This window comes from Salinivibrio sp. EAGSL, assembly GCF_013366455.1.
GTDB lineage: Bacteria > Pseudomonadota > Gammaproteobacteria > Enterobacterales > Vibrionaceae > Salinivibrio > Salinivibrio costicola.
Map to the genome: position 1 here is coordinate 1 of NZ_JABWMG010000016.1, position 87,573 is coordinate 87,573.

The window sequence follows — 87,573 nt, forward strand, 5'->3', positions numbered from 1 at the left end:
CCGCAGGATGGCCTGCCCGTTGTCCGCAACCCCGGCCCTCCGCCACTACTTAGAAGCCCTAGCTGAAAAGCTGGGGTTTTTTGCGTTTAAGCCCCTGGATAGTGATATTGGGGCTTTTTGGGTTATCGCATCGTATCGAGTAGGGCATTGAGTAAAGGTTCTTTGGCGCGGGAAGTTTTACAACAAAGGCCTAGTTCGAGAGGTTGTACGATTTCTTGGCGCAAGCGCTCAACCTTGTCCTTTACTGGACTGTTATCAATCACCACATCCGGTGCAACACCAATACCACAGCCTAATGCCACCATACTGACTATCGCCTCGTGACCCGCTATTTGTGCGTAGACGTTTGGTTCGATGCTTTTGCTGGCTAGCCACTGATCCGCGAGATCACGGGCTGTCCCTGCTTCGGGCAAGATCAAAGGTGTGTGTTGCCAGTCAATGGTTTGCAGATCAATGCCACTGCTGGCCATTGCCGGCGCGATAACCGACAAGCTCACGGTATCAATGGGTTGAAAGACTAAACTTGACGACAAATACTTTGGTTTAGCGGCAATGGCAATGTCTGCACTATTGTCTTGCACCTTTTCTTCTGCCTGAGCGGGATCGCCGGTCAGCAGTTGTAGCTCGATATTTGGGTATTGCTGACGAAATCGCGCGAGGAGCTCAGGTAAATGGCTATAGCTGGCGGTGACCGAGCAAAAGAGCGTGAGTTTACCGCCGAGCAAAGAGGCATGTTCATTAATATTGGCTTTGGTGGTATGCCATAGTTGTAAGATTTCTCGCGCCACGGGTAATAACGTTTTTCCTGCGGGTGTTAAGGTAACGGCTTTGTTCGTCCGAATAAACAACGGTTGACCGATGTCCCCCTCAAGCCGTTGAATAATCCGACTTAAGGCCGATGGGCTAGCATGCATGGCTTTTGCCGCACGGGTATAGCTTTTGGTATCACAGAGGTGAAGAAAACCCGTAAGTTGTTTGGTGTTCATGGTGTGTTCTTGCTTTATTTGCAATGTCATGTTGTGAATATATCACTTTAGGCAATGTGACGGTTAAGGTAGTATCAAAATTAAGCGGTGAAAACACACCCAATCATGGATTCGAATCAATGGAGCACCCTATGGCGAACTACTTTAATACCCTGAATTTGCGTCAACAATTGGAACAATTAGGCGTTTGTCGATTTATGTCGCGCGATGAATTTGCCAACGAGGCCGAATTCCTCAAAGGTAAAAAAGTGGTGATTGTTGGCTGTGGGGCGCAAGGGCTTAACCAGGGTCTAAACATGCGTGACTCTGGTCTCGATGTGGCTTATGCACTGCGTCAGGCGGCGATTGATGAGAAGCGTCCTTCTTACCAAAACGCGGTCGATCATGGGTTTAAAGTGGGGAGCTACCAAGATGTGATCCCACAAGCGGATTTGGTGATCAATCTGACCCCAGATAAGCAACACTCCAACGTCGTAGAGACCGTCATGCCGTTGATGAAAGATGGCGCTGCGCTCGGTTACTCTCATGGCTTTAATATCGTCGAAGTGGGTCAGCGCATTCGTGAAGATATTACCGTCGTTATGGTGGCGCCTAAGTGTCCAGGTACCGAAGTGCGTGAAGAGTATAAACGCGGCTTTGGTGTGCCGACGCTGATCGCGGTCCACCCAGAAAATGATCCTAACGGCGAAGGCTTTGAGGTTGCGAAAGCATGGGCAGCCGCAACCGGCGGTCATCGTGCCGGGGTGCTAGCGTCTTCGTTTGTGGCGGAAGTAAAATCAGACCTGATGGGCGAACAAACCATCCTGTGTGGCATGCTGCAGGCCGGATCGGTTGTTTGCTATGAGAAAATGATTGCAGAAGGTGTTGAGCCGGGTTATGCGGGGAAACTTATTCAATATGGCTGGGAAACCATTACTGAAGCGCTGAAATTCGGTGGCATCACGCATATGATGGATCGCTTGTCCAACCCCGCGAAAGTAAAAGCCTTTGAGCTGTCGGAGTCGCTTAAAGAGCTTATGCGTCCCCTTTACAACAAACACATGGATGACATTATCTCTGGCCATTTCTCCGCGACCATGATGGCCGATTGGGATAATGGCGATAAAGATCTTTTCACTTGGCGTGAGGAAACGGCACAGACCGCGTTTGAAAACTATCCCGAGTCGGATGTAAGCATCAGTGAGCAAGAATTCTTTGATAACGGTATTTTGATGGTTGCCATGGTGCGTGCTGGGGTCGAGCTTGCCTTTGAGGTCATGGTGTCATCCGGCATTGTGGAAGAGTCGGCGTATTACGAGTCATTGCATGAGTTGCCGTTGATTGCTAACACCATTGCACGTAAGCGTCTTTACGAAATGAACGTGGTTATTTCCGATACGGCAGAGTACGGTAACTACTTGTTCGCTAATGTCGCGACGCCATTGTTGCGCGAGCATTTTATGCCAACGGTGGGCGCGGATGTGATTGGCAAAGGATTGTCAGAAACATCTAATCAGGTTGATAACGCCACCTTGATTGAAGTGAATGACCGTATTCGTCATCACCCGATCGAATATATCGGCGAAGAGTTACGCGGCTATATGACTGATATGAAGCAGATTGCACTTGATAATTAATCGCGCTTGATAACTAATTACGCTTAATAGCTAACTGCGCTCGATAACTGACTGCCGTCAGTTGAAATGATACGCAGAGATAAGCCTGGCCTGAGGGTCAGGCTTTTTGCGTTGATGCGATCGGTTATTGCTGGTTATCTTGCGATTGGCCGATCTTTGTTTCCATTTCTTCAAGCTTTGCTTCGAGCTCGGTGAGCTTTTGACGCGTGCGCAGTAGTACCTGAGTTTGTACATCAAACTCCTCGCGGCTTACCACGTCAAGCTTAGTCAGCTGGCCTTGAATGGCTTGGCGAACACGGCTTTCCATATCCGTGCCTAACTCTTTGACAGGCTGAGGCATGGCATCGTGAATTTGCTTGGCCATTTGCTCAAGTTTTTTCGGGTCAAACATGGAATACTCCTTCATTAACTGTCTTTATTCTATGTAAATACGTACAGCTTGTCGAAAGGATGACAAAAGAAAAGGGCCCGTAGGCCCTTAATAGGATGCATTAATGTGATGCACGATAGTCTTCATCGAGCTTATCAAGCTCATCGTCTTCGACAAACACCGGCAGCGGCTTGTGCTTGCTGGCCAGATAGGTATAAATCACTGGAAGAACGAATAGCGTGAATAATGTCCCGATGGCAAGACCCGCCACGATGACTATCCCAATGCTAAAGCGTTGTTCGGCACCGGCGCCGCTGGCAAACATAAGCGGGATAAGGCCTGCAATCATTGCAGCTGTTGTCATCAAGATCGGACGCAGACGAATTTTGCAGCCTCTTTTACCGCATCCATGCGACTGGCTTGGTGATATAGCTGCTGCTCTTTGGCGACTTCACAGATCAGAATACCGTGCTTGGTAATTAGACCTATCAAGGTTATCAGCCCCACCTGCGAGTAGATATTCATTGATGACAGCCCCCACGCCAAAGCAATCAAAGCGCCACAAATTGCCAGAGGCACTGAGACCAAGATCACCAGAGGGTCGAGTAGCGATTCGAACTGAATCGCAAGCACCAAGTAAATAATCGCCAGCGCAAACAAGAAAGTTGCATACAGTGCACTGCCTTCAGTGACGTATTGACGCGATTCACCAAGATAATCGTGCTGATACCCTTTTGGCAGTTCTGCCGCTTTGCTTTCAAACCACTCTACGGCGGTACCCATGGTCACGCTAGGGGCAGCAACGGCACTGATCGTCGCGGCATTCAATTGATTAAAATGAGGTAACGAGCGCGGCTCGCCTGTCACTTCAATATCAATCAAAGAGCCGAGAGGTATCGAATCACCGTTGGCAGCGCTCACGTAGTAGCTTTCGATCGACTCAGGGTTAAGGCGATATTTACGCTCAACTTGCGGGATCACTTCATACGATCGGCCGTCAAAGTCAATACGATTAATGTAGCCATCGGCCATCATGGTCCCGATCGTCGTACCGATATCACGCATGGTGACGCCATACGATCCCGCTTTATCCTTATCAATATGGATATTCATGGTGGCTGAGTCGAAGTTAAGGTTAAGCTCCGAGTAAACGAAATTTGGGCTTGATTGCACTTCGCCCATGATTTCAGCGGTTACTTGATACAGGCTTTCGAAGTTATTGGGCGATGTCACCACAAATTGAATAGGCAAACCTGAGGAAGCGCCTGGCAATTCCGGCATTTCGAAGGTGGTGACCTTCATACCTGGAATATCCTTCACTTCATTCGCCATGCGTTTGACTACCTCAGACTGGCTCGCTTCCCGCTCGCTCCAAGGTACTAATGAGGCGATACCAAAGGCTTGATTCGACTTAGGTACCCCGGAGAAGACTTGTGAGAAAGCCACTTCGGGTTGCTGGTCCAGTTTTTGGTTCACTTCCGCCATGCTATTTTGGATGTAATCCAAGTTAGCGGTGGAGGGCGCAGTACCCATCATGACCACCACGCCTTTATCCTCTGACGGAGCAAGCTCACTAGGAATAAAGCTAAACAGCACCGGCAGGGAAGCGAATACAATCACCGCAAACGTCACGATCACCGGACGGCGCTCCATCACCTTGCTGAGCATACGCGCATACTTATCTGTCATCCCATCAAGGAAGCGATGTACCGCTAACTCAAAACGACTCGGTTGCGCATTGGCTTTTAACAAGGTCGCACACATCACCGGCGAGAGTGTTAGTGCCACAATACCGGACACAAACACCGCCCCAGCAAGCGTTAATGCAAACTCCTTAAACAGGGAGCCGGTGATCCCGCCCATCATGGCGATAGGGGCATAAACGGCTGCCAGTGTTAGCGTCATAGAAATAACGGGCACTGCTATCTCACGGGTACCAATGATGGCGGCACGGAACGGCGACTCACCTAACTTAATATGACGGTCGATATTCTCGAGCACCACGATGGCGTCATCGACCACCAAGCCGATGGCCAAAACCATGGCTAGTAGCGTCATCAAGTTCAGTGAGAAGCCAATCATTTCCATCACTAGCGCTACACCAATCAGCGACAGCGGGATGGTAATAATGGGGATGATTACCGCGCGAAACGAGCCCAAGAACAGAGTAATAACCACCAACACAATTAACGCGGCTTCGATGATGGTTTTGATTACCTCATTGATTGACTCATTGATCGCATTCGACGAGTCATACAACACGTTCATTTCAATGTTGCTGGGCATGTTACGTTCCACTTCGGGCAACATGTCCATCACGTCGGCAGCAATATTGATCGGGTTGGCTGAGGGAGTAGCGTTAATGGCTGCGACAACTGCCTCAGAACCATTGGCAAGCGCTCGGACTCGGTCGTGACTTTTTTCCAGCGAGACGTTAGCAATATCGCCTAACCGCACGACACGACTATCTTGCGTATCAACCACCAGTTTGGCTAATTCTTCCGGCGTTGAAACTTGCGTATCCGCACTGCCGTTGTAGACCATAAAGGTACCGGTAGCTTGACCGGTTGCCGACTGGTAGTTATTGGCATCGAGTACTGACATGACATCAGTGGCACTTAGCTTAAAGGCCGCCATCTTTTCAGGATCAAGCCATACACGTAAGCCGTACTTCACCCCGCCATATAGGTCGATTTTTGACACCCCACCTACGGTAAAAAACTGGGGTTTAACCACGCGCTCAAGATAATCGGTGATCTGGCTCGAGTCGAGTTCTGGCGAGGTAAAACCGATATACATGACGGCGGTCGTAGAGCCGGTCGACATGGATACGGACGGATCTTCTGATTCTGCCGGGAGCTGTGCCCTTACCGAATTGACTTTGGCCAGTATATCTGCCAAGGCAGCATTCGGATCGGTATTTAGCTTCATGTTGACCGTGATTGTCGATGATCCCAGCACCGATTCTGAGGTCATAAAGTCAATATTGTCAGCTTGGGCGACAGCTTGCTCGAGCGGGGTGGTAATAAAACCCTGAATCAAGTCAGCACTGGCACCATAATAGCTGGTTGTGATGGTGACCACGGTATTGGTCATCTCCGGATATTCCCTAACTTGCATCTTAAATAAAGATTGCAAGCCGAGCAGCGCAATCAGAATACTGATTGACGCAGCTAGCACTGGGCGCCGGATAAAAATATCAGTAAAGCGCATCACATCCTCGTCTTACAATTGAGGTAATTGTTCTGGTGGAGTGAGAGCGTCGTTGTCGACGATTTTCACTTTAGAGCCATTGCTTAAGCGCACCTGGCCGGACGTAACAACCTGATCACCAGGCTTTAGACCGTCGATAATGCGTGCTTGATGGCCACGACGCTCGCCGACTTTAAGGACTTGTTGATAAGCGCGCTTTTCTCCATCTTCTTCACGGATCACATACACACTTTCACCGTATAGATTGAAGTTAATCGCGGTTTGATCAATCACGATTTGATTCTCAACCGTCGGCAACACGATATCGGCGCGGGCGAACATCCCTGAGCGTAACTGGCCATCATTGTTGGGAATATTGGCTTCCACTTTAATCAGGCCGCTCTGGCTGTTGACCGCAGGCTCGATAGCACTGATAGAGCCGATGAATTCTTTTTCAGGATAAGCATCGACTGTAATGCGTAATGCCTGGCTTAGACGGAGCTTCGAGATATCGGTTTGCGGCACGGTAAAGCGCAGTTTCATTACCGAGGTATCTTCTAGTCGAGCAATATCGGTACCTGGCTGCAGGTACTCACCCATAAATACATTACGCAGGCCAATCACACCATCAAAGGGAGCTTGAAGGTTACGACGTGCAATGGTGGCTTCAAGCGCATTAATGTCAGCTTGTAAAGAACGGTAATTCGCTTCAGCTTCATCCAATGCTTCTTTAGAAATCGACCCTTTAGTAAACAGTCCTTGATAACGTTTGAACTTGGCTTCTGCGGCGGGTAATCGTGCTTGCGTACTTGCCAAGTTGGCTTTTTCAACGCTAGAGTCGAGTTCAACCAGATTTTGCCCACGTTTAACGGTTTGGCCTGATTCAAAGTTGATCACATCTACCACACCGGCAATTTGCGTGGTTAAGGTGATCCCTTGATTGGGCTCAACAAACCCGATGGCGTCCATGGTGGGTGTCCAGGGTTCAGCGTTAACGGTCACTGCCGTCACTGGGTGCGTCGGCTCTGGCATGTTTGCCATATACTCTGCAACCTTTTGCTGCTTAAACAGGTTAAAGCCAATCACACTGCCAAACAGCAGCAGTGCAAGGATAACCATAAAGAAAAACCATTTTTTCATCGAAGTAAGCTCCGAGCGTCGTTAGTGAAGAGAAATTGCATCCCAGCAAGCTTGGATCGCATCTGCGATAGCATAACTGTCTAGAGTTATAACACCCCGAACCTGTTTGCGAGCTAAACAAAAAACGGGTTCAAGCCCCAAGGTGATGAGCACCTCATCGTCCAGTGGCTTAAAGCGCTTTTGCCGCTTACCTTCCTGAAAGACTTGATAAAGATCAGAGAAGGCCTCTCGCTCTTGCTGGGTTTGTGACTGATCATCGCGTGGCAGGGCATCAAACTGGTCACGAGATAATAATAGGTGATCGCGTTGTAGCATCATGGTCCACGTGTTGCGCCATAACCGCTCAAATTGATCTTTTAGGGTTGGTTCATCCTTTACCCCCTGTTGAATATGGGTCGCACATTGCATCATAAGGTGCATAGACAGTTGACGAAGCAAGTCTTCTTTATCGTTAAAATAGCGATAAATGGTGCCGGCGGCCACTTGCGCTTGGGTGGCGACCTGATGCATTGAGACCTTGTCGAGCCCACGCGTGGCAATCAGTTGCTCTGTCGCGGCGAATATTTGCGCACGTTTGTCCATTGATGATGAACTTACTAGTGAATGAACGTTCATTCATTTTAGAGTGAATTTTGTGCGTATGACAAGCATAAATTGTAGCAAGCTTGTTGAGCCTTGCTTGGGTGAGATAGACATCAGTAAGATTCCTTCTACAATGCCCTCTCAGCCATTAACGAGGTGCCGCCATCATGAAGCTTAATCCTGCGCAATCGGATGCAGTCCGCCATATTTCTGGTCCCTGTCTGGTGTTAGCTGGCGCAGGTTCGGGAAAAACACGCGTGATTACGCATAAGATCGCCTATTTGGTTCAACAATGTGGCTATAAAGCGCGTCATATTGCCGCGGTGACTTTCACGAACAAAGCGGCACGAGAGATGAAAGAGCGCGTGGCACAAAGCTTGGGTAAGCAAGAATCGCGCGGCTTGATGGTGTCAACCTTTCATACCTTGGGCCTGAATATTATCCGTCGAGAATACAAAACCTTGGGGTTAAAAGCGGGCTTTTCGTTGTTTGATGATCAAGACCAATTAGCGCTACTCAAAGCTCTGACCGAAGAAGAGCTAGATAATGATAAAGACTTGCTGCGTCAATTGGTGCACACCATCTCCAACTGGAAAAATGCCATGTTGGGACCCGATGAAGCGCTGGCGCAAGCACAAGGTGAGCGGGACCAGTTATTTGCCGCCTGCTATGCGCGCTATCAAAAACAAATGCGGGCCTATAACGCGCTCGATTTTGATGATCTTATCTTGATGCCGGTGGCGCTACTTAGCCAAAACCAAACCGTGCGTGAGCGTTGGCAAGCACGTATTCGCTATTTATTGGTCGACGAGTATCAAGATACCAACACCAGCCAGTATCAATTGGTGAAGCTGCTGGTGGGTGAGCGATCACGCTTTACCGTGGTCGGGGATGATGACCAATCGATTTACTCCTGGCGAGGCGCTCAGCCGAAAAACCTGGTGTACTTACAACAAGACTTTCCGCGTCTGCATGTGGTGAAGTTGGAGCAAAATTACCGCTCAACCAGTCGAATACTGCGTGCAGCCAATATCTTGATAGCCAATAACCCCCATGTATTCGAAAAAACGCTATTTTCTGCCTTGCCCGATGGCGACATGCTCAAAGTGCTGACTGCCAATAACGAAGAGCATGAAGCGGAACGTGTGGTTGGGGAACTGATAGGCCACCGTTTTTTAGGGCGTACGCAATACAAAGATTACGCGGTCTTATACCGTGGCAATCACCAATCGCGTTTGATTGAAAAAGCCCTGATACAAAATCGTATCCCGTATAAAATATCAGGCGGCACGTCCTTCTTCTCGCGCGCCGAAATTAAAGACATCATGGCCTATTTGCGCTTGTTGACCAACCCAGATGACGACAATGCGTTTTTGCGCGTAGTGAATACGCCGCGACGCGAAATTGGCACGGTGACATTAGAAAAACTCGGCAGTTATGCCAATCAGCGCGGCAAGAGCTTGTTTGCGGCGAGCTTTGAGTTAGGCCTGACCCAGCATTTATCTGGGCGAGGGCTGGCTGCCCTGCAAGCGTTTACGCGGTGGATTGTGGAACTGTCTGATCAGGCTGAGCGGGGCGATACCGTGTCCGCGATACGATCACTGTTGCGAGATACACAGTATGAAGATTGGCTGTATGAGAGTTCATCCAGTCCCAAAGTGGCAGAGATGCGGATGAAAAACGTCTCACAGCTTCACAGTTGGATTGTCGCTGATCTTCAGGGGGATAATCCGGATCAGGTTGAACGAAGCCTGCGAGAAGTGGTTCAGCGCCTGACGCTGCGTGACATGATGGAGCGAGGCGAAGATGATGACGAGGCTGACCAAGTACAGCTGATGACGTTGCACGCATCGAAAGGTCTAGAATTTCCATACGTGTATTTGATCGGTATGGAAGAAGGCTTGTTGCCTCATCAATCGAGTATTGATGAAGATAATATCGACGAAGAGCGGCGTTTAGCTTACGTCGGATTGACCCGTGCGCAAAAGGCGCTGACCTTTGTCGTTTGCAAAGAAAGGCGTCAGTTTGGCGAGCTTATCAAGCCACAACAAAGCCGTTTTCTCGACGAATTGCCGTTTGATGATCTTGAGTGGGAGTCGCAGAAAAAACCTGTGTCTCAAGAAGAGAGAATGGAAAAAGGGCAAGCGGCGATCGCTAACTTAAAAGCCATGCTCGATAAAAACAAGTCATCCTAAACACAGTCTTGCTCAGTAAGTAACGCCGCGAAGGCGGCGTTATTGTCAAACGATTGATGAGCGGTGCTATTAGAGTGCGTCGAGCATGTGCTCGATAGCCGCGACGATTTCATCATCCGAACAGTCCATACAGGTGCCTTTGGCAGGCATCGCATTAAAACCGTTGATCGCATGTTTGGCTAGGGTTTCCATGCCTTTATCAACACGTGGGCCCCAAGCGGCGGCATCACCGGTTTTGGGGGCGCCAGCTGCACCAGTGCTGTGACAGGCTGTGCAGTAAGTATTATAGACCTGGTCACCGCTACGTGGGCCAGTTGGCTCTGCTGCCGCCGTTTGCGTGGGGGCTTCTCCATCAATATACACGTCACCCACAGGTGCAATGCGCTCGGCGATTGCGGCTTTTTCTTGTTCAGACACTTCTAATGCTTGCGCAGCAGAAGCAAATAGTAGGGCTGCTACCGAGGCAACCATAATACGACCTAGACTTTTTCCCTTTGCGCTCACAATGACACTCCCACATTACTGGTGGCTTAACGCCTTTTTTATGTTATTTGCCGCCAACCTTAAGGGGTGAATCAATCAAGAGTGATTCGGTTGCGGCCTGTCAGTCTCGTCTCAACGGATTTGCCAACCTCGCTAGGTTAACCCCGTGTAAAGATTAGGTGATTATAGCGCTTTAGATTGTTACGTTAAACCGTTATAGTAGAGACCTTACTGACGATTTCTACGCGATTTGTTGAAAAAGAGACCAGTCAGTAAAAAAATTAAAAAAAATGCTAGACGGCTGGTGGTGATATCCGTAATATTCGACACCGCCAACGGGGCAAGCGCCCGTAGCTCAGTTGGATAGAGTGTTGGCCTCCGAAGCCAAAGGTCACAGGTTCAAATCCTGTCGGGCGCGCCATTCCGGGATAGGAATATGGCAGAAAATCAGTGGTGGCTGTAGCTCAGTTGGTAGAGCCCTGGATTGTGATTCCAGTTGTCGCGGGTTCAAGTCCCGTCAGCCACCCCATTATTTTCGCACTAAGCTATATGTCGGTGAATAGCGCAGTTTGGTAGCGCATCTGGTTTGGGACCAGAGGGTCGGGGGTTCGAATCCCTCTTCACCGACCACTATTACAAACCCTAGCCTAACGGCTGGGGTTTTTTCGTTTTCTTCCTTCTCCTCTTTCTTCTCTGTTTCTCTTCTCTGTTTCCTTTTGTCTATTCGCTGACATAGAAAATAAAATACGGAAATTAGAGCGCTATCAAGGTTTAGCGAGATAAAAAGTCATCAATTGGTCATAAATTCACAACTGATCGATATAACTGCTATACCTGTCTTTGATAAGGATAAAAAACTACTTAATAAGTAACTTATAACTTATGAAGTGTGTCCATCATTTATAAATCAGTCATTATCACTACGGATGTTATGTGGCTGTTAATTCAGATGGCTTTATTCTATGCGTGATTTGCTTTAAAACAGAGGGAGTGGGAATAGCTTATATCTTTATGATATGAAGTGTGTTTTGTGTCTTGCCGCCGGGCAAGTGCTGGTAGTTAGATGAATGAATATCCGAGATGATTAGGCCTTTATGGTGTTTTCTTCTGTGATGTTGATTTTTTGTGAAATATTTGCCAGATTGGAATCGCATCTCTCCAAGGCGAGGCAGCCCCTTGTTTTGGTTAGCACGTTGATCGTCACCTTTTGACGATATCAAGGATGAAAAATGTCACTGCTAGAAGTTAATAACCTCCGAATAGAGTACCCGTCTCGCCATGGTGTCCACGCGGCCGTGACCTCGCTGTCATTAACGATTGAGCGTGGTGAGATTGTCGGCGTGGTCGGTGAGTCCGGCGCAGGTAAATCAACCGTTGGAAATGCGGTGATTGATTTACTTAGCCCTCCAGGACGCATTGCCAGTGGTGATGTGTACCTCGATGGTCAAAAAATATCGGGCCTGACACCCAATCAAATGCGCAAAGTGCGTGGCGATAAGATTGGCTTTATTTTTCAAGATCCCATGACCTCGCTGAACCCGTTATTTACTGTCGAGCAACAGCTGACAGAAACGATAATAACCAACCTTAATCTGACGTCCCAGCAAGCCTATCAGCGTGCGATAAGCCTGATGGAGCAAGTCGGGATCCCAGAGCCTGAGTTGCGTATTAAGCAGTATCCGCATCAATTTTCTGGTGGGATGCGTCAGCGCGTGGTGATTGCGGTCGCATTGGCCGGTGAGCCAGATTTAATTATCGCTGATGAGCCAACGACAGCATTGGATGTTTCGATTCAAGATCAAATTCTCAATTTGATTCGCGATTTATGCCAGCAGAAAAATGTGGGTTGTATGTTAGTGACCCACGATATGGGCGTAGTGGCGAATGTGACTGATCGTGTCGCGGTCATGTATCGAGGTGACTTAGTTGAACTCGGCACCACACAGCAAGTGTTGGGCGATCCGCAACATCCTTATACCCAAAGTTTAATCTCCGCCGTGCCACGTTCCGATATCAAACTGGATCGTTTTCCTTTGGTGAATTACATCGAAGAAGCAGGCGAAACCCTTGAGCTGGATGTGAAGAACCACTGGCTAGGACAAAGCCAAGACCAACGCGCTTATTCTGGCCCCTTGTTACAAGTAAAGGACGTCTCGTTGCGATTTGTGACCAAGGATTCGTTTTTTGCCAGCCGTCGCGAATATGTCCAAGCCTCGGACCACGTCAGCTTTGATATTGTTGAAGGGGAAACTTTTGGTCTGGTCGGCGAGTCAGGATCCGGGAAGTCAACCATCGCTCGGGCGATTACCGGGCTGTATCCGCCCAATACCGGCCAGATTATTTTTGAAGATATCGATTTGACCGCGATAAAAAGTGAGCGGGCCCGTCGTCCAATCCGTCGTCAAATGCAGATGGTGTTTCAAAACCCCTATTCATCCATGAATCCGCGGATGAAGATTTATGACATTATCGCGGAGCCGATTCGCTTTCACCGCTTGGCAGAAAGTGAGTCGCAAATCCGTCAAATTGTCGGAGACTTGCTCGATCACGTGGGATTAGGCCGTGGTGCTGGGATCAAATATCCGCATGAGTTTTCTGGTGGCCAGCGTCAGCGTATCTCGATTGCCCGCGCACTGGCGACGCGACCACGGTTGCTGATTTGTGACGAGCCAACCTCCGCGTTAGATGTCTCTGTTCAGGCTCAGATCTTAAATCTGCTTAAAGATCTGCAAGACGAGCTCAATCTGACCATGTTATTTATCAGCCATGATTTACCGGTGATTCGTCAAATGTGCGATCGCATTGGGGTGATGCGTAAAGGTCAGCTACTTGAAGTCGCTCCAACCGAGCAACTGTTTACTGACCCACAACATGAATATAGCCGTCATCTTATCTCATTAATGCCTGAGTTTAAGGGAATGAGCACAGAAGGTTTGCAACCGGCATAGCGTGCTATGTCGACGCGGCCAAGGGCCGCACCGTATCTATGATGCAAACACAGCAGGGGGTATATCCCCTACGCATAAAGGAGCTATGCAATGAAAACAATGAAGAGCAAGATAGCCGTGGCACTCATGGCCGCTGGCCTAAGTTTTAGTGCTGCCGCTGCCGACATTACAGTGGCTTATGACGCGGATCCCGTTTCTTTGGATCCGCATGAGCAACTGTCTGGTGGTACCTTACAGCTATCACACATGGTCTTCGACCCCTTGGTCCGCTTTACCCAAGAGATGGACTTCGAGCCTCGTCTTGCCACCTCGTGGGAGCGTATCGACAATCAAACCGTGCGTTTCAACCTTCGCGAAGGGGTCACTTTCCACTCCGGTAACCCATTTAGTGCTGATGACGTTGTTTGGACGTTTGATCGTTTGAAATCTTCGCCGGATTTTAAAGGGATTTTCACCCCAATCGTTGACATCAAAAAAGTCGATGAGCACACCGTTGATGTGGTCACCGACGGCACCTACCCACTGGTAGAAAACGTGATGACCTACGTGTTCCCCATGGACAGCAAATTCTATAGTGGTGAGACCGAAGACGGACGCGACAAATCTGAGCTGAAGAAAAATGGTTCAACGTATGCATCAACACACTTGTCAGGCACAGGGCCGTACGTGGTCGACGAACGTGAACAAGGCGTAGTGGTTGAATTTGACCGTAATGAGAATTACTGGGACAAAGACAGCGTAGGCAATGTCGACAACATCACGCTGCGTCCGATCAAAGAAGATGCCACCCGTGTCGCGGCACTGCTATCGGGTGACGTCGATATGATCGCCCCTGTATCGCCCAACGATTATCGTCGCATCGATCGCTCTGATAATTTGCAGCTGGTGACCATGCCAGGTACACGCGTGATTACCTTCCAAATGAACCAAAGTGTGGTGGATGAATTTAAAGACCCGCGTGTCCGTCAAGCGGTGGCGTATGCGGTCAATAACGAAGGCATCGCGCAAAAAATTATGAAAGGCGCCGCGACACCGGCAAGCCAGCAAAGCCCAGTCGGTTATGCGGGTTACAATGCCGATCTCGCGCCTCGTTATGACTTGGCGAAAGCGAAAAAGTTGATGGAAGAAGCCGGTTATCCTGATGGTTTTTCTGTCACCATGATTGCCCCCAATAACCGCTATGTGAATGATGAAAAAATCGCTCAAGCGGTATCCGCGATGATGGCGAAAATCGGCATCAAAGTGGATTTACAGACCATGCCAAAAGCGCAGTACTGGCCTGAGTTTGATAAGTGTGAAGCCGGTATGCAAATGATCGGCTGGCACCCAGATACGGAAGATTCGGCTAACTTTACCGAGTTCCTCACCATGACCCGCAACGCTGACACGGGTAAAGGGCAGTATAACTGTGGCCATTACTCGAACAGTGAAGTGGACAAACTGGTACTCGATGCGAATTCAGAAACGGATCTGGAAAAACGTAACGCGATGCTGCAAAAGGTCGAGAAGATCTTGTATGACGATGCGGCTTTCCTTCCTCTGCACTGGCAAGATCCGTCTTGGGCAGCCAAAAATAACGTTAACATCAAACCGATCGTTAACGGTATGAACTTCCCTTACTTCGGCGATTTAGTGGTCGAGTAATGGATTGACACAGGGCCCCAATCCTGGGGCCTTGATTATCCAATCGCTTAGAGGCACACATGGTAACGTTTTTAGTCAAACGTCTGGTACAGGCACTGATTGTGATGTTTGTCATCAGTCTGGTGGCGTTTGCTATCCAAGACAACCTTGGCGACCCCTTGCGGGAGCTGGTGGGACAATCAGTATCAGAAGCAGAGCGCGATGCGCTGCGCGATGAAATGGGACTTAATGATCCCTTTATAACCAAATATACTCGCTTTGTCGGTCAGGCCCTACAAGGTGATTTAGGCAATTCTTACTTCTTTAAACGACCGGTTGTCGATGTCATTTTAGATAAACTGGGCGCCACTTTAGAGCTGGTGGTCGGTGCGGCGTTGATCATCGTGGTGGTGTCGATTCCACTTGGTGTGTACGCCGCTATCCATCCCAAAAGTATACTTACCAAGATTATCATGGGCTTTAGTATCGTAGGGATTTCGATTCCCGTGTTCCTGACGGCAATCATGCTGATGTACGTCTTTTCCATTGAGCTTGGCTGGTTACCTTCCTATGGGCGAGGGGAAACGGCCAATTGGCTAGGTTGGGAGTCTGGCTTTTTCACCTTAGACGGCCTTGCGCACTTAGTATTACCCGCCGTGTCATTAGCCTCTATCATGTTGCCGCTATTTATTCGCTTGGTGCGTTCTGAAATGCTGGAAGCGTTGGGCACTGAATATGTCAAATTTGCGCGTGCGAAAGGGCTCCCCGAAAATAAGGTTTATTATCAGCATGCATTGAAAAACACCATGTTACCTGTGGTGACTGTAGGCGGAGTGCAAATCGGCACCATGATTGCCTATACCATTTTGACAGAAACCGTGTTTCAGTGGCCAGGAATGGGCTTTCTCTTTCTTGAAGCGATCAACCGTGTCGATACACCTTTGATTACTGCCTATGTCATTTTCGTCGGATTGATCTTTGTCGTCACCAATACATTTGTCGACTTACTGTATGGCCTGATTAATCCCACGGTTAACATTACCGGTAAGGAGGCGTAAGCGATGACACAAGCACATACCACCCCAAGTCGCTGGCAACGCTTTTTGGCCTCAGATTTCCTCTATCACTTTAAGCGTGACAAGGTGGCGATGGCCAGTTTTGCCATTTTTATGGTTTTTCTCCTACTGGCTGTGTTTGCGCCTTTGGTGGCACCAACCAATCCTTATGATTTGATGTCGATTGATATCATGGACTCAGAGTTACCGCCTGCTTGGATGGAATGGAGCGATCCTCGCTTCTTATTAGGGACGGATAACCAGGGCCGAGATATCTTATCCACTATGATTTATGGCCTGCGTATCTCTCTGACCATTGGCCTATGTGCGGTGGGGTTACAGCTCATCTTAGGGACAATCATAGGACTGAGTGCGGGGTACTTTGGCGGACGGATAGATAGCTTCTTTATGCGGATTGCAGATATTCAGCTGTCTTTCTCTACCATGATGGTGGCGATCATTGTGTCTGCGATTTTTAAAGCCAGCTTTGGTAGCGAGTTTTATAGTCAATATGCGATCTTGATGCTGGTGGTGATTATTGGGATTGCCGAATGGCCGCAATATGCGCGTACTATTCGTGCCTCTGTACTGGCGGAGAAGAAAAAAGAATATGTTGAAGCGGCGCGTGTAATGGGGTTTCGATCACCGCGTATTATGTTCCGGCACATTCTTCCCAACTGTCTGTCTCCGATCTTGGTGATTTCAACGGTTCAAGTGGCTAACGCGATTATGTCAGAAGCGGCATTATCGTTTTTAGGCTTGGGTATGCCTGTCGATCAGCCGTCTTTGGGCTCATTAATTAGTATTGGCTTTAATTACATTTTCTCTGGTTCGTGGTGGATAACGGTCTTTCCTGGTATTGCCTTAGTGCTGCTGGTGTTGGTTATCAACTTGCTGGGTGATTGGCTCAGGGATGTGTTTAACCCCAAAATTTATAAAGGATGAGAAAAATGGCTGCGTACGCAGCCATTTTTGTTCGTACCTAACAGCTTGAGAATCGTCAGCTTGAGTCATTGTACGACTTTGCTTAAGCTGATGAACATTAAGTGACGAAGGGAGTAAATCATGGGGCGGTGGCGAGGTCTGGTTGTCACGCTAATGGCAACGTGGGGAATGATATCCTCAGTGAATGCAGCGCAAACACCTTGTGCGATTATCGACAATCAGCAAGGTTGGCCGATCATTGGTGAAAAATGCGATATTGGCAATGGGCTGTGGGGTGATCAGTCTCCTGACCCGCAAAGTTCAGCATTTTGGGTCCAGTGCGGAGCCACAAACGGGGTGCCATCACGTCAGTTTTATCAAACATTGCGCCAAGGTTTGCCGGATTTACCCTTTCAAGTGCAAGTCCGCGAAGGGCGTGGTCGTTGTTTAATTGGTCCCTATCAGGCTCTCGATGTCGCCAATGTGGTGCTTAAACGTGTGCGCATGTTTGGTCCGACACGCCAAGCGGTTTGCGCCAAACCCGTCAACCCCTGTCTCAGCCTGCAGTCATACGCTTGCCGCCACTGGCGGAGACAAAAGCGTCTACTCTGCCAAAGACAAGCGGAAAAGCAGCCCAATCCGAAGCCGCCTTCAATTTGAGCCACTTTGGTTTACCTGAGCCTGAGCAAGGTGACAAACAGTATACGGAAAAAGGGATGAGCTGGGTGCGGCTACCTTATGCGAAGGCGGAACCGCGTTGTCAGCAAGAAGGAATGGTACTTGCGTCCAGGCAGGACTTAACCCAGGTCGCCCAAGCCACCGATCAATTACCGATGCGTTTACCTTACTGGGTACAAGGCGCCCAGGGTGTTGATGCCAATACCGGCACGGTGGTCACGCGTAATCAAGTGGCAGCGCTCAATGTATTGTGTAAAAAAGGATAGCGAGTCGGCAAACTGGGGTTAGCTTTGATAGTAAGGTTAACCACAGAAGCGATGCGTGATGGCATCGCATCGACAAAAACGCCCCATTTTATGATGGGGCGTTTTTGTTACTGTCAGGCGTATTATGCTGCGGGCGGACGCTCGGGCAGTGCCATTTTTAAGGCGGTACGCGAGATATCGCTGGCCGCTTGTCCTTGGTTGAGTTTATCTAACACATCGGCAAGGTAGGCATAATCACTGACATCAGTACGGTATTCGAGTGCTTGCTCAAAGTGGCTGCGCGCATCTTGCCATTTGCCTGCTTGCATCAGCAGCTGGCCCAGCGCGCTGTGAACAACCGGATTATGGCTATCGCGGGTTAGCAACTCTTCTAGCATGACCACGGCCGGATAACTGTCGGGCAAGTTGAGCGTAGGGATCAGTGCAATCAAGCGATCATCGGGCCGCTTTTTCAAGGTTTCACGCAATAAGATGTAGGCTTCAGAATCGGCATTTCGCGCCGACAAATGATGCACTAATCCAGCGAGCAGTGCGGGTTGGTTACGTTTGGCCTTCGGCAGTTGGTTCCAATGCGCAAGCAGCCCTTCTGCCCCTTTCTGACTGGCAACATGCGACATAACGCCAAGCTCGGCACGCTCATACAATACGTCAAGTTGTTCACTATTGAGCAGCTGTGCTTTTTTTAGCGTTGGAAGAAGGTTGAGCAACGCCGACCAATCTTCTAATTGGATATAGGTCTCTTTCAACAGGGACAGCATCACAGGGTTGCGTGGGTGTTGGCGTTTTATTGCCCGCAGTGAGGCCAATGCTTGCTCATACTGCCCGCTTTGGCTGTGTAACTGGGCGCGAGTGAGGGCGAGCGCTAAACTGTTGGCATTGATATCGGCGGCGTGTTGTAGGTACTGATCCCGCGCATGTAAATCTTGGCGTTGTTGTGCCGCTTCTGCGGCGGCGAGCAAGTTGTGCATGGGAGCATCACTGTGTGAGCGCGCTTTAGCGAGGAGCTTTTCCGCCTTTTTCCACTCGCCCTCGCGTAATTTCATTAAGCCAGTCTGGGTCTGCTGGCGAGCTTTACGCTGTTTCCGGCCGGATAACCAACCACTGGCAGTACTGCTCATCGAAAAGAGTTTTCTTAGCACCCACTCTAGGGCCCAGAGCACTGCAATGAGCGCGGCGATGAGCACTAAGAGGGTTGTAACGCTCATTTCAATGGTTTGCTGGGCCGCTGAAATGAGCACGTAGCCTTGGTGACCAGCCAGTTGTGGGCCAACCACCAAGCCTGCCGCCAAAACGAGGACAAGTAACAGCAGTCGTATCATGATTGGCCTCCTGTTAGCGGTGCAATATCTCGGCGCAATCGGGTATCAATCTCATCACTGACGAGCGTTTGGCTGCTGAGCTTTTGCGGAAGGTCGACCCCAATACGCTGTTCGTTCAGGGCGTTGAGTTGCTCAACAAAACGGCGGGTGGCGTTAGCATCCTGATTATAAAAGCGCAGCGCCCAGTCTTGGGCCATGCCAAGTGCTTCATGATAGAGGGTGTCATTCCCTTGATAGACAGCCCGCATTGCTTGATCGAGCTTGTTTTTTAGGTTCTCTTGCAAATAATAGCTTTGTGTCGGCGAGAGCAGTGGCACCACATTACCGTCGCGTTTGCGGTAGGTAATGAAATCATCAACAAATCCTTTCAATGAGGTGGTCAGGTTTGCTTGCCAATCGTTGACCGACTCGCTCACCACCGGAGCTTGCGTTTCCTCTGCCTCAGGGATCACCGCGCTGGCAAGGGGTAAGTCCTCGACTTGTCGTTGCATGCTCGTTAAGCGCAACACTATGCCATCTTTATCCACCCGCTTGACCGCTTTTAAAGCCGTTATATCGTCAGCTAACGCTTGGCGAATCGGTACCAACGACGGGTCGTTGAGCTGGGCAATGCGATGATCTGCTGCTTCCATCAGCGCTGTGGCGCTTTGCGCATCGTGCTCAAGCCACACTTTGCGCCCTGCCATACGAATTAAATAATCCGCTTCCGCAAGTAACCAATCGTTAGGTCGGCGGCCTTTCACATCGGCCATTGCCTTTTGCAGACTCTTCAGGCTGCTATCTTGTTGATTAAGTCGTGTTGTAGTGGCGTCCTCAAGTTGCTCTCTTGCTTTTTCAGCGGCTTTTTGTTGCTGGCTAAGGGATTGTTCAAGGTTAGCAATTTGAGATTGTTGCGCCGATACTGTGTTTTGTAAAACAGTCGCTTGCTGGTGCCCATGATAGAACACCCATCCACTCGAGCCGAGTGCTATCGCGATGGCAATCGCGCCAAGAACAATACCGCCACGTCCTCCTGATGATGCGCTTTTTTTTGCTGTTTTCCCTGATGAGGAGGCATCCGTGGCGTGTGTCTTGGGTGACGAGGGCGTCGTAGCCTTGTTTGATTTGGTGTCGGTGTTTTTGTTGTCAGTCATCCGAAAGTCCCGTTTTACTTAACCTGAGCAGCGTGTGAAATAGGGCTGAATTGGCCACGCTGTCAACGGTCGTAATCGTGTCAAAATCGAGCCCTGTGGCTTGATCTTGAATCCTTTTACTGGGCACCAGTATACGGCATTGGCGCAGCCAGTGCTGTCCGCTTAATGTGATAAGTTGATCAAAGTAGGCTAATTGTTGGCCACTGGTGATCACCACGGTGTCGATAGTGTCTTTAGGCCAGCTTACTACTTGCGATACTAAAGGCTCAATGGCCCATTGTCGCCGATAGGTCTCGCAATAGTGAACTTGCGCGCCTTGATCGCTGAGTGTTTTTGCCATCATATCGCGGCCACTGTCACCGCGAAGAATCACCACCTGCGCCCCCTTTACCGCCATAAATGGAGCCAGTGCTAGCATGCCCTCACTGTCTTCGCGGACCGGGTATTGGACAGTCTGACCGCAGACGGCTTGCCACTCATGAGCAGTGCGTTGCCCAACGGCAACATAATGACAATCACTGGGCCAGGCCATCTCCTGGCGTTGCAATGCCTGATGCGCAAAGGCCACGGCGCGTGGGCTCACTGCGACCAAGATGCTGTCAGCGGGCAGTGAGCCGAGCAAGGTGGCGAAGGTTGGTAAGTCTCGCCCCGGCGCAAAACTGAGTAGCGGGCAGGCGATCGCCGCCAGCCCTTGTCGGGTAAGCTGATCGACTAACTCACTGCAGTCTGGCTCGGGGCGAACGATAACCGTGGTCATGCGTCGTCTTGATAAAGTTTATCCAGAATTTGGCGCGCACCTTGAGCGAGGAGCTGCTCGGCTAAATCTGTCCCTAGTGCTTCCCCTTTCTCTAATGGACCGGTGATTTCGGCACGTAAGATGGTCGAGCCATCCGGTTCGCCCACTAATGCGCGCAACCAAATTTTGTCGCCTTGAATTTCCGAATAGCTGCCAATAGGCACTTGGCACCCGCCTTCAAGACGATTATTCATCGCGCGCTCACAAAGTACACGTTGTGTGGTGCTGGCATCAGAAAGGGGGGCCAATAAGGTCCGAATACGTTCATCATCCAGTCGACACTCGATACCCACGGCACCTTGCCCAACCGCCGGCAAGATGACTTCTGGTGGAATTTCATTACGTATGCGTTCATGTAAACCTAACCGTTTTAACCCAGCGGCGGCGAGAACGATCGCATCATACTGACCATCATCCAATTTCCCTAAGCGGGTGCCGACATTGCCGCGTAAGGTATTAATGATCAGATCCGGACGACGTTCACGTAGTTGTGATTCGCGGCGCAGGCTAGACGTGCCGACGACAGCCCCTTCGGGTAAATCATCAATGCTGTTGTAATGGTTAGAGACGAAAGCATCGCGTGGGTCACCGCGCTCACAGATGGTGACCAATCCCAGTCCTTCTGGAAACTCAACCGGGACATCTTTCATCGAGTGCACGGCAATATCTGCGCGGCCGTCAAGCATTGCTTGTTCAAGCTCTTTAATAAACAAGCCTTTACCACCGATTTTAGCGAGGGGCGTGTCCAGAATCACGTCACCTTTAGTGACCATAGGCACGAGCTCGACGGTCAAGCCAGGATGGGAAGCTTCGAGTGCTTCTTTAACAAATTCCGCTTGCCAGAGCGCCAAAGGACTTTTGCGTGTGGCAATACGCACGGGTGTTGAGTACATGGTGTTGCTTCCTTCTTGATTCATAACCACCATCGTATCATTGCCATTGGGTGGCTCGTAATAGTCGTCAATCGCTTTCGAGATTTATGATGGGCTTATCGTCATATAGGTGAAAAAATGTGATCGATAGCGTATTATTTACGCAAATAGTGAGATCGTTGGGCGGAAAAAAGTGAAAGTTACGACTAAGGTAGTAGAGCGTAAAAGTTGATATTGGTCTCATAAAGCGCCTATAGTGCGTCACGGATCTCACCACACAGGCATCGGGGTTATTGACTTTACCCGAGTTGTCGAGAGTGTTACATTGATCACGTTTTGTTATCTGCAATTGGGCGGATACGGTGAAGACAGTAACGTCGACCTGTTGACCGGGATGTCAACGAATCTGGATGATTGCCTTGCAAACATACGTACAACAGCAAACTGAGCGCATAGAGGCGTTTAACCGCGTGAGAATGGATCGCGCGCGGTCAGCAATGAGTCGTCAAGCTCAAGCCATTTTTGATGTGCTGCCAGTGCTTTTACATCTCAACCACCCCGCATTGCCCGGGTTTTGTGGCGACAGTGTGCCTTTTGGTATCGCTGATTATCAGCTTGACGAGACACAACGAGAGTTTGTCTCTGACTGTCTGATCCACTCAAAGACGCGCTTCTCCTCTTTAACTGCATGCGTTGATGAACGTCGTCGTCATCCGATTAAAGGCATGTATACCATGGGCAGTACCGGCTCGATGGGACAAAGCCTCACCAGTGATCTGGATATCTGGGTATGCATTGATGCTGCCGTCACCACCGCCCAGCGTGATAAACTCGATGCCAAGTGCATGGCGATTTCCGAATGGGCGCTAAACCAAGGGGTTGAAGCCAACTTCTTTTTAGTGTGTGAAGGGCGGTTCCGCCATCACCTCAGCCAAACCATGACCAGTGATAACTGTGGTACCAGTCAGCACTTTTTGTTGCTTGATGAATTTTATCGTTCGTCAATGCGTGTTGCGGGGCAAAAGCTGCTTTGGTACATGGTGCCGCCAGAAATGGAAGACTGTTACGACGACTATGTCGATACCTTGGTGGCAGACCATGGTCTTGACCGACGTGATTGGGTCGATTTTGGCGGCCTGCCGACCATCCCGGCGGAAGAATACTTCGGCTCGAGCTTGTGGCAGCTTTATAAAAGTATCGATTCACCGTATAAATCGGTACTTAAAGCGATATTACTCGAAGCGTACTCGTGGCAGTACCCTGGCACCCAACTACTAAGTGTTGATGGTAAGCGCCGCTTTTATGCCGGCTGGGTTGATGTATACCAGTCCGATGCGTATTACCTGATGTTGGAAAAAGTGACGCGCTACCTCGAGTCAATTGGCGACGCCCGCCGCTTAGACCTTGTCCGTCGCTGTTTTTATCTCAAAACCCATGAAAAATTAACGCAGTCACCGTCGACCGGCTCAGTGGCATGGCGGCGTGACGTGCTGCGTCTATTGGCTCATGAGTGGGGCTGGGACGAGCAGGCGTTGACGTATCTGGATAACCGCCGTCACTGGAAGGTTGAGGAAGTGCAGTACGCACACAACGAGCTGCTTGATGCGTTAATGCAAAGCTATCGTAATTTGATTCGCTTTGCGCGCCGCAATGACATCACCTCGGCGATCAGCCCGCAAGATATCAGTACGTTAGCGCGTAAGCTTTATGCCGCGTTTGAAGAGCTACCGGGTAAAGTGACCTTGCTGAATCCGCAGATTTCACCGGATCTGCACGAGCCAAACCTGACCTTGATTCAAGTGCCCGAAGGGCGAACGAATCGACCGGGATGGTATTTATATAAACATTCCCTGAATCCGGTCGACATCATCGGTCGTGCGCCACTGGAGCATAACAGCTATCTGTCTAAGCTGATCGCTTGGGCGTTTTTTAATGGTTTACTGACCGAGTCGACGCATTTACACACCGTAGTACGTGATGCAGATGTTGATATTGATACCCTGTATCAATTGGTCAGTGACATTCGCAACACCTTCTCTCTGCGGCCGCCACGCCCAACCTTGGACGCGTTATCAAGCCCCTGTGAAATTCGTCAGCTCGCCTTGTTTATTAACTTAGAGCAAGACCGACGTCGGCGTATAAAAAACCATCGATGCGGTTTGATTTTAAAAATAGCGATATCTTTAGCTATGGCCCCGAGCAAACCTGCCTGGTGGGCAGTGTTGATTTGGTCTATCGCAACTCGTGGAATGAGGTCCGGACACTCAACTATCGCGGTGATGATGCGATTCTTGAAGCGCTGAAAACCATGTTAGGAAAAATGCACCAAGATGCGGTGCCACCTGAATCGGTCGATGTGTTCTGCTATTCGAGTAAAATGCGCGGCCTGATCCGCAACTTGGTCTACCAACTGGTGGCGGAATGCATTGAACTTAGGCTAAAACCGGTTGAAAAGGAAAAACGGCGTCGATTCAAAGCGTTGCGTATTGGATCGCAAACGCACGGCTTGTTCTTTGAACGTCGTGGCGTGTCCGTGCAACGTTTAGAAAATTCGGTCGATTTTTATCGCTGCATTTCCACGAATAAAGTGAATGGCACGCCGGTGATGGTGGTGGATAATCCGCAAGATGTGCACCCACCCGCGGTCGTCGATGCCTACGCCAGTGAAGGCTTGGTGCAGTTTTTCTTTGAAGACTGCGCCAATGGCTACAATCTTTATATTCTTGATGAGAGCAATCGCGTTGAAGTGTACCGCCAGTGCAGTGGTGATAAAACAGAGATGGTACAGGGCGTGAACCGTTTTTATACCTCCTCTCACGACCGTTATAGCTACAGTGCTAATTTTATTAACTTTAACTTGCCGCAGTTTTATCAGATTGTTACCGATGATCGCGGTGAGCCACAGGCGTTACCTTTTAAGTGCGATACACAATGGCAGCCGCCTCGCCAACCACCTCACGATGGCTTTAGTGGACAAGTGGCGTCATTTAAATAACCCAGAGAGCGGCTTTTTAGTGCGCTCTCTGGGCATTGTTAGCGCCTGCTTCAGATCACCAAGATACCGGCTCTCCAGCATGCCTGCTGCACTCTTGTTGGACTAAATCCATTAAGATTAAGCCGGTCTTGCTGCACGTCCACTCGCCCTCTTTTAACGCGAAATGAAAACCGCCACCTTTTGACGCGACCCAAATTTCTTGCATCGGCTCTTGACGGTTAATGATGATCTGGCTGCCATCGTCAAATTCGAGTGTCATCACATTGCCGACACTCTCATAATCGATGTCGGCGCCTGAGTCATCGATACCTTCTTCGATGGCCTGCATTTGCAAATCGACTAGCTGATGATATTCCGTTGTATTCATCCCGTTATATCCTATTGCTTTTCATGGTTGTGATGCGATTATAGAGGGCATTGACTCGATAATCACTGGCATTCACTATGCGAAAACTCGTCATTTTATTGATACTCACAGGCATCATGACACTGACCGGCTGTGGCCAACAAGGGCCCCTGCATTATCCGGACGAACAACCGACGCAAAATTAATAACCCACGACAACAGGGACGAACACCTTGGATTACTTTAATTATCAGGACGACGGCCAGCTATGGGCCGAATCATTGCCATTGGCTCAGCTTGCCAACGATTACGGCACGCCATTATATGTGTACTCGCGCGCGACCTTGGAGCGTCATTGGCATGCTTTTGATTGTGCCGTGGGCGATCATCCACATCTTGTATGCTATGCCGTGAAAGCGAACTCAAATATTGGCGTATTAGATATTCTGGCACGGCAAGGATCGGGTTTTGATATTGTGTCGCAAGGTGAATTGGAACGCGTCTTGGTTGCAGGCGGCGATCCGGCGAAGGTCGTATTTTCAGGAGTGGGTAAAACGGCGGTTGAAATGCGGCGAGCGCTGGAAGTGGGGATAAAATGTTTCAATGTCGAATCACACTCTGAGCTTGACCGCCTAAACCAAGTGGCGGGCGAGCTGGGTGTCGAGGCGCCAATCTCTCTGCGCATTAATCCGGATGTTGATGCCAATACGCACCCTTATATTTCCACGGGCCTCAAAGAAAATAAATTTGGCATTGCTTTCGGGGAAGCGCTAAATAGTTTTCGCTATGCTGCCAGTTTGCCCCACCTGAAGGTGGAAGGTATTGATTGCCATATCGGTTCGCAGCTAACGGATCTGACCCCCTTTATTGAGTCCACAGACCGTCTGTTGGCCTTAATTGATACTTTGGCGCAAGAAGGCATTCAGATTCGCCACCTTGATGTTGGTGGCGGCCTCGGGGTCACCTACAGTGATGAAAAACCACCGCAGCCTTCGGAATATGCCAAAGCGCTGCTGGCGCGTTTGGATAAGCATCGCCATCTTGAGCTGATTTTTGAGCCAGGCCGTGCCATTGCTGCTAATGCCGGCGTCTTGCTCACCAAGGTGGAATTTCTTAAACACAGCGAACATAAGAATTTTGCCATTATTGATGCCGGTATGAACGACTTAATTCGTCCTTCCTTGTATCAAGCTTACCAAGAAATTATTCCGGTGGTGCCGCGTCAAGGAGAGCCCAAAACCTACGATTTAGTGGGTCCGGTGTGCGAAACCGGAGATTATTTAGGTAAGAATCGCTCGCTAGTATTAGCCCCAGATGATTTGTTGGCGGTGCGTTCAGCGGGTGCGTATGGCTTTGTGATGGCCTCTAACTATAATTCGCGCTGTCGTCCTGCCGAAATCGTTGTCGACGGTGAACACGCATACTTAGTGCGTGAGCGTGAAAGCTTGGCGTCACTGTGGCAACTTGAAAAGCGCCTACCAGAATAAGGATTGGCATGCAGATACAGTTTGCAAAAATGCACGGACTGGGCAACGACTTTATGGTGGTTGACTGTGTTACACAAAATGCGTTTTTCTCCCCGGATCTTATCCGGCGTTTAGCCGATCGTCATCGGGGTATCGGCTTTGATCAACTACTGGTGGTGGAGCCGCCTTATGATCCGGAAACCGACTTTCACTATCGGATTTTTAATCCTGATGCGTCTGAAGTTGCCCAATGTGGCAATGGCGCGCGTTGTTTTGCCCGTTTTGTGCGCATGAAAGGGCTCACTAATAAATATCAAGTTAATGTCAGCACCCAAGCGGGAAAAATGCGGCTACATATTGAGAACGACAACCAGGTGCGGGTGAATATGGGCGAGCCTATTTTCACGCCGGGCAAGATCCCGTTTCGGGCTAATTCACAAGAAAAGACCTATTTGATGCGCGTAGCGGAACAGACTTTATTTGTCGGGGCCGTGAGCATGGGAAACCCACATGTCGTCACAGTGGTCGATGATATTGATACGGCGGATGTCGAGACGCTGGGGCCGCTACTTGAAAATCATGAGCGCTTTCCCGAGCGTGTGAATGCCGGCTTTATGCAGATACTTTCTCGTAATGCGATTAAGCTTCGGGTGTATGAGCGCGGCGCCGGAGAGACTCAGGCTTGCGGCAGTGGCGCTTGTGCCGCGGTAGCGGTAGGGATTGATCAAGGGTTGTTGGATGAGCAAGTCACCGTCACGCTACCGGGCGGCGATTTACGGATTCTCTGGCGTGGTCCAGGCCAGCCTTTATCGATGACCGGGCCTGCAACACATGTATATGATGGACAATTGCAATTATGAATCACGGGATAGACGCTACCACATTGGAAACCATGCCGTTGAGCGAGGATGCGGTAGCCGATTATTTAACTGATAATCCTGACTTTTTTTGCGTCAGCGTGATTTGCTGGCGCGGTTAACCATCCCGCACGCTGAACAAGGGGCAGTCTCCTTGGTCGAAATTCAGCTCAAGCGCTTGCGTGAGCGCGTCGCAGAGTTAGAAGAAGACATTACCCAGCTGATGAGTCTCGGTGCCAAAAACGATCGCTTATTTCGTGCGTTTGCTGAGACGCATCAAGCACTACTTCGCACGAATCAGCCGCACGACGTGCAAAAAATATTACAGACGCTCAGTGCGCAATTACAGCTCAACGTCAGTGTCTGTGTTTATCACGATATTGCGGGGATGACGGCCATTCCTCGTCAAGCGGTGGATCAACTGAAAAACCATCACTTTGCCGGACGCCGTTGCTATTTGGGCCGTTTGCGCCGAGTCGATGCCGAAGTGGTGATGGCACAGCCACCGGAACTGGGGTCATTTGCCTTGGTGCCAATTAAAGGTGAGGGCAAAGAGTGGGGACTACTGAGCTTTGCCAGTGCAGATGGCGGGCACTTCCAGCCGGATATGGATACGCTGTTTCTTGAGCAGCTGGCTTCGCATTTAGCCATTTTATGCAGCCAGTGGGCGCAAAAAGGTGAGAGCCAGTGACCGACGAGACACCTCGCGAACCTGCCAGCGCACCGCGCTCACTGACGGTGCTTTTGGACCGTTTTTATCAATATCAGCTGAGCGAGCGTGGTCTCAGTGCGCATACCCAGCGTAATTATCAGCGCCAGTTAGATAAAATTGTCGACTTTCTGACCGCGCGCGGCATCGCTCACTGGACCGATGTTGATGCTGACTGGGTGCGACAAATTTCGAGCCAAGCCAAACGTGATGGGCTGAAACCGGGCAGTATTGCTTTACGTTTGTCCGCGCTGCGTAGCTTTTTCGACTATCTGGTGCAAGCCGAACAGCTTGCCGCCAATCCTGCCAAAGGGGTCTCAGCGCCGAAACAAGGCCGTCATCTCCCGAAAAATTTGGATGTGGATGAAATGCATCAGCTGCTCGAAGTGGACGAAGACGATCCTTTGTCGGTGCGTGATCGGGCGATGATGGAACTGATGTATGGCGCGGGGCTACGTTTGGCCGAGCTGGTGGATCTCAACGTCCGTGATGTCTCAGTACGCAAAGGGGATTTACGTGTCATCGGTAAAGGAGAAAAAGAGCGCATTGTGCCTTTTTCCGGCATGGCAAAAACCTGGGTGATGAACTGGCTCAAAGTCCGTAATCAGCTCCTCAAAGGCCCAGAAGACGCGCTGTTTATTTCTAAGCTCGGCCAGCGTATCTCGCATCGGAGCGTGCAAAAACGCATGGCAGAGTGGGGACAAAAGCAGGCGGTCAATAGTCATATTAATCCCCATAAATTGCGCCACAGTTTTGCCACCCATATGTTGGAATCTTCGGGGGATCTGCGTGCAGTGCAAGAGCTACTCGGCCATGCCGATTTGAGCACCACACAAATTTATACCCACTTAGATTTTCAACACTTGGCGAAAGTGTACGATGCCGCGCATCCCAGAGCGCGCAAATCAGGTCCAGATAAAAAACCGAACTCGGAGTCGTGATATGAAATTTTATCGTCGCTTACAGGCGTTTGATGCGATGAGTTTTGACTTGGATGACACCTTGTACGATAACTGGCCGGTGATCGCACGCGCCGAGGCGGCGTTAACTGACTATTTGCGCGAGCATTGTCCGCCAATTGCGGCGCTTGATAACGCGACGATGGCGGGGTTTCGTCGCCAAGCGCGTGACCAGAACCCAGCACAACGCTTTGATGTGACCGCGATGCGGGTTGCCCAGCTGACGCTTGCCGGTGAGCATGTTGGCTTCACGGCCGAGCAAGCGCGCGTCCAAGCCCAAGCGGCTACGACCTTCTTCTGCGGTTATCGCAGTGATTTTACTCCGCCGGCACAAAGTTTGGCTTACTTAAAAGCCTGGTCCGAGACGCTGCCATTGGTGGCGATCACCAATGGCAACGTCGACACCGATGCGATTGGAATGACGCCGTTTTTCCAGCATATTTTCCGTGCCGGTGAACACGGCGCGGCCAAGCCAAGCCCTGAGATGTTTGCTCAAGCCGCGCAGGCCTTGGGCCTCGCCCCAGCGCGCATTCTACATGTCGGCGATCATTTAAGCTCGGATGTTGCCGGCGCGCGTCAAGCGGGCATGCAAGCATGCTGGATTCGCCCAGAGCGGCAATCACCCATGATGCACAAAGGGCGCACCTTGCCGGATGTGGCGATCGATGATTTATCTGAACTCGATAGCTTAATTCAGCAGTGGCACCGTTAGGCCGCGATACTGTTATGCGATATTACTCATAGCTCCGATATTACTCATAGTACTGATATTTCCACCATTCACTCGGTTGAAGCGCTGATCGTTATCGGGCGCGCAATTTAGCGCTGAGCTGGTATAATCGCCAACCAGTGTATAAATACCCAGTAAAATGGCAGGTGGCGATGGACGTATCAACTCTTCTTGACGGACTCAACGACAAACAGCGTGAAGCCGTGGCCGCGCCGCTCGGCAACCATTTGGTGCTGGCAGGTGCTGGCAGTGGTAAAACCCGAGTGCTGGTTCATCGTATGGCTTGGCTAATGCGGGTGGAAGAGGCGTCGCCGTTCTCGGTGATGGCGGTGACCTTCACCAACAAAGCAGCAGCCGAAATGCGTGGCCGTATTGAGCAATTGATGCAAGGCACCGCCTCGGGCATGTGGTGTGGCACCTTCCACGGCATTTGCCATCGTATTCTCCGTGCCCACTATTTGGATGCCAACCTGCCACAAGACTTCCAAATTCTTGACTCAGACGATCAGCAGCGCTTGCTACGCCGGTTAATTAAAGCGCAAAACTTGGATGAAAAACACTGGCCCGCCAAGCAAGCGAGTTGGTACATCAATGGCAAAAAAGATGAAGGCTTGCGTCCCAAGCACATTGATACCCGCCATGATCCGGTTGAAAGCACTTGGCTACGGATTTATCAGGCGTATCAAGAAGCCTGTGATCGCGCCGGTTTGGTGGATTTTGCCGAGATCTTGCTGCGAACCTTAGAGTTATTGCGCGATAAAGCGGTGATCCGTGATCATTACCAAGCACGTTTCCAGCACATTTTGGTGGATGAGTTCCAAGATACCAACAACATCCAATATGCGTGGCTACGCATGATGGCCGGTCAACAGGCTAGAGTGATGATTGTCGGCGATGACGACCAATCCATTTACGGCTGGCGTGGCGCGAAAGTCGAAAATATTCAGCGTTTTCTGGACGATTTCACCACCCCGCAGACTATCCGTTTGGAGCAAAACTACCGCTCGACCAGTACGATTTTGCAAGCGGCGAACACCCTGATTGAAAACAACGCCGACCGGATGGGCAAAAGCCTGTGGACCGAGGGCAAAGAGGGCGAGCCTATTTCGGTGTATGCCGGGTTTAATGAGCTAGATGAAGCGCGCTTTGTCGTCGGGAAAATTAAAACCTGGCAAGACGAAGGGGGCGTACTGAGTGACAGCGCCATTTTATACCGCAACAACGCCCAATCCCGGGTGCTGGAAGAAGCCTTAATTCAAGCCGGTTTGCCTTATCGTATTTACGGCGGCATGCGCTTTTTTGAGCGTCAGGAAATCAAAGATGCATTGGCGTATTTACGTTTGATGGCGAATCGCAATGACGATGCGGCGTTCGAGCGGGTGGTAAACACGCCCACTCGGGGAATTGGTGATCGCACTCTTGAGACGCTTCGTGGTGCGGCGCGCGATCGTGGCCAAACCTTATGGCACACGGCCGAGCAAATCTTGGCCGAAAAAGCGCTGGCAGGGCGTGCGGCCAATGCATTGGGCCGGTTTATCGAGCTGGTCAATGCGCTAGAAGATGACACCCGTGACATGGCACTGTATCAACAAACCGATGCCGTGATCCGTCACTCCGGCTTGCGCGCCATGTACGAGCAAGAAAAAGGCGAAAAAGCGCAAGCACGCGTCGATAACTTGGAAGAGTTGGTGACGGCCACGCGCCAATTTACGCCACCCGAAGAGGCGGAAGCGGAAGGGATGACACCGCTGTCGGCATTCTTGGCCCACGCCGCCCTTGAGGCCGGTGAAGGTCAAGCGGACGAGTTTGATGACGCGGTCCAATTGATGACCTTGCACAGTGCCAAAGGTCTCGAGTTCCCCTTAGTCTTTATGGTCGGGGTGGAAGAGGGCATGTTCCCCAGCCAGATGTCAGCCGAAGAAGCGGGTCGCCTAGAAGAAGAGCGTCGCCTTTGCTATGTCGGTATGACGCGAGCGATGGAAAAACTCTATCTGACCTACGCAGAAATGCGCCGTGTGTACGGCAAAGACATGTTCCATAAGATCTCGCGCTTTATTCGTGAGCTGCCCGAGGCCTGCTTGGAAGAAGTGCGGATGCGTGCCAATGTCTCACGCCCTGCTGCAAGCGGTGGTCGTTTTTCCAAAACGCAGACTCAGGAGAACTTTAACCAAACCGGGTTTAGTTTGGGTCAGCGGGTGCAACACCCTAAATTTGGTGAAGGCACCATCATCAACTTTGAAGGCAGTGGCGGACAAAGCCGCGTGCAAGTCGCCTTTAATGGGGAAGGGATTAAGTGGTTGGTAACTCAGTACGCCAAACTGGAAGCGCTTTAATCCCCGCTGCTTAACGCCAAAAACGTAACATACGCCAGCCTCGGCTGGGCGTATTGGTATTTACTCCATTGCCTGCATTTTTTCAGCTGCGGCGTTAGCCGAACACGCCGGCTTGCCAAACGACCGCGCCACCTAACAGCAAAAACAACAACGCACACAGGCCATCGATAACCGGGGCGATTTTGGTGAGCACTTGCTGTACGCGACTGCCTGATAGCAGCCAGGCAAGCGAAGAAAACCAGCCTAATGAGAGTAAGAACACCACCGCCACGGCCATGGCTTTGCCACTGGCAGACATGCTGGCCGGCACCAAGGTACTCATCAATGAAATAAAAAACACCAAGGCTTTCGGGTTAAATAGGTTGGTCAGCACCCCTTTCCAAAAGGCCTGTTTTTGGCCGCGTACCGCAGGCGCATCATTGGCGGTTTGCACTGGCGCTGTGGTGGCGGCGAGCAAACCTTTAATGGCGCTAAGGCCTAAATACATCAGCACACTGCCCCCCGCCACTTGCACCCACATAAACAGTTGTGGGTGCTGATGCACCAACAGACTGATGCCGGTAATGCTCAATATTGTGTGTGCCAAAATACTGAGCGATAACCCTAGCGCAATCGCCAAGCCAGTGGCACGGCCATAACGGGTCGCATTTTGGAGCACCAAGGCAAAATCGGGCCCGGGGCTGAGTAGCGCAATCATATGTACCCCCGCTAGCGTGGCGAGAATAGTCAGCTCGTTCATTCTGGTTTTCCTGTTGATAACGCGGCACGTTTAATGTTGGTGACTTGATGTCGTTTGTTCTGATAGGCATCAACGCTAAATATCGCCAAGGCGGCCCAAATAAAGCCGAACGTCGTGGCCTTGTCGGGGGTGAAAGGTTCGTCATACAAGCCGACGGCGAGTAAAAACATTAAGCTTGGGCCGATGTATTGGAAAAAGCCCAATACCGTCAAAGGTAGGCGGGTCGCGGCGCCGGTAAAACACAACAAAGGTATCGTGGTGATCAAGCCGGCAGCGGCCAGTAGCATATTTAGGCTAATGGGATTATCGAGCAGGTTAGCGCTAGGTGTATCGGCAAACTGCCACAGATAAATCAGCGCAACGGGCAAGAGTGTGCAGGTTTCCACAAACAACCCTGGTACCGCAGGGAGATTGATTTTTTTGCGCAGTAAGCCGTAAATCGCAAAGCTGGTGGCCAGCGCCAGGGCTATCCAAGGCAGTGAGCCAAAGGTAATCAATTGTACCAATACCCCCACCAACGCCAGCGCGGCGGCAAGCCACTGTAGACGGCGAAAACGCTCACCAAGAAAGATCATCCCCAGTGCCACGTTCACCAGTGGATTAATGTAGTAGCCAAGGCTGGCATCCAGCATGCGGTTATTAACAATCGCCCAGATAAAAATCAGCCAATTACAGCCAATAAAGCAAGAGGTGAGCATCAACATCAACAGCTTTTTCGGCTCGCGGATAATCGGTTTAAGCTGATAAAAACGACGGATAAAAAACAGCAGCAATGCCAAAAAGACAAACGACCAAATAATCCGATGCGACAAGATTTCTGGCGCCGGAATATGGTTGACCGTTTTAAAGTATATAGGGGCAATTCCCCACATAATGTAAGCTGCAAGGGCTAATAGCACGCCTTGGCGGGCGCGTTTCGGATCTGGAATCACGGTGTTTTCTCGTTATGGGTATCGATAAGGAATGAACGCGTATTCATGCATGTTGACTAGATGTAACAAGTTGTAAGCACCGGCGCAAGCACCTTTCTTAGTGCTCAGGGTTTCATCAGTCAGAGGGTGTCGGTAGAATGAGCGCCAGTTTGAGTAACGAGCTTGATTATGTCCGCCACCCCCGCTCATGTCGATACACCAACGGCGACCGACGCCGCTACCATTGACCCTGCCACGAGTCCTGCCCACCAGGTACTCAAAGCGGTGTTTGGTTATCATCAATTTCGCGAGGGTCAGCAAGCGGTGATTGACGCAGCGATTGCTGGCCGTGATGCCTTGGTGATTATGCCAACCGGAGGCGGGAAATCACTGTGCTATCAGATCCCTGCGTTGGTACGTACTGGTTTGACCGTGGTGATTTCGCCTTTGATCTCGTTGATGAAAGATCAGGTCGATCAGCTCAATGCCAATGGCGTCACGGCGGCTTGCTTAAACTCGGCGATGACCCCCGAGGCGCAAGCGGAGACTTTGCGCACGTTAAATCAGGGAGAGGTGAAGCTACTCTATGTGTCGCCTGAGCGTGCCCTGGGCCGTGATTTTCTTCATCGCTTAAGTGATTGGCAACTTGGATTAGTGGCGGTGGATGAAGCGCACTGTATTTCCCAGTGGGGGCATGACTTTCGCCGCGAATACGCCTCTTTGGGCCAGCTGAAACAGCATTTCCCCGATGTGCCGGTGATGGCGCTGACGGCGACCGCGGATGCCACCACGCGCGAGGACATTCTATCTCGCCTTACCCTGAACGATCCGCTAGTGCATCTGGGTAGCTTTGATCGCCCGAATATTCGTTACACGCTACTAGAAAAGCATAAACCCTTAGCGCAATTGGTACATTTTTTAACTGGCCTACGCGGTCAGTCGGGCATTGTGTATTGCAATAGTCGCAAGCGGGTTGAGCAGGTCGCGCAAAAACTGTGCGACAACAATATGCTCGCCGCTGCTTACCATGCAGGGATGACCACAGAGGCGCGCGGGTCGGTGCAAGAGGCGTTCCAACGTGATGATGTCAATATTGTGGTGGCAACCGTGGCATTTGGCATGGGGATTAACAAGCCCAATGTTCGCTTTGTGGTGCATTACGATGTGCCGCGCAATATTGAGTCTTACTATCAAGAAACCGGCCGTGCCGGACGAGACGGACTACCGGCTGAAGCGGTGTTGTTGTACGACCCCTCCGACATGGGATGGCTTCATCGCTGTTTGGAAGAAAAGCCCGAGGGGCCACAAAAGCAGGTCGAAAGCCATAAATTGACTGCGATGGGCGCGTTTGCCGAAGCGCAAACCTGTCGCCGTTTAGTGCTCCTGAACTACTTTGGCGAAAACCGCCAAACCCCGTGTGGCAACTGTGATATTTGTCTCGACCCACCTACTCACTTCGATGGCACTGAGCAAGCGCAAAAAGCGCTGTCATGCGTGTACCGTGTCAACCAAAGCTTCGGGGTCGGGTATGTGGTGGAAGTATTGCGCGGTATGCAAAATCAGCGCATTAAAGATCATGGTCACGATAAGCTATCGACCTATGGCATCGGGCGAGAGTGGAGTCATGAATACTGGGTAAGCATTATTCGCCAATTGATCCACCGCGGTTATCTGGTGCAAAACATTGCTCGCAGCTCGGTGTTGCAGTTGACTGAACAAGCGCGGCCACTATTGCGTAGCGAAATGGCGCTTGAATTGGCGGTACCACGTATCGGCCTCAGCCCACGCACCAAAGCCAATAAGCTGAGTCAGCGCCATTACGACAAAAAGCTATTTGCCAAGTTGCGTAAGTTACGTAAAGCGATTGCCGATGAGGAAGATATTCCACCGTATGTGGTGTTTAACGATGCCAGCTTGATGGAAATGGCCGAGATGCTGCCTTCCTCACACGCTGAGCTGTTGGCGGTCAGTGGCGTCGGCCAGCGCAAACTGGAAAAATTCGGCGATGCGTTTTTAGATTTAATTGACGATCACCTGGGCATCAGTGAGTACGGTTATGGTACCGAGTAATTGGTCTTTGATTGAATCAGACTGTGCTTGGCATTTTCTCAGCCACAGCTGGATGCGGATAATGCCGAGGTTATCTGTCAGCCATTGCTTGACGTGTTACAAGCTCAAGTACTGGAAAGCCAGCAAGACGCCGACATGATGACCTGGCTAATTGACTTTGAAGGCACGCGTCTGATGCTCAAAGCGGCCCATTACACCCAGAGCGTATGGTTGGAGCCATTGGAGAGTGATGGTGATGAAGTGATAGCCTTCTTGCGGCGCTGGTGGATACGTCATCCGCCTCTTTAAATTACACTGGCACCGCCGATTGATTGCTGTATAATTCGCCACCTCGCGCTGCCTGTTGATAGGTAGCTAAGTATTTTGGGTTCCCTCGCCCCCAATAACAAAAAGGTGCACTATGAGCCACTTTTCTCTCGCTCAGCAGCGTAAAGCGCTGAGTTACCTCGTGATATTCCATCTTATCATTATTGCCTCCAGTAATTACTTGGTGCAGATCCCTTTTACCGTTTGGGGCTTCCACACCACCTGGGGAGCGTTTACCTTTCCGTTTATTTTCTTGGCTACCGATCTGACTGTCAGAATTTATGGCCCTGGGTTAGCGCGTCGCATCATTTTATTCGTGATGATGCCAGCTTTGCTGATTTCCTATGTGTTATCCGTCTTGTTTTATCAGGGCAGTTACCAAGGATTCGCGGAACTGAGCACGTTTAATCTCACGGTGGCTCGGATTGCGATTGCCAGCTTTATGGCCTATCTATTGGGTCAGATTTTAGATATTCATGTGTTCAATCGCTTACGCCAGCAGCGCCAATGGTGGGTGGCACCGAGTTGTTCTACCTTGTTTGGTAACGCCTCAGACACACTCGCCTTTTTCGCGATTGCGTTTTACCAAAGCCAAGATGCCTTTATGGCGGAGCACTGGGTTGAAATTGCCCTGGTCGACTACGCCTTTAAGCTGATTATTAGTTTGGGGCTGTTTATTCCTATGTACGGGGTGTTGCTCAATGTGATTATTCGACGAATCACTCAGGTGACGCCGTCGGGGGCGGTGCAGCAGACGTCTTAATCGATAAAATAACAAAGAGTCGCATCGCGGCTCTTTTTTACGTCAATACGAGGAGGTGAGATGGAAATTCGTGCTGGGCACTTAGAGGAGGCGGTAACGGTGCTTAACAGCGTGCCCGAGTTGGATTCAGGTGTATCCTTGGAGCAATGCCACGCGCGATTAGCCGGACGCACGGCATTGATACTCGTCGCGTATCAAAACGGTGAGCCTGTGGGGGCGAAAATAGGCTATGCCACCAGTGAGACGCAGTTTTATAGCTGGCTGGGCGGGGTGACCAAAGCGGCGCGAGGTCAAGGGGTAGCGAAAGCGCTGCTACAGGCTCAAGAAGCGTGGGTAGCGGCTTCTGGCTATCAAACACTTGCGGTCAAATCACGCAACCGCTTTACCGCGATGATGTGCATGCTGGTGCGTCATGGCTATCAGATGGTGGCGTTGGAGCAAAAAGGTCAGCCTGCCGATTATCGCCTCTATTTTGAGAAGCAGATCAATAAATGTACAGCGAATAAAAAATAAACGTATTTTCTTCTTGATTAACGATAATGAGAATGGTTATTATTAACTTGCACTCAGGGACATGACACGACGTTCCTGAAGGCACGACATTGCTCACATTGCTTCCAGTGTATTAGCGGGGCGCTTATCAAACAGTGATTAAGTTAGTCCGTTTTTTGCTAGGCGACATCTTTCGGGATGTCGCTTTTTTCTTTTTGGGCGCTGGCTTTTCGAACCAGGAGTGTTGGCGTGATGGCGGTGGGTGCAATAACAGTTTGATGACAGCGAATGAGTCTGAGCACAAGATCAATAAATGAAAAAGATTATCAACTAAGTGTTGAAAATGGTAATGAGAATGGTTATTGTTAACTTGTCTTCAGGGCAAAGCCCACAAGCTAGGCGTTGAAGGCACGACATTGCTCACATTGCTTCCAGTGTATTGGGGCCAGCAAACTGTTACTAGACAGCTTTGTTTTTGCGCTCACTTGTTACAGCGACGCCCACCTCGGCGTCGCTTTTTTCTTTGTGTCTTTCTTTTTCCCGTTATTATTTGCTTAGGCGAGCTCAACCAGTTTTTTCACCATCCGATTGATACCACTAGCTGCGTCCGAAACAGACGTTGCTAGCATATAGGCCGGTGTGGATAGCAGATGATGGCGCTGATCCAGCACATAATCCGATACTGGGCAGTCAATATGTTCACCCCCCATACGATTAAAGGCGGCAGCGATATCAGGTTCATTGCCAATGGTGCCTTTTAGACCTTTTGGATAGATCTGCGGGATCATGATTGGTGCGATACACATATAACCGGCGGGCTTTTCTGCACGCATAAAAGCTTGGCAAACCGCAAACATATCTTGGTGTACCTGCACCGGATCGCCATTGTAAGCAAAGTCTGACAAGTTCTTGGCTGCACCAAAGCCACCGGGGACCAGTAAGGCGTCGAAGTCATCGACGTTTAAATCGGTAAGCGGAAGAATCTCACCACGAACAATACGGCTGGCTTCGGTGAGCACATTGCGCGTTTCGTTCATCGGCTCACCAGTACGATGATCGATCACATGGTGCTGATCGATATCTGGTGCGAAACACTGCCATTGCGCATTGTTTTGTTCTAGTGCTAGCAGCGACAATACGGTCTCTTGGATCTCTGCGCCGTCAAACACGCCGCAGCCAGATAAGATCACAGCCACCTTTTTCATCACGCTCTCCTTGTATCGAGATTAAAAATATCGCAATCAGTGTGGGCAATGCACAACGATCAACGACGCTAATATAGGCTACGTTTATCAGTGTCGCATTGGTACTGGGTTAGGCGAAAGCTTAGCGAACTTCGGCAATGAAATTGGTGATTATCTCCGCAGTTTATGATGACTTTCTCTGCAACCTTGAGACCCATAGCGATTTCTTTTTCCACATCACAAGATCCTTACTCGATCAAGATCAGGATCCTTTGTTTTTATTTATCTGTTTGATTATTAACGGTTAAAAATTTATTTTTCTTCTCTATTTAGACAAGCCAAAAACCCTATAAAATATTTACCAACAAAGTTATCCACAGATAGACGACGCGATGGGAAAAACCATGGTTAACAGGGGTCACGACTCGTGGCATGCTTAACGACTAACGTGTTTAACTGGCAATCAAGATACTGATATGGCAACTCTTCCCGATAACCCCCTCATCCTGGTGGATGGATCCTCTTATCTTTACCGGGCTTACCATGCGTCACCCAGCCTCACCAATAGTGAAGGTGAGCCGACGGGTGCGGTCTATGGTGTGGTGAATATGCTGCGTAGTTTATTGCGCCAATACCCGCATTCTCATGTCGCGGTGATTTTTGATGCCAAAGGGAAGACGTTCCGCGATGACATGTACGAACAGTACAAAGCGAATCGTCCACCGATGCCAGATGACTTACGTGGGCAAATAGCCCCCCTGCATAAGATCATTAAAGCAATGGGGTTGCCTTTACTTGCGGTAGAGGGGGTCGAAGCCGATGACGTTATCGGCACACTGGCCACTCAGGCCTCACAAGCCGGAATGCCGGTACTGATCAGCACCGGCGACAAAGATATGGCTCAATTAGTGGACGAGCATGTCACCTTAATCAACACCATGACTAATGTGGTGATGGACCCGGATGCAGTGCGTGATAAGTATGGCTTTGGTCCTGAGCATATTATTGATTATCTCGCGCTGATGGGGGATAAAGTCGATAACATTCCTGGTGTGCCGGGGGTGGGCGATAAAACTGCGACGGCGTTGATTGCCAACCTCGGCGGCTTGGATGATATCTACGCCAATCTGGATAAAATTGCTGAGCTGAGCTTCCGCGGCGCCAAGAGCATGGCAAAAAAGCTAACGGACAATAAAGAGGGCGCCTATCTTTCCTATCAGTTGGCTACTATCAAATTAGATGTGGCGCTTGATTTCACCCCGCAACAACTGATTAAGCAAGCACCTGATAATGATACCTTGGTAGCCATGTACCGCGATTTACAGTTCCGTCGTTGGCTAAAAGAGCTCGACGAGGGAGATGCGCCAGAGGAATCAACCTCTGATGAGCCTTTATCGCAGGCAGTCAGTATCGATCGTGATCATTATCAAACCGTACTCACGCGCGAGTCACTGGAAACATGGTTAGAGAAAATTCGTCAAGCTGACGTGGTGGCGGTGGATACGGAAACCGATAGCCTTAACTATATGGAAGCCAATCTGGTTGGTATTTCATTTGCGGTGGCGCCAGGCGAAGCGGCTTATGTACCGGTGGCCCATGATTACCTCGAAGCGCCTGAGCAGCTATCGCTAGAAGAGGTGATCACTGTATTGCGTCCTTGGCTGGAAGATCCTTCAGCGGCGAAAGTCGGCCAAAATCTAAAGTATGATGCCAGTGTGTTTGCGCGTCACGGAATCACCTTAAAAGGGATAGCCTACGACACCATGCTGGAGTCGTACGTGTACAACAGTGTCGCGGGACGCCATGACATGGACAGCCTCGCTGAGCGCTACTTGCAGCACACCTGCATTAGTTTCGAAGAGATTGCGGGTAAGGGCAAAAAGCAGCTCACTTTCAATCAGATCCCGTTGGAACAGGCGGCACCTTATGCCGCGGAAGATGCTGACATTACGCTACGGTTACATCAGTATTTGATTGGACGAGTCACCAGTGACGAAAAGTTAAAAACCATTTTTGAGTTTTATGAAATGCCATTAGTCAGTGTGCTATCGCGCATGGAACGTCATGGTGTGTTAATTGACAAAGACAAGTTGGCGACGCAATCAGAAGCGCTGCATACCCGTTTGATTGAGCTTGAGCGTGAAGCGTTTGAGATTGCCGGCGAAGAGTTTAACTTAAGCTCGCCGAAGCAACTACAAGCGATTTTATTTGAGAAAATGGGTCTGCCTGTGGTCAAGAAAACCCCGTCAGGTAGCCCGTCGACCAATGAAGAAGTGCTGCAAGAGCTCTCGCTCGATTACCCGTTGCCTGCGCGTATCTTGGAGTATCGTGGCCTTGCGAAACTCAAATCAACCTACACGGATAAACTGCCACGCATGATCAATGCACAAACGGGTCGCGTGCATACCTCGTATCATCAAGCGGTCACAGCCACTGGGCGTTTATCGTCAACCGATCCAAACTTACAGAATATCCCGATTCGGAACGAGCAGGGCCGCCGTATTCGTGAAGCCTTCACCGCGGAACCGGATCATACGATTTTAGCGGTGGATTACTCGCAGATCGAATTACGGATTATGGCGCACCTATCCGGTGATAAAGCCTTGTTAGAAGCGTTCCGTGAGGGCAAAGATATTCACGCGGCCACGGCGGCCGAAGTGATGGGGGTGAGTCTTGATGAGGTAACCAGTGAGCAGCGTCGCCGCGCCAAAGCGATCAACTTTGGTTTGATTTATGGTATGAGTGCCTTTGGCCTCTCACGCCAGCTTGGTATTGGTCGCCATGAAGCGCAAACCTACATGGACACCTACTTCGATCGTTATCCAGGCGTGAAAGCATATATGGATAGCACCCGTGAGCAAGCCGCAGAAAAAGGTTATGTGGAGACTATCTTTGGCCGTCGTTTGTACTTACCTGAAATAAAATCACGCAATGGCATGCGTCGCAAAGGAGCCGAACGTGCGGCTATCAACGCGCCGATGCAAGGTACCGCCGCCGATATTATTAAGCGTGCAATGATATTGGTTGATCAGTGGATTCAGGCCAACGCCGCGGATGACGCGCGTCTGGTGATGCAAGTTCACGATGAGCTGGTGTTGGAAGTAAAAACGTCATCTATGTCCAAAGTTGAAAGCCAAGTACGAAAATTGATGGAGTCGGCGGCTGTACTTGATGTGCCCTTAATTGCTGAGGCAGGATTTGGCGATAACTGGGGAGAAGCCCACTAAGTTTACGGTTTTTATCTATATATCGACCTTTTAGTATAAAGAGCCGAATGCGAATTCGGCTTTTTTTGTTTAGTATCCAACTGATCTATGGTGGTTTTCGTTCTTTTTTGTGTATTTTTATGAAAAAAAATTACGTAATATACTTTTCAAGGCTGGGTGATTGATATACAGTTATCAGCGTAGGGTACAGAGGTAAGATGTTCTATCTTTCAGACCTTTTGTTTCACGTTATTGGATTTGGCTGATTCAGCAGCCCCAGTCAGGATACTGACTGGGGCTTTTTTTATTGGTTGATATGCCGCGACGCGAGCAGCCCTGCCACTGCCTTTTTAACTATTTTCAGCTGTGTTGATCCTGTATTCCAAAAAATTAGAGCAATTACTTTAATTTTGCTGGGAAACCTGGTTATAATACGCACAGCTTCTTGTTCTTTATGTGTTTACAGGGTCTGATTCAGATCACGCACGCACAAAGATTCGCCGACCCTCGATGAGGGTCGGCTTTTTTTTAGCTTTCGTCTTTTAGCGCCAGATCCGTGAGGGAAGACGTTGTGCGTCCCTTACGCCGATAAAAGGCGATTACTCGCTAGGCAGTGGTTGCTCTTCGGCAAGCAATGGCGGCGTGGTGTGATACCAGGCATCCAGTTTTTGACGTAATTTATCCACGCCAATGCCCTTGAGTGACGAATACAATTCGACCTCGACATCGCCGCAAAATGCCAGTGACGCTTCTCGAATCTTCATCAATTGCTGTTTACGTGCACCGGTTTTAAGCTTGTCCGCTTTGGTCAGTAACACTAAAACGGGCAATTTTGACTCAACGGCCCAATAAATCAGCTGCTGATCCAAGTCTTTCATCGGGTGGCGAATGTCCATCAACACCACTAATCCGCCAAGTTGATCACGTTTTTGTAAATATTCTCCCAGCGATCGCTGCCATTTCTCTTTCATTTCTAGAGGGACTTGGGCATAACCATAGCCAGGGAGGTCGACAATATGGCAACCCTCGTCCACCTTAAATAGGTTAATCAATTGTGTCCGACCGGGGGTTTTACTGGTTTTCGCTAGGCTCTTTTGGTCACATAGACGGTTAAGGGAGCTAGATTTACCGGCGTTTGAGCGGCCAGCAAAAGCGATTTCGATTCCTGTATTATCAGGAAGATGGCGGATGTCTGGTGCGCTAGTAACAAACTGGGTGTTACGGTAATTAAGTGATTGCTCCACTGTTAACTCCGTCTCGTCTTGGTGTAGTAGACTGATTACTTTTGTGTGAATTTGTGTAAAATAACCGTGCTCGGTTTTTGATCGGTAATTGTACCATGACGGTAACTAAGTAGTGGTACTGGAAGCTTGATAATTATAAACGGAATGTCATGAAGAAATTAGCGCTAATATTGACTCTCCTGGCCAGCACTTCAGTCTGGGCCCAAGGAGATGCTGAAGCGGGCAAAGCCAAATCCAATACCTGTGCCGCCTGTCACGGTGCTGACGGTAACAGTGTTTTGCCTGATTACCCAAACTTGGCGGGTCAGCACGCCAACTACATTGAAAAGCAGTTGAAGGAATTTAAGCTTGGCGCGCAAAGCGGCGGTGAGCAAGGGCGATACAACGCGGTGATGGCTGGCATGGTGGCTCCTTTATCGGAGCAGGACATGGCTGACCTGGCTGCTTATTACGCAACGCTCACGCCCAAGCCTGGCACAACCCCCGAAGGCGCGGTTGAAATTGGCCGTCAACTCTATATGGCGGGCGATGCAGAGCGAGGCATTGCGGCGTGTGTCGCTTGTCACGGTCCACGCGGTAATGGCACTCCCTCTTCTGGTTTCCCGAAAATTTCTGGCCAGCCCGCAAACTACTTGGCGAGTCAGTTGAAGATGTTCCGTGCAGAGGAACGTCATAATGATATGAACAACATGATGCGATCGGTGGCTGCCAAGCTCACTGACGAGGAAATTGATGCGCTGTCGAGCTATCTCGGTGGTCTGCATTAATTACCGAGCGTGACAGCAAAGGCGGTTGTGAATAACGCAGCCGCTTTTTGTTTCCTTCCTCTTCCTCTTCCTCTTCTTATCACTGCTTTGCGATTTGCTTGCATGGTGTTCTCGCTGATAACGACAATTGCGTTATCGGGTGTAAGATATTTGCTATTTTACGGCGAGAAAATCGCGATATCGATTGAAAGATAAAATAAAAAACACTATATATTCAATAGCTTATCACGCGCCTTTCTTTTTTGAACAGGATTTTTTTGTTTGGCATGCTAGGCAAATTAAGTGATTAGGATACGCTACCATCATCAACAGGACGTTGACGCCAAGAATAGGCCAACCGGCTAAGGAAAGCTTTTCACACCAGGAAGGTGTTGCCACAGGATGTGAACTCGCCAAGGTCGGCATGCAAGGATAGTCTCGCACAGGATGTGATGTGGATGTTATGACGACAAGGACGCAGGATGCGACCGTTAGGCAGGTAAGCCAACCACACTAACAGGATGTTAAAACCAAGGCGTAAAACGCTATTGAGCAGGGATGAAAGACGTACCAGGACGGACGACACCCGCTTATATCGCCAAGGCGATACCGCGACAGGCATTATGCCTGTCGCTTTTTTATTGACCCACTTTCTGCTACATTCGCGCCAGCTTTTGGCATAGACGAATAACATGCAGCACTGCCCTTTATGTGAGCATACCCAGACTCACCCTTACCATACCGATAAGCGCCGCGCCTATTTTCAATGTACGCGTTGTGATTTGGTGTTTGTTGATCGCCAGGCACTGCTGGCACCGCACGATGAGAAAGCCATTTATGACTTGCACCAAAATCATCCTGATGATGCGGGTTATCAGCGCTTCTTATCGCGGTTGGCCACCCCGTTACTTGCGCGGTTAGCTGAATCGCCACGCAACGGCCTAGATTTTGGTTGTGGTCCGGGACCGGTGCTTGCAAACATGCTGCGTGACGCGGGACATTCAATCGCCTGCTATGATCCCTTCTATGCCCCTGATACACAGGTGTTGGCGCGTGGTTACGATTTCATCACCTGCACCGAAGCGATTGAGCACTTTTATCACCCCGCCGAGCAGTGGACACAATGGCTATCCATGCTAAAGCCGGGTGGGTATCTGGGGATCATGACCAAGCTGGTCCAGGATCCAGCGGCATTTTCACGCTGGCACTATAAGAATGACCTGACTCATGTCAGCTTTTTTAGCCGCCAAACGTTTCAATTTCTAGCTGCTCAAGCTGGCTTCGAACTGACCTTTTTGGGCAACGATGTAATATTAATGAGGAAACCATTGTTATGACGCGTAAAAAGAAAACGCGCCGCACAGGATCGGAAGGCCCGGCGCAATACGTAGATAAAAACCAGACCGAGCAAGATCGAATTGCTCGCATGCTGAAAAAGCAGAAAAAACGGAAAGGAAAAAAAGCAGGATCGCGTCATTCTGAAGAAAGTGATGTGCAAACGCATCGTCGCGGCGGCAAGAAAGACCCACGAATTGGCAGTAAAAAACCGATTCCATTGGGGCCTGAAGCTGCGAAACCGAAACAATCCACGTTGACCCCTGAGCAAGAGCTGGAAAAGCTCGAGCAAGACCCGCAACTGAATGTCTTACTCGATCGCATCGAAAACGGTGAAAAGCTCGGGGCAGGGCTGCAAAACTATGTCGATGAAAAACTCGATCGCATTGAAGTGCTGATGGATAAGCTAGGGTTGCTGAGCGACGAGGATACACCGGAGGATGATGACAGCGATCTGCTTGCCAAATTTGAGCAACAGAACGATTAAAGAGGAGTAGCAGGTGCAGGACGGGATCTGGATACTAGCAGGACTAGGCGCGCTGATTATTTTAGCGTTATCGGTATACGCCGGGACTTTGCTGGCAAGACTCAAGCGGCAGACGGCGCTGCAAGCGGAGATGGAAGAGGCGGCGATAAAAAAGCGGAATGATAAAATCATTGAAAGCGTTGATGTGATTGCGTTCGCAGCCTTGAAAGATCAATGTGATTTGTCCGAGGCGGCGATTCGTCTTTATATGATTATGGATCACCTCCAAGGGGAAAAGCGGGTTGAATTTGATAGCCGCTACCCTGCGTTATTTGAACTTTACGAGGCGGTCAAAGACACCCCACGAGGTGATGCCAGGAAAACCCTTAAAAAGAACGAACGGATGCGGTTGGACTTTGATCGTGCCAAGCATGAAGCGCGACTCGAGCAGGCGATAAAAGCCGAGTTGGCCGAGATTTTGGCCTTTACGGGTGGCCGGCATATCCCTGATCATATTTTGACCCACTAAGTGTACCTGCTTGGAATGCGGCTGCTCGCAGCGGCATTCCTTTATTATTTTGGCACAATACCCTTATAATTATTAGGCGAAAATCGATCTCGCCGACACTTTCACCATATCAATGCGGGTAGTGCTAAACACCTGACTTAAGGCTGTGGCACACTACACTTTGTTCTCCTTTCCTAAGCGCCTTTGCGGAATGTAAGCCATGTCATCACCACAAATCATTTGGGATCAAGCCTTGATCAATAAGTATAATTATTCAGGGCCCCGCTATACCTCGTACCCCACCGCGCTTGAATTCCATGAGGCATTTACGCCTGCGGAATTTGATATGGCATGTAGCCAGTATCCTGAGCGGCCGTTGTCGTTGTATGTGCATATCCCATTTTGTCACAAGCTCTGCTATTACTGCGGCTGCAACAAAGTGGTGACCCGGCATCAACATAAGGCGGATGAGTATCTGGATGCCTTGGAACATGAAATTCGCCAGCGTGCATTCTTACTGGGCGCCCGTCGGGTTACTCAATTGCACTGGGGAGGCGGTACACCCACCTTTCTCACCAAAGCACAGATCTCGCGTCTAATGGGGTTACTGCGCCAAGAGTTCCAGTTTGAAGACGATGCGGAAATCAGTATCGAGGTGGACCCACGTGAAATCCCGCTGGATATGCTCGATCATCTGCGCAGTGAAGGGTTTAATCGCATCAGTATTGGCGTGCAGGACTTTGATAAAAAAGTGCAACAGCTGGTCAATCGAGAGCAAGATGAAGACTTTATTCACGCATTGGTTGCACGTGCCCGAGAGCTTGGCTTTCGCTCCACCAATCTTGATTTGATTTATGGTTTACCCAGCCAAACCCCCGAGGGATTTGCCAACACGCTAGAGCAAGTGCTCACTATGCGCCCTGGGCGGCTATCGGTGTTTAACTATGCCCATTTACCTAATTTATTCGCCGCCCAGCGGAAAATAGACGAGAATGCCTTACCGTCACCCGACGCCAAGCTCACCATGCTGCAAGAAACCATTAACACGCTAACGGCGGCGGGGTATCAATTTATTGGTATGGACCACTTTGCGTTGCCCGATGATGAGCTGGCGGTTGCGCAACGTGAGGGACGCTTGCATCGTAATTTTCAAGGCTACACCACCCAGGGTGACTGTGACTTATTAGGATTGGGTGTGTCGGCGATTTCGATGATTGGTGATTGTTACGCGCAAAATCAAAAAGAGATGAAGCGCTATTACCACCAAGTGGATGCGGAGCGACATGCCTTATTTAAAGGCGTCATGTTGGAGCGCGATGATCGTATTCGCCGCGATGTGATTAAAGCCTTGATGTGTAACTTTACCCTTGAGAAGGCGGTAATCGCCGCACGTTATCAGATTGATTTTGACCGTTACTTTGCTGACGATCTCAAGTTGCTACAGTGTTTTATTGACGACGATTTGGTCCGTGTCACCGACCAGACCATCAGCGTGACCAAAACCGGCCGGATGCTGATCCGTAATATTTGTATGAGCTTTGATATTTATTTACGGGATAGGGCGCGACAACAACAGTTCTCACGGGTGATTTAAACAAAAAAAACCGCCAAATGGCGGTTTTTTATAACACCCACAGCCCATTAACGGGCCGCAGCTTTGGCTATTAGCGCCGCTTTCTCATGGTCAGACAAGAAGGCAATGGTTAGGCCATTTTCTTGTAGTGTGTTGATTTGCGTAGCGGTTAAGCCTGCGGCTGGGGCCGCGACTTCATATTCATAGGGCAGCTCGATGCCTTCCACGGCTGGATCGTCGGTATTTAACGATGCCAGAATACCGTGGTCGAGGAATTGGCGCACCGGATGCTGTGCGAGATCAGCAATGGTACTGGTCTGAATATTCGAGGTTAGGCAGGATTCAATCCCGATACGGTGCTTGGCTAAATAGTCCATTAAAGCGGGGTCTTCAATCGCTTTCACGCCATGGCCAATACGGGTCGCGCCTAGCTCGTTAATCGCCTGCCACATACTCTCAGCGCCCGCAGCCTCACCAGCGTGAACCGTTACTTGCAAATCACTGGCTCGAACTTTGGCAAAATGTTCGGTAAATTGGTCTCCGGGCTGCCCCAGTTCGTCACCGGCTAAATCGATGGCAACCAATTGCGATTTCTGTGTCAGTAGTGCATCCAACTCGGCCATACAGGCTTGGGTGCCGAAAGTACGGCTCATGATGCCAATCAGGTTGGTTTTCACGCCAAAGTCACGGCTACCGGCCTGCACGCCATCGACGACGGCTTCCACCACGCCTTCGAGGGGCAGTTGATGTTTCATCGCCATGTAGTAGGGCGAAAACCGTAATTCGGCATAGTCGATGTGTGCATTTAGGGCATCCTCGACGTTTTCATACGCCACGCGCCGTACCGCGTCGAGATCTCCGAGTACTGCCACACCCCAATCAAGTTTTGAGAGAAACGCGACCAAATCAGGCGCGGTATCAACCACCTGTACATGGGGGCGCAGGCTTTCAATGTCATGTGCCGGCAGCGGCATCGAAAACTGCTGACCGAGCTCTAAAATCGTATTGATGCGGATGTTGCCATCGAGGTGACGGTGTAGGTCCGTTAAAGGAAAATCGTGTCTCATCATCGTTGGTTCCCAGCCGGTGAGTTGGCGCTCAGTATAGCGACTGTGGCGCCATGCGTCAGCTGTCGAAGCGCGTAGGACGTGAGCCTTATCGCGTTGGCAATTTATCCGTTACCCGTTCTGTTGGTTGTTCGGCCAAGGGAAGGGGCCTGGCGAACAAGAACCCTTGCGCATAATGGCAACCAATTTCACGTAACCTAGCCGCCTCTTCTTTGGTTTCAATGCCTTCAGCGACCAAGTGGACATCCATGCCACGGGTCATGGCAACCACGGCTTCAATGATCCTTTGGTTGGTGCTGTTTTCGGTCATCGAATGGACGAAGCTACGGTCGATTTTTAGGCTATCGAAAGCCATCTGATGTAAATAGGCCAATGAAGAATAGCCCGTACCAAAGTCGTCAATCGCAATTTTAATCCCAAGGGCGCGGATTTTAGTGAGCCCAGAGGTCGCGAGGTGCTCATGGCTCATCAACTGTGACTCAGTGATCTCTAAGGTTAAATTCTCGGGCGGAAGTTGTGTGCGTGTGAGCACTTGCTCCAACTTGTCGATAAAGTCAGCCGATAATAACTGTCGTGCTGATAAGTTGACATGTAATTGGAAATGGGCAGGCCATCGTCCGGCTTCAATTTGTGCGACCGTATCAAAAGCGGCTTGTTCAAGCACTTGCATGCCGATTTGGTTGATTAAACCGCTTTGTTCGGCGACCGGAATGAACTCTGCTGGGGACACCATGCCACGGCTGGGGCTTTCCCAGCGCACTAAGGCTTCTGCGCCACAGAAATAGCCATCGCTTAAGCGCACGAAAGGTTGATAGAACACGACGAATTCATGATGCTGAACGGCATGATGAAGCTCAAGCAGGAGCCGAGACTGTTCTTGCACCCGAGCTTGCATACTGGCTTCAAAATAGACATACATCGCCGCATCACTGCGCTTGGCTTCACTGAGAGCCAACCCTGCGTGTTGGAGGCTTTCATGAATGGCATCCCCGTAGGTATAACCGAACACCACCCCGGCACAAGCATCCACCAGGACATCGTCGTTACCGATAGTGACTGGGCGGTTAAACAGACTCAGTAGTTGACTCACTAGCGCTTCTGACTGGGTTCGGTTAGTGGTGTGGGGCGCCAGGACTGCAAATTCATCACCGCGAACGCGTGCGATTAGCATACTGGAGCCATCGGCTAAATCTGTTAATCGTTGTGCGATGGCACATAGCAGCACATCACCGCCGTCTTGACCTAGGCTATCGTTAATATCTCGAAAGCCATTGACCCCTAAAATCGCTAAGGTATTCGGTGACCGATAACGCAGCCCGGCGGCTTGTTCGATCAAGCCTTCGCGCGTATACAACTGGGTTAAGTTATCTTGGCGGACTTGCTGACGTAAGCGGTTGAATGACTCTTGCATTTTGCCGGACATGTTATTAAACGCGTCTTTTAATATCGCAATCTCCCGCAGGTTGGCAGGGGTGTTAATTCGATAGGTGAGATTGCCTGAGGCGAGCTTTGCCGCCGCCTCTGCGGTGTCACGCAAGGGCCGAGTGAGTTGGCGAATAATTAAATAAACAATCACCAAGCCAATTACCGATATTGCGATCACTAAATAAATACTGATTTCTTGTTGGCTTAACAAGCTTTCGAGAAGCAGCTGATCAGGCAGGGCGGCCACCACATACCATTGATGCTGAAAAGGCGGCGGTAAGGCGATTTTTTGACGGTGCCATAGAAGTGACCCTGTTTTTCATGGATGTCGAAATGAAACGATTTGCCGAGCTTTTCAGGTTCAGGAGGCCAATCAGCCGATATCTCATTGATGGTGGCGTTGAGTACTGAGTTATTGGTGATATTAGGGAAGTGTAAAATGTTGCTAGGACTACTGTTGCCGCTATGGGCGATCATCCTGCCTTCGTCATCGACAATAAAAAGCGCGCCGCCGAGTTTTTGCTGGCGCTCACTGAGAAAGCGATTAAAGGCGTTCAGCTTGATATCGCTGGCGACCACCCCCCAGACCTCGCCACTAACCTGCACGGGCGCAATGGCAGAGAGTGATACTTCGCCGATTTCATCAGCATCGAGGTATATATCGGTCCAGCGTGGTTGTTCGCGGTTAAAGGCTGGAATATACCAGGGGCGAACACGAGGATCATAGTGGCTGTCTTGGTAAACAATATTAGCGTTTAACGTTCGACCGTCGAAGATGCGTAATGCGCCTTGTGTGGCATCACTTCGCTCCATCAAAATCGACTGGCCTGCTTGATTTTTGCGATAGCCAAAATAATCGCCGTTCGCATCAACGCCAATGCTGAGCACTTGCATGTATGGCATGGCTTGATAAAGCGACGTGTGACTACTGAGTAAATAGTCTCGCAAGCCTTTATTGTTGATGGGGGCGGCTTGGAGGCGAGCGGCGAGACGCTCAGCGACAAATACGTTGGCGTTAAACGGGTGCTGAAGATACTGGCGTAAGTCTAATTCAATCCCTTGAGAGTAATCGTCCAGCAGTAACTTACCGACAAACTGAGAGCTGGTGCGGTAGTGGTTGTTAATGGTCAGAATGATCACAATCAAGGTGAACGTGAGCACGAGAAACACGGGGAGCATTACAGCGGCTCGAATCGACAATGGGCGCATGTTTCTCATCAGAACAACAACATCACTTTTCTCATCAACTAAACACCATTGAAGTTAACACGATCAACGGTTTTTACTTCAATCTCTTTACTTAAATTTAGCAGAGGTTCAAATTGTGTTAGTTTTAATATTGCGTTAGTGCTCAATATTAAGCTCTTTCAGCTTGCGTGTCAGTGTATTACGCCCCCATCCTAAAATTTTTGCGGCTTCTTGCTTATGCCCATGAGTATGTTGCAACGCTGATTGTAGGAGTATTCGCTCCACGTTAGGCAATGCTTGTTGCAAAATGCCATGCTGCCCCTGAGTGATTGCGTCCTGAGCCCATTGAGTGAGTGCATCCTGCCAGTCTTGCGCTTCACTGTCGGTCACAGACAACGGTTGATTGACCAATTCGCGCGGTAAATCACCGGGGAGTACTTCTTTACTGCTGGCCATCACCGTGAGCCAGCGGCAGGTGTTTTCCAGTTGACGCACATTGCCAGGCCACGGAAGCTGACTCATCATGGCTTCGGTGTCCGGGTGAAGTTGTTTGGCCTCGACATCTAACTCTTTAGCCGCGCGGGCCAGAAAGTGCTGGCACAGTTGCGGGATGTCCTGTCGCCTGTCCTTGAGTGATGGAAGGTGGACGCGAATCACATTTAAGCGATGGAATAAGTCCTCTCGGAATGTGCCATTGGTGACAAGGCGCTCTAAATCTTGGTGGGTCGCGGCAATAATACGGACATCCACATCGACGGCTGCGTGGCCACCCACGCGATAGAATTGACCATCGGCGAGCACGCGTAGCAAACGCGTTTGCACATCCAACGGCATGTCACCAATTTCATCTAAAAATAAGGTGCCGCCATTGGCTTGCTCAAACCGTCCTTGGCGAACGGCATTGGCTCCAGTAAATGCGCCTTTCTCATGCCCAAACAGCTCTGACTCGATCAAATCTTTTGGGATTGCTGCCATGTTCAGGGCAATAAAGGCTTGCTCTGAACGCGGACTATGGCGGTGAAGCGCTTGGGCGACTAACTCCTTGCCGGTGCCGGACTCACCGTTGATTAACACCGAAATGGATGAGCGCGATAACCGACCGATGGCGCGAAACACTTCTTGCATCGCCGGGGCTTCGCCAATGATTTCTGGCGTTTGTGCTTGTGGTTGCGTCGCCGTTTGCTGCTTTTGCTGTTCTTTAACGTGGGCTAACGCGCGCTCAACCAAAGCCAAGGCTTCGTCAATATCGAAAGGTTTTGGCAGGTACTCAAATGCGCCTTCTTTATAGGCATTAACCGCGGCATCTAAATCAGAGTGGGCGGTCATGATAATGACGGGTAAGTCTGGATGTTGTGCTTGCACCACATTGAGCAGAGCAAGCCCATCGCTGCCTGGCATGCGAATGTCTGACACTAAAACGTCGGGAGTGCGCTCGTGCAACGCACTCATTACACTTTCAGCATCGCAAAATGTATCGCACGTGAGGCCCGCAGCACTCAGTGTTCGCTCCATCACCCAACGAATCGAGCTGTCATCATCCACGACCCAAATGGTCCCTTTACTCATGCGGTCTATCCTTTTCAATAATGGGTAATTGGATAGCGAAGCAGGTATGGCCCGGCCAGCTATTCACTTCAATTTTGCCCTGGTGTTGATCGATTAAGTGGTGGGTAATGGCCAGTCCGAGTCCGTTACCATCCGCTTTGCTGGTGACCATCGGATAGAACAAGGTATCTTGTAAGTGAGGGGCGATACCTGGGCCATTGTCGATGATTTCTATCTGGGCCACGACACGATGGCGTTGACCATGAATCACGGTTTGAAAACCGGTGCGGGTGCGCAGTGTGAGGCGTGCATCCTCTTGGCCACTCACCGCGTCGGCGGCATTGGTGACGACGTTGAGGATCGCCTGCTCAAGCTGCTCTGGATCCATATCAAAATCAGGCAAACTGGGATCATAGTCGCGCACAATATGCACCCCGTCATGATGATCAAGGCTGACCAGTTGACGGACTTTCTCCAAGACCACGTGAATATTTTGCCGTTGGCGTAATCCCGGGCGCTGCGGTCCAAGCAAGCGGTCGACTAAATTTCTTAAGCGGTCCGCTTGCTCGATAATGATTTGGGTATACTCCGCGAGGCTGGCATCGGGTAGCATTTTTTCCAGTAGCTGTGCCGCCCCGCGCAATCCGCCTAGCGGGTTTTTTATTTCATGAGCCAAGCCACGCACCAGTTCTTTTGCTGCTTGTTGTTGCGCTTTTTGGGTCAGCTCCTTGCTGATCCTTTGTTGCTGGCTCACGACGTTGACTTCAAGTAACAGACGGCCCTCATCCTCGGCGTCAAATAAGGGGCTTGCACTGAGTTGTACTTTTTGTGGTTGTCCATCAACCACCCAAGTGACATCACTATCCGTTAAACTTTGCCCTGCCTGAGTGGCGCTGGCTATGTGCGCCCAGTCAACACTGGCATGCTGAATTTGCTGTGTGAGGGGTTGCTGGCGCAAGCGCCTAGCACTTTGATGCATTAGCTGTTCTGCTGCTGCATTAACGTATTCAATACGCCATTGGCTGTCTACCACAATGATGGCGGTAAGCAGATGATCAAACAGTTGAGCTGGCGTCATCCGTGTCGCGTCCTTGTTTGCACTAGTTTGGTGCATTGAGTGTAATCGAGATCCTTGCATGATGCAGCCGGTACCACTGAGTTTGTGATGGTTTAGGTGCCGTGGTCGGTTAATCTTGGCGTCGATGGCGTTGATTAACGTGCGCGCGGTGTAAATACACGTGATGTATTGATGAGGATGCAATTACCTTGCCGCTTTCGAGGTATTGGACTTGAATCTGATGGGTGCCACGATCAATGGGCGCCAGCCGCCAATCCAGCTGTCGCTGTGATGCGTTCAAGCTAATGGTTGGGGGAGACGCAACGGGCTGGCCGTCTAAGACGAGCCGTGTTTGCTTGGCGGGGATGGAAAGCGGTGACACCGTGGCTGTCACGGATAGTTTGCCGGGATTACTGCGTAATGTTGCGCCATCATTGGGCGATACAAGGGTGAGTGTCACCGATTTGGGTGGTGTCAGTTTAGGTTGCGTTAGTAAGGGTTGCGTCAGGGCTGGCGCAGGCTGTTCAGCCAGAGACGAAGAGGCATCGTAGAGAGAGGGCGAAGACGTTAGGGATGCATACGGCCTAACGTGGTGCGGGTGCGCCGGAGGTTGGTCGCTAAAATGCACCTGGCCGTTGTCATCGGTCCACTGATAGAGCATGCCCGCATGGCTGCTAAAAGCCAATGTCAGTAACATAGCGCCTAGTAAAAGAGCGCCTCGCGAAAGAGCTCCTAGCCAACGAGCACCTAACCCACGCATCACAGCCCCCTAGGTTTGCGTGATCCCCTGCGGAGCATTGTAAGTGGGTACATACAGTCGCCAAGCATAAAAAAGCCCACCTGCGAGGTGGGCTGCATTTTCAATGTTCAGCGTGACGAGTCGTTACACCGAATAGTAAAGCTCAAACTCAACTGGGTGCGTTGTCATTTGAATACGCTCAACATCTTCGCTTTTCAGTTTGATGTATGAGTCGATAAAGTCGTCTGAGAACACGCCACCTGCGGTCAAGAATTCGCGGTCAGCATCCAGCGCCTGTAGAGCTTCTTTAAGGGACTCCGCTACCGTCGGAATTTCTGCCGCTTCTTCAGCCGGGAGATCATACAAGTCTTTGTCCATGGCATCGCCTGGATGAATCTTGTTTTTGATACCGTCAAGGCCGGCCATCAGCATCGAAGCAAAGCACAAATAAGGGTTCGCGGTTGGATCGGCAAAACGGAGCTCAATACGGCGCGCTTTCGGGCTAGGCACCACTGGGATACGAATTGACGCAGAGCGGTTACGCGCAGAATAAGCCAGCATGACCGGCGCTTCAAACCCAGGAACCAGGCGCTTATACGAGTTGGTTGACGCGTTGGCAAAGGCGTTAATGGCTCGAGCGTGCTTAATCACACCACCAATGTAATAAAGTGCTGTTTCAGATAGGCCACCGTATTTATCACCTGCAAAGAGGTTTTGACCATCTTTGGCCAGTGATTGGTGAACGTGCATGCCTGAGCCATTATCGCCCACCAGTGGTTTCGGCATAAAGGTCGCCGTCTTACCAAAGGCGTGTGCGACGTTGTGCACCACATATTTATAGATCTGAATTTCGTCCGCTTTAGTGGTCAAGGTGTTAAAGCGGGTCGCAATTTCGTTTTGGCCAGCCGTTGCCACTTCATGGTGGTGCGCTTCAACCACTAAGCCCATCTCTTCCATGACCAATGACATGGCCGAGCGGATATCTTGTGACGAATCGACCGGTGCAACAGGGAAATAGCCACCTTTAACGCCTGGACGGTGGCCTTTGTTACCGCCTTCCAGTGCGGTGCCTGAGTTCCAGCTCGCTTCGACGTCATCGATTTTGTAAAAAGAGCCGGCCATATCGGTGGCGAATTTCACGTCATCAAAGAGGAAAAACTCGGGTTCAGGCCCAATTAGAACGGTATCTGCGATCCCCGTTGAGCGCATGAAATCTTCAGCGCGTTTAGCAATGGAACGTGGGTCACGATCATACCCTTGCATTGTAGACGGCTCTAGAATATCACAGCGAATATTCAAGGTGCTTTCTTCGGTAAAGGGGTCAAGCACGGCCGAACTTGCATCTGGCATCATGACCATGTCTGATTCGTTGATCCCTTTCCAGCCCGCCACGGATGAACCGTCAAACATTTTGCCTTCTTCAAAGAAGTCATCGTCCACTTGATGAGAGGGGATGGAAACATGCTGCTCTTTACCTTTGGTATCGGTAAAGCGCAGGTCGATGAATTTCACCTCGTTTTCTTGGATAAGTGCGAGCACATTTTCTACTGACATGTGAAATAACCTCCGGTGTCAAATTAGGTAAATAGCGAGTTGGCTCCTTGCTGCATGACAAAGCGAAAACTGTGCCAACAATTTAAAACCACGCCATAGCAGGCTCGGCGGGTAAAAATGCCGCTCAGTGCTCGTCAAACGAGAGCGGGTTGCACCATTATTGTGCGCACATGCTCAATCATAGTGCAAGGGGCGAAGGTGGTGCAGATGTTTGTGCACGACATGGGTGCAACCCCATCCCCCTCTTCTTTTTAGCAGACAATCGGTATTGAGAGTGTGGGCCGTCTTTAAAAATTCATGTTTGCTCGAAGACCGGTGAATCCTTGTATTTGCTTAACAAATGACCAACTAGACAGCAGTCAAGCCACTTTGATGGTGAGCTGATTCACAGAATAAGGTGGGTTTTGCGACAAAATCTGGTACATTACGGCCGTTTTTTTAATCAGATGGTGGCCCCGTCGTGCTAGTATACGCTGTCTCAGCGTGTCAGGTTCGACACGCGCCGCGTCTAACGAGTGAAAAAGAGAGTCCATGACCAAAATACAAACAGATAAATTAAGAAATATCGCCATTATTGCCCACGTTGACCACGGTAAAACCACGCTAGTGGATAAGCTGCTTCAGCAATCCGGTACGCTGGCTTCCCGCGGTGAGGTGGAAGAGCGTGTCATGGACTCAAATGATATTGAGAAAGAGCGTGGCATCACCATTTTGGCGAAAAACACCGCCATTAACTGGAATGATTATCGAATTAACATCGTTGATACCCCAGGGCACGCCGATTTCGGTGGTGAAGTTGAGCGTATCATGTCGATGGTTGATTCGGTCTTATTGGTGGTTGATGCCGTTGATGGTCCGATGCCACAAACCCGCTTTGTGACCCAAAAAGCCTTCGCTCACGGCCTGAAGCCGATTTTGGTTATCAACAAAATTGACCGTCCGGGTGCACGCCCTGACTGGGTGATGGACCAAGTTTTCGATCTGTTTGACACCTTGGGTGCCACGGACGAACAGTTAGACTTCCAAGTGGTTTACGCATCAGCGCTAAACGGTTGGGCGAGCCTAGATGAAGGGACCGAAGGCGACGATATGGAGCCGTTGTTCAACGCGATCGTGGACAACGTCGATGCGCCTGACGTCGACATTACTACGCCATTGCAAATGCAGGTGTCTCAGCTTGATTATAACGCCTATGTCGGTGTTATCGGCGTGGGTCGAATTACGCGTGGCTCGGTGAAACCGAACCAGCAAGTGACCATCATCAGTGCCGATGGCAGCAAGCGCAATGGTAAGGTAGGTAGCGTCTTGGGTTACCTCGGCCTTGACCGTACTGATGTCGATGAAGCCTCAGCGGGCGACATTATTGCTATTACGGGTCTGGGCGAGCTAAAGATTTCAGACACCATCTGTGATCCAAGCAACGTTGAAGCGCTCCCCGCACTGACCGTTGATGAGCCAACTGTGACCATGACGTTCCAAGTCAATACCTCGCCGTTCGCCGGCCTAGAAGGTAAGTACGTGACGTCACGTAATATCCTTGAGCGTTTGCAAAAAGAGCTGGTCCACAACGTGGCGCTGCGTGTTGAAGAGACCGAGAACCCGGATAAATTCCGTGTATCAGGTCGTGGCGAATTGCACTTGTCGATCCTTATCGAGAATATGCGTCGCGAAGGCTTTGAGCTTGCCGTATCTCGCCCTGAAGTGATCATCAAAGAAGAAAACGGTGAGAAATTTGAACCGTTTGAAACCGTGACCATTGACGTGCTCGAAGAGCACCAAGGTGGCGTTATGGAAAGCATCGGTCTGCGTAAAGGCGAGCTGAGCAACATGCTCCCAGACGGTAAAGGCCGTGTACGCATGGACTTTGTGATGCCATCACGGGGTTTAATTGGTTTCCAAACCGAGTTCTTAACCCTGACCTCTGGTTCGGGCCTGATTTATCATACCTTTGACCATTACGGTAAATTCAAAGGGGGTGATATTGGCCAACGTATCAACGGTGTATTGATCTCAAACGCCGCAGGTAAGGCACTGACTTATGCCTTGTTTAACCTACAAGGCCGTGGTCGCTTGTTTGCTGAACACGGTGATGAAGTGTACGAAGGTCAAGTTATCGGTATTCATAACCGCGCCAATGACTTGACGGTTAACTGTCTGAAAGGTAAGCAATTGACTAACGTGCGTGCCTCGGGTACCGATGAGGCGCAGGTATTGAGCCCAGCGATCAAGTATACCTTGGAGCAAGCGCTTGAGTTTATTGATGACGATGAGCTGGTTGAAGTTACGCCAGAAAGCATCCGTATTCGTAAAAAGCTGTTGACTGAGACAGACCGCAAGCGCGCTGGTCGTAAAGGTTAATCGCGTTATATCATCATGTGACTGACTCACCAGATTCTGTCCCAAGATTAAAGGCACCGTTAGGTGCCTTTTTTTGATCGCAGCGAGCGAGAAGTAAATCATGTACACTCATTACGCGTAAAACGGGCACAAGATAAAGGTGGAAGGATGCGCATAATTGGGACGCTAAATCAGAAAACGTGGCGTGACAGCCGTAATTGGTTGAAAGCGATGCTCACGCATTTGTGGCAGCGTATGGGCGAAGACAGGCTCACGGTGAGTGCCGGTTATATGGCGTATGTCACGCTGCTTTCTTTGGTCCCCTTAGTCACTGTCGTGTTGTCTGCTTTTTCGAGTTTCCCGGGATTTTCTCAAGTGGGTGATACCTTACAAACATTTGTGATCAATAATTTTGTTCCCGCCGCCGGTGAGGTGGTGGCACGCTATCTCAACCAATTTGTTGCTAACGCCGGTAAGATGACCGCTGTTGGGGTCAGTTTTTTGTTTGTGGTCGCGATTATGCTGATCTCGGCGATCGACAAAAGTTTGAACCACACGTTTAAAATTCAGACCAAACGGCCGATGATGATTGCGTTCTCAATCTATTGGATGGTGCTCACGTTAGGGCCTATTTTGATTGGTACTAGCATCGCGCTGAGCTCTTACTTAACGTCTTTGTCGTTATTACAAACAGGGCTGGCGAATGATTTGTTTACCACCTTACTCCGAATCCTGCCTTTTCTTTTAACCACGCTCACCTTTATGGGGTTGTATACCCTGGTCCCCAATACTCGCGTGCGCCTTCGCCATGCCTTGGTCGGTGCGGCTGTGGCGAGTGTGTTATTTGAGCTAAGTAAAAAAGTATTCGCGCTATATGTTGCCCACTTTCCCTCGTATCAATTAATTTACGGTGCCCTGGCCGTGGTGCCCATTCTGTTTGTATGGGTGTATTTTAGCTGGTGTATTGTATTATTCGGCGCACAAGTTACCGCGACTTTAAGAGAGTCGGAGACTTGGTGCCCAAATGGCACCTCGCCAGCGGTTAACAATCAGTCAGCCGGTTTGGCTGAGCCATCCCATCCTTTAATCAATCAAGCGGAGGCGCCTTATGATTGCCCTAATTCAACGCGTGAGTGAAGCCAATGTCACTGTCGACGGTGAGATCCTCGGTGCGATAGGGAAAGGGCTGGTGGTGCTTCTGGGCGTCGAAAAGGGCGACACCGATGCGGATGCCGCGAAACTGGCGCATAAAGTCAGAGGTTATCGTGTGTTTGAAGACGATAATGGCAAAATGAATGTCAATGTGTCGCAGCACGGCGGTGAATTGTTGGTGATATCGCAGTTTACCCTGGCTGCCGACACAAAAAGGGAATGCGGCCGAGCTTCTCGGGGGCATCGCCTGATGAAGCAGAACGTTTGTACACGGTATTTTGTCAGGATTGCCAGCGTGCAGGGTTAAAAACGCAAACGGGTCAATTCGCCGCCGACATGAAAGTAAGCCTCGTTAATGATGGTCCTGTGACTTTCTGGCTTCAGGTATAACCACGCGCCTCACAAGGAGAGACAGGCATGTTTAGAATCGTTACCCCGCGTACAGAACAAGAGCTAGCGCGTTATTATGATTTTCGTTATCGGATGTTAAGAGAGCCATGGCATGCGCCGCGTGGTTCAGAGCGTGATGCGTATGATGTTAATGCGTGCCATCGTATGATCGTAGACAGTGATGACGCGCCGGTCGCGATTGGACGCTTGTACTTAACCCCAGACAATGACGGCCAAATCCGATATATGGCGGTGTCACCAGATTATCGTAATCGTGGTTTAGGGGCCTTAGTGCTCATGGCGTTAGAGTCGTTGGCGCGGGAAGAGGGCGCTAAGCGTCTGGTGTGCAGTGCGCGTGAAGAGGCGGTGAGCTTTTATGCGCAACACGATTTCCTCCGTCAGGGCGATCTGAGTGACGAGCGAGGACCGATACGTCATCAGCAGATGGTTAAACCCTTGGATCCGTTATCGGATGTGGTTCGCCGTCCCGAGTGGTGCACCGAGCTTCAGCAGCGTTGGCAAGCACACATTCCGATTAGCGACAAAATGGGGGTCAAAATTAGCCAGTTCACTGGCTACAGCTTTGAAGTGAGCGCCAATTTAAACGCCAATTTAAACCCTCGCCAAACCATGTTTGCGGGCAGTATTTTCAGCCTTGCGACGTTAACCGGTTGGGGTATGGTATGGCTCTTGATGAAAGAGCGCCAACTCAGCGCGGATATTGTCCTAGCGGATAGCCATATTCGCTACCGTCGTCCGGTTGCAGAACGGCCCCGGGCGAGTGTGTCACTCGATAACCTTAGTGGCGAGCTCGATCGATTAGAAAACGGACGCCGTGCCCGTGTGACGTTAGAAGTCGATTTTTTCAGTGGTGATGAAAAAGCCGGTGTGTTTACCGGCACCTATGTCCTGCTCCCCTCGGATGATGGCGCTACCGCACAACCTGCCCCTCAGTTGGCCTTGTTACGCTAACGAATGCGTGGGGCGTCCGTGCGATAAATCGGCCACTGGATGGATAAGCGTGTCTCGCCTTGCAGTGCGCCGGTCAGTTGGCCGCGATCAGCATCAATGGATAAAGTCTCAAACGGGAAAGTCTGTTGTTTGTCCTTCTTGGGGCTTGGCTGTTGCAGCCAAGCGCTTATTTGTGTGGCCCAATTTGTTTCTGAGTCTGCATGGGTTTTTGCATCTAAGAAGGTGATATCCATCTCGCCATTGAGCCCCACATTGAAGCTTTCTCGATCCGCTGCCAGCCCTGACCACTTTGCCTCAATATCATGAAACCCTGTCAGGGGGAGGGGCCAATCAAACCAGTCTTGATAAACAGAGAGCGGAATTTGTAACCCATCCACAAGCAGTGACCAGGGTTGACTGGGGGCGCTTAAGTCCCAGGCGCCCGATACAGCCAGTTGGCCATCAGGGAAGCCCAGTAATAGCTGCTGGAGGGTTAATTTCCCTTGATCGGCATCGAGGCGCAAATAGGGCTCAGCCAGCCAATGCTGATTGATGCTGGCGTGGCTTGCGCTGGCGGTTAAACTGCCATCGGTTAAGCGCCATTGTTTGAACGGGGATAGCTGCAATGCGCGTCCATTAACATCAATGCCACTGATTTTGATAGGAAACTGCGGCGATAAGGCCAGCCATTGATTATGTTTCAGTGATACGTCGTCAATGAACAGTGTCTCTGGCCACTCCGGGAGTGCCGCCATCAGCGGAGAAAGCACTGCGTGACTGAGTGTCAGGTTATTGGCTTGTAGCTTATCAATCTGCCAATGACGCTTAGAAAAGTGCCCGGATAGCCCGACAAATCCTTCTTGCCATTGACTGGTCAACTGATGGATCACCCAGCTTTCGCCGTGACGTTCAATATCCCCAAGCGGTTGATCCCAAGTCTGCGTGTGCCAGCGGATATAGTCAGCGTTGAATGATGCACGCAGCTTAGGCTGTTGCCACCAAGGCGTCTTTGGCGCAATGGTGATGTGCTCGGCCGATAAGGTGAGGCCATTCACCGAAAACTGTTCGGTTTCGGCACTGAGTTGGCGAATATCAGTACGGTCGATGGTTAACGTGGTTGTGTGGGGCCATTGCAATAAGGCGTTGGACACGCGTTGATACGTGTCTTCCCCGTCGATAATGACATCGCTCAGGGTTAACTGGGTTAAGGCGAGCGCACCTGGCTGCCAATGGCCTTGGGCGCTGATCGCGGCACCTTGCCACTCAAAAGACACGCCGCGGAATTGCCAACCGTTAGGCGCTGGTGTGGCATCGACTAAAAGTCGGGAGGCTTGTAGCCCATGCCAGTCGACTTGTTTGGCCTCCCATTGCGCGCGGCCGCGAACTGATCCTAAGGGGGCTTGTCCTTTGTGCCAATCATCGAGCTGAGCGCTGACTTGCTGCGCTTGCCAGCCTTGTCCTTGCAGGGAAAGATCATTAAAAAGGACACGACCAATGGTAAGCGTCGCCGGTAGCATATCGAGAGACGTTATGGCCCGATCGGTCAGGTCAAGGCTTAGACCGTCAATCCTTACCCATTGCAGGTGAGACCATCGCTCGACAGAGAACTGTACACGCGCCGTATTGGCCTGCCAGTGTTGATGGCCATATTGGTAATTCGGTTGCGTCAGAGTGAGGTGAAGCGGGCGTTGCCAGTGATAGTCCACCTGTTCTGCCGTTAAGGTGCCTGGCAGTATAGGGGTGATAAGGGCAGTGAAAACCTGGATGGCGTGTCGCGTATGGAGCAACACAAAAATCACTGACAGTGAGATTATGATTAGGATAAAAAAGCTGGCAAAGAGTTTGGCCAGGATGCGCATGAATGAATCCTATCAGGCAACGAGTAGCAGTAAGATTGGCGCAAAAGTTGCCAAACTTCAACCAGTCAACCAGTCACCCTGAGGAATAGCGCCCCATATCGCATCAGCAATATGGGGCTAGGGGTTAGTCTAACTGTGGACCTGCAGCGACCAAGGCTGCGCCTTCTTCGGTATCTGTGTATTTATCGAAGTTATCGATAAAGCGTGTGGCCAGGTCTTTCGCTTTGCTTTCCCATTGCAGCGGGTCAACATAGGTATCACGCGGGTCAAGAATGCCGTCGCTCACTTCGTCTAGCGAGACAGGAACTTCCAAATTAAAGATTGGAATTACCTTGGTGTCGGCTTTTTCGATCGAGCCGTCTAAAATCGCGTCGATGATCGCGCGGGTATCTTTGATGGATATCCGCTTGCCTGAGCCATTCCAGCCTGTATTGACCAGATAGGCTTCAGTCCCTGCCGCCTCCATGCGCTTGACCAATACTTCCGCATACTTGGTGGGGTGCAAGGTCAAAAATGCCGCGCCAAAGGCCGCTGAGAAAGCAGGCGTGGGTTCAGTAATGCCGCGCTCGGTACCTGCTAACTTCGCGGTAAAACCAGATAAGAAATGGTACTTGGTTTGTTCAGGCGTCAATTTAGACACCGGTGGAAGTATGCCGAATGCATCCGCAGACAAGAAAATCACCTTGTTGGCATGGCCGCCTTTTGAGACCGGCTTCACAATATTATCGATATGATAAATGGGGTATGACACGCGGGTGTTTTCTGTCTTCGAATTATCGTCAAAATCGATGCGGCCGTCGCCACGGACGGTGACGTTTTCTAATAACGCATCACGGCGGATGGCGTTATAGATATCTGGCTCAGCCTCTTTAGATAACTTGATGGTTTTGGCATAGCAGCCCCCTTCAAAGTTAAAGACGCCCTGATCGTCCCAACCATGTTCATCGTCACCGATAAGCTGGCGCTTAGGATCGGTGGAGAGTGTGGTTTTCCCGGTTCCAGATAGCCCGAAGAAGATGGCAACGTCGCCATCTTTGCCCATGTTGGCGGAGCAATGCATCGATGCGACATCTTGCAACGGCAAGAAGTAGTTCATCATCGCGAACATGCCTTTTTTCATTTCACCGCCATACCAAGTACCGCCAATAAGCTGCATCCGTTCGGTGAGGTTGAAAACGGTAAAGTTTTCTGAGTTTAGGCCGTGTTCACGCCATTGGTTGTTCACGCATTTGGCACCATTCATCACCACAAAGTCGGGCTCGAAATCTTTAAGCTCTTCCTCGGTTGGACGAATAAACATATTTTTGACGAAGTGCGCCTGCCAAGCCACTTCGGTGATCACGCGAATACGTAATCGTGTGTTGGGGTTGGCACCGCAATAGCCATCAACGACAAACAGGCGTTTATTAGAGAGTTGTTGTGTGACCAGTGCCTTGAGATCATTCCATACCGCTTGATCGATCGGTTTATTATCGTTTTTGCCTTGATCCGACCACCACAGGGTATCGCGCGTGGTGTCATCACGAACAATGTACTTATCTTTGGGAGAGCGGCCGGTAAAAATACCCGTGTCTACCGACACCGCGCCGAGTTCGGTCACTACGCCTTTTTCGTAGCCTTCCAGCCCAGGTTTGGTTTCTTCTTCGAACAACTGCTCATATGAGGGGTTACGGATGACTTCTTTGACATTTTCCAGACCATAACGGGAAAGATCGATGTCAGCGACCTCAGATTCGACGTTCAGGACAGTCATAGGTGCTCCTTGAGGTAAGATGGTGTTAACTGTCTTTGTGCTAGCAACCTGAAATATAGATTCAGGAACTGACTCCATAGATGACGACAGACTGGGGTTATTGTGATTGTAGGGTACGGACCACCAGCTGCCATGTCATAGACATGGTAACGCTTAGTTAAACGTTTGCGCTACCCAAAGACCTATTATTGTTTGTACAAAAATAACGCGCAGAAAAATGTGAGTTAAGTCGGGAAGGAATAAGAAAAAAGCCAGCGTTGTGCTGGCTTTTGAGCTTGGTCAAGCTTATTTACTTCGAAGCGCTAAAAATGTAGCACGTGGTTATTGCATTTGAGAGGAGGAGCTGGCGTTTTGCTCAAAAATTGCCGCCACATCAACGCTATCGAACGCATAGTCAGTGCCACAGTAATCACAGTGCAAATGGATCGTACCCATTTCCGCGACCATTTTGTCGACTTCACTGCGCTCAATCGCGGCAATAGCACCGGCACTGCGTTCACGGGAGCAACTGCATTTAAACACCACATCTTGTGCCGGATACAGGGTGACTTTCTCTTGATGGTACAGACGGTATAAGACATCTTTGGCGCTGAGGCTGAAAAGTTCATCATTTTTAATCGTTTCAGTCAGCTGGGCAAGGTGATCAAAGTCGCCTTCGTCGCCTTTATCGTCAGGCAACACTTGCAACATCATACCGGCCGCATGCGGCTTGCCGTCAACCTCTCCCGTGCGTAACCAAAGACGGGTCATTAACTGCTCTGAGCGTGCGAAGTAATCTTCCAAGCAACCTTGTAAATGATCCGACTCTAAGCCAACAATGCCTTGATAGCGCTCGCCATCGACAGGCTCAATGGTAATGACCAGTTGGCCCTTGCCCATCATTTCTGGCAAGGTCGCATCCTCTTTGACGTCACCTTTCACCCGCGCGGTGCCGCGCAGTTGCTGATGGTGATCACCATTAATGACCGCCAGCGACACAGGACCATCTCCCTGCAATTGCACCGTGATTGAGCCATTAAATTTGAGTGTTGCGGTAAGCAGGCTGGTGGCGGCCAACATTTCACCCAGTAAAGCATTCACCGGGGCTGGAAAATTTTGATTCTCCAGGATGCGTTGATAGGTTTCGTCGAGCTTGACTAGCTCACCACGCACAGACACATCTTCGAATAGGTAACGGTGTAATTGATCGTTTGACATGCAATCTCTCTCCGGCAATGGCGCGACTTTCGGCCTTAGTCTATGCCTTGTTTAAACTTACGAATATCTCGGCGTTGCTTTTTATCCGGTCGTCCATCGGGACGTGGATTATGGGCATTTAAGCGACGCATTTCCGTCTCGTGCTCACGTTTCTTTAGGCTCGTGTCGGTTTCTTGATACAAGGTTTGCGCGATCGGCGCGCCTTGACGTTGCTCCGATAACGCTAAAACAGCGATGGTTCTTTCATCATGGCCTTGGCGCAAGCGTATTTCAGCCCCAACCTCGACCATTCTGCTTGGCTTGGCACGTTGACCATTGTAGTGCACCTTGCCCCCATCGATCATATTGCGAGCAATAGAGCGTGTTTTATAAAAGCGAGCGGCCCACAGCCATTTATCTAACCTGACCGCTGTCAAAGGTGCTGATTTGCTTTTTTTCATCCCTCAACTCCTGCGCAATCTGGATCGGCGACATTAGCATAAAATTTACTTTAGAGCAGTATCACAGCATCAGAGCTCATCCTCCCGTCATCGCTGCGACTTCGGTAAAATAAACACGCTATAAATGAAAAATTCTCAAGATCACAATGTGTTTTTGCTAGTATGTCCAGCTTTTCGTAATCTAATCGTGGAATCTAATGGCGAAAAAGGCCATCAATAGGCATGTGGTGTCATTAATTGGTTTTAAAAGGATGATCCAGGCAGGAAGCCCTCAACGAACAATCTCGATGTCTGCACTGACACGCGGTCGGGTACTGCTGTGCCTAAACGGTGGGCTAGTACTTTTACTGGCTTGGCTTATTGGGCGGCTGGTGTGGCATGTCTACACGCCTCCCGCGGCACCTATCTTGCCGTCGAGTAGTCAGGTTGTGACGAGCCAAGTCGCCAGTAAGGGGGCCTTTTCATTGGCGCCCGCGATTAATGCCCAGTTATTTGGTCGATTCCAAGCTTCCGCGCAACAGCGCCAGCAGTCGGTTAGCCAAGTGCCTGAGACCCGTTTACAGCTTACTTTAGTCGGCGTGGTGGCTTCCAATCAGCCTGCTCGGGCATTAGCGGTGATTGCTAACGGTGGTCAACAAGCAACCTATGGTGTGGGTGAGCAAGTTAAAGGTACCCAGGTCAGTGTCGATCAAGTCTTGTCCGATCGCGTTATCCTTCGTCAAGGCACGCGTCGTGAAGCCTTGTTGATGCCGGGTGTGGAGGCCGACAGTACACCGCAAACCGTGTTCTCTTCTTCTGAGGGTAACCATACGCCCCCAAAGCCGACGCCAATCTCAAGGCAGACCAGCCCTGACTGGCCTGCCGACTTAGCGCGACAGCTTGCCAGCAATCCTCAGCGGTTATTTGATTATGTCCAGTTAGCGCAGGTCGGCGATGCCAAACAGTTAAAAGGTTTTCGTCTTACACCAGGAAAAAATCCGGTGTTATTTGAGCAATCGGGGTTACAGCCGGGTGATATCGCCGTCGCTATTAACGGTCTAACACTGAGCCGTTCGGTGGCGCTTCCCGATATTCTCAATCGCATTCAACAACAGGGCACGCTTGATTTAGTCGTCGAGCGACAAGGGCAGCAACATGACATTTCGATTCAACTATAAATTACCACAACCGCCCCGTGCGGCTTTAGGAGTGTGACGTGAACGTAAAGCAACGACTGATCCCCTATCTGATGGCCGCAAGTCTGCTTTTCTCTGGCCTACCGGCGGGAGCGGCAGAATTTAGTGCCTCGTTTAAAGGCACGAACATTCAAGAGTTTATCGAAATTGTAGGGCGCAACCTCGAGAAAACCATTATCGTTGATCCCTCGGTACGCGGCACCATTAATGTACGCAGTTACAATACGTTAGACGATGAACAGTACTACCAATTTTTCCTTAACGTGCTCGAAGTGTATGGCTTTGCGGTGGTTGAGATGGAAAATGGGATTGTTAAAGTTGTTCGCGACAAAGATGCGAAAACCTCGCCCGTTCCCGTGGTTGGAGAAGGCGATAACGTGGTCGGTGACGAAGTCGTGACGCGCGTGATTGCCGTAAAAAATGTCTCGGTGCGCGAGCTATCCCCTTTGTTGCGTCAGCTGATCAATAATGCGGGGGCAGGGAACGTGGTGCACTATGATCCTGCCAATGTCATTATGATCACCGGTCGTGCCGCGGTGGTGAATCGGCTCACCGATATTATTCAGCGTGTCGATCAAGCAGGCGATAAAAAAGTGGAAGTGGTCCGCCTTGACCACGCGTCAGCCGCGGAAATGGTACGGATCGTCGACACCCTCAATAAGCGAGACAACGCCAACACCCGCCCTGAGCTTTTAGAACCACGTATTGTTGCGGACGAGCGCCTGAATGCGGTGTTGGTTTCTGGCGAGCCCAAAGTCCGTGAGCGCGTGATTGAACTTATCCGACAACTCGACCAAGAAATGGCGACGACCGGCAACAGCCGGGTGATTTATCTGCGCTATGCGAAAGCGGAAGACGTCGTAGATGTATTACAAGGCGTCTCCGATAATCTGTTAAAAGAAAAAGAGAAGAAAAACCAACCGAGCGTAAATGATCAAGCGGTACAAATTTCCTCGCACCAAGGCACTAACTCGCTGGTGATCACCGCGCCACCTGATATTTTAAAAACCCTTGAGAGCGTGATTTCTCAGCTCGATATTCGCCGCGCACAAGTGTTGATTGAAGCCTTAATCGTCGAAATGTCGGAATCCGATGGGGCGAACCTCGGCGTACAGTGGGGATCGCTTGAAAACGGCGGGATTCAGTTTAATAACGCAGGGGTGGGTGTTACCAGTTACCTCACAGGACAGAAAGCAGCGGAAGATACTACTCGTACTGAAGTACGCTATCGGGATGATGGTACTCCGTACAATGTTCCGATTACCGAGTCGGGCGATTACTCGGCATTAAACAATGTATTAGGTGGATTAAATGGCTTGGCTGCCGGCGTAGTCATGGGCGATTGGACCGCCTTGGTGACCGCGGTGGCGTCGAAAAACGAGTCGAATATTTTGTCGTCGCCCAATTTGATGGTGCTCGATAACCAAGAAGCCTCGTTTATTGTCGGTGAAGAAGTCCCTGTGATCACCGGCTCGCAAACGGGCTCGAATAACGACAACCCCTTCCAAACCGTTGAGCGTAAAGATGTGGGGATCAAGCTGAAAGTCACCCCGCAAATCAATGAAGGCTCCGCGGTGTTGCTCGATATTGAGCAAGAAGTCTCGAACGTGCTTGGCGCCAGTGGCGCGGTGGATGTGCGCTTTGGTAAACGTCAACTGAATACATCAGTGATGGTCGGCGACCAACAAATGATTGTATTAAGTGGCTTGATTGACGAACGAACGGTCGAAAGTGAATCCAAGGTGCCACTGTTGGGGGATATTCCTATTTTAGGGCACTTGTTTAAGTCGACCTCGACCGAAACCGAAAAGAAAAACCTGATGCTGTTTATTAAGCCGACCATTATTCGTACCGGTTTGACCGCAGACGGGGTGACTCAACGCAAATACAACTATATCCGCGCCGAGCAATTACAGCGCGCCCAAGATGGCGTTAAGCTGATGCCTGACGCCGAAAAACCGGTCCTGCCTGATTACAACAGCGAAGCGGTGATGCCGGCCGAAGTACGTATGCTACAAGCGGAGTTAGAAGGATGAATGAGCGTGCTGCGGCGCTAGCGGCTGAACCGGTGACAACCTGGCAGTTACCCTTTGGCTTTGCGCGTCGTCACGGTGTGGTGGTATTGGCCGATAACGACACCCCGCGTTTATTGTGTTTAGCGTCGGTAACACCGCAGACCTTGGTGGAGGTGCAACGTGTTCTGGGTACGGATATCGCCCCGGAATGGGTGTCGGATGCTGACTTTGAGCACCATCTGACTCGCCTTTATCAAAGAGACAGCGCCGATGCACAACAGCTAATGGCTGACATTGGTGCGGATGCTGACAGCGACGACTTTTTCTCGTTGGCCGAAGAGCTGCCGCAAAGTGAAGACTTGCTTGAATCGGAAGACGATGCGCCGATCATTAAGTTGATTAACGCCATGTTAGGCGAAGCGATTAAAGAAAGCGCGTCTGACATTCATATCGAAACCTTTGAGCATGCGTTATCGATCCGTTTTCGCGTTGACGGGGTGCTGCGTGACGTTCTATCCCCCAGCCGCAAGTTGGCCCCCTTATTAGTGTCTCGCGTCAAAGTGATGGCAAAACTGGATATTGCCGAAAAACGGGTCCCACAAGATGGGCGTATTTCGGTCCGTATTGGTGGGCGAGCGGTGGATGTGCGGGTGTCGACCATGCCCTCGTCTCACGGCGAACGTGTCGTCATGCGTTTGCTGGATAAGAACGCCGTCCAACTGGATCTCGCGCAGTTGGGCATGGTGCCCAGCTTGCACCAAGATTTTCGCGCACTGATTCACAAACCTCATGGTATTTTGCTCGTCACCGGCCCGACGGGGTCAGGGAAATCCACGACCTTGTATGCTGGATTACAAACCATTAACAGTGAGGATCGCAATATCCTCACCGTGGAAGATCCGATCGAATTTGATCTGGCGGGTATCGGTCAGACCCAAGTCAATCCCAAAGTCGATATGACCTTTGCGCGAGGGTTGCGCGCTATGTTGCGTCAAGATCCTGACGTGGTGATGGTGGGTGAAATTCGAGACTTAGAAACCGCACAAATCGCCGTACAAGCCTCACTGACCGGTCACTTAGTGATGTCGACACTGCACACCAACACGGCGATTGGCGCGGTGACACGCTTACGTGATATGGGCATTGAGCCTTTCTTGTTGTCCTCCTCGTTACTCGGCGTGCTGGCGCAGCGCTTGGTCCGCACCTTATGTCCACGGTGCCGTATCCCTTATCAAGCCGATAGCTCGCAGCAGCCGTTATTTGTCGAGCTAGGCTTGGCGAGCCCCGGCGAGGCGATCACGCTCTATAAAGCGGATGGCTGTGAACACTGTCACCACAAGGGCTACCGAGGCCGAACCGGGATTCATGAATTGCTGACAGTCGACGAGAAGGTGCAAGCGCTTATCCATCATGATGCGGGCGAGCATGCGATAGAAGAAGCCGTGCGTGCGCAAAGTCCGAGTATTCGCTATGACGGCCTAACCAAAGTGCTGCAAGGGCAAACCACCCTTGAAGAAGTGATTCGTGTCACCAAGGAGGGCTAATGGGCGCATTTGACTATCAAGCGTTAGACGCGCGAGGGCGTAAGCGTAAAGGGGTGATTGAGGCCGATACTGCACGACAAGCGCGTCAGCAGCTGCGTGACAAAGGCTTTACCCCGCTCGACGTCAATGCTACGCGTCGTCAACGAGCCAACCAAAAGGCATCGGCGTCGCAGCCACTGTTCAGTCAACGAAACCGCGGTATTCGTACACAAGAGCTGTCGTTGATCACCCGCCAATTGGCGACCTTAATCGATGCCTCTATGCCACTTGAAGAGTGCTTAAAAGCAGTGGCAGAGCAAGCGGAAAAACCGCGAATAGGCAGCATGATGACCAGTGTTCGAGCGCGAGTGATGGAAGGGTACACCTTGGCTGATGCGCTAGCCGATTACCCACAGGTGTTTAATGAACTCTACCGAGCGATGATTGCTGCCGGTGAAAAAGCGGGGTATTTATCCACCGTATTATCACGCTTGGCTGATTATGTTGAGAACCGTCAGCGCATTCAGTCCACGTTGTTACAAGCCATGTTGTATCCCGCCATTCTCACCTTCTTTTCGGTGGTGATTGTCGCCTTTTTACTGGCCACCGTGGTGCCTGATATTGTCGGTCAATTTGTTCAAACCGGTCAGGCGCTGCCGGCATCCACCCAATTTCTATTGAACGCCAGTGATTTTATTACCGACTGGGGGGGTTGGGTGGTGAGCGCACTGATCCTTATCGGTGTCAGTATCCGAGCCTTGCTTAAGGATACGCAGCGACGCTTAGTGTGGGATAAAAAAATACTGTCCTTGCCGGTAATTGGCCGGGTGGCTCGCGGCCTGAATACATCCCGTTTTGCGCGTACCTTGGCAATATGCACGGCCAGTGCCATCCCGTTATTAGATGGGATGAAAGTCGCCGCGCAAGTGATGAGTAATCAATACGTCCGCATGCGCGTATTGGAAGCTGCGGATAAAGTGCGGGAAGGTGCCAGTTTGCGTGTCGCTTTGGATCAGTCGCGCTTATTTCCTCCCATGATGCTGCACATGATTGCCAGTGGTGAACGCAGTGGTGATCTTGAGCCCATGCTCTCTCGTGCCGCGGATAACCAAGATAAAGATTTTGAAGCCCAAGTGAATGTGGCACTAGGTATATTCGGCCCGTTGATGATCGTATTAATGGCAGGATTGGTGCTTTTTATTGTCGTGGCCACCTTGATGCCGATTATTGCCATGAACGATATGGTCGGATTGTAATTTTATAATGATAAATAAGGAGAACAAGATGCGTCGTCAACACGGTTTTACCCTGCTCGAAGTGATGGTCGTGGTGGTGATTATTGGCTTATTAGCAAGCTTTGTCGCCCCCAATTTGCTCGGTAATAAAGATAAAGCCGCGGTCAAAAAGGCGATTGCTGATGTCAGTGCGCTTGAAAATGCTCTGGACATGTACAAACTGGATAACAACCAATATCCCACCACCGATCAAGGCTTAGACGCGTTAGTGAACAAACCGCAAAGTGAGCCGGTACCGCGCAGCTATCCGGATCAAGGCTACATTAAGCGCTTGCCACAGGACCCATGGAATAACGATTATCGCTATGTCAGCCCAGGTGAACATGGGGTGATTGATATTTTCTCGTTAGGCGCGGATGGCCAAGAAGGGGGCGACGGTGTCAACCAAGACATCGGCAACTGGAACCTTAACGAGCTGCAATAAGATGCGCCAAGCGGCAGGTTTTACCCTCCTTGAGATCTTACTGGTGGTGGTCATTATCGCTGTCAGTGCCTCTGGTGTGGTGATGGTGTGGCCAGAGCCTGCCGATACCCGCGCGCAAGAAGCGGGGCAAGCGTTACACCAGCGGATGAAGCTATGGGCCGAGCAAAGCTGGCTCGAGGGGCGAACGTATGGCGTGCGCATCAATGAGCATGATTATCAGCTGTTAACATTGGGGGAAGACAAGTGGCGCCCCGTGCGCAGTGAACGCTGGGCAACCCAAGGGACCTTGCCAGCGCAAAGCCGGTTTTCTCTCACCATGGACGGCTTTGGTTGGCAGCAACAAGACCGCTTGTTCGAAGATAAGCCTCTGTTTGAGAACCTGTTTGATGACGAGGGTGAACAGCCCGTGGCCCCACCACAGATCTGGTTATTGCCCAATGGTGAACTCACCCCTTTTACCTTACGAATCGACGTAGATGGCCGGGCCGCTTGGCAGCTTAAAGCCAATGAGCTGGCACAGTTTACTTGGCAACGGGTGGAGGACCGCTGATGCATGGCAAGACGCCAAGCCCCCAAAAGGGCATGACTTTGCTTGAGGTATTGGTGGCGGTGGCCATTTTTGCCATTGCCGCGCTCAGTGTCATGAAGGCGACGGGCCAGCATACCCGTTCGCTAGGGCGTTTAGAGCAAAAAACCTTAGCGGCTATGGTGGCGGATAACCAACTTGCTGAAGTCGTGCTCAGGGCTGACGTGCCAGAAAAGGCGACGCAAGGGACCACTGAGATGGCCGGTCAGCAATGGCAATGGCAACTTACGCCGGTGGCGACCGAAACCGGCCAACTGCGAGCGGTGGATCTGTCGGTGTCGGCCGCTGAGCAGAGCGATAACCCATTGGTGACCGTGAGGACGTATGTCGAGACGCGCTGAAAAGGGATTTACGTTGCTTGAAGTCTTGTTGGCGTTGGTGGTATTTGCCAGTATCAGCCTGACGGCTTATCAAGTGCTACAAACCGTACAACGCAGCAATGTGCAATCGCGTGAAGTCGGCGAAACCTTGCAGCGGTTGCAACGTGCGTTAGTGATCATGGACAGTGACTTTCGTCAAATGGCCGCGCGTCGTCAGCGTATCGACGGTCAAACACCGACCGAGCGACTGCTGATTGCCGGACGCGATGTTCTCCAAAGTGAGGAAATGGGTATGCGTTTTACGCGTACCGGTTGGATTAACCCGCAAGCGCGTTTTCCTCGCGGTGAAGTCGTCGCGGTTGGCTACCGACAACGGGACGGTCACTTAGAGCGCCTGCGTTGGCGTTATCCGGATCAGGCCGCAGGTGATGAGCCAGCGGTGGCCACCTTGCTCAGTGATATCAAAGCGCTCACGTTTCGATTTTACGTGGAAGGCAATTGGCAAGAAAGCTATAACACGGCCCATGCTTTGCCCAAAGCGGTGCAAGTACGCTTTACTCATCCGCGTTACGGGCGGTTAGTCCGCACGTATTTGCTGGCGGGGCAAACGTTACCCGCGCCGCTGCAGCGGGAGGCACAATGACCCGACAGCGAGGCGCGGCGCTTCTTATCGTGATGATGATCATGGCGCTGATGACAGCGATTGCTGGCAGCATGGCGTCACGATTGTTTACCAATTACCATCGGGCGGAAAACCAGCTCCATTTTCAGCAAGTGTACTGGTACAGCAACGCGGTGGAAGCCCTTGCCTCTGCGGTATTACGCGAAAGTTTATCGGACAGTGATACGGTGAATGTAAACCAGGACTGGGCCCAGTCTGCGCGGACATTTCCGCTTCAAGGTGGCAAAGTTAGTGGTTACTTACAAGATGCGCAAGCCTGCTTTAACTTAAATAGTTTGCAGTTGCGAGGCGCAGCGTTAGGCGGTGAGGTGCCGTATGAAGTGCGCGTACTGCGTGCTTTAATCGGTAGCCAGGTCGACGATAGTTATCAAGCCGATGTGATTGCGCAAGCGAGTCGCGATTATATTGATGAAAATAATCAGCTTGATCAATCGTTAGGCGCGGAAGATGCTCACTACGAGAGTGTCCGTCCCGCTTACGTGACGGCTGATGCCGTGATTGCCGATGTCAGTGAGTGGCGCGCTGTTCGTGGGGTCAACGCTGAGGTCTTTCGCCAGTTATCACCGCAGCTGTGTGCGATTCCCTCTGCGGAGCTGATGGTGAATGTGAACACGTTAACGGACAAACAGGCTGCATTGCTATCGGCGTTGTTTACCCCGGCCCTGTCAGTTGAACAGGCAGAACAGGTACTGACCGAGCGCCCTGAGTCGGGTTGGAAAAGTGTCGACGATTTTATCGCTACCCTGACGCTGACTGATTTTGATGAGGCGGCGCGCAAGCAAGTGATGTCGCATTTAAGCGTGACAAGCCATTACTTTTTATTACACGCCGATGTGCACGTGGCCTCAGCCCAACGTCACATCCAGGCATTATTGCACTATCAAGACGACGGCCAAGTATCGGTTTTACGCCGTCGGTTCGGAGGAATGCGTGAGCGAGCGACTGATAATCAGGATCAGTGATGCCAGCCAACCCATTTATTGGGCGCAGGTGCGTACCAGCGATAACCAAGTGATGACGACCGGCACCTGTCAGCAGTTGTCAGCATTAACAGAACAAGCACAGACAAGACGTGTGGTCGTGCTGGTGGACAGTACCTGGCTGACGCTCACTTCGGTGACGTTACCGCCTGGCTCGCGCCGGCAACGAGACAAAGTCGTGCCCTATTTACTGGAAGAAGCATTAGCCGATGAGGTTGAGGCGGTGCATGTCACCCTGCTCGACACCCAAGAAAACACCGCTCAGGTCGCGGTGGTGGCTCATCGGCAGATGCAAGCTTGGCAGCAGGCCCTTGATGCGGCCAATATCCATGCTCGCCAGTGGATCCCGGATGTGTTGTGTTTACCTTGGCAGCCTCAAACGTTGACGCTAGCGCCACTGGCCGATCAGTGGTTGTGCCGCTATCAACCCCATCAAGGTGTGGTTGGGCAGCGCGCATGGCTTGCCTTCTGGGCGCAAGCTTGGTGGCAACAGCCGGGCAATCAAACCGAGGGAGCGCGCGCGGCAGACACCGAGTCATCGATACTCAGCCTGCAGGTGTATGGCGCGCAAGACGCACACACCGAGTCGCCTTTGCCCATCGATGGCTTCCCGGTGCAGTGGCAGCAAAGTGAACCAACTATCAGTATGTTGGCCGCACAGAGTACCTCGGTGTCTGCCAATTTATTATCCGGCCCTTATCGGCCGCAAAGCCAGATGAAACAGCGATTCAAGCCGCTGATCCCCACCGCCGCGCTATTGGTGATGGTGATGGCGTTGTTGGGCGGCGAGCAATGGCTGGCACTTCGTGACACCCAGCAACAGGTGCAAGTGTTACGCTCGCAAAGCGAAGCCTTGTTTCGTGAGACGTTACCACAATACCAACGTATTCCAACCCGCTCGTATATGGTGCGGCAAATGGACGCTGAAATCGCCCGCCTAGCCGGGCAGCAACAGGATTCCGCGCTACTGCCTTGGTTGGCACAATTAGCGCCAATGCTGGATGATGTGCCTGGCCTTGAGCTCCAGGCGCTGCGTTATCAGGGTAATCGAGACGCGTTGATTTTACGCGCCAAAGGTCGAGACTTTGCGCAATTTGAGCGTTTGCGAGGAATATTGAGCGAGCATTATGCGACTGAGCTCGGCCAGCTGAACCGTAGTGGAGACGCAGTCAGTGGCGAGTTTACGTTAAGGAGCCCATCATGATGGCACGCATTCAAGCCCAGTGGCAGGCGATCAGTGTGCGCGAGCAGCGATTATTACTGATCGCAGGTGGCGTGCTGGTCGTTAGCCTTTTGTACTGGGGAGTTATCGCCCCGCTTCAAACTCAGGCCGAAAAGGCCAATACCGCGCTAGCCAGCGAGCAGCGCTTGTTGCGAGACGTTCAACAAAAGCGCACCCAAATCATGCAGCTGCGGGCGCAGTCAGGAAGCGGTCATCAAGCTTCTGCGAGCCGAACACAGCCATTAAACCAAGTCATCGCGGCCAGTGCTGGGGAATTTAACCTCACGATTACGCGCTTACAACCGGGTGAAGATAGCGTGCAGCTTGGGATTGAACCGCTGCCGTTTAACCAACTCCTCCGCTGGTTAGATCAACTGGCGAGTGTACATGGTATTCGCGTAGTGCGTTTAAGCACGGAAGCCACAGAGACGGCCGGCAAAGTTAAGGTGAATCGACTGCAGTTGGAGCGATAAAACAATGTGGAAAAAAGGCTTATTCGGCATAGGGTGTGTGCTTGTCTTTGTGGTCAGTGTTGTGGTGCATGCGCCTGCATCTTTATTACGTCTAGCGCCTTTGCCCGATGCGATACAAATCGGTGAAATCGATGGCACGGTTTGGCACGGGCAAGTCGAACAAATACGGTGGCAAAATTATACCCTAGGACCGGTGCAATGGGATGTGCAGTGGCATCGTTTAGTCACCGGCGCGACGTTTGAAGCGGCCATTAAGGTACGTAGCCCTGACGGGTTGCGAGGCAAAGGGAACCTCGGTTTTAACGGCTCGACACTGACGGTGTCACAAACGTTGGTGTCTGCGCCCGCGCAGCTATTAACAGGCGCTATCGCACTGCCCCCGGGCGTTGCGATTGATGGCACACTCGATCTGGTGCTGCGCGATGCCATCTTGGCTGAATCAGGGTGTCAGCAATTGCAAGGGCAAATCCAATGGCAGCATGCAGCATTGCAACTGCCGATGGGGCAGCTAGAAAATATTCCTGCGCAAGCCGCTTTATCCTGCGAAAATCAAGGTATTGCCGCGCACGGTGAGGGGCAGTCGGCGTCTTTAAGCAATAAGTTTTCATTGTCAATTACGCCGTCTGGGCGATACTCTGTATCGGGATGGCTAAAGCCGGGGCCTGACTATCCCGAGCCGATGAAGGCGCCATTATCTTGGTTAGGCGCGCCAGATCAACAAGGCCGCTATCGCTTTTCTTTTCGCGGCTAACAAGGCCTGATTGGCATATCAGCAAAGGGTGGCAAATCACACTATGACGCAGCGTAAACTTCCTCAAATCCTGTCGAAACAGGTCGTCGCCGCTTCTCGTTTGTTTAAGGTGGAGTCGTTAGCGCTCACGTTTAGCAATGGCGTTGAACGTACCTATGAGCGGATGAAACCCTCAGGCCGTAATGCGGTAATGATGGTGCCGGTTACCGAGTCAGGCGATCTCTTATTAGTCCGAGAATATGCTGCTGGGACAGAGCGCTATGAATTGGGATTCCCGAAAGGCTTAATTGACCCGGGGGAAGAGGCTGCGCAAGCGGCGGTGCGTGAGCTGAAAGAAGAAATTGGCCAGGGCGCGCGCGAATTGATCCCGTTGAAAGAGGTGGTCCTCGCGCCTTCGTACTTTTCCAGCCGTATGACCTTGATGTTGGCACGTGATTTGTATCCAGAAAACTTGGAAGGTGATGAACCCGAACCGCTTGAGATCATTCGCTGGCCGTTAGCCCAAGCGGAAGAGTTACTGACCCATGGTGATTTCTGTGAAGCGCGCAGTATTACCGCACTGATGATGGCGCTGAAGTACTTACAAGCGGAGAGGTGAGGCATGGCATTGCCTGAGTTGTTGCCCGATGTGATTGAAATAACCCGCTCAGCGGGCCAGGTTATTCTCGATATTTATCAAGACGGTAATTTTGAAGAGATCACCAAAAGTGATCAAACGCCGGTGACCAGCGCCGATTTAGCTGCCCACAAGCTGATTACGGAAAAACTCACTGCGTTGACGCCGGATATTCCGGTATTGTCGGAAGAAGATTGCGGTGTACCCTTCAGTGATCGCCAACAATGGCAGCGATATTGGCTGATTGATCCACTGGATGGTACCCAAGAATTTATCGCTGGCAGTGGCGATTTTGCCACTATTATTGCGCTGGTGGAAAACAACCATCCGGTGATGGGCGTGGTCTATGCGCCTGTATCGGGTGTGACCTATTATGCGTGCCAAGATAAAGGGGCGTGGAAAATCACCCCTGATGGCGATATGCATCGCATCTCGACCATGAAGCGCGACGAAGCGATTACCTCGTTATCCATTGCGATCAGTCGTCGACAAGATATTCATGCGGTGACGGAAAAACTAGCGCCTGAAATTAATTACGATTTGATCCCTTTGGGCTCAGCCGCACTGAAAGCCTGTTTAGTGGCGGAAGGGGCGGTAGATTGTTATCTGCGTTTAGGACCGACCGGTGAGTGGGACACCGCCGCGACGCAATGCATCGTCGAGCAAGCAGGTGGACGGATCCTCAGCACAGAGCTTGACCCTTTGTCGTATAACGAGCGGGATTCACTGCAAAATCCAAACTTTATTGTTCTTGGTGATGAGTCGCTAGCGTGGTCATCTATTTTACGTCGCTAGAGACACCGCAGGTGTTTGATAATACAGTCAACGGCACCGCTCTCGGTGCCGTTTTGCATGGATAAGAACAAAGCCGCTAGAACAAGCGATTGAGCCCATTAAGCGCCGCCACCCGATAGGCTTCTGCCATGGTGGGATAATTGAAGGTAGTGTTGACAAAATAATCGATGGTATTTGCCTCACCTTTTTGCTCGAAAATCGCTTGGCCAATGTGAATGATTTCCGAGGCACGTTCACCAAAGCAATGGATGCCAAGGATCTCGCGTGTTTCACGGTGAAACAGTATCTTTAAGCTACCGACATCCATCCCTGCAATTTGTGCTCGTGCTAGGTGTTTAAAAAGCGATCGGCCTACTTCGTAAGGGACTTTTTCTGCAGTGAGCTCCTGCTCGGTTTTCCCCACTGAACTGATCTCCGGAATGGTATAGATCCCAGTTGGAATATGTTCAATCAGGCGCACATTGGCATTGCCTTGGCAGATGGCTTCAGCCACCACACGGCCTTGGTCGTAGGCAGCACTCGCTAAACTTGGATAACCAATGACATCACCGACCGCGTAGATGTGACCGACCTCAGTGGCATAGCTTTCGCTATCGACATCAAGTTGACCGCGAGAATTCGGTATCAGCCCGACGGATTGAAGATTAAGTTTGTCGGTATTGCCCGCGCGTCCGTTGGCATAGAGCAAACAATCGGCTTTCATTTTTTTGCCTGACTCAAGATGGACGACCACCCCATCTTCCGTGCCTTCAATGTTTGCATAGGTCTCATCGTTACGGATCATGACGCCGCTACTGCCAAAGTGATAGGACAAGGCATCAGAGATTTCGTTATCCAAAAAGGAGAGCAAGCGGTCTCGTGTATTGATTAAATCGACCTTCACCCCTAACCCGCGAAAAATCGAGGCATATTCACTGCCAATGACCCCCGCACCATAAATGATGACATGACGAGGGTCGTGCTCAAGCGACAAAATTGAATCACTGTCGTAAATACGAGGGTGAGCAAAATCAACATCTGCCGGTTGATAAGGGCGAGAGCCGGTGGCTATCACAAAGTGATCAGCCGTGTAGGTATCAGCGCTGCCATCACTATGATGAACCGCTAATGTGTGTGCATCAATAAATGTGGCACTCCCATGTAACAAGGTACATTGGTTGCGGTCGTAAAAGCCTTGGCGCATGCGCGTTTGTTTGCCAATCACTGAATCGGCATGACTTAGAATTTGTGCAAACGTGCTGTGTAGGCTTTTGGTGTTTTGGGTATAAATCGGACTTTGATTAAATTCGATGATCCGGCTAACCGTGTGGCGCAGCGCTTTGGAGGGAATCGTGCCCCAATGGGTACATCCGCCGCCAACCGTGTTTTCGCGCTCAATCACCGCGACGCGTTTGCCTGCTTTTGACAAACCCATCGCGGCCCCTTCACCGCCAGGGCCGCTACCAATAACGATCGCGTCAAAGTGATCTTTTGGGTGGGGACTCGACTTACTCATAGGGCTCAGACCTTATTTTCATTATTGCAACATCCATTTATGACTAGTTTAACGCTTATTATCCGTAAGGTTAACTTTCGGTGCCCAATCTCTGGTGAAATTGGCGTTCGCGCGTGATGTAGGCTGGCTGATTTGCCGATAAAAATTGCGTATAGTGACACCATGGTGACCATGAGTTGGATATGATGGGGATTCGAGCAGAACAAAAAGAAAAAACGCGTCGATCTGTCATTGATGCGGCGTTTAGCCAACTCAGTGCTGAGCGCAGTTTCTCAGGCTTAAGTTTACGCGAAGTGGCCCGAGAGGCAGGTATAGCGCCGACTTCGTTTTATCGTCACTTCAAAGACATGGATGAGCTCGGTTTAACCATGGTCGATGAAGGGGGCTTGTTATTGCGCCAACTGATGCGCCAAGCGCGTCAACGTATCGCTGCGGAAGGCAGTGTGGTACGTACTTCCGTCGAAACCTTTATGGAATTTATTGAAAGTAGTCCGAATGTGTTTCGATTGTTGCTCCGTGAACGGTCAGGTACATCCGCTGCGTTTCGTGCTGCAGTCGCGCGAGAAATTCAACATTTTGTTGCGGAGTTAACCGAGTATTTACAATCGCGCACACAGCTCACGTATGAAGAAGCGTACAATCAATCTGAGGCGTGTGTGATTTTAGTCTTCAATATGGGGGCTGAGGCCCTTGATCTCGACCCGCACGCACGCGCAGAATTGGCGGAGCGAATGGTGTTACAATTGCGCATGATAGCCAAGGGAGCTTACTGGTACCGTAAAGACCGTGAGCGGCGAGCCTTACAGGAAAAACTGTCATAAACAGGTGAAAACATGGAACACGAGCAAGTCAAATCAGAACGTAAATTCTTATTGCTGGCGCTAGTCACTGGCATTTGTGGAAGTGCAACGCTAGCCACCGTCTTTTTCAGTGGCGTGGCGTTTTCGATCTTCCCCATTCTCGCATTTGTACTGGCCGTACATGCTTGTTATCAATTGCATGAACGACAGCCACTGACAGAAGGCACACCGCTGATTGCCTTTGCGTGTTTCCTGGTGGGGGCATTTGGCTATTCCGCCTTTATTCGCATGCAAATACCAGAGCTGGGCGGTAACTTCTTCTCGATTTTGGTCTCAATGGCGTTAGCTTTCTGGATTGGACATAAGTTGGGCTTTTTTAGTCGCAAACAGACTGCAGAGACGGCCTCTGATTCCTAATCACCAGGGTTAAAAACAAAAAAAGGCGTCCCTTTCGCGAGCGACGCCTTTTTTGTTTCTGGCTTTAGCGGTTTTATTGGCGCTCTAACCACACACCCGCTTCGGTATGGTGAGTGAACGGGAATTGATCGAACAGGGCACAACGACTAATCCGGTGGGTTTGGCCTAAGCGTTGTAAATTCTCGACCAAGGTTTCCGGATTGCATGAAATATACAAAATACGATCGTAGCCTTGCACCATTTTGCAGGTTTCATCATCCATGCCCGCGCGAGGTGGATCGACAAAAATGGTGTTGCACTGATAATCACTCAGCGTCACGCCTTGGTCTTGTAAGCGACGGAACTCACGCTCACCATTAATCGCTTGGGTAAACTCTTCGGCTGACATACGAACGATTTGCACGTTATCGATATGATTGGCGGCAATATTGTATTGCGCCGATTGTACCGAGGGCTTGGCAAGCTCGGTGGCTAAGACTCGACGGAAGTTTTTTGCCAGCGCCAGTGAGAAGTTGCCGTTACCGCAATACAGTTCCAGCAAATCGCCCTCGCTATCTCGGGTACAATCAATCGCCCAATCCAGCATTTTTTGCGCCACTGGGCCATTGGGCTGGGTAAAACTGTTTTCAATTTGCTGGTACACCAAGGTTTGGCCATCAGCCTGTACCTTTTCTAGTACGTAATCGCGGTCTAGTACCTTTTTTTGCTTACGCGCACGGCCAATCAAGTTGAGGTTAAAGCCCTCATCATTGAGGCGTTGCTTCAGTGTCTGGGCGGCCTGCTCCCACGCTTCATCTAGTTGGCGGTGGTACAGTAACGACACCAAGATCTCGCCACTTTGGGTTGACAAAAAGTCCACTTGGAACAGTTTGCGGCGCAAGGTCTCGTTGGGTTTAATTGCTTCGAGTAAGAGCGGCATCAAGTCGTTGATTAAGCGGCTCGCCACGGGAAAGGTATCAACGCGATATTTTTGTTTAGTCGCCGGGTCAAACATGATGTAGTAAAGATCATCCCCCTCATGCCATACCCGAAATTCCGCGCGCATCCGATAATGCGTCTCTGGCGAATGAAACACTTCGAGCTCAGGCGCGTGAAACGGTGCGAGTTGTTCCGTGAGTCGTTGGACTTTCTCAGCAAGCTGTGTGTCGTAGTCAACGGTTGATTGGGCCTTGGTCATGATGGCTGCCTCAGCGATTGGAAAATGAGCGCAGATTTTAGACAAATCCCCAGCTATGTCCAGCCTTGCTCACGATTCTCCGTTATTCTATAAGGTTATCAATGGACAATATCCATCTAGATGGCTACTATCCTTGGGCGGGTAAGCGATTAGCGAGCAAACAGGCCGTAATCGCAGGAATGCGGTGAGAATCCGCAACTGACGCGCAGCGGTATCAGAGAACGACCCTAACTCGGCACTAGGCCAGACACTGTCGCCAATTCTTTGGATAGGTGATGGGAAGTCGTTAGCAGTAGGCGGCGCAAGCCATGCTCTTAAGTCCGAATACAGCCCGCCCCGCAGCACAGTGCTGCATATTCTCGCGATAGGAAGGAATAACCCATGAACAAACCAATTGTGGCGAGCCTGGTGGCGGCGTCATTACTCCCCGCGAGCGCGTGGGCCGAGCAAAATACCGAAACGGTGGTGGTGATAGGGCGTAGTCATCATGCTGATACGCTCACGCAAATACCCGCAAACGTTGCTGTTATTACTCAAGAATATATCCGCAAGAGCGGTGCGCAAGATATAACGGCCTTACTCAGGGGAAAATCAGGTATTCAGGTTTCGGATACTAATTCGGGCGCCTCTTTCGCAATGCGTGGGTTTTCTGGTAGCCAAAGCGCTCACAACACACTTGTTTTGATTGATGGTAGGCGATTAAATAAAGCCGATTTATCTAGTCCACAATTAGGCTCGATTGCTTTGAGCCAAGTCGAGCGTATTGAAATCCTTTCTGGTAGCGCGGGAGTTTTATATGGTGACCAAGCGGTAGGTGGCGTCATCAATATTATTCTAAAAAGTACAGCCAGAGAGGGAGGCCATGTTGGTGTTCGTGTTGGAGACTTTGATACCCGTGGCGCTTATGCTAGCAAATCAGGAAAGCTGAGTGACTATTGGCATTATCAAGTTTCGGCAGATTATGCAAAAACAGACAACTATCGTGAGCATAACGCGCAAGATTCGGGAGTGTTGAGTAGTCGTCTCGAATACCAACGAGATGGAGAGCGCTTCCATGCAGTCCTCAGTTACTTTGACGATGATCGTCAGTGGCCAAGCTCGCTAACTGAAAGTGAGTATCGAGCCAATCCTCGCCAGTCTAAAAGCACTCACGCTGAAGACTATGGTCATGAAATATCTCGCTCGCTTGATATTGGCTATCAGAAAGGCCTAGGAGACACATGGCAGTTATCTACTTCTTTACAGTATTCGGATACAAGCTCAAGCGCTAAAAGTTGGGGAACACCGAGTCAAGGCGAGTTAGATCAGCTAACAGTCTCCATATCAGGAGAGAAATTATTTGCGCCCAACAGGGGAGAAGAAGGGGCTTGGATCGTTGGCGTAGATTATGCCAATAATGCGTTTGACTACTTTTCCCAGAGTGCTTATAGCACTACGGATAGAGATAACCGTCAGCAACGAATGAGTGTGTTTAGTCAGCTTCATTATCCATTGTCTTCACAGACCACCCTTGTTTTGGGAGGAAGAAAGTCACGTGTAACCGATGACTTAACGGATGCAGCGACATATCCTGATGGCGAGCAATTAAAAGAACATGCTAGCGCGTTAGAGTTAGGGGTGAACCACTTTATTGACGAGATAAACCGTCTTTATATCCGTGGTGAGCAGAACTTTCGTTTTGCAAAAGTGGATGAGCAAGCATACACCTCTCCAGGTGTGTTTGGGTTAGCACCACAAAAAGGTAAGTCTGTTGAGTTAGGTTGGCGACAAGAAGCTGAGAACTACCAAATTGGTGTGGACCTTTATCGCTTAGAAATTGATGATGAGATCTTATTTGATTCCAGTGCAACTAAGCCAGTAGGTGGCTCGTTTAATGGGGCAAATGTTAACGCAGATCGCTCTGTACGATACGGTGGAAGTATCTCTGGTCAGTTACACGTCACTCCAGCGTGGCTTGTTGTGGGTGAGTACCATTATATCGATGCTGAGTTTACGGAAGGTGATAACAAGGGTAATGCGTTGCCGTGGGTAGCGATGCATACAGCGACACTGCAAAGTACTGTCCATATTACTCGAGATGTTCTCGCATATATTGAAGGTGTTTATACTGGATCGCGCTATAAAGATGGGGATAATGCTAATAGCAAAGGAAAGCTTTCATCCTATTGGCTATCTAACTTTGGGTTACAGTATGAATTGGAACAGTGGCTAACTACATTTCGCGTAGATAACCTCTTTGACAAACAATATCCTGCTAATGCGAATGCACGGGACGCTTACTATCCAGGTGATGGGCGCCAATTGACACTGGAAGCGAGATACTCTTTCTAAACTAGCTTTAATCACGCCTTTATCGTTATGATAAGGGCGTTTTTTATTGAATGGGTGTCCCATGGCGCAGCCCAATATATTGATCTTCGACTCCGGTGTGGGGGGCTTATCGATTTATCAGTCGGTGCGAGAGCTGCTTCCTGACGCTAACTACACCTATTTGTTCGATAACGCAGCTTTCCCATACGGTGAGCTGGACGATACCCAACTCATCACTCGTGTGACTGCTTTGGTGAGTGCGGTATGTATGCAGCATGATATTGATATCGTCGTCATCGCATGTAATACCGCCTCGACGCTGGTACTGCCGCAGTTACGTGAACAGTTAGCGATTCCGGTTGTCGGCGTGGTACCGGCGATCAAACCGGCAGCGGCGCAAAGTCAGCATAAAACGATAGGTTTGCTGGCCACACCTGCCACCGTTGCTCGTCCTTATACGAAGCAGTTGATTGCCGATTACGCCAAAGGCTGTCATATGGTGTCGGTAGGTACTACAGCTTTGGTGCATATGGCAGAGCGAAAGTTACGAGGCGAGGCCGTTAATCAAGAGGACTTAACGGCAATCTTAGCGCCGTTTACAGCCACCATCGATACGTTGGTGCTGGGATGTACGCATTTCCCCTTATTGCGAAATGAAATCCAACAAGTATTGGGTGAGTCAGTGTGTTTGATTGATTCAGGCACTGCAATCGCGCGCCGCATCGTCTCACTGACGGCGACACTGAACTTATCCAGTGTTACCGCGACAACATCAGACAATCACGCTTACGCAACGGCAACACCGATTAAGGCTGACGCGCTATCCGACTATATACAGTCGATAGGATTGACGCGCGTTAGCTATTCGCCTGCTTTTTTGGTTCGTTCGCTTCACGGACTTTAAGTGTCCGCTCACCGTATACATTGTTATTCAGGGCGTTGATGGCATCCTCGGCATGCGCAGCGGCCATCACCACGAAACCAAAGCCTCGACGTTTGCCGGTGCGTTTATCCTTCATCAGCCGAACGGCAAAAACCTCGCCATGTTCGCTAAACAGTGTACGGACATCATTTTCATTGGCGCGATAAGGTAGGTTACCCACATACAAGGTTTTACTCTGAGGTGATTCTTCCTCGTCGTTGTTCACGCTATGTGGTGCAGGGGCATCCTGTGCCGCTGGTTTAAAATCGGGGAGAGGAAGGTAGAGGCAAGACAGTCCGCTGACGATTGCGCCTGCAGCGAATGCAATGGCAGGTGAACTGACCCCCATCAGGTTGACGATAATGGCGCCGAGTACGGCGATACAGATAATTAGTGCAAAATTGACTGGTGATTTCATAAGCATTATTAAAAATAGAGCAATTAAAAGTGATGACATGAACAACAAATAGGCAATGCATGTCATGAAAAGGACCAAGAAAACAGGCCAGCGTTATCTCTCAGTAAATACCACGTATCAAGAATGTTTCAAAACGCTGGTTATTCATCATTTTAGGTGGATTCTTGCCCAGTCGAAATAAAAAACGTAAAAAACCCTTGTCAGTGTGATCTGTGTCGCTATACTACGCCCCACATCGACACGGCACACAGGGCAAGCGCTCAGCGCCATGTAGAAGTAAAAAATAGAAGTAAAAAATCAAATAAAAATAAACGCTTGACGTGAGTTTTTAAAAGATTAAGATAGCCGTCCACTTAACGCCAAGCGTTAGGGGAGTCAAAAAGAAGTTTTATTTCCGGCCTGAGGGT

At 50.5% G+C, this 87,573-nt stretch carries 74 protein-coding genes, 3 tRNA genes, 3 pseudogenes and 1 riboswitch; of the genes and pseudogenes, 51 read left to right on the forward strand and 29 right to left on the reverse strand.

Translation table 11 applies throughout. The features are described from left to right. Positions 1-122 precede the first annotated feature (122 nt). Positions 123-986 carry an HTH-type transcriptional activator IlvY gene (gene ilvY / locus HLG76_RS10750; protein ID WP_077669780.1) on the reverse strand — a complete coding sequence of 288 codons (864 nt, stop codon included), beginning with the start codon at positions 984-986 and terminating at the stop codon, positions 123-125. A gap of 131 nt (positions 987-1,117) precedes the next feature. Between ilvY and ilvC the strand changes: the two genes are divergently transcribed. Then, the gene (gene ilvC, locus HLG76_RS10755; RefSeq protein ID WP_175993637.1) at positions 1,118-2,602 is read left to right on the forward strand and encodes a ketol-acid reductoisomerase; all 1,485 of its coding nucleotides are present in this window, start codon (positions 1,118-1,120) and stop codon (positions 2,600-2,602) included. Between the two features lie 124 nt (positions 2,603-2,726). Here ilvC and HLG76_RS10760 read toward each other — a convergent pair whose 3' ends face one another. The 4 genes and pseudogenes from HLG76_RS10760 to HLG76_RS10775 form a co-directional block, all read right to left on the reverse strand. After that, positions 2,727-2,993: an accessory factor UbiK family protein gene (locus HLG76_RS10760; RefSeq protein ID WP_021022177.1), complete on the reverse strand. Its 267-nt coding sequence runs from the start codon at positions 2,991-2,993 to the stop codon at positions 2,727-2,729. Between the two features lie 100 nt (positions 2,994-3,093). After that, positions 3,094-6,185: pseudogene (locus tag HLG76_RS10765) on the reverse strand (multidrug efflux RND transporter permease subunit). Between the two features lie 12 nt (positions 6,186-6,197). Further along, positions 6,198-7,304: an efflux RND transporter periplasmic adaptor subunit gene (locus tag HLG76_RS10770; protein ID WP_077577389.1), complete on the reverse strand. Its 1,107-nt coding sequence runs from the start codon at positions 7,302-7,304 to the stop codon at positions 6,198-6,200. Positions 7,305-7,325: 21 nt separating this feature from the next. Then, entirely contained in the window at positions 7,326-7,886 is a 561-nt protein-coding gene (locus tag HLG76_RS10775; protein WP_175993638.1) for a TetR/AcrR family transcriptional regulator, read from the reverse strand. Positions 7,887-8,053: 167 nt separating this feature from the next. Between HLG76_RS10775 and rep the strand changes: the two genes are divergently transcribed. After that, positions 8,054-10,081 carry a DNA helicase Rep gene (rep, locus tag HLG76_RS10780; RefSeq protein ID WP_175993639.1) on the forward strand — a complete coding sequence of 676 codons (2,028 nt, stop codon included), beginning with the start codon at positions 8,054-8,056 and terminating at the stop codon, positions 10,079-10,081. A gap of 69 nt (positions 10,082-10,150) precedes the next feature. On the opposite strand, the gene HLG76_RS10785 is transcribed toward rep, so the two are convergent. Next, positions 10,151-10,585, reverse strand: coding sequence for a cytochrome c5 family protein (locus HLG76_RS10785; protein WP_077669766.1), 435 nt, complete (start codon positions 10,583-10,585; stop codon positions 10,151-10,153). 323 nt (positions 10,586-10,908) lie between these two features. Here HLG76_RS10785 and HLG76_RS10790 point away from each other — a divergent pair. From HLG76_RS10790 to HLG76_RS10830, 9 genes are all read left to right on the forward strand, one after another. Further along, positions 10,909-10,985, forward strand: a tRNA-Arg gene (locus HLG76_RS10790). Between the two features lie 32 nt (positions 10,986-11,017). Next, a tRNA-His gene (locus tag HLG76_RS10795) sits at positions 11,018-11,093 on the forward strand. A 24-nt stretch (positions 11,094-11,117) separates the two neighbouring features. Next, a tRNA-Pro gene (locus tag HLG76_RS10800) sits at positions 11,118-11,194 on the forward strand. Between the two features lie 599 nt (positions 11,195-11,793). Next, positions 11,794-13,512 carry an ABC transporter ATP-binding protein gene (locus HLG76_RS10805; RefSeq protein ID WP_077669767.1) on the forward strand — a complete coding sequence of 573 codons (1,719 nt, stop codon included), beginning with the start codon at positions 11,794-11,796 and terminating at the stop codon, positions 13,510-13,512. 90 nt (positions 13,513-13,602) lie between these two features. Further along, positions 13,603-15,156, forward strand: coding sequence for an ABC transporter substrate-binding protein (locus HLG76_RS10810; RefSeq protein ID WP_077647396.1), 1,554 nt, complete (start codon positions 13,603-13,605; stop codon positions 15,154-15,156). 59 nt (positions 15,157-15,215) lie between these two features. Further along, positions 15,216-16,193 (forward strand): ABC transporter permease, encoded by a 978-nt coding sequence (locus HLG76_RS10815; protein ID WP_021022169.1) that lies wholly within the window; start codon positions 15,216-15,218, stop codon positions 16,191-16,193. A gap of 3 nt (positions 16,194-16,196) precedes the next feature. Beyond that, positions 16,197-17,135 (forward strand): ABC transporter permease, encoded by a 939-nt coding sequence (locus HLG76_RS10820; protein WP_077577298.1) that lies wholly within the window; start codon positions 16,197-16,199, stop codon positions 17,133-17,135. A gap of 120 nt (positions 17,136-17,255) precedes the next feature. Continuing rightward, positions 17,256-17,774 carry an SPOR domain-containing protein gene (locus HLG76_RS10825; RefSeq protein WP_175993640.1) on the forward strand — a complete coding sequence of 173 codons (519 nt, stop codon included), beginning with the start codon at positions 17,256-17,258 and terminating at the stop codon, positions 17,772-17,774. Beyond that, positions 17,771-18,058 (forward strand): hypothetical protein, encoded by a 288-nt coding sequence (locus tag HLG76_RS10830; protein ID WP_175993641.1) that lies wholly within the window; start codon positions 17,771-17,773, stop codon positions 18,056-18,058. The genes HLG76_RS10825 and HLG76_RS10830 overlap by 4 nt, the downstream gene beginning before the upstream one ends. Before the next feature lie 122 nt (positions 18,059-18,180). On the opposite strand, the gene HLG76_RS10835 is transcribed toward HLG76_RS10830, so the two are convergent. From HLG76_RS10835 to hemC, 4 genes are read right to left on the reverse strand one after another with little or no spacing between them, the layout of a single operon-like run. After that, entirely contained in the window at positions 18,181-19,377 is a 1,197-nt protein-coding gene (locus HLG76_RS10835) for a heme biosynthesis HemY N-terminal domain-containing protein (protein WP_077577296.1), read from the reverse strand. Further along, positions 19,374-20,510: a uroporphyrinogen-III C-methyltransferase gene (locus tag HLG76_RS10840; RefSeq protein ID WP_077679288.1), complete on the reverse strand. Its 1,137-nt coding sequence runs from the start codon at positions 20,508-20,510 to the stop codon at positions 19,374-19,376. The genes HLG76_RS10835 and HLG76_RS10840 overlap by 4 nt, the downstream gene beginning before the upstream one ends. Further along, positions 20,503-21,267, reverse strand: coding sequence for a uroporphyrinogen-III synthase (locus HLG76_RS10845; RefSeq protein ID WP_021022164.1), 765 nt, complete (start codon positions 21,265-21,267; stop codon positions 20,503-20,505). Before HLG76_RS10845 ends, HLG76_RS10840 begins: the two co-directional genes overlap by 8 nt. Beyond that, entirely contained in the window at positions 21,264-22,199 is a 936-nt protein-coding gene (hemC, locus tag HLG76_RS10850) for a hydroxymethylbilane synthase (protein ID WP_077647405.1), read from the reverse strand. Before hemC ends, HLG76_RS10845 begins: the two co-directional genes overlap by 4 nt. A gap of 455 nt (positions 22,200-22,654) precedes the next feature. On the opposite strand from hemC, the pseudogene HLG76_RS10855 reads away from it, so the two are divergent. After that, positions 22,655-25,173 (forward strand): annotated as a pseudogene (locus HLG76_RS10855) (class I adenylate cyclase). A gap of 55 nt (positions 25,174-25,228) precedes the next feature. Here HLG76_RS10855 and cyaY read toward each other — a convergent pair. Next, complete coding sequence (gene cyaY, locus HLG76_RS10860; RefSeq protein WP_021022161.1) at positions 25,229-25,540, reverse strand: iron donor protein CyaY; 312 nt, start codon at positions 25,538-25,540, stop codon at positions 25,229-25,231. Between the two features lie 77 nt (positions 25,541-25,617). Between cyaY and HLG76_RS15025 the strand changes: the two genes are divergently transcribed. The 7 genes from HLG76_RS15025 to uvrD all read left to right on the forward strand — a co-directional run bounded on the left by HLG76_RS15025 (position 25,618) and on the right by uvrD (position 32,573). Continuing rightward, entirely contained in the window at positions 25,618-25,725 is a 108-nt protein-coding gene (locus tag HLG76_RS15025; RefSeq protein WP_254877677.1) for a lipoprotein, read from the forward strand. 27 nt (positions 25,726-25,752) lie between these two features. Further along, on the forward strand, positions 25,753-27,006 hold the full coding sequence (lysA, locus tag HLG76_RS10870) for a diaminopimelate decarboxylase (RefSeq protein ID WP_077461693.1): 1,254 nt from the start codon (positions 25,753-25,755) through the stop codon (positions 27,004-27,006). 8 nt (positions 27,007-27,014) lie between these two features. Next, a complete protein-coding gene (dapF, locus tag HLG76_RS10875; RefSeq protein WP_077461692.1) occupies positions 27,015-27,845 on the forward strand; it encodes a diaminopimelate epimerase in 831 nt (276 codons plus the stop codon). Positions 27,846-27,933: 88 nt separating this feature from the next. Then, positions 27,934-28,533 (forward strand): DUF484 family protein, encoded by a 600-nt coding sequence (locus HLG76_RS10880; RefSeq protein WP_254877678.1) that lies wholly within the window; start codon positions 27,934-27,936, stop codon positions 28,531-28,533. 41 nt (positions 28,534-28,574) lie between these two features. Next, on the forward strand, positions 28,575-29,492 hold the full coding sequence (xerC, locus tag HLG76_RS10885) for a tyrosine recombinase XerC (protein WP_108744117.1): 918 nt from the start codon (positions 28,575-28,577) through the stop codon (positions 29,490-29,492). A 1-nt stretch (position 29,493) separates the two neighbouring features. After that, on the forward strand, positions 29,494-30,222 hold the full coding sequence (locus HLG76_RS10890; RefSeq protein ID WP_158011547.1) for an HAD-IA family hydrolase: 729 nt from the start codon (positions 29,494-29,496) through the stop codon (positions 30,220-30,222). Positions 30,223-30,392: 170 nt separating this feature from the next. Next, complete coding sequence (gene uvrD, locus HLG76_RS10895; RefSeq protein WP_077679293.1) at positions 30,393-32,573, forward strand: DNA helicase II; 2,181 nt, start codon at positions 30,393-30,395, stop codon at positions 32,571-32,573. 94 nt (positions 32,574-32,667) lie between these two features. Here the strand turns inward: uvrD and HLG76_RS10900 are convergent, their stop codons facing one another. Then, positions 32,668-33,312 carry a LysE family translocator gene (locus HLG76_RS10900; protein WP_175993642.1) on the reverse strand — a complete coding sequence of 215 codons (645 nt, stop codon included), beginning with the start codon at positions 33,310-33,312 and terminating at the stop codon, positions 32,668-32,670. Then, the gene (gene rarD / locus HLG76_RS10905) at positions 33,309-34,244 is read right to left on the reverse strand and encodes an EamA family transporter RarD (protein WP_175993643.1); all 936 of its coding nucleotides are present in this window, start codon (positions 34,242-34,244) and stop codon (positions 33,309-33,311) included. Before rarD ends, HLG76_RS10900 begins: the two co-directional genes overlap by 4 nt. Positions 34,245-34,412: 168 nt before the next feature. On the opposite strand from rarD, the gene recQ reads away from it, so the two are divergent. The 4 genes from recQ (at position 34,413) to HLG76_RS10925 (ending at position 37,875) form a co-directional block, all read left to right on the forward strand. After that, the gene (gene recQ, locus HLG76_RS10910; RefSeq protein ID WP_175993644.1) at positions 34,413-36,293 is read left to right on the forward strand and encodes an ATP-dependent DNA helicase RecQ; all 1,881 of its coding nucleotides are present in this window, start codon (positions 34,413-34,415) and stop codon (positions 36,291-36,293) included. Positions 36,294-36,320: 27 nt separating this feature from the next. Beyond that, positions 36,321-36,581 (forward strand): DUF3630 family protein, encoded by a 261-nt coding sequence (locus HLG76_RS10915; RefSeq protein WP_254877679.1) that lies wholly within the window; start codon positions 36,321-36,323, stop codon positions 36,579-36,581. Between the two features lie 112 nt (positions 36,582-36,693). Further along, positions 36,694-37,362: a 7-cyano-7-deazaguanine/7-aminomethyl-7-deazaguanine transporter gene (locus HLG76_RS10920; RefSeq protein ID WP_021022149.1), complete on the forward strand. Its 669-nt coding sequence runs from the start codon at positions 36,694-36,696 to the stop codon at positions 37,360-37,362. Positions 37,363-37,422: 60 nt separating this feature from the next. Next, complete coding sequence (locus HLG76_RS10925; RefSeq protein ID WP_175993645.1) at positions 37,423-37,875, forward strand: GNAT family N-acetyltransferase; 453 nt, start codon at positions 37,423-37,425, stop codon at positions 37,873-37,875. A 533-nt stretch (positions 37,876-38,408) separates the two neighbouring features. On the opposite strand, the gene elbB is transcribed toward HLG76_RS10925, so the two are convergent. Then, complete coding sequence (elbB, locus tag HLG76_RS10930; protein WP_175993646.1) at positions 38,409-39,059, reverse strand: isoprenoid biosynthesis glyoxalase ElbB; 651 nt, start codon at positions 39,057-39,059, stop codon at positions 38,409-38,411. A 455-nt stretch (positions 39,060-39,514) separates the two neighbouring features. Here elbB and polA point away from each other — a divergent pair, with 455 nt between their 5' ends. After that, positions 39,515-42,265: a DNA polymerase I gene (polA, locus tag HLG76_RS10935; RefSeq protein ID WP_175993647.1), complete on the forward strand. Its 2,751-nt coding sequence runs from the start codon at positions 39,515-39,517 to the stop codon at positions 42,263-42,265. 578 nt (positions 42,266-42,843) lie between these two features. Here the strand turns inward: polA and yihA are convergent. After that, on the reverse strand, positions 42,844-43,488 hold the full coding sequence (gene yihA, locus HLG76_RS10940; protein ID WP_021022591.1) for a ribosome biogenesis GTP-binding protein YihA/YsxC: 645 nt from the start codon (positions 43,486-43,488) through the stop codon (positions 42,844-42,846). A gap of 149 nt (positions 43,489-43,637) precedes the next feature. On the opposite strand from yihA, the gene HLG76_RS10945 reads away from it, so the two are divergent. From HLG76_RS10945 to hemN, 5 genes are all read left to right on the forward strand, one after another. Beyond that, positions 43,638-44,255: a cytochrome c gene (locus tag HLG76_RS10945; protein WP_077461683.1), complete on the forward strand. Its 618-nt coding sequence runs from the start codon at positions 43,638-43,640 to the stop codon at positions 44,253-44,255. A gap of 671 nt (positions 44,256-44,926) precedes the next feature. Further along, a complete protein-coding gene (locus HLG76_RS10950; protein ID WP_021022589.1) occupies positions 44,927-45,571 on the forward strand; it encodes a class I SAM-dependent methyltransferase in 645 nt (214 codons plus the stop codon). After that, a complete protein-coding gene (gene yihI, locus HLG76_RS10955; RefSeq protein ID WP_175993648.1) occupies positions 45,568-46,056 on the forward strand; it encodes a Der GTPase-activating protein YihI in 489 nt (162 codons plus the stop codon). Before HLG76_RS10950 ends, yihI begins: the two co-directional genes overlap by 4 nt. A 13-nt stretch (positions 46,057-46,069) precedes the next feature. Continuing rightward, positions 46,070-46,564: a DUF2489 domain-containing protein gene (locus tag HLG76_RS10960; RefSeq protein ID WP_077461681.1), complete on the forward strand. Its 495-nt coding sequence runs from the start codon at positions 46,070-46,072 to the stop codon at positions 46,562-46,564. Between the two features lie 199 nt (positions 46,565-46,763). Continuing rightward, positions 46,764-48,137 carry an oxygen-independent coproporphyrinogen III oxidase gene (hemN, locus tag HLG76_RS10965; protein WP_077577230.1) on the forward strand — a complete coding sequence of 458 codons (1,374 nt, stop codon included), beginning with the start codon at positions 46,764-46,766 and terminating at the stop codon, positions 48,135-48,137. 47 nt (positions 48,138-48,184) lie between these two features. On the opposite strand, the gene add is transcribed toward hemN, so the two are convergent. The 7 genes from add to glnA all read right to left on the reverse strand — a co-directional run bounded on the left by add (position 48,185) and on the right by glnA (position 56,691). Then, positions 48,185-49,186 (reverse strand): adenosine deaminase, encoded by a 1,002-nt coding sequence (gene add, locus HLG76_RS10970; protein WP_077461679.1) that lies wholly within the window; start codon positions 49,184-49,186, stop codon positions 48,185-48,187. A gap of 85 nt (positions 49,187-49,271) precedes the next feature. After that, on the reverse strand, positions 49,272-50,855 hold the full coding sequence (locus HLG76_RS10975; RefSeq protein ID WP_175993649.1) for a GGDEF domain-containing phosphodiesterase: 1,584 nt from the start codon (positions 50,853-50,855) through the stop codon (positions 49,272-49,274). Beyond that, positions 50,813-51,817, reverse strand: a complete 1,005-nt coding sequence (locus tag HLG76_RS10980) for a cache domain-containing protein (protein WP_175993650.1) — start codon at positions 51,815-51,817, stop codon at positions 50,813-50,815. Before HLG76_RS10980 ends, HLG76_RS10975 begins: the two co-directional genes overlap by 43 nt. Positions 51,818-51,952: 135 nt before the next feature. Continuing rightward, positions 51,953-53,362, reverse strand: coding sequence for a nitrogen regulation protein NR(I) (gene glnG, locus HLG76_RS10985; protein ID WP_077669731.1), 1,410 nt, complete (start codon positions 53,360-53,362; stop codon positions 51,953-51,955). Continuing rightward, the gene (glnL, locus tag HLG76_RS10990) at positions 53,355-54,419 is read right to left on the reverse strand and encodes a nitrogen regulation protein NR(II) (protein ID WP_021022581.1); all 1,065 of its coding nucleotides are present in this window, start codon (positions 54,417-54,419) and stop codon (positions 53,355-53,357) included. The genes glnG and glnL overlap by 8 nt, the downstream gene beginning before the upstream one ends. A gap of 109 nt (positions 54,420-54,528) precedes the next feature. Then, positions 54,529-55,095, reverse strand: coding sequence for a DUF4124 domain-containing protein (locus HLG76_RS10995; RefSeq protein ID WP_175993651.1), 567 nt, complete (start codon positions 55,093-55,095; stop codon positions 54,529-54,531). Between the two features lie 186 nt (positions 55,096-55,281). Next, the gene (gene glnA / locus HLG76_RS11000; protein WP_077461674.1) at positions 55,282-56,691 is read right to left on the reverse strand and encodes a glutamate--ammonia ligase; all 1,410 of its coding nucleotides are present in this window, start codon (positions 56,689-56,691) and stop codon (positions 55,282-55,284) included. A 531-nt stretch (positions 56,692-57,222) separates the two neighbouring features. On the opposite strand from glnA, the gene typA reads away from it, so the two are divergent. From typA to HLG76_RS11020, 4 genes and pseudogenes are all read left to right on the forward strand, one after another. Next, positions 57,223-59,049 carry a translational GTPase TypA gene (gene typA, locus HLG76_RS11005; protein WP_077577228.1) on the forward strand — a complete coding sequence of 609 codons (1,827 nt, stop codon included), beginning with the start codon at positions 57,223-57,225 and terminating at the stop codon, positions 59,047-59,049. A 147-nt stretch (positions 59,050-59,196) separates the two neighbouring features. Further along, positions 59,197-60,165, forward strand: a complete 969-nt coding sequence (locus tag HLG76_RS11010) for a virulence factor BrkB family protein (RefSeq protein ID WP_175993652.1) — start codon at positions 59,197-59,199, stop codon at positions 60,163-60,165. After that, positions 60,137-60,570 (forward strand): annotated as a pseudogene (gene dtd / locus HLG76_RS11015) (D-aminoacyl-tRNA deacylase). Before HLG76_RS11010 ends, dtd begins: the two are co-directional and overlap by 29 nt. Before the next feature lie 27 nt (positions 60,571-60,597). Beyond that, positions 60,598-61,542 (forward strand): bifunctional GNAT family N-acetyltransferase/hotdog fold thioesterase, encoded by a 945-nt coding sequence (locus HLG76_RS11020; RefSeq protein ID WP_021022574.1) that lies wholly within the window; start codon positions 60,598-60,600, stop codon positions 61,540-61,542. Here the strand turns inward: HLG76_RS11020 and HLG76_RS11025 are convergent. From HLG76_RS11025 to hslR, 4 genes are all read right to left on the reverse strand, one after another. Then, positions 61,539-63,380: an AsmA family protein gene (locus tag HLG76_RS11025; protein WP_175993653.1), complete on the reverse strand. Its 1,842-nt coding sequence runs from the start codon at positions 63,378-63,380 to the stop codon at positions 61,539-61,541. The genes HLG76_RS11020 and HLG76_RS11025 overlap by 4 nt on opposite strands. Positions 63,381-63,504: 124 nt before the next feature. Continuing rightward, positions 63,505-65,133 carry a phosphoenolpyruvate carboxykinase (ATP) gene (gene pckA, locus HLG76_RS11030; protein WP_021022572.1) on the reverse strand — a complete coding sequence of 543 codons (1,629 nt, stop codon included), beginning with the start codon at positions 65,131-65,133 and terminating at the stop codon, positions 63,505-63,507. Between the two features lie 321 nt (positions 65,134-65,454). Further along, the gene (hslO, locus tag HLG76_RS11035; protein WP_021022571.1) at positions 65,455-66,330 is read right to left on the reverse strand and encodes an Hsp33 family molecular chaperone HslO; all 876 of its coding nucleotides are present in this window, start codon (positions 66,328-66,330) and stop codon (positions 65,455-65,457) included. Between the two features lie 35 nt (positions 66,331-66,365). After that, the gene (gene hslR, locus HLG76_RS11040) at positions 66,366-66,770 is read right to left on the reverse strand and encodes a ribosome-associated heat shock protein Hsp15 (protein WP_021022570.1); all 405 of its coding nucleotides are present in this window, start codon (positions 66,768-66,770) and stop codon (positions 66,366-66,368) included. Positions 66,771-67,057: 287 nt separating this feature from the next. Between hslR and gspC the strand changes: the two genes are divergently transcribed. From gspC to cysQ, 14 genes are all read left to right on the forward strand, one after another. After that, positions 67,058-67,927 (forward strand): type II secretion system protein GspC, encoded by an 870-nt coding sequence (gene gspC / locus HLG76_RS11045; RefSeq protein ID WP_158011348.1) that lies wholly within the window; start codon positions 67,058-67,060, stop codon positions 67,925-67,927. Between the two features lie 71 nt (positions 67,928-67,998). Further along, complete coding sequence (gene gspD, locus HLG76_RS11050; protein ID WP_033379160.1) at positions 67,999-69,981, forward strand: type II secretion system secretin GspD; 1,983 nt, start codon at positions 67,999-68,001, stop codon at positions 69,979-69,981. Continuing rightward, positions 69,978-71,504 (forward strand): type II secretion system ATPase GspE, encoded by a 1,527-nt coding sequence (gene gspE / locus HLG76_RS11055; protein ID WP_175993654.1) that lies wholly within the window; start codon positions 69,978-69,980, stop codon positions 71,502-71,504. Before gspD ends, gspE begins: the two co-directional genes overlap by 4 nt. Beyond that, complete coding sequence (gene gspF / locus HLG76_RS11060; RefSeq protein WP_175993655.1) at positions 71,504-72,739, forward strand: type II secretion system inner membrane protein GspF; 1,236 nt, start codon at positions 71,504-71,506, stop codon at positions 72,737-72,739. Before gspE ends, gspF begins: the two co-directional genes overlap by 1 nt. A 7-nt stretch (positions 72,740-72,746) precedes the next feature. After that, positions 72,747-73,202 carry a type II secretion system major pseudopilin GspG gene (gene gspG, locus HLG76_RS11065; protein WP_033379158.1) on the forward strand — a complete coding sequence of 152 codons (456 nt, stop codon included), beginning with the start codon at positions 72,747-72,749 and terminating at the stop codon, positions 73,200-73,202. Position 73,203: 1 nt separating this feature from the next. Further along, positions 73,204-73,752, forward strand: a complete 549-nt coding sequence (gene gspH / locus HLG76_RS11070) for a type II secretion system minor pseudopilin GspH (protein ID WP_158011803.1) — start codon at positions 73,204-73,206, stop codon at positions 73,750-73,752. Continuing rightward, positions 73,752-74,129 (forward strand): type II secretion system minor pseudopilin GspI, encoded by a 378-nt coding sequence (gspI, locus tag HLG76_RS11075; RefSeq protein WP_021022563.1) that lies wholly within the window; start codon positions 73,752-73,754, stop codon positions 74,127-74,129. Before gspH ends, gspI begins: the two co-directional genes overlap by 1 nt. After that, on the forward strand, positions 74,113-74,751 hold the full coding sequence (gspJ, locus tag HLG76_RS11080; RefSeq protein ID WP_077661373.1) for a type II secretion system minor pseudopilin GspJ: 639 nt from the start codon (positions 74,113-74,115) through the stop codon (positions 74,749-74,751). Before gspI ends, gspJ begins: the two co-directional genes overlap by 17 nt. Then, positions 74,748-75,752, forward strand: coding sequence for a type II secretion system minor pseudopilin GspK (gene gspK / locus HLG76_RS11085; RefSeq protein ID WP_021022561.1), 1,005 nt, complete (start codon positions 74,748-74,750; stop codon positions 75,750-75,752). The genes gspJ and gspK overlap by 4 nt, the downstream gene beginning before the upstream one ends. Then, positions 75,721-76,974: a type II secretion system protein GspL gene (gene gspL / locus HLG76_RS11090; RefSeq protein ID WP_175993656.1), complete on the forward strand. Its 1,254-nt coding sequence runs from the start codon at positions 75,721-75,723 to the stop codon at positions 76,972-76,974. Before gspK ends, gspL begins: the two co-directional genes overlap by 32 nt. Then, positions 76,971-77,465 (forward strand): type II secretion system protein GspM, encoded by a 495-nt coding sequence (gspM, locus tag HLG76_RS11095; protein WP_021022559.1) that lies wholly within the window; start codon positions 76,971-76,973, stop codon positions 77,463-77,465. Before gspL ends, gspM begins: the two co-directional genes overlap by 4 nt. A gap of 4 nt (positions 77,466-77,469) precedes the next feature. Further along, positions 77,470-78,216 carry a type II secretion system protein N gene (locus HLG76_RS11100; RefSeq protein WP_175993657.1) on the forward strand — a complete coding sequence of 249 codons (747 nt, stop codon included), beginning with the start codon at positions 77,470-77,472 and terminating at the stop codon, positions 78,214-78,216. A gap of 43 nt (positions 78,217-78,259) precedes the next feature. Beyond that, positions 78,260-78,814, forward strand: coding sequence for an ADP compounds hydrolase NudE (gene nudE, locus HLG76_RS11105; RefSeq protein WP_175993658.1), 555 nt, complete (start codon positions 78,260-78,262; stop codon positions 78,812-78,814). 3 nt (positions 78,815-78,817) lie between these two features. Next, positions 78,818-79,627: a 3'(2'),5'-bisphosphate nucleotidase CysQ gene (cysQ, locus tag HLG76_RS11110; RefSeq protein ID WP_175993659.1), complete on the forward strand. Its 810-nt coding sequence runs from the start codon at positions 78,818-78,820 to the stop codon at positions 79,625-79,627. A 76-nt stretch (positions 79,628-79,703) separates the two neighbouring features. Here the strand turns inward: cysQ and sthA are convergent, their stop codons facing one another. Beyond that, positions 79,704-81,122 carry a Si-specific NAD(P)(+) transhydrogenase gene (gene sthA / locus HLG76_RS11115; RefSeq protein ID WP_077647218.1) on the reverse strand — a complete coding sequence of 473 codons (1,419 nt, stop codon included), beginning with the start codon at positions 81,120-81,122 and terminating at the stop codon, positions 79,704-79,706. A 185-nt stretch (positions 81,123-81,307) separates the two neighbouring features. On the opposite strand from sthA, the gene fabR reads away from it, so the two are divergent. Beyond that, complete coding sequence (gene fabR, locus HLG76_RS11120) at positions 81,308-81,943, forward strand: HTH-type transcriptional repressor FabR (RefSeq protein WP_028569605.1); 636 nt, start codon at positions 81,308-81,310, stop codon at positions 81,941-81,943. 12 nt (positions 81,944-81,955) lie between these two features. Next, positions 81,956-82,339 carry a YijD family membrane protein gene (locus HLG76_RS11125; RefSeq protein ID WP_021022553.1) on the forward strand — a complete coding sequence of 128 codons (384 nt, stop codon included), beginning with the start codon at positions 81,956-81,958 and terminating at the stop codon, positions 82,337-82,339. A gap of 73 nt (positions 82,340-82,412) precedes the next feature. On the opposite strand, the gene trmA is transcribed toward HLG76_RS11125, so the two are convergent. Further along, entirely contained in the window at positions 82,413-83,516 is a 1,104-nt protein-coding gene (gene trmA, locus HLG76_RS11130) for a tRNA (uridine(54)-C5)-methyltransferase TrmA (RefSeq protein ID WP_175993660.1), read from the reverse strand. 122 nt (positions 83,517-83,638) lie between these two features. Beyond that, positions 83,639-83,866: riboswitch (cobalamin riboswitch) on the forward strand. A 31-nt stretch (positions 83,867-83,897) separates the two neighbouring features. Here trmA and HLG76_RS11135 point away from each other — a divergent pair. Continuing rightward, a complete protein-coding gene (locus HLG76_RS11135) occupies positions 83,898-85,847 on the forward strand; it encodes a TonB-dependent receptor (RefSeq protein ID WP_175993661.1) in 1,950 nt (649 codons plus the stop codon). A 61-nt stretch (positions 85,848-85,908) separates the two neighbouring features. After that, a complete protein-coding gene (murI, locus tag HLG76_RS11140) occupies positions 85,909-86,730 on the forward strand; it encodes a glutamate racemase (protein WP_077577214.1) in 822 nt (273 codons plus the stop codon). On the opposite strand, the gene HLG76_RS11145 is transcribed toward murI, so the two are convergent. Further along, complete coding sequence (locus tag HLG76_RS11145; protein ID WP_077577232.1) at positions 86,684-87,166, reverse strand: RNA-binding protein; 483 nt, start codon at positions 87,164-87,166, stop codon at positions 86,684-86,686. The two genes, murI and HLG76_RS11145, sit on opposite strands and share 47 nt — an antisense overlap. Positions 87,167-87,573 lie beyond the last annotated feature (407 nt).

Coding starts and splice junctions, on each gene's coding strand:
- ilvY (WP_077669780.1), bottom strand. CDS start 986: ATGAACACCAAACAACTTACGGGTTTTCTTCACCTCTGTGATACCAAA.
- ilvC (WP_175993637.1), top strand. CDS start 1,118: ATGGCGAACTACTTTAATACCCTGAATTTGCGTCAACAATTGGAACAA.
- HLG76_RS10760 (WP_021022177.1), bottom strand. CDS start 2,993: ATGTTTGACCCGAAAAAACTTGAGCAAATGGCCAAGCAAATTCACGAT.
- HLG76_RS10770 (WP_077577389.1), bottom strand. CDS start 7,304: ATGAAAAAATGGTTTTTCTTTATGGTTATCCTTGCACTGCTGCTGTTT.
- HLG76_RS10775 (WP_175993638.1), bottom strand. CDS start 7,886: ATGGACAAACGTGCGCAAATATTCGCCGCGACAGAGCAACTGATTGCC.
- rep (WP_175993639.1), top strand. CDS start 8,054: ATGAAGCTTAATCCTGCGCAATCGGATGCAGTCCGCCATATTTCTGGT.
- HLG76_RS10805 (WP_077669767.1), top strand. CDS start 11,794: ATGTCACTGCTAGAAGTTAATAACCTCCGAATAGAGTACCCGTCTCGC.
- HLG76_RS10810 (WP_077647396.1), top strand. CDS start 13,603: ATGAAAACAATGAAGAGCAAGATAGCCGTGGCACTCATGGCCGCTGGC.
- HLG76_RS10815 (WP_021022169.1), top strand. CDS start 15,216: ATGGTAACGTTTTTAGTCAAACGTCTGGTACAGGCACTGATTGTGATG.
- HLG76_RS10820 (WP_077577298.1), top strand. CDS start 16,197: ATGACACAAGCACATACCACCCCAAGTCGCTGGCAACGCTTTTTGGCC.
- HLG76_RS10825 (WP_175993640.1), top strand. CDS start 17,256: ATGGGGCGGTGGCGAGGTCTGGTTGTCACGCTAATGGCAACGTGGGGA.
- HLG76_RS10835 (WP_077577296.1), bottom strand. CDS start 19,377: ATGATACGACTGCTGTTACTTGTCCTCGTTTTGGCGGCAGGCTTGGTG.
- HLG76_RS10840 (WP_077679288.1), bottom strand. CDS start 20,510: ATGACTGACAACAAAAACACCGACACCAAATCAAACAAGGCTACGACG.
- HLG76_RS10845 (WP_021022164.1), bottom strand. CDS start 21,267: ATGACCACGGTTATCGTTCGCCCCGAGCCAGACTGCAGTGAGTTAGTC.
- hemC (WP_077647405.1), bottom strand. CDS start 22,199: ATGTACTCAACACCCGTGCGTATTGCCACACGCAAAAGTCCTTTGGCG.
- cyaY (WP_021022161.1), bottom strand. CDS start 25,540: ATGAATACAACGGAATATCATCAGCTAGTCGATTTGCAAATGCAGGCC.
- HLG76_RS15025 (WP_254877677.1), top strand. CDS start 25,618: ATGCGAAAACTCGTCATTTTATTGATACTCACAGGCATCATGACACTG.
- dapF (WP_077461692.1), top strand. CDS start 27,015: ATGCAGATACAGTTTGCAAAAATGCACGGACTGGGCAACGACTTTATG.
- HLG76_RS10890 (WP_158011547.1), top strand. CDS start 29,494: ATGAAATTTTATCGTCGCTTACAGGCGTTTGATGCGATGAGTTTTGAC.
- uvrD (WP_077679293.1), top strand. CDS start 30,393: ATGGACGTATCAACTCTTCTTGACGGACTCAACGACAAACAGCGTGAA.
- HLG76_RS10900 (WP_175993642.1), bottom strand. CDS start 33,312: ATGAACGAGCTGACTATTCTCGCCACGCTAGCGGGGGTACATATGATT.
- recQ (WP_175993644.1), top strand. CDS start 34,413: ATGTCCGCCACCCCCGCTCATGTCGATACACCAACGGCGACCGACGCC.
- HLG76_RS10920 (WP_021022149.1), top strand. CDS start 36,694: ATGAGCCACTTTTCTCTCGCTCAGCAGCGTAAAGCGCTGAGTTACCTC.
- HLG76_RS10925 (WP_175993645.1), top strand. CDS start 37,423: ATGGAAATTCGTGCTGGGCACTTAGAGGAGGCGGTAACGGTGCTTAAC.
- elbB (WP_175993646.1), bottom strand. CDS start 39,059: ATGAAAAAGGTGGCTGTGATCTTATCTGGCTGCGGCGTGTTTGACGGC.
- polA (WP_175993647.1), top strand. CDS start 39,515: ATGGCAACTCTTCCCGATAACCCCCTCATCCTGGTGGATGGATCCTCT.
- HLG76_RS10945 (WP_077461683.1), top strand. CDS start 43,638: ATGAAGAAATTAGCGCTAATATTGACTCTCCTGGCCAGCACTTCAGTC.
- HLG76_RS10950 (WP_021022589.1), top strand. CDS start 44,927: ATGCAGCACTGCCCTTTATGTGAGCATACCCAGACTCACCCTTACCAT.
- yihI (WP_175993648.1), top strand. CDS start 45,568: ATGACGCGTAAAAAGAAAACGCGCCGCACAGGATCGGAAGGCCCGGCG.
- hemN (WP_077577230.1), top strand. CDS start 46,764: ATGTCATCACCACAAATCATTTGGGATCAAGCCTTGATCAATAAGTAT.
- add (WP_077461679.1), bottom strand. CDS start 49,186: ATGATGAGACACGATTTTCCTTTAACGGACCTACACCGTCACCTCGAT.
- HLG76_RS10980 (WP_175993650.1), bottom strand. CDS start 51,817: ATGCGCCCATTGTCGATTCGAGCCGCTGTAATGCTCCCCGTGTTTCTC.
- glnG (WP_077669731.1), bottom strand. CDS start 53,362: ATGAGTAAAGGGACCATTTGGGTCGTGGATGATGACAGCTCGATTCGT.
- glnL (WP_021022581.1), bottom strand. CDS start 54,419: ATGACGCCAGCTCAACTGTTTGATCATCTGCTTACCGCCATCATTGTG.
- HLG76_RS10995 (WP_175993651.1), bottom strand. CDS start 55,095: ATGTTACTGACATTGGCTTTTAGCAGCCATGCGGGCATGCTCTATCAG.
- glnA (WP_077461674.1), bottom strand. CDS start 56,691: ATGTCAGTAGAAAATGTGCTCGCACTTATCCAAGAAAACGAGGTGAAA.
- typA (WP_077577228.1), top strand. CDS start 57,223: ATGACCAAAATACAAACAGATAAATTAAGAAATATCGCCATTATTGCC.
- HLG76_RS11010 (WP_175993652.1), top strand. CDS start 59,197: ATGCGCATAATTGGGACGCTAAATCAGAAAACGTGGCGTGACAGCCGT.
- HLG76_RS11020 (WP_021022574.1), top strand. CDS start 60,598: ATGTTTAGAATCGTTACCCCGCGTACAGAACAAGAGCTAGCGCGTTAT.
- HLG76_RS11025 (WP_175993653.1), bottom strand. CDS start 63,380: ATGCGCATCCTGGCCAAACTCTTTGCCAGCTTTTTTATCCTAATCATA.
- pckA (WP_021022572.1), bottom strand. CDS start 65,133: ATGACTGTCCTGAACGTCGAATCTGAGGTCGCTGACATCGATCTTTCC.
- hslO (WP_021022571.1), bottom strand. CDS start 66,330: ATGTCAAACGATCAATTACACCGTTACCTATTCGAAGATGTGTCTGTG.
- hslR (WP_021022570.1), bottom strand. CDS start 66,770: ATGAAAAAAAGCAAATCAGCACCTTTGACAGCGGTCAGGTTAGATAAA.
- gspC (WP_158011348.1), top strand. CDS start 67,058: ATGTCTGCACTGACACGCGGTCGGGTACTGCTGTGCCTAAACGGTGGG.
- gspD (WP_033379160.1), top strand. CDS start 67,999: ATGGCCGCAAGTCTGCTTTTCTCTGGCCTACCGGCGGGAGCGGCAGAA.
- gspE (WP_175993654.1), top strand. CDS start 69,978: ATGAATGAGCGTGCTGCGGCGCTAGCGGCTGAACCGGTGACAACCTGG.
- gspF (WP_175993655.1), top strand. CDS start 71,504: ATGGGCGCATTTGACTATCAAGCGTTAGACGCGCGAGGGCGTAAGCGT.
- gspG (WP_033379158.1), top strand. CDS start 72,747: ATGATAAATAAGGAGAACAAGATGCGTCGTCAACACGGTTTTACCCTG.
- gspH (WP_158011803.1), top strand. CDS start 73,204: ATGCGCCAAGCGGCAGGTTTTACCCTCCTTGAGATCTTACTGGTGGTG.
- gspI (WP_021022563.1), top strand. CDS start 73,752: ATGCATGGCAAGACGCCAAGCCCCCAAAAGGGCATGACTTTGCTTGAG.
- gspJ (WP_077661373.1), top strand. CDS start 74,113: ATGTCGAGACGCGCTGAAAAGGGATTTACGTTGCTTGAAGTCTTGTTG.
- gspK (WP_021022561.1), top strand. CDS start 74,748: ATGACCCGACAGCGAGGCGCGGCGCTTCTTATCGTGATGATGATCATG.
- gspM (WP_021022559.1), top strand. CDS start 76,971: ATGATGGCACGCATTCAAGCCCAGTGGCAGGCGATCAGTGTGCGCGAG.
- HLG76_RS11100 (WP_175993657.1), top strand. CDS start 77,470: ATGTGGAAAAAAGGCTTATTCGGCATAGGGTGTGTGCTTGTCTTTGTG.
- nudE (WP_175993658.1), top strand. CDS start 78,260: ATGACGCAGCGTAAACTTCCTCAAATCCTGTCGAAACAGGTCGTCGCC.
- cysQ (WP_175993659.1), top strand. CDS start 78,818: ATGGCATTGCCTGAGTTGTTGCCCGATGTGATTGAAATAACCCGCTCA.
- sthA (WP_077647218.1), bottom strand. CDS start 81,122: ATGAGTAAGTCGAGTCCCCACCCAAAAGATCACTTTGACGCGATCGTT.
- fabR (WP_028569605.1), top strand. CDS start 81,308: ATGGGGATTCGAGCAGAACAAAAAGAAAAAACGCGTCGATCTGTCATT.
- HLG76_RS11125 (WP_021022553.1), top strand. CDS start 81,956: ATGGAACACGAGCAAGTCAAATCAGAACGTAAATTCTTATTGCTGGCG.
- trmA (WP_175993660.1), bottom strand. CDS start 83,516: ATGACCAAGGCCCAATCAACCGTTGACTACGACACACAGCTTGCTGAG.
- HLG76_RS11135 (WP_175993661.1), top strand. CDS start 83,898: ATGAACAAACCAATTGTGGCGAGCCTGGTGGCGGCGTCATTACTCCCC.
- murI (WP_077577214.1), top strand. CDS start 85,909: ATGGCGCAGCCCAATATATTGATCTTCGACTCCGGTGTGGGGGGCTTA.
- HLG76_RS11145 (WP_077577232.1), bottom strand. CDS start 87,166: ATGAAATCACCAGTCAATTTTGCACTAATTATCTGTATCGCCGTACTC.